The organism is Arthrobacter sp. B2a2-09 (assembly GCF_027587375.1).
Lineage (GTDB): Bacteria > Actinomycetota > Actinomycetes > Actinomycetales > Micrococcaceae > Arthrobacter.
Genome location: NZ_JAMXIC010000023.1, coordinates 1 through 85678 on the forward strand (window position 1 = coordinate 1; position 85678 = coordinate 85678).

At 63.7% G+C, this 85678-nt stretch carries 81 protein-coding genes, 3 tRNA genes and 1 pseudogene; 26 read left to right on the top strand and 59 right to left on the bottom strand.

Annotated features, from left to right (window positions below):
* Window positions 1-939, bottom strand: a pseudogene (locus NFJ07_RS19800) (HNH endonuclease); the annotation flags it as partial.
* A gap of 386 nt (window positions 940-1325) precedes the next feature.
* Between NFJ07_RS19800 and NFJ07_RS19805 the strand changes: the two are divergent.
* From NFJ07_RS19805 to NFJ07_RS19820, 4 genes are all read left to right on the top strand, one after another.
* On the top strand, window positions 1326-2375 hold the full coding sequence (locus NFJ07_RS19805; protein WP_269997160.1) for an ABC transporter substrate-binding protein: 1050 nt from the start codon (window positions 1326-1328) through the stop codon (window positions 2373-2375).
* Between the two features lie 2 nt (window positions 2376-2377).
* Window positions 2378-3310 (top strand): ABC transporter ATP-binding protein, encoded by a 933-nt coding sequence (locus tag NFJ07_RS19810; protein WP_269997162.1) that lies wholly within the window; start codon window positions 2378-2380, stop codon window positions 3308-3310.
* Window positions 3310-4218, top strand: coding sequence for an ABC transporter permease (locus NFJ07_RS19815; RefSeq protein ID WP_269997163.1), 909 nt, complete (start codon window positions 3310-3312; stop codon window positions 4216-4218). Before NFJ07_RS19810 ends, NFJ07_RS19815 begins: the two co-directional genes overlap by 1 nt.
* A 64-nt stretch (window positions 4219-4282) precedes the next feature.
* Complete coding sequence (locus tag NFJ07_RS19820; RefSeq protein WP_269997165.1) at window positions 4283-5260, top strand: TauD/TfdA dioxygenase family protein; 978 nt, start codon at window positions 4283-4285, stop codon at window positions 5258-5260.
* A gap of 109 nt (window positions 5261-5369) precedes the next feature.
* Here NFJ07_RS19820 and NFJ07_RS19825 read toward each other — a convergent pair whose 3' ends face one another.
* A complete protein-coding gene (locus NFJ07_RS19825; protein WP_269997166.1) occupies window positions 5370-6335 on the bottom strand; it encodes an aldo/keto reductase in 966 nt (321 codons plus the stop codon).
* A 109-nt stretch (window positions 6336-6444) separates the two neighbouring features.
* Window positions 6445-8139, bottom strand: a complete 1695-nt coding sequence (locus NFJ07_RS19830) for a glycoside hydrolase family 13 protein (RefSeq protein WP_269997167.1) — start codon at window positions 8137-8139, stop codon at window positions 6445-6447.
* 108 nt (window positions 8140-8247) lie between these two features.
* Between NFJ07_RS19830 and NFJ07_RS19835 the strand changes: the two genes are divergently transcribed.
* Entirely contained in the window at window positions 8248-9453 is a 1206-nt protein-coding gene (locus NFJ07_RS19835) for an ROK family transcriptional regulator (protein WP_269997168.1), read from the top strand.
* Between the two features lie 35 nt (window positions 9454-9488).
* Here NFJ07_RS19835 and NFJ07_RS19840 read toward each other — a convergent pair whose 3' ends face one another.
* Window positions 9489-11060: a Na+/H+ antiporter gene (locus NFJ07_RS19840; RefSeq protein WP_269997169.1), complete on the bottom strand. Its 1572-nt coding sequence runs from the start codon at window positions 11058-11060 to the stop codon at window positions 9489-9491.
* Window positions 11061-11197: 137 nt separating this feature from the next.
* On the bottom strand, window positions 11198-11854 hold the full coding sequence (locus NFJ07_RS19845) for an NAD(P)H-binding protein (RefSeq protein WP_269997171.1): 657 nt from the start codon (window positions 11852-11854) through the stop codon (window positions 11198-11200).
* A 506-nt stretch (window positions 11855-12360) separates the two neighbouring features.
* Here NFJ07_RS19845 and NFJ07_RS19850 point away from each other — a divergent pair.
* Window positions 12361-13311 carry a LysM peptidoglycan-binding domain-containing protein gene (locus NFJ07_RS19850; protein WP_269997172.1) on the top strand — a complete coding sequence of 317 codons (951 nt, stop codon included), beginning with the start codon at window positions 12361-12363 and terminating at the stop codon, window positions 13309-13311.
* Window positions 13312-14392: 1081 nt separating this feature from the next.
* Here the strand turns inward: NFJ07_RS19850 and NFJ07_RS19855 are convergent.
* From NFJ07_RS19855 to NFJ07_RS19865, 3 genes are all read right to left on the bottom strand, one after another.
* The gene (locus tag NFJ07_RS19855) at window positions 14393-14866 is read right to left on the bottom strand and encodes a DUF805 domain-containing protein (protein ID WP_269997173.1); all 474 of its coding nucleotides are present in this window, start codon (window positions 14864-14866) and stop codon (window positions 14393-14395) included.
* Window positions 14867-15596: 730 nt separating this feature from the next.
* A tRNA-Met gene (locus NFJ07_RS19860) sits at window positions 15597-15673 on the bottom strand.
* Window positions 15674-15735: 62 nt separating this feature from the next.
* Window positions 15736-15807, bottom strand: a tRNA-Thr gene (locus tag NFJ07_RS19865).
* Window positions 15808-15972: 165 nt separating this feature from the next.
* On the opposite strand from NFJ07_RS19865, the gene NFJ07_RS19870 reads away from it, so the two are divergent.
* Window positions 15973-16257, top strand: a complete 285-nt coding sequence (locus tag NFJ07_RS19870) for a hypothetical protein (protein WP_269997174.1) — start codon at window positions 15973-15975, stop codon at window positions 16255-16257.
* A 54-nt stretch (window positions 16258-16311) separates the two neighbouring features.
* Here NFJ07_RS19870 and NFJ07_RS19875 read toward each other — a convergent pair whose 3' ends face one another.
* The 5 genes from NFJ07_RS19875 to NFJ07_RS19895 form a co-directional block, all read right to left on the bottom strand.
* Complete coding sequence (locus tag NFJ07_RS19875) at window positions 16312-16683, bottom strand: LysM peptidoglycan-binding domain-containing protein (protein ID WP_269997175.1); 372 nt, start codon at window positions 16681-16683, stop codon at window positions 16312-16314.
* A gap of 116 nt (window positions 16684-16799) precedes the next feature.
* Window positions 16800-19022, bottom strand: a complete 2223-nt coding sequence (locus NFJ07_RS19880) for a DEAD/DEAH box helicase (RefSeq protein ID WP_269997177.1) — start codon at window positions 19020-19022, stop codon at window positions 16800-16802.
* 430 nt (window positions 19023-19452) lie between these two features.
* Window positions 19453-20115, bottom strand: a complete 663-nt coding sequence (locus tag NFJ07_RS19885) for an MOSC domain-containing protein (protein ID WP_269997179.1) — start codon at window positions 20113-20115, stop codon at window positions 19453-19455.
* Between the two features lie 21 nt (window positions 20116-20136).
* Complete coding sequence (locus NFJ07_RS19890) at window positions 20137-20811, bottom strand: response regulator (protein ID WP_269997180.1); 675 nt, start codon at window positions 20809-20811, stop codon at window positions 20137-20139.
* Window positions 20808-22292 carry a sensor histidine kinase gene (locus NFJ07_RS19895; protein WP_269997181.1) on the bottom strand — a complete coding sequence of 495 codons (1485 nt, stop codon included), beginning with the start codon at window positions 22290-22292 and terminating at the stop codon, window positions 20808-20810. The genes NFJ07_RS19890 and NFJ07_RS19895 overlap by 4 nt, the downstream gene beginning before the upstream one ends.
* A 91-nt stretch (window positions 22293-22383) precedes the next feature.
* On the opposite strand from NFJ07_RS19895, the gene NFJ07_RS19900 reads away from it, so the two are divergent.
* Window positions 22384-23568: an acyl-CoA dehydrogenase family protein gene (locus NFJ07_RS19900; protein WP_269997182.1), complete on the top strand. Its 1185-nt coding sequence runs from the start codon at window positions 22384-22386 to the stop codon at window positions 23566-23568.
* Between the two features lie 15 nt (window positions 23569-23583).
* Here the strand turns inward: NFJ07_RS19900 and NFJ07_RS19905 are convergent, their stop codons facing one another.
* The 4 genes from NFJ07_RS19905 to NFJ07_RS19920 all read right to left on the bottom strand — a co-directional run bounded on the left by NFJ07_RS19905 (window position 23584) and on the right by NFJ07_RS19920 (window position 28189).
* Window positions 23584-24942 carry an MFS transporter gene (locus tag NFJ07_RS19905; RefSeq protein WP_269997183.1) on the bottom strand — a complete coding sequence of 453 codons (1359 nt, stop codon included), beginning with the start codon at window positions 24940-24942 and terminating at the stop codon, window positions 23584-23586.
* Complete coding sequence (locus NFJ07_RS19910) at window positions 24939-25466, bottom strand: winged helix-turn-helix transcriptional regulator (RefSeq protein ID WP_269997185.1); 528 nt, start codon at window positions 25464-25466, stop codon at window positions 24939-24941. The genes NFJ07_RS19905 and NFJ07_RS19910 overlap by 4 nt, the downstream gene beginning before the upstream one ends.
* A gap of 159 nt (window positions 25467-25625) precedes the next feature.
* Entirely contained in the window at window positions 25626-26789 is a 1164-nt protein-coding gene (locus tag NFJ07_RS19915; RefSeq protein WP_269997186.1) for a cystathionine gamma-synthase, read from the bottom strand.
* Window positions 26790-26803: 14 nt separating this feature from the next.
* A complete protein-coding gene (locus NFJ07_RS19920) occupies window positions 26804-28189 on the bottom strand; it encodes a cystathionine beta-synthase (protein ID WP_269997187.1) in 1386 nt (461 codons plus the stop codon).
* Window positions 28190-28342: 153 nt separating this feature from the next.
* Here NFJ07_RS19920 and NFJ07_RS19925 point away from each other — a divergent pair, with 153 nt between their 5' ends.
* Window positions 28343-28771, top strand: a complete 429-nt coding sequence (locus NFJ07_RS19925) for a VOC family protein (protein ID WP_269997189.1) — start codon at window positions 28343-28345, stop codon at window positions 28769-28771.
* Window positions 28772-28822: 51 nt separating this feature from the next.
* Here NFJ07_RS19925 and NFJ07_RS19930 read toward each other — a convergent pair whose 3' ends face one another.
* Window positions 28823-29230 carry a VOC family protein gene (locus tag NFJ07_RS19930; RefSeq protein ID WP_269997190.1) on the bottom strand — a complete coding sequence of 136 codons (408 nt, stop codon included), beginning with the start codon at window positions 29228-29230 and terminating at the stop codon, window positions 28823-28825.
* A 138-nt stretch (window positions 29231-29368) separates the two neighbouring features.
* On the opposite strand from NFJ07_RS19930, the gene NFJ07_RS19935 reads away from it, so the two are divergent.
* Window positions 29369-30361, top strand: a complete 993-nt coding sequence (locus NFJ07_RS19935) for a DNA-3-methyladenine glycosylase family protein (RefSeq protein WP_269997191.1) — start codon at window positions 29369-29371, stop codon at window positions 30359-30361.
* An 82-nt stretch (window positions 30362-30443) separates the two neighbouring features.
* Here the strand turns inward: NFJ07_RS19935 and NFJ07_RS19940 are convergent, their stop codons facing one another.
* Entirely contained in the window at window positions 30444-31364 is a 921-nt protein-coding gene (locus NFJ07_RS19940; protein WP_269997192.1) for a hypothetical protein, read from the bottom strand.
* Window positions 31365-31508: 144 nt separating this feature from the next.
* A complete protein-coding gene (locus NFJ07_RS19945) occupies window positions 31509-33182 on the bottom strand; it encodes an AMP-binding protein (RefSeq protein WP_269997193.1) in 1674 nt (557 codons plus the stop codon).
* Window positions 33183-33284: 102 nt separating this feature from the next.
* Here NFJ07_RS19945 and NFJ07_RS19950 point away from each other — a divergent pair, with 102 nt between their 5' ends.
* Entirely contained in the window at window positions 33285-33563 is a 279-nt protein-coding gene (locus tag NFJ07_RS19950; RefSeq protein ID WP_269997194.1) for a putative quinol monooxygenase, read from the top strand.
* On the opposite strand, the gene NFJ07_RS19955 is transcribed toward NFJ07_RS19950, so the two are convergent.
* Window positions 33560-33931, bottom strand: a complete 372-nt coding sequence (locus tag NFJ07_RS19955; protein WP_059387274.1) for a thioredoxin family protein — start codon at window positions 33929-33931, stop codon at window positions 33560-33562. The two genes, NFJ07_RS19950 and NFJ07_RS19955, sit on opposite strands and share 4 nt — an antisense overlap.
* A gap of 111 nt (window positions 33932-34042) precedes the next feature.
* The gene (locus NFJ07_RS19960) at window positions 34043-34588 is read right to left on the bottom strand and encodes an acyl-CoA thioesterase (protein WP_269997195.1); all 546 of its coding nucleotides are present in this window, start codon (window positions 34586-34588) and stop codon (window positions 34043-34045) included.
* 139 nt (window positions 34589-34727) lie between these two features.
* Here NFJ07_RS19960 and NFJ07_RS19965 point away from each other — a divergent pair, with 139 nt between their 5' ends.
* Entirely contained in the window at window positions 34728-34952 is a 225-nt protein-coding gene (locus NFJ07_RS19965) for a hypothetical protein (protein WP_269997197.1), read from the top strand.
* 766 nt (window positions 34953-35718) lie between these two features.
* Here the strand turns inward: NFJ07_RS19965 and NFJ07_RS19970 are convergent.
* A complete protein-coding gene (locus NFJ07_RS19970; protein ID WP_269997198.1) occupies window positions 35719-35886 on the bottom strand; it encodes a helix-turn-helix domain-containing protein in 168 nt (55 codons plus the stop codon).
* Between the two features lie 217 nt (window positions 35887-36103).
* On the opposite strand from NFJ07_RS19970, the gene NFJ07_RS19975 reads away from it, so the two are divergent.
* Window positions 36104-36643 (top strand): hypothetical protein, encoded by a 540-nt coding sequence (locus NFJ07_RS19975; protein WP_269997199.1) that lies wholly within the window; start codon window positions 36104-36106, stop codon window positions 36641-36643.
* A gap of 14 nt (window positions 36644-36657) precedes the next feature.
* Here NFJ07_RS19975 and NFJ07_RS19980 read toward each other — a convergent pair whose 3' ends face one another.
* The 17 genes from NFJ07_RS19980 to NFJ07_RS20060 form a co-directional block, all read right to left on the bottom strand.
* Window positions 36658-37095, bottom strand: a complete 438-nt coding sequence (locus NFJ07_RS19980) for a type II toxin-antitoxin system PemK/MazF family toxin (RefSeq protein ID WP_269997200.1) — start codon at window positions 37093-37095, stop codon at window positions 36658-36660.
* Entirely contained in the window at window positions 37031-37336 is a 306-nt protein-coding gene (locus NFJ07_RS19985) for a hypothetical protein (protein ID WP_269997255.1), read from the bottom strand. The genes NFJ07_RS19980 and NFJ07_RS19985 overlap by 65 nt, the downstream gene beginning before the upstream one ends.
* Window positions 37333-37671, bottom strand: coding sequence for a hypothetical protein (locus NFJ07_RS19990; protein ID WP_269997202.1), 339 nt, complete (start codon window positions 37669-37671; stop codon window positions 37333-37335). Before NFJ07_RS19990 ends, NFJ07_RS19985 begins: the two co-directional genes overlap by 4 nt.
* Window positions 37672-37814: 143 nt before the next feature.
* Complete coding sequence (locus tag NFJ07_RS19995; RefSeq protein WP_269997203.1) at window positions 37815-39680, bottom strand: SGNH/GDSL hydrolase family protein; 1866 nt, start codon at window positions 39678-39680, stop codon at window positions 37815-37817.
* A gap of 2 nt (window positions 39681-39682) precedes the next feature.
* Window positions 39683-40534 carry a hypothetical protein gene (locus NFJ07_RS20000; RefSeq protein ID WP_269997205.1) on the bottom strand — a complete coding sequence of 284 codons (852 nt, stop codon included), beginning with the start codon at window positions 40532-40534 and terminating at the stop codon, window positions 39683-39685.
* A 119-nt stretch (window positions 40535-40653) separates the two neighbouring features.
* Window positions 40654-43512 carry a hypothetical protein gene (locus NFJ07_RS20005; protein ID WP_269997207.1) on the bottom strand — a complete coding sequence of 953 codons (2859 nt, stop codon included), beginning with the start codon at window positions 43510-43512 and terminating at the stop codon, window positions 40654-40656.
* 32 nt (window positions 43513-43544) lie between these two features.
* Complete coding sequence (locus tag NFJ07_RS20010) at window positions 43545-43766, bottom strand: hypothetical protein (protein WP_269997209.1); 222 nt, start codon at window positions 43764-43766, stop codon at window positions 43545-43547.
* Window positions 43763-44545: a hypothetical protein gene (locus tag NFJ07_RS20015; protein WP_269997210.1), complete on the bottom strand. Its 783-nt coding sequence runs from the start codon at window positions 44543-44545 to the stop codon at window positions 43763-43765. The genes NFJ07_RS20010 and NFJ07_RS20015 overlap by 4 nt, the downstream gene beginning before the upstream one ends.
* Entirely contained in the window at window positions 44542-44958 is a 417-nt protein-coding gene (locus tag NFJ07_RS20020) for a hypothetical protein (RefSeq protein WP_269997212.1), read from the bottom strand. The genes NFJ07_RS20015 and NFJ07_RS20020 overlap by 4 nt, the downstream gene beginning before the upstream one ends.
* A 150-nt stretch (window positions 44959-45108) precedes the next feature.
* Window positions 45109-45879: a helix-turn-helix domain-containing protein gene (locus tag NFJ07_RS20025; RefSeq protein WP_269997214.1), complete on the bottom strand. Its 771-nt coding sequence runs from the start codon at window positions 45877-45879 to the stop codon at window positions 45109-45111.
* Complete coding sequence (locus NFJ07_RS20030; protein WP_269997215.1) at window positions 45876-46019, bottom strand: hypothetical protein; 144 nt, start codon at window positions 46017-46019, stop codon at window positions 45876-45878. Before NFJ07_RS20030 ends, NFJ07_RS20025 begins: the two co-directional genes overlap by 4 nt.
* Window positions 46016-46330 (bottom strand): hypothetical protein, encoded by a 315-nt coding sequence (locus tag NFJ07_RS20035; protein ID WP_269997217.1) that lies wholly within the window; start codon window positions 46328-46330, stop codon window positions 46016-46018. The genes NFJ07_RS20030 and NFJ07_RS20035 overlap by 4 nt, the downstream gene beginning before the upstream one ends.
* On the bottom strand, window positions 46327-47364 hold the full coding sequence (locus NFJ07_RS20040; RefSeq protein ID WP_269997219.1) for a hypothetical protein: 1038 nt from the start codon (window positions 47362-47364) through the stop codon (window positions 46327-46329). Before NFJ07_RS20040 ends, NFJ07_RS20035 begins: the two co-directional genes overlap by 4 nt.
* Before the next feature lie 116 nt (window positions 47365-47480).
* The gene (locus NFJ07_RS20045; RefSeq protein ID WP_269997221.1) at window positions 47481-47678 is read right to left on the bottom strand and encodes a hypothetical protein; all 198 of its coding nucleotides are present in this window, start codon (window positions 47676-47678) and stop codon (window positions 47481-47483) included.
* The gene (locus NFJ07_RS20050) at window positions 47675-48421 is read right to left on the bottom strand and encodes a phage antirepressor (protein WP_269997222.1); all 747 of its coding nucleotides are present in this window, start codon (window positions 48419-48421) and stop codon (window positions 47675-47677) included. Before NFJ07_RS20050 ends, NFJ07_RS20045 begins: the two co-directional genes overlap by 4 nt.
* On the bottom strand, window positions 48418-48726 hold the full coding sequence (locus NFJ07_RS20055; protein WP_269997223.1) for a hypothetical protein: 309 nt from the start codon (window positions 48724-48726) through the stop codon (window positions 48418-48420). Before NFJ07_RS20055 ends, NFJ07_RS20050 begins: the two co-directional genes overlap by 4 nt.
* Window positions 48727-48829: 103 nt before the next feature.
* The gene (locus tag NFJ07_RS20060) at window positions 48830-49048 is read right to left on the bottom strand and encodes a helix-turn-helix domain-containing protein (protein ID WP_269997224.1); all 219 of its coding nucleotides are present in this window, start codon (window positions 49046-49048) and stop codon (window positions 48830-48832) included.
* A gap of 116 nt (window positions 49049-49164) precedes the next feature.
* On the opposite strand from NFJ07_RS20060, the gene NFJ07_RS20065 reads away from it, so the two are divergent.
* A complete protein-coding gene (locus tag NFJ07_RS20065; protein ID WP_269997225.1) occupies window positions 49165-49665 on the top strand; it encodes a helix-turn-helix transcriptional regulator in 501 nt (166 codons plus the stop codon).
* Complete coding sequence (locus NFJ07_RS20070) at window positions 49649-50917, top strand: site-specific integrase (RefSeq protein ID WP_269997226.1); 1269 nt, start codon at window positions 49649-49651, stop codon at window positions 50915-50917. Before NFJ07_RS20065 ends, NFJ07_RS20070 begins: the two co-directional genes overlap by 17 nt.
* Before the next feature lie 65 nt (window positions 50918-50982).
* On the opposite strand, the gene NFJ07_RS20075 is transcribed toward NFJ07_RS20070, so the two are convergent.
* Window positions 50983-51064: transfer RNA gene (locus NFJ07_RS20075), tRNA-Tyr, on the bottom strand.
* Window positions 51065-51198: 134 nt separating this feature from the next.
* The gene (locus NFJ07_RS20080; protein ID WP_269997227.1) at window positions 51199-51459 is read right to left on the bottom strand and encodes a hypothetical protein; all 261 of its coding nucleotides are present in this window, start codon (window positions 51457-51459) and stop codon (window positions 51199-51201) included.
* A 186-nt stretch (window positions 51460-51645) separates the two neighbouring features.
* On the opposite strand from NFJ07_RS20080, the gene NFJ07_RS20085 reads away from it, so the two are divergent.
* The 4 genes from NFJ07_RS20085 (at window position 51646) to efeB (ending at window position 56233) form a co-directional block, all read left to right on the top strand.
* Complete coding sequence (locus NFJ07_RS20085; protein ID WP_269997228.1) at window positions 51646-52137, top strand: YajQ family cyclic di-GMP-binding protein; 492 nt, start codon at window positions 51646-51648, stop codon at window positions 52135-52137.
* 556 nt (window positions 52138-52693) lie between these two features.
* Complete coding sequence (gene efeU, locus NFJ07_RS20090) at window positions 52694-53566, top strand: iron uptake transporter permease EfeU (RefSeq protein WP_269997229.1); 873 nt, start codon at window positions 52694-52696, stop codon at window positions 53564-53566.
* Between the two features lie 34 nt (window positions 53567-53600).
* The gene (gene efeO, locus NFJ07_RS20095; protein WP_442865377.1) at window positions 53601-54827 is read left to right on the top strand and encodes an iron uptake system protein EfeO; all 1227 of its coding nucleotides are present in this window, start codon (window positions 53601-53603) and stop codon (window positions 54825-54827) included.
* Window positions 54824-56233: an iron uptake transporter deferrochelatase/peroxidase subunit gene (gene efeB / locus NFJ07_RS20100; RefSeq protein ID WP_269997230.1), complete on the top strand. Its 1410-nt coding sequence runs from the start codon at window positions 54824-54826 to the stop codon at window positions 56231-56233. The genes efeO and efeB overlap by 4 nt, the downstream gene beginning before the upstream one ends.
* A 52-nt stretch (window positions 56234-56285) precedes the next feature.
* Here the strand turns inward: efeB and htpX are convergent, their stop codons facing one another.
* On the bottom strand, window positions 56286-57155 hold the full coding sequence (gene htpX, locus NFJ07_RS20105; RefSeq protein WP_269997231.1) for a zinc metalloprotease HtpX: 870 nt from the start codon (window positions 57153-57155) through the stop codon (window positions 56286-56288).
* Window positions 57156-57324: 169 nt separating this feature from the next.
* Window positions 57325-58596 (bottom strand): MFS transporter, encoded by a 1272-nt coding sequence (locus tag NFJ07_RS20110; protein ID WP_269997232.1) that lies wholly within the window; start codon window positions 58594-58596, stop codon window positions 57325-57327.
* A 137-nt stretch (window positions 58597-58733) separates the two neighbouring features.
* Here NFJ07_RS20110 and NFJ07_RS20115 point away from each other — a divergent pair, with 137 nt between their 5' ends.
* The 3 genes from NFJ07_RS20115 to NFJ07_RS20125 all read left to right on the top strand — a co-directional run bounded on the left by NFJ07_RS20115 (window position 58734) and on the right by NFJ07_RS20125 (window position 61470).
* Entirely contained in the window at window positions 58734-59225 is a 492-nt protein-coding gene (locus NFJ07_RS20115) for a Fur family transcriptional regulator (RefSeq protein ID WP_184738401.1), read from the top strand.
* A complete protein-coding gene (locus NFJ07_RS20120) occupies window positions 59222-60706 on the top strand; it encodes a catalase (protein WP_269997233.1) in 1485 nt (494 codons plus the stop codon). Before NFJ07_RS20115 ends, NFJ07_RS20120 begins: the two co-directional genes overlap by 4 nt.
* Window positions 60707-60834: 128 nt before the next feature.
* Window positions 60835-61470, top strand: coding sequence for a DUF2461 domain-containing protein (locus NFJ07_RS20125; protein WP_269997234.1), 636 nt, complete (start codon window positions 60835-60837; stop codon window positions 61468-61470).
* A gap of 65 nt (window positions 61471-61535) precedes the next feature.
* Here the strand turns inward: NFJ07_RS20125 and NFJ07_RS20130 are convergent, their stop codons facing one another.
* The 7 genes from NFJ07_RS20130 to NFJ07_RS20160 all read right to left on the bottom strand — a co-directional run bounded on the left by NFJ07_RS20130 (window position 61536) and on the right by NFJ07_RS20160 (window position 70007).
* Window positions 61536-63089, bottom strand: coding sequence for an amino acid permease (locus NFJ07_RS20130; protein WP_269997235.1), 1554 nt, complete (start codon window positions 63087-63089; stop codon window positions 61536-61538).
* Window positions 63090-63201: 112 nt separating this feature from the next.
* A complete protein-coding gene (locus NFJ07_RS20135) occupies window positions 63202-63618 on the bottom strand; it encodes a DUF779 domain-containing protein (protein ID WP_269997236.1) in 417 nt (138 codons plus the stop codon).
* The gene (gene adhP / locus NFJ07_RS20140; protein WP_269997237.1) at window positions 63618-64640 is read right to left on the bottom strand and encodes an alcohol dehydrogenase AdhP; all 1023 of its coding nucleotides are present in this window, start codon (window positions 64638-64640) and stop codon (window positions 63618-63620) included. The genes NFJ07_RS20135 and adhP overlap by 1 nt, the downstream gene beginning before the upstream one ends.
* Before the next feature lie 124 nt (window positions 64641-64764).
* Window positions 64765-66288: an acetaldehyde dehydrogenase ExaC gene (gene exaC, locus NFJ07_RS20145; protein WP_269997238.1), complete on the bottom strand. Its 1524-nt coding sequence runs from the start codon at window positions 66286-66288 to the stop codon at window positions 64765-64767.
* A gap of 148 nt (window positions 66289-66436) precedes the next feature.
* Window positions 66437-67042, bottom strand: coding sequence for a hypothetical protein (locus NFJ07_RS20150; RefSeq protein ID WP_269997239.1), 606 nt, complete (start codon window positions 67040-67042; stop codon window positions 66437-66439).
* Window positions 67043-67125: 83 nt separating this feature from the next.
* Window positions 67126-68490, bottom strand: coding sequence for a GAF domain-containing protein (locus NFJ07_RS20155; protein ID WP_269997240.1), 1365 nt, complete (start codon window positions 68488-68490; stop codon window positions 67126-67128).
* A gap of 83 nt (window positions 68491-68573) precedes the next feature.
* On the bottom strand, window positions 68574-70007 hold the full coding sequence (locus tag NFJ07_RS20160; protein WP_269997241.1) for an FAD-dependent oxidoreductase: 1434 nt from the start codon (window positions 70005-70007) through the stop codon (window positions 68574-68576).
* 186 nt (window positions 70008-70193) lie between these two features.
* On the opposite strand from NFJ07_RS20160, the gene rarD reads away from it, so the two are divergent.
* Complete coding sequence (gene rarD / locus NFJ07_RS20165; protein WP_269997242.1) at window positions 70194-71204, top strand: EamA family transporter RarD; 1011 nt, start codon at window positions 70194-70196, stop codon at window positions 71202-71204.
* 122 nt (window positions 71205-71326) lie between these two features.
* Here rarD and gabT read toward each other — a convergent pair whose 3' ends face one another.
* A complete protein-coding gene (gabT, locus tag NFJ07_RS20170; RefSeq protein ID WP_269997243.1) occupies window positions 71327-72682 on the bottom strand; it encodes a 4-aminobutyrate--2-oxoglutarate transaminase in 1356 nt (451 codons plus the stop codon).
* Window positions 72683-72729: 47 nt separating this feature from the next.
* Window positions 72730-74160: a gamma-aminobutyraldehyde dehydrogenase gene (locus NFJ07_RS20175; RefSeq protein ID WP_269997244.1), complete on the bottom strand. Its 1431-nt coding sequence runs from the start codon at window positions 74158-74160 to the stop codon at window positions 72730-72732.
* A 144-nt stretch (window positions 74161-74304) separates the two neighbouring features.
* Between NFJ07_RS20175 and NFJ07_RS20180 the strand changes: the two genes are divergently transcribed.
* From NFJ07_RS20180 to NFJ07_RS20190, 3 genes are all read left to right on the top strand, one after another.
* Window positions 74305-75747 carry a PucR family transcriptional regulator gene (locus NFJ07_RS20180; protein WP_269997245.1) on the top strand — a complete coding sequence of 481 codons (1443 nt, stop codon included), beginning with the start codon at window positions 74305-74307 and terminating at the stop codon, window positions 75745-75747.
* 181 nt (window positions 75748-75928) lie between these two features.
* Window positions 75929-77194, top strand: a complete 1266-nt coding sequence (locus NFJ07_RS20185) for an MFS transporter (RefSeq protein ID WP_269997246.1) — start codon at window positions 75929-75931, stop codon at window positions 77192-77194.
* Window positions 77191-77871, top strand: coding sequence for a FadR/GntR family transcriptional regulator (locus tag NFJ07_RS20190; protein WP_269997247.1), 681 nt, complete (start codon window positions 77191-77193; stop codon window positions 77869-77871). Before NFJ07_RS20185 ends, NFJ07_RS20190 begins: the two co-directional genes overlap by 4 nt.
* Window positions 77872-78141: 270 nt before the next feature.
* Here the strand turns inward: NFJ07_RS20190 and NFJ07_RS20195 are convergent, their stop codons facing one another.
* The 6 genes from NFJ07_RS20195 to NFJ07_RS20220 form a co-directional block, all read right to left on the bottom strand.
* Window positions 78142-79518, bottom strand: a complete 1377-nt coding sequence (locus NFJ07_RS20195; RefSeq protein ID WP_269997248.1) for an MBL fold metallo-hydrolase — start codon at window positions 79516-79518, stop codon at window positions 78142-78144.
* A gap of 166 nt (window positions 79519-79684) precedes the next feature.
* On the bottom strand, window positions 79685-81151 hold the full coding sequence (locus tag NFJ07_RS20200; RefSeq protein WP_269997249.1) for an FAD-dependent oxidoreductase: 1467 nt from the start codon (window positions 81149-81151) through the stop codon (window positions 79685-79687).
* 98 nt (window positions 81152-81249) lie between these two features.
* Window positions 81250-82506, bottom strand: a complete 1257-nt coding sequence (gene cobA, locus NFJ07_RS20205) for a uroporphyrinogen-III C-methyltransferase (protein WP_269997250.1) — start codon at window positions 82504-82506, stop codon at window positions 81250-81252.
* Window positions 82507-82585: 79 nt separating this feature from the next.
* Window positions 82586-83626: an LLM class flavin-dependent oxidoreductase gene (locus NFJ07_RS20210; RefSeq protein WP_269997251.1), complete on the bottom strand. Its 1041-nt coding sequence runs from the start codon at window positions 83624-83626 to the stop codon at window positions 82586-82588.
* A gap of 120 nt (window positions 83627-83746) precedes the next feature.
* On the bottom strand, window positions 83747-84598 hold the full coding sequence (locus tag NFJ07_RS20215) for a transglutaminase family protein (protein ID WP_269997252.1): 852 nt from the start codon (window positions 84596-84598) through the stop codon (window positions 83747-83749).
* Window positions 84595-85521, bottom strand: coding sequence for an alpha-E domain-containing protein (locus NFJ07_RS20220; protein ID WP_269997253.1), 927 nt, complete (start codon window positions 85519-85521; stop codon window positions 84595-84597). The genes NFJ07_RS20215 and NFJ07_RS20220 overlap by 4 nt, the downstream gene beginning before the upstream one ends.
* Window positions 85522-85678 lie beyond the last annotated feature (157 nt).

Here is an 85678-nt window from a genome sequence, read left to right on the forward strand (position 1 = left end):
GCGAGCAGTGTCCGGGCCCAGCCGGCGGGGACGATGCCGTAGCCGGGGAGGCGGGCGGGTTCACTGTCGCCCTGGAAGAGGGTGCGGTCGGTCATGACGAGCTGGATCTCGACGCCGCTGATGCCTCCCGGGGTGCCTGTGGTGCGTTCGACCAGGGTGTCGGCCATGATCTGGCCCCGGGTCCGAGTCTCTCCGGCGTTGCGGAGGGTGTCGGCGTGCCGGGTCAGGGCCGTGTGCACGGCGACGCCTTGGGCGACGGGAAGGAGCGCGGTCAGGTAGGTCATGGTGTCAGGGGCCGGGCGCAGGCTGACGTGCCGTTCGGTGGCGGCGTGGCTGGCACGTTGCGTGACGGAGCGGGGGTCCCGCCGGTAGGCCGCGGCCCGGGCGGCGGAGATGATGGCCTTGTCTCCGGCGCCGTCGAAGGTCCCGGTGTCGGCGGCGAGTTCCTCGTCCACTGCGCAGCGGTCTTCGGCGCTCAGGCAGGCTGTTTCCTTCACGAGCAGGGTCGCTCGCCATTCGTTGAGCTGTCCGGTGTCCAAGGCGGCGAGGGTGTGGGGCATCTCCGTCACCAGGGCATTCGCAAGGCCCGGGAACCGGGATCCTCGAGCAGGGGACTCCCGCCGCGCCAGCGCCACCTGCGCCGCGCCCCTGCTCGTCGGCGGGGACGCCCAGATCAGCCTGGGCACTGCGCTGTGCCGCATCGAACGCCACAGTGATCCTCGCCTGCGCAGCCGCGGCCGCCGACTTCAAATCCTCCAAATCCCGCAACTGATCAATCAGATCGGCGCTGCCAATACCGGGCCGAAGAGAGCCCACCGCATCGACCAGGTCCCGTAGACAGGCATCCGGCAACTGGGAGCACGGAACGGCAGCATCAGGAGCCGCGCCGCTAACTAGCGCGCCCGCTCCGACCACCTGTATTCCCTGAATGCCTTCCATAAGAAAAGCCTCTCAGAGGGCTCTGACAATTTAGGCCCGGGGAGCCCCTCCCTGCCTAAAAATCCGGAAAATCACCCGGACATTTTGGGACGGCAATCCAAAGCCCAACAGATCCTCGCCTTCACAGCTGACCGCGGCCTCCGGACACGAACGGACGCATCGCTTCACCGAGCTCAACCCAGCGACACGAAGCGAATTGTGTCCTTGCATTGCCCGGAGTTGCGCGGGCATTTCGCCGGATTTCGCCCGGTTTCCCGGCGTTTCCGGGCGTTACTGCCGGGCTTCCCCTGACCAGTGGACATGCGCTTACATCGTTCCCACCGGCAGTTCGATCTACCCCAGAGAGTCCGGTCCCAACGAAATCCATTCCCCAGAAAGTAGCCCCCATGAAACTGCACCAGCCCCTGCTAGGCGTCGCGGCCGCCGTCGTACTTGCCCTGACGGTGACCGGCTGCGGCGGCAATGCCCAAGCGGGAGACCAACAGGCAGCAGGCCAAACGGAGGTCAAGGAGCTCCGCTACCAAGGCTCGGCCAACAACGTCGGCCTCCCCGAACTGGCAGCGGACCTCGGATACCTCGGAGACATCAAACTCAACTGGGTAGGCAACACCACCAGCGGCCCGCAGGACATCCAGTCGGCGGCCACCAACCAGACCGACTTCGGCGGAGCGTTCGCCGGGGCAGTGGTGAAGCTGATCGAGGCAGGGGCTCCGGTGACCGCCGTCGTGAACTACTACGGCGAAGACGCCAAAACCTTCAACGGTTTCTACGTCAAGGCAGACAGTTCCATCAAAACCGCGAGAGACCTCATCGGCAAGAAGATCGCGGTCAATACCTTGGGCGCGCATTCCGAAGCCGTCATCAACACCTACCTCAGCAAAAACGGCCTCAGCCAGGATGAAATCAAGCAAGTACAACTGGTAGTGCTCGCCCCCAACGACACGGAAGAAGCCGTGCGCCGCGGGCAGGTGGATGTCGGAAGCCTGGGCGGGGTCCTGCAGGACCATGCCGTTGCCGCCGGTGGACTGCGCTCACTCTTCAACGACTATGAACTCTTCGGCACCTTCGCCGGTGGACAGTACGTGCTCCGCAACGACTTCATCGAAAAGAACCCCAACACCGCCCGGACCTTCGCTACGGGCGTGGCCAAGGCCATCAAGTGGGAGACCGAGACGCCGCGCGACCAAGTGATCGCGCGCTTCAAGAAGATCATCGACGCCCGCGGACGCAATGAGAGCACCGCCAACCTGCAGTACTGGAAGAGCCCCGGCGTGCCGGACAACGGCGTGATCAAGAACGAGGACTTCACCCGCTGGTCCTCATGGCTGAAGAGCACGGGGATCGTCAAGAACGATCTCACGCCGTCGAAGTACTACACCAACAAGTTCAACGATCTCGCGTCAAGTACCCCAACCCCAAGCTCGACGAAGGGATAGTGATGACCGCCAAAATCAGCCTCCGCGATGTCACCAAGCAATTCACCGTCCGCCCCGGCAAGGGCTCCAAAGCCTCCACGGCTGGCACGGCTGGCACGTCCGGCGCGAAAGAGCCCACCACGCTGACTGCCCTTGACTCCTTGAGCCTCGACGTGCACGACGGCGAGTTCCTCACCTTGGTGGGGCCCAGCGGTTCCGGCAAGACCACCTTGTTGGACCTCCTGGCTGGCCTGTCCACGCCCACCTCCGGCGAGGTATTGGTGGACGGCCAGCCTGTGACGGGACCCGGGAAGGACCGTGCCGTGGTTTTCCAGCAGTACGCTTTGTTTCCCTGGCGAACGGCATCGGCCAACGTGTCGATCGGGCTCGAAGGCAGGGGAACCGACGGGCGCAAGCTCAACCGCCGCGAACGTGCCGCCAAGGCAAGCGAATACCTCAAACTGGTTGGCTTGGCCGGCTTCGAGGACCGTTTCCCGCATGAGCTCTCGGGTGGCATGAAACAGCGAGTGGCCATTGCCCGGAGCCTCGCCTACGAGCCCGATGTGCTCCTCATGGATGAACCCTTCGCCGCTTTGGACGCCCAGACCCGTGAACAACTCCAGGACGAGCTCCTGCGGATCTGGCGGGCCACGGGCAAGACGATCGTGTTCATCACCCACGGCATCGACGAGGCCGTGTACCTGGGGCAGCGCGTCGCCGTCCTCAGCGCGCGGCCCGGGCGGCTCAAGGAAATCGTGGACGTTGACATCCCGGACCGCGACGGCGAGGACGACATCCGCTCGCATCCCGCCTTCGTCGAACAACGGCACAAGGTGTGGACCTTGTTGCACGACGAAGTCCGCCTGGCCCAGGACGCCGGCCACCGCAAGATCCTGCCGGACGGCACGGCCCCGGATGAAGTCCCGGGGACAACTCTTGAAAGGAGCGCAGCCTAATGACCACAACACTTGCGCAACAGCCCGCGGCGAGCGCCGCGCTCAAGCAAGCTCCCGCCGTCGGGCACTCTGGTCCAGCGGAGGCGGGGCGCCGGAGCACGACGGCGATACTCGCCTTTTTGCGGACAGCCGCCGCCAGCGCCGGTTCCGGCCTGTGGAAGGCCGCCGGGATCATCGCTTTCCTGGCACTCTGGGAACTCGGGCCGACGTATCTGGCCAGCCCGTCAACCCGGGTCTTCCTGCCGCCCTTGCACGAGGTCCTGGCAGCGTGGGGCAAGCTGTTCGAATCCGGATCCATCCAGACGCACTTGGCCGCGAGCCTCACCCGTTCGGTCTCGGGATTCGGCGCGGCCCTCGTGGCTGGCGTATCCCTCGGTTTGCTGATCGCCTGGTATGGGCGGCTCAATGCCGTCCTCAATCCGCTGCTGGAACTGTTCCGCAACACTGCCGCGCTTGCCCTGCTGCCCGTCTTCACGCTGCTGCTGGGGATCGGCGAGGAGTCCAAGATCAGCATCGTGGCGTATGCGGCGTTCTTTCCCGTGTTGCTGAACACGATCGCGGGTGTGAAGACCGTGGATCCGTTGCTAATCCGGGCCGCGAAATCGCTCGGCCTCTCGAGCCTTGCACTGTTCCGGAAGGTGATCCTGCCCTCCGCGGTGCCCACCATTTTCACGGGTATCCGCATGGCCGGCACGGCCTCCATTTTGGTGTTGATCGCCGCGGAAATGGTGGGGGCGAAGGCCGGGCTCGGCTACCTCATCGTGAACGCCCAGAGCAGCTTCCTTATCCCGGACATGTACGCCGGCATTCTCACGGTGTCCCTTTTGGGCTTGGCCGTGAACTTCCTCCTTGTAGCCCTGGAGCGGCATTTCTCCCGCTGGCGGACCGCCGTCGGGTCCGGGTCCTGACCGTCAATCCATCCATCTAGCCACAACTAAGCCACAACTAAGTCACAACAGAAAAGGAACAAAAATGTCCGTCATTACCGAAACAAAGTTGGAATTCGCCAAGCTCGGATCCCGCATCGGCGCCGAAATCCGCGGCTTCGACCTCAGCGGCGATCTCTCCCCGGAAACTGTGGGGCAGATCCGGGCGGCGCTCAACGAACACAAGGCCCTCGTTTTCCGGGAGGCCAATATTCTCAGCGACGAGGCCCAGGTGAAATTCGCCAGCCACTTCGGCCCGCTCACCACTGCGCATCCGACCGTGGCCTCCGTGGAGGGCGAAGAGAACGTCCTTCCCGTGGACAGCGAGAACGGTTCCGCCAACAATTGGCACACCGACGTCACGTTCGTGGTCAACCCGCCGCAGGCTTCAACCCTGCGCAGCATCGATCTCCCGACTTATGGAGGCGAAACCCTGATCGCTTCTTCGGCGGGAGCGTACGCGGACCTGCCGGACGAGCTCCGGAACTTCGCGGACACGCTATGGGCGATCCACACCAACGACTACGACTACTCGGTGCCGAAGAACCTGGAACATGAGAACGCCGATGAACGCCGCAAGGAATTCACCCGCATCAAGTTCGAAACCGCCCACCCCGTGGTGCGTGTCCATCCCCTGACCGGCGAGCGCGGATTGTTCATTGGGGGCTTCGCGCAGCGCCTACGGATCGTGGGGCTGTCCAACACCGAGTCGAAGGACATCATCCGCTTGCTGCAGGCCTACGTCACCCGTCCGGAGAACGTGGTGCGCGTGAACTGGGAACCGAACCAGCTGGTGCTCTTCGACAACCGCATCACCCAGCACTACGCCCCTGACAACTACGACGGCCAGCCGCGCAAGCTCAACCGCGTGACTATCGCCGGCGACATCCCGGTGGGCGTGGACGGCAAGCCGAGCCAGTCGATCCAGGGTGACTCGAGCACCTATTCCCCGACGGTTCCCTCGCCTCGCAAGCTCGGCCAGGGAACCCTACCGTCGGGGGCCCACGTTGTCGCGCCGCTGTAGTAGCACGCATGTGTTGCTGTAGCTGCCTCAGCCCAACTGACTCGCAGTTAATGTCGTTTTCAGGGCTCTAAACGACAACAACTGCGAGTCAGTTGGGCTTTAACGCGCTTTAGGGGAGCTTGCTGCCCCGCGCAGCCACCCACAGGCCATACCACTCGGCCCGCGTCATGGCTGCGGCAACGGCGGCCGCATCCGCGCAGGCAGCGATCCGCGCCGGGTTGGAACTTCCGAGCACCGGGGAAATACGGGCCGGATGCTTCATGAGCCACCCCAACAACACGGCCTCAGGAGTGACACCCTTCTCTTCCGCGAGCTGGGCGACCAACGCGGCAGTCGCAGTGTCGGCGGCGGTGGAGGAATCCGGCGTCGAGCCCGTGTACCGGCCCTGGGCGAGGGAACCGTAGGCCTGCAGCTCAATCCCCTGGCCGACGCAGTGTTCCAAAGTGCCGTGCGGGAAACTGTAGCCGAGGGCGTCGTCGTGGTTGACCAGGACAGTGCTCTCAAGCCAGGCCCGCCGGTGCAGGCTCATTTCCAGCTGGTTGGCCACGATCGGCACCTCCAGCTGGTCCTGCAGGAAAGCGATCTGCGCGCCGGACATGTTGGACACGCCCAATTGCCGCACTTTGCCTTCCGCCATGAGCTGCCCGACGGCGGTCGCCACCTCTGCGGGTTCCATCAGGGGGTCGGGGCGGTGGAGCAGCAGCACGTCGACGTAGTCGGTCCTGAGCCGTTCCAGGCTTCCATTGACCCGTTCCAGGATGGCGTCCTTGCTGAGGTCGTAGTGCCCTTCAACTCCGGGCTGGCCGAGCCGGATTCCGCACTTGGTCTGGAGCTGGATTTTTTCCCGCAGCCCTGGCGTCCCGGCAAGGACTTCGCCGAATACGGCCTCGGACTTGCCGCTGCGGTAGATGTCGGCGTGGTCGAACAGGGCGATCCCGATGCCCATGGCGGCTTCGATCGCGGCCGCGGCCTGCTCAACTTCGGCAGCCCCGTATTCGCTGCCCTCCCAAGGACCTCCCAGGCCCATGCAGCCATAGATGAGCCGACCAGGGGCTGTTTCACTCTTTGCAGTCATTTTCCAACTCTTTCATCCCAACTAACTCGCAGTTGTTGTCGTTTACAGCCTTCAAAACGACATTAACTGCGAGTCAGTTGGGTCAGGGGTTACGGCCCTTAACTGGGGACTAGACGATCCAGGCCGTCGTGTTTGCCGGGAGCTTGCCGGCGTCGAGCGGTGCGCTGCTCACGACGACGGTGCCTTCCGGAAGTGCCACCGGCCCGGCGCCGAAGTTCGTCACCGACTGCCAGCCGTTGGGCCGTGCGAAGTGCAGCACGGACTCGTCGCTGGAGGGGATCCATTCAAGGTCCTCGGCCGCCCGCAGTTCCGAACGCAGGTCCAGGGCCTTGCGGTACAGCTCCAGCGTGGAGCCGGAAACGTTCTCCTGCGCCTCCACGGCGTAGCCCGCGAACCATTCAGGCTGCGGCAGGTGGGCATGTCCGTCACCGAAGCCGAAGGAGCTTCCATCCGAAGTCCACGGCAGCGGGACACGGCAACCGTCGCGGCCCACGTCCACGCCCGGGTTGCGGAAGAACGCCGGGTCCTGGCGCTCGCTGTCCACGATGTCGCCGACTTCCTGCAGGCCAAGTTCTTCGCCCTGGTAAAGGTACGCAGAGCCGGGCAGGGCGAACATCAACAGCGACGCTGCGCGGGCACGGCGCAAGCCGAGCTCGGCGTCGACGTCGGCGGCCAAACCGCCGTCGAGCAGCCATGCCTTGCCGTCCTGGCCCTCGCCGTCGACGCCCACGCATTGGGGCAAGCCGTAGCGGGTGGCATGCCGGACAACATCGTGGTTGGAGAACACCCAGGTGGAGGAGGCGCCGGACGCTGCCGCCTCGGCAAGGTTCTTGGTGATGATGGCGCGGAACTGGCCGGCGTCGAAATCGGCCTTGAGGAGGTCGAAGTTAAAGGCCTGGCCCAAGCCTTCCGGGCTGGCATAGCGGGCGCGGCGGTCCGCATGCACCCAGGCCTCGGCGACGGCGGTGCGCGGCGGGTTGTACTCATTGAAGACCTTGCGCCACTCGGCATAAACCTCATGTACCTCGTCCCGGTCCCAGAAGGGGTGGGCGCCCAGGGCGTTGTCGCCTTCCTTGGGCAGTTCGGCCTTTGACGGCAACACCTCTGGCAGGTCCTTCGTCAGGGCATGCGCGACGTCGATGCGGAAGCCGTCCACGCCGCGGTCGGACCAGAAGCGCAGGGTCTTCAGGAAGTCCTCGCGAACCTCCGGGTTGTCCCAGTTGAAGTCCGGCTGCTCCCTGGTGAAGATGTGCATGTACCACTGCCCCGGGGTACCGTCCGGTTCGGTGATACGTTCCCAGGCCGGGCCGCCGAAGACCGAGTCCCAGTCCGCCGGGGGCAGTTCGCCGTTCTCGCCCAGGCCGTCGCGGAAGATGTAGCGTTCACGGGCTGCCGATCCCTTCGGGGAGGCCAGCGCCTCCTTGAACCATTCGTGCCGGTCCGAGGAGTGGTTCGGGACGATGTCCGCGATCAACTTGATGCCCGCAGCGTGCAGGGCGGCCGCCATCTCATCGAAGTCGGCCAGGGTGCCCAGCTTGGGGTCAACGTTGCGGTAGTCATCGACGTCGTAGCCACCGTCAGCAAGAGCCGAGGGGTAGAACGGGCTCAACCAGACTGCGTCAATGCCGAGGGACTTCAAGTACGGAACCTTGGCGGTAATGCCCTTGATGTCGCCCAGGCCGTCGCCGTTCGCATCGGAGAAACTGCGCGGGTAGATCTGGTAGACAGCCGCTTGGCGCCACCAGTTGGGATCGGCCATGCGCTCGGAGTCGGTGTGAGTTGCCATGGTGGCGGTGGAGGACAAGGGGAATCCTGTTCTGTGTCGGCGCTGCGATGGATGGGACGTTTATTTAGAATCTAAATTTAGTACCTCAAGTATTATGTGACGCATACCTACAGGAGGTCAACAGCCATGCCTGATATCGCGACTGCCACTCCGCAGATGCTCCGGCGGGTCAACGCGGCCACCGTGCTCGGAGCCATCCGTTCCTCCAACGCCGTGACCGTTTCGGAGCTGATGGACGCCACCGGCCTGACCCGTGCCACCACCATTTCCGTGTGCGAAGACCTCATGGCCCGGGGCTGGATCCGCGAGCTGGAAAACCAGCGCGATTTCGGCACGTACCAGAAGGGCCGCCCCGCCCGGCGCTTCGAGCTCGACGAAAGTGCCGGCTGCGTCGTGGGGATCGACGTCGGCGTCCTCAAGACCACCGTGGTGGTGGCCGATCTGCGCGGCACAACCATTGGACGGGCCAGCGAGCCATTCCGCGGCAGGGAGATCGAAGCGGAGGAACGGATCCGCGTTATCAGCCAGACCGCGCTGCTCGCCCTCGAGGCTGCCGGAGCGGCACCGGACAAAGTACTTGCAGTGACGGTTGGGCTTGCGGCCCCAGTGGGCCGCGACGGAAATATCCTCGTCAGCCAGCCGTTTTGGAGCCTGTTCGACGTCGGGCTGAAGAAGGCCCTGCACGATCTGCACGGCTGGTCGGTACTGCTGGAGAACGACGCCAACCTGGCAGCGTTAGGCGAATGTTGGCGCGGCGCCGGAAGCGGCGTCCAGGACCTGGCCGTGCTCCTGGCCGGCGAGCGTTTTGGTGCGGGCCTTGTGGAGTCGGGCCGGTTGCTCCACGGCAGCCGTGGTGGCGCGGGCGAAATGGCCTATCTGGACATGGTGGAAGGAGTCGGCTCCCCCGACGGCCTCGCCGCGTTGGCCAGATTGTGGGCAGCGGAAGCCCTGGCGGGAAATTCGAAAACGACTCTGAGGACCGCGGCCGCGCCGGGTCGCGAGGTCACTGCACAACACGTCTTCGCTGCCGCTGCCCAGGGTGACAGGGTAGCGCTGGAAATCCTGGACCGGCTTTCGGACCGGCTGGCCCGGGTGGTCTCCACCATGGCCATCATGCTCAACCCCGAGCTCGTGGTGATCGGCGGCGCGGTGGCAGATTCGGCGTCGGCCCTTCTTGAACCGACTGCACTGAAGCTGGCTAGCTACACAGCTACTCCCCCGCGGTTGGCAGCGTCCCCCTTGGGCGATGCGATTGTGGGCATCGGCGCGGTGCGCCACGCCTTGGACCGGGTGGAGAAGAACTCCTTGGATCTGGTGTTGCGGCGCGCCTAGGCCCTTCGGCCACTCGCTCGTCTCGGCGCCGGCAGCTAGTCCGGCATCGCCATGGTGCGGAGGTCCAGCTGGCGCAGGACCCGGTCGGCAACCTCGGGATCCATCCCGGGCTCGCTCCGCGCCGCGACCACTTCCTGGCGCGCGGCGTCGAGGGCGATGGTCTGGACCGCGATCGCCAGTTCCCTGCCGCGCTGCCGCTTTTCGGCGTCCGACTCATTCTTCAATGTCCCGTCAAGCAACTCGGCATGCAGGCGGGTCATCTTTTCCTTGACGAGGGCCACCTTGTCCGCCGGCAACTCCTTCATCAGGTCGTGTTCCTTGAGCGCGGAGATGGCGGCGGTCTGGGCGCGCTTGGCCAAGAGCCGCGCGGCATCCTTTTCGTGCGAACCGTCTTCGGATGCCTTGAGCACGCGCATGAGCCACGGAAGGCTCAGCCCCGGCAGCACCAGGGTGGCCAGCAGTACCGCGCAGGCGATGACCAGGATCTCGTGCCGGGCGGGGAAGTCGCTGCCGTCGGCAATAGTGAGCGGAAGGGCCAAGGCGAGTGCGAGGGTCGCGAGGCCGCGCATGCCGCACCAGGTCAGGATCAAGACCTCCTTGGGGGAGGTCGGCTGCAGCAGGTTCTTCCGCTTGCGGGCCGAGATTGCCAAAAGCCCGAGCCAGGCGAAACGGACAACGAACACGAGCACGCACACCATCACGGCCGGGCCGATCATGCCGTAAATGGCCGCGCCTTCGTCCCGGATCACATGGCGGATCTCCAGCCCCACAAGGCCGAACGCCAGGCCCGTAGCGAGGAGTTCCACCACATCCCAGAAGGCGGTGCGCGTGACGCGCTCGGCCGCGTCCTGGGACCGCGCGTGCCGCTGCGTCTCAAGGGCGGTGACGACGACGGCGATCACCCCCGAAGCGTGGAGTTCTTCCGCCAGGATGTATGCAGCGAAGGGAATCACCAGGGTGACGGCACTTCGGGCCACCATGGAGGTGACGAGCTTGGTGATCAGCCTCGTCAACCAGCCCATTGCAATGCCGACAATGACGGCCAGGGCCGCACCGATGACGAACTGGAGCACGACGCCGGCCCCCAGCTTGGTGCCCGAGACCGTGGCCGCCACCGCGGCCTGGAAGATTACGATCGCTGCGGCGTCGTTGAACAAGCCTTCGCTCTGCAGCACGGTGATGAGCCTGCGCGGCATGTGGACGCGGCCCGCGACGGATTCAACCGCCACGGGGTCCGGGGGCGCCACCATGGCACCTAGTGCGAGCGCCGCAGGAATGCCGATCCCTGGAATCATGAGCCACGCGGCTCCGGCAACGACCGCCGTCGAGACCACGACAAGCGCCACAGCCATGAGCAAAAGCGTCCTCCAGCGGACCCGGAACACCGCCCAGGAACTCTTCTGAGCGGTCGCGAAGAGCAGCGGCGGGAGGAAGATCGGCAGGATCAGTTCCGGTGAAAGCTCAAAGTCCGGGAAGCCCGGAATGAAGGTCATCGCAGCAGCCAGCAGCAGCATCAGCACGGGGTACGGGAGCCGCAAGCGGTCCCCCAAACCCACGGCCAAGACCGTTGCAAGCAGCAATCCAACAATGAGTGCCAACTGGTCCATGTTCCCGATTTCCCCGTACTCCGATATCTAGTAGCAGCAGCGTCCCGGGCACGTGCGGGGGACTAGCCTTACCAACATATCCCGGCGCGGCGGGGCGCGGTCCCGGCCCGGCAGGGCGTAGTCCCGGCCCGCCGCGGCTAGGACGCCGTGAGGGCCTCCACCACAGGCACCGAGCCGTCCCTGAACTCGATGGTGCGGCCGACGGTTTCGCGCAGTTCCAAGACGGCGGCAGCCACCAAGGCAACATTGGCCCGTGAGGTTTCCGTCCCGGCACCCGGATCCACGGGGCTTACCTCAATGAGCGCAGACCCCGGATCGCTCGTCAGTGCGCCCGGGCCCAGGATCGTCCAATCGAGATCAGTCGCACGCAGGTACTCGTCCGCCGCGGCTTTGGCCTCCGCGTAGGCGTAGAAGCTATTGCCCTCGGGAATGCCATGGCTGGGTCCGGCCCCGAAGTAGGACACCATCACATAGCGGGCCACGCCTGTTTGCGTCGCGGCATCCATCGAGCGGATGGCGGCGTCCCTGTCGACGGCGTACGTACGTTGCGGATTGCCTCCGCCTGCGCCGGCTGACCACACCACAGCGTCGTGGCCGTCAAGCGCAGAGGCGATCTCCGCCGTCGTCGAATTCTCGACGTCGAGTATTACTGGGGCCGCACCCGTCACGGTGACTTCGGGCGCGTGTTCCGGATTGCGGATGAACGAAGTGACCGCGTGGCCTTCGTTGCTCAGGATGCGGGACAGTTGCAAGGCCACCTTGCCGTGGCCGCCGATGATTGCGATTCGACTCATGGACCTATTCTGTCGCAGTGGTCAAGCCCCTCCCCCAGACGGTGGATAAATTCTCGAAAAATAGCCCGCTCCGCATTTGCGGAACGCATTGAAGAATTCGTCAACTCCTCGAATGAATACGACTACTAATTACTAAGCAGACTTAGTTTAATCACAGTCACACCTCCCCGACCGCGGGCTGGAAGTCCTGGTTCTACAGGCACACTCCCGCTGCCGAAGAAGGCTTGCGAGTGTTTGGCAGGAAGCCGCAAATAAAAGCAAGTGGCACCTACTCGTGTGGAGTGAAATTCCCATTTCTACACTCAAATTACCTGCAGCAGGAAAAGGAATACCTCATTCATAAATCTCATTGATGGATTTATCCAAATGGGCTGAATTGAGGGCTTCCTCAGTGCTGCGCATTTAAGCAAAAGGGTCTCAACAAGCGCCATCCCCTGCGCCTGCGTATCACTTCCAGGGCCAGCCAACCGACCGGCCCCAGAAACGATGAACTACGGGGATCCGACATGTATCAGCAGGAGTACAGGCACAGCGGGATCAGTGGAGGCAACGTCTTCGCCCTGATATCCGCGGGGGTAAGAACACTCACCAGGTACAAGGCATCAATAGCCACCTGGGCAATTGTGGCAGTGGTCGCCATTGCGGCCGTGACGATGCAGAACTACGCACAGGTACTGGCGCCGGCAGGCACGAGCGCCGCAACCGGCCCGCGCATCAGCTCGGGAGCCGGGATTGCCGCGCCTTCGCCGGCCGCTGCCAGTCCGACGCCGGCCGAAAGTCCCACACCGGCAGCCACGCAGGCGCGAGTACAAGCACAGGCACCAGCCCCCGTCGCGCCGTCAGCGCCGGCAGCGGCGCCCGCGGCAGTCGCAGTTCCACCCGCTCCGGCTCCTGCGGCTGACACGAACGCCTACACCGTGGTCAGCGGCGACACCGTTGGTTCGATAGCCGCCAGGTTCGGAGTCGACGTCAACGCGATGCTGGCAGCGAATGGGCTCAGCGAGTATTCCGTCATCGTGCCCGGCCAGGTGCTAAGGCTGACAGGACCGCCGGTTGCCGCAGCCCCCGCACCCGCGGCCCCTGCTGCCCCTGCGCCGGCAGCCGCTCCGGCTCCTGCTCCGGCTCCGGCGGTGCGGACCATCTATGTTGCGGGTTCAGGCGGCCAGGCCGCTGTGGACAGTTGCATTGGCCCGATCCACTTCACCCCCACGGACGCATACTCGCTGTTCATTACCGAACATGATTTCTGCGGTGGGTGGGCGCGATTCTCGGGCATCGGCGTCGGCGAGACGGTGAGCATCCCCGGCTACGGCACGTACACCGTGACAGCACGTGGCCAAGTGCCCCTAGGCGGGACCACCAACAACGTCGCCGCCCTATTCGGCGGCTTCCCGCGGGCGATACTGCAGACGTGCATCCCGGGCACCAACCAGATGCTGGTGATCGCGCTGAACTAGGGCCGGCCCATGCGGCTATGTTGTGAGCGCGTCCATCCTGACCCTCTTTGAATCCGAGAAGGCCTAGCCAACCGCGTGTCGCCGGCGTGTTGCGCAGCGCCGCTTTTCAAAGAAGGTCAGGACGGGAGGCTTTCGCCTGTTTCTGCAGTTTGAGGGAGGTTCGATCTCCCCACCAGTACTCGCTCAATAACCTCCATTTTGGGAGACTGAAGTATGACCTGAGATTGGGGCGAGCTTGGACGGACAACAGTGGATCTGGGTTGCGGCGGTGCTGATCAGCGCTGCGGTGGTAGCCATTGTTATGGCCTTTGGACGCCGGTGACAGTCGCCGGTTGATCGCAAACGAGTTGCGGGACGCCCCAGCGCGCATTGACAAGCTTTCGCGTCACCGGCTCGCCCTCAGGACAAGGCCTCCTGAGGCTCAGGCTCGATCAGGGACCGATATCATCCGCCCTGAGCCCGCCTGGGCATCGCGGCCTGGTCGTGATCGCTTCTCTGGGCGGGACAGCTTCGTGTACCTCCGCTTCGTGTGCCACAGCGCGAGCAGATGGAATGAGCACATCAGCACAACTGTGATGCCAACGAAGACCACGAGGTCAATGAGATAGCGGCCAAAATCCACGAGCAGGAATGCCTTTCGGTCCGGACAACCTCCTGATCGTAGCTGGAGATGGCCCGCAGACGAAACGGTCCCAGTACAGGGTGAACCTCAAGGAAACACTAAGAAAAGATCAAGATTCAGCTAAGACTGCAAGAGGCGCCGCCACCTGAGGATTGGGGGACACCCAAGTGGCGGCGCCTCTAAAAAATATCGGCAGCTCGCGCTCGCTCTCAGCTTTTCGGCAGGATCTTTACGAAATCTTTACGGCAAATGCCCAGCAGACTTGCGGCCTCCGATCAGGACCAGGGGCAAACTTAGCTTGCCGGCGGAAAGGCAACTTCTTCCATCTGCATGTGGCTTGCGACGGTCCTGGTCGTCGCAGCGGTGATAGCCATTGTCACGGCCTTTGGACGCCGGTGACACGCTGAAGGGCCACCCGCATGACGATGGTGGCCCTTCAGCGCGTCCACTTATGTGGACTTAGGCGGCGACGTCGAACCGCTGGCCTTCAGGCTTGGGCGGAAGGAACATGAAGATGAGCAGGGCCAGTCCACCGAGGAAGGGGACGAGCCCGATGAGGATCATCCAGCCACTGAAGTTTGCATCGTGCAGGCGACGGACGACGAGGGCCAGGGACGGGACGATGACTGCCAGGCCCCAGATGACCAGGAGGATGACGCCGACGATCGCGCCGGGGCCCGGGACCATGGTTCCGGTGTCACTGACGGTCGCACCCGCGGAGCCGGCCACCGAGGTGATGATTTCCAGCACGACGGTCACGACAACGGAGATGAGGGTCCACCACCAGTACTCGCTGCGGCTGGCCCGGCCGGTGAAGGTGGCGTACTTCTTGAAGAACCGGCGCGCTGCCTCGCCGATGGGCGCACCGTAGTACGGGGCCCAAAGCGGGATGGCACTGCCAAACTGGGTGGTTTGTTGCTGCTGGTACGACAATGGATCTCCTAAATAGACGAGTGATGACGCTTTATCGTAGGGGTCCAAGCCATCTGCCAAGTTGTACCGCAGATGAAAATTGGGTACGGCGCGTCGGAACTCGCGATCACCCTCGAACGTTGAGGTTCCTGGCTTAAGACTTGGACATCTTCGAAGGGCGCCGCCGCCTGAGAATTGGGGGAACCCCAGGCGGCGGGCCATCTTTCGAGATGCGCGCCACCTGAGAATTGGGGGAACCCCAGGCGGCGGGCCATCTTTCGAGATGCGCGCCACCTGAGAATTGGGGGAAACCTCAGATGACGGCGCAACCGAAACTATCGGCAAGTAGCGCCCTTTCGTCACGATCTTTACGAAATCTTTACGGCAAGCACCCAGCGGCCTTGTGGCTACCGCTCAGAGTTCGCCTCAAATTCACTTGGACCAACACCAGACCCAACCGGCCTAAGATACGGGGGGCGGCCTCGATAGGCGCGGAGGCCATTGTCTGGTCAGGCTACAGATCCGTCACCAGTTCGGCCAGGCCCGGCGCAATCACGGCTGGCACCGACGGCTCGGCAACGGCCGCACTCCCCCGGGCAAACACAGGGGCAGCCCCCGGACGCGAGACGTCTTGCGTCCTTGCCTGTCATTCGGTGGCTACGTGTGGCGCGTAGCCACAGGAGTAGCTACACCTTGGTATCCATCAGTTAGCGCCGGAAACGAAAAAATCCCCGCCGTAGCGGGGATTTCTTGGTAGCGGTGGGGAGGCTCGATCTCCCGACCTCACGATTATGAGTCGTGCGCTCTAACCAACTGAGCTACACCGCCACGAATGAGAAAAACCTGCGTCAAGCCGGTCAAAAACCGCCTTGACGCAGGCCCTCATTCAGAGCCCCCCACCGGAATCGATCCGGTGACCTCGTTCTTACCAAGAACGCGCTCTACCACTGAGCTAGGGGGGCAACGAGTAAATACTCTACCGGACGATTTCTCAGGCCACAAATCGGCTGCGGGACAGGGAAAAACGGCGCCGTCACAATTTGCAAAGGCCCTCGCCTGACGTTCCCTTCCCAGCCAACACGGTCACGCGTACATTGGAACGGGGGTGGCCTCAGGAAGGTTCTACCATGTATGCAAGGGTAAGCAACTACTCCTTCGACGGCGATGGGGAAGCACTTCGCAAGGGGTTCGATGACGCCATCGAAGGGGTCAAGCAACTCGCAGGTCTGACAGGGGCGTATTTCTTGTTGGACGCGGATTCCGGGACAGGCATAAGCATCACGCTTTGGGACACCAAGGAAGCGATAGAAAGCAGCGTCGAGGCAGCCAACCGGCTCCGTGCCGACGCCACACAGCCTTCGAACGCCACAATCGTATCCGTGAAGCATTACGAGGTGACTAACACCATCTAAGCGGCGGAACCTAGTCGTCCCCCGAATGGTCCCTGCACGGCCTCCGCAGATCCGTCAGGGCAAGCGGAGTACTTGGCCCGGGTAGATGTGGTCCGGGTTGGGTACGGTATCCGCGTTCACGGCGATCAGGGCATCCAAATCAACGCCGAACTGCATGGCGATCCCGCTAAGGGTGTCGTCTGTCTCCACCACCACTTCGGTGACCTGCCGCGTACTGGCGGCGGCGGCAGCAGCGGCGTCGAAAACTGCGGTGCCCTGACCCGCGAGGGCTCCTGCTTCCGCTGACGGGGCCAGCCCGGCGCTTTGGACCGTCTCCCCCATTGAAGCTTCAACGGCCTCCTGCGGCGTCTCCGAGGGCCGTCCAGACGCTTTCTGCCCGGCCTTGTCGAAGCCGAGGTTCTTCTTCAATCCATCGAGGAATCCCATGAATCTAGCTTTCCACACCCGCACCGGCGTCGCGCTCGGGACCTGGGCCACCGTTAAACAGCCAGAGGCCGGCTCGAAAGCCGGCCTCTGACGAGAAACCCAGGAACTAGTCCTGTTTACCACTTACCCTTGCGGTTGAAATCGCGGTTGCCTGCGTCGCCGCCAGTGCGCGGCTTGCGTGCGCCGTTGCCGCCGTAGCTGCCCTGCCCGCGGTCGCCGTAGCTGCCCGTCCCGGTACCGGCGCTGCTGCGCTCGCTGTAGGAACGGCCGCCGCGGTCAGCGGAAGAACGCTCGCCACCGGAGTAGCCACCACGGTCGCCTTCAGTCTTGCGGAACTCCTTCTTGAAGCCACCGTTGCCCTTGAAGTTTCCGCCACGGTCTCCACCGGAGTAGCCACCACGGTCGCCGCCGCGGCTGCCACCGGAGTAACCGCCACGCTCGCCGCCACCAGAGGCCGGCTTGCGACCGTTGTCCAACTCAAGATGAATCAGCTCGCCGCCGATCCGGGTGCGGGACAAGGCACGCAGTTGCTCGGGGCTCAGGTCCGCCGGAAGCTCCACCAGGGAGTGGTCCGAGCGGATGTCAATGCCGCCGATCTGTGCCGAGGAGATGCCGCCTTCGTTGGCAATGGCGCCAACGATCGAACCCGGCATGACGCGCTGGCGGCGTCCGACGGCGATCCGGTAGGTGGCGTTGCCCTCGGTCAGGGCGCGGGTGGGGCCACGGGAACCGAAGCCGTCCTTGGCGCGCTCGCGCTTCTGGAATTCCGGTGCTGCCGGCAGTTCCTTGACCAGGAGCGGCTGGCCACCCTGTGCCATGACGGCCAGTGCAGCGGCGATCTCCGAAGCAGGAACGTTGTGCTCCTCCTCGTAGGAGGAGATCAAGTCACGGAACGCAGCAACGTCCTCGGACTCAAGGGTCTCCGTGATCTTGTCTGCGAATTTGCCCAAGCGCAACGTATTGACCGTCTCGGCGGTGGGCAGGTGCATCTGCTCAACCGGCTGGCGGGTGGCCTTCTCGATCGAACGCAGCAAGTACTTCTCCCGCGGCGTCATGAACAGGATGGCGTCGCCACTACGGCCTGCACGGCCGGTGCGGCCGATGCGGTGAACGTAGGACTCGGTGTCGTGCGGGATGTCGTAGTTGACCACGTGGCTGATGCGCTCAACGTCAAGGCCACGGGCGGCGACGTCGGTGGCCACCAGGATGTCGATGCGGCCTTCCTTCAGCGCGTCGACAGTCCGTTCGCGCTGCTGCTGCGGAATGTCACCGTTGATGGCGGCAGCCTGGAAGCCGCGGGACTTCAGCTTGTCAGCCAGGTCCTCGGTGGCCATCTTGGTGCGCACGAAGGCGATAACGCCGTCGAACTCTTCCACCTCGAGGATGCGGGTCAGAGCATCGAGCTTGTGCGGGCCCATGACCTGCAGGTACCGCTGGCGGGTGTTGGCGCCTGTTGTGGTCTTGGACTTGACCGAGATCTCGGCCGGGTCGTTCAGGTACTGCTTGGACATGCGGCGGATCTGGCCGGGCATGGTGGCAGAGAACAGCGCAACCTGGCGGTCTTCCGGGGTCTGCTGGAAGATCTGCTCAACGTCCTCGGCGAAGCCCATGCGGAGCATCTCGTCGGCTTCGTCCAGTACGAGGTACTGCAGCTCGGACAGGTCCAGGGAACCCTTGGAGATGTGGTCGATGACGCGGCCCGGGGTACCGACAACAACCTGTGCACCGCGGCGCAGGCCAGCAAGCTGCGGGCCATAGGCGGAGCCACCGTAGACGGGGAGAACCGTGAAGTCATCAATGTGCTTGGCGTACGAGGTGAAGGCCTCGGCAACCTGGAGCGCAAGCTCGCGGGTCGGAGCGAGAACCAGGGCCTGGGTCTTGCGGGACGGGCCGTTGAGGTCGTGGAGTTCGGCCAGGCGGGACAGTGCCGGTACTGCGAATGCTGCAGTCTTACCGGTGCCGGTCTGGGCAAGGCCCACGACGTCGCGGCCTTCGAGCAACAGCGGAATGGTTGCTGCCTGGATCGGAGACGGCTTCTCGTAGCCGACGTCCTGCAGGGCAGCAAGGACGCGCGGGTCGATTCCGAGGTCGACGAAGCGGATGCCCTCTTCCTCTTCTTCGGCAGGTGATTCGGCAGGTGATTCGGCCGGGGCCGAAGCCTTAGCGGGCACTTCAGCTTCGGCGGGTGCCTCAGCGAGTACCTCAGCGGGCGCTTCAGCCTCGGCGGGCGCAGCAGGCTCGATGAACTCAGCGGCGGGTGCAGTTTCGACGGTCTCGACGGCGGTCTCTGCTGCTTCGGCAGACTCGGCGACGAAAGGGTCGTTCAGGTTTTCAGGCATAGGGGAAAGTTTCCTCATCCATAGGGGGCCAGTCGGCGCGGCCCGGTTGGGCTTGGCCGCAGTACACGTTGCGCGCAGAAGAACCAGGAGGCTCTGGTGCTCGCAAGAAGTCCGGCGCTGTCGCAATCCCATGGCAGGACTTCCCGCTGCATCTCTTGGCTGCTATCTCAGCAGTCTGTACAGCGTTTTCTTCGCCCGGCTCTCCCTATGAAACTGCCCACACACACATTTTGCGGGCCCCAACACTGACCAGTCCTGCCTCAAGAATTGGGCAGGAAAAAGGGATTTCCGGAGTGGGGGATATTTCAATTGTAGGGCACAGATTAGTCCCCCGATGACATAACTGTCGACGGCGGCGGTGAGCTTGCGCACAAACGTGCCCCGAGCGCCCTCAAGACCGCCCCTCAGGACGGACGTCCGAGGGCGGCTTTCAGGCGTCCACCCCGTTTCGGCGCATGAGCTTTTCGAAGGTGTCGTGGTAGTCGGTCTGCAGCAGCACTTCACCGTCCGCCTCGGCGTCGAGCAGCAATTGCATGTCATCGAGGTTGGGGTTGCTGAACCACTGCCCCACCGTGATGCCATGTTTCGGCACAAACAGTTTGTGGATGTAGTCGCCGGCCGAAATGGTGCCGGTCTTCACCACGCGCAGGTAGGTGCCGACCCGTCCTGCCTCCGTGAAGCGCTTGACCCACTGTGGTTCATTCATGCGGCGCTGGAAGGTTGCGCACGGCACACGCGGGGATGTGACTTCAACTTCGACGTCCAGGCCGATCTTCCACCGTTCGCCGATCACCGCACCGGTGGTCTCGATTCCGGCAACGCGGAGGTTCTCCCCGAAGATCCCGGCGGGCATGTCCCGCTGAAGTTCATTGGCCCAGTAATCGGCATCCGCCTGCGAGTACGCATAGAGCGCTTGGTCCTCGCCGCCGTGGTGGATCCGGCTAGCTTGGATGTCTCCGTGGATTCCCAGCTTGTGGACCTTCACCGGCCCGTCAACCGGGCGCTTGTCAATGGCCGTCACTCCCACCGACCCTTCGGGATCGGGCAGGAGCTCGTATACCCGGCAAACAGCAAGCAACGATGCGGTATCCATGACTACAGTCTACGTACGCAGCTACGGATCGAAGCGATATCCCATGCCGGCCTCGGTGTGGAGGTGTCGGGGCTGTGCAGGGTCGCGTTCGAGCTTGCGCCGGAGCTGGGCAATATAGACACGCAGGTACTGGGTTTCCTTGGCGTAGGCCTGCCCCCAGACCTGGGTGAGGATCTGCTGCTGGCTGACCAGTCGCCCGGCGTTGCGCACCAACAATTCCAGAATGTTCCATTCCGTGGGCGTCAACCGCACTTCCGCGCCGTCTTTGGTGATCTTCTTTCCGGCCAGGTCAACCAGGAAGTCGGCGGTCTGGAGCGTCGGCACTTCATGCCGGGGCGCTGCCCGCCGCGAGGCGGCACGGAGCCTGGCGAGGAGTTCGTCCAGGCCGAAAGGCTTGGTCACGTAGTCGTCGGCTCCGGCGTCGAGGGCCTCTACTTTGTCTTCCGAACCGTGCCGGGCGGACAACACGATAATGGGCATGGTGCTCCAGCCGCGGATTCCTTTGATCACATCCACGCCATCCATGTCCGGCAGCCCAAGATCGAGCACCACGATGTCCACGGGCTGCTGGGCCGCCGCCTTGAGTGCATCTGCGCCGTTGCCGACGCTGATGGCACGGTAGCCGTGGGCATGGAGATTGATTTGCATTGCCCGGGCGATCTGGGCCTCATCTTCCACGATAAGCACGAGGTTCATGGCCGCCCTCCTGTCCACAGAGGGAGTGTGACCACCATGGTCAACCCGCCCCCGGGCGTCGCCTCAGCCATGAGCGTACCGCCCATTGCCTCGGTGAATCCTTTGGCGACAGCGAGTCCCAAGCCGATTCCGCTGCGACCGTCCCGGCTCGATGGAGAATCATCGAGTCGTTGGAAAGGCTGGAAAAGCTCCAGCACGGCCGCGGGTGCGATCCCCCAACCATGATCCATCACGCGCAGTTCGCTGGCCGGCCGCCCATCCACCGTGATGCCCGCGCCGGTCCGCGCCACCAGCACAACATCGGAATCGGGCGCGTATTTCACTGCGTTCTCCACGAGGTTCGCCACGACGCGTTCCAACATCCCGGCGTCGGCCTCTATATACGGAAGGTTGGCCGGCAGCTCGTTGCGGATGCGCTCCCCCGGCACGCCCCGCAATGCCTCCGGCAGGATCTGGTGCCAGCCCAGTCCGCGCAGCAGCGGGTTCACGGCATCTGCGGTGATGCGGGACATGTCCAGCAAATTGTCCACCAAGTGATCCAAGCGGTCCGCGTAGTCCTCGATGGTGGCCAATAGTTCGCGCTCGTCTTCGGGGGCAAATGTCACCTCTTCCTGGCGCAGGCTGCTGACAGCGAGCTTGATGCCCGCGAGAGGAGTGCGGAGATCATGGGAGACGGCGCGCAGGATGGAGGTCCGCATTTTGTTGCCTTCCGCCAGGCGCAGGTTGTCCTGCCTGCTCTTGACCAGCTGCTGGCGCTCCCGCACCGCCACCACGAAGGCGCCGAACGCGGCGAGCATGCGGCGGTGCTGTTCGGAAAGCGGCCCGCCCCGGAGCAGGAGGGTGTAATTGGGATCGACGACGGCGGCATGGTCGGCGGCCGCATGGGTCACCGGCGGTTGGAGCCCGGAGCTTGCAAGGACCTGCCAGTTGGGGCCGGGGGCGTCCGGCGAGTCAAACGTGGAGAGCAGCGTCACCGCGTCCATGCCGAGGTTGACGCGGATCTTGTCCAGGAAAGACTCAAGGCTGCCGTCCGAGCTCAGGATACGAAGGGCCAATTCGCTGAGCGCTCTTGCCTCGGCGCCGGAATGCGCGGCTTCCTGGGCCCGTCGGGTCGCCAAACCGACGGCGAGCGCCACGCCGCACGCCACAGCAAGGAAGATGACCAGAGTGAACAGCGTCGAGGGATCCGCGATGGACAGGGAGCCCACCGGATCGGCCGAAAAGTAGTTCAAGAGCATGCTGCCCAGAACGGCGGACACCACGGCCGGCCACAATCCCCCGATTGCGGCAACCGCGGCGGAGACGGCCAGCTGGAAGAGCATGATCATGGCGAAGTTCCGGTATTGCAGCACGGATACCAGGACCTCGATGGCGACGGGTAGCAGCAGGGCCAGGACCAGGCCCGCCAGAATGCGGGGTCGCCCGATGCCCTTGGCTGCCCGAAGCGGCAGCCCTATTGCGTTCACGTCAGCCGCGGCCATGGCTCAATTCTGGCACGGCGCAGGTGCCGCGCCGGCGTCGGCGGTCCCTGCAGGCCGCTGCAGGGGACATGTCCGGCCTTAGGATGCTGGCATGAGTCATTCAACGACGAATACCTCCGATGTCCTTGCCCTCGATTCCCTCTTCAGTTCCGAGGAACTGGAGCTTCGCGAGAAGGTACGCGATTTCACGGACCAGCGGATCCGGCCGAACATCGCCCGCTGGTACGAGGACGCAGTGTTCCCTCGGGAACTGCCGGCGGAACTAGGCGAACTCGGCGTCCTTGGCATGCATCTGGAGGGCTATGGCTGCCCGGGCCGCACCGCAGTCGAATACGGCCTCGCCGCCCTGGAACTCGAGGCTGGCGATTCCGGCATCCGCACTTTCGTATCCGTCCAAGGCTCCCTGGCCATGACGGCGATCCACCGGTGGGGCAGCGAAGACCAGAAGGAACAATGGCTCCCGCGCATGGCTGCCGGCGAACTGATCGGCTGCTTTGCCTTGACGGAGCCGACGGCGGGTTCGGACCCGTCGTCCATGGCAAGCTTTGCGCGCCGCGACGGGACGGGCGACGACGCCGGCTGGGTGCTGAATGGTTCGAAGCGCTGGATCGGGATGGCATCGATCGCGGACGTCATGGTGGTGTGGGCAAACACCGACGACGGGATCCGGGGATTCCTGGTTCCGGCCGGAACTCCGGGAGTCACCGTGACTCCCATCGACGCGAAGCTCTCCATGCGTGCCTCGATCCAGTGCGATGTAGTGTTCGACGCCGTCAGGCTGGCACCGGAGGCCCTCCTCCCGGGTGCCCAGGGCCTCCGCGGCCCGTTCTCTTGCCTCAACGAGGCCCGCTACGGCATTGCCTGGGGTGCAATGGGCGCGGCCCGGGACTCCTACGAGGCCGCGCTCGAATATGCCGGAAGCCGCATGCAATTCGGCAAACCCTTGGCCAGCTACCAGCTGACCCAGGAGAAGCTCGTGAACATGCTCCTGGAGATCCAAAAGGGCACCATGCTCGCGCTGCATCTTGGACGGCTCAAGGATGCAGGCAAACTGCGCCCGGAGCAGATCTCGGTGGGCAAGCTCAACAATGTGCGCGAGGCAATCAAGATCGCCCGCGAAGCCCGCACCATCCTCGGCGGCAACGGGATCACACTGGACTACCCGCCATTGCGCCACGCAAACAACCTGGAATCGGTGCGCACCTACGAAGGGACGGACGAAGTACACACGCTGATTCTGGGCCAGCACATCACGGGGATACCGGCGTTCCGCTAGCCTCCCGCGCGAGGATCAGGCTCCGACCGGGACGGGCTCCTTCTTCCCCGCGTCCTTGCGGATGGTGGCGCTGATGACGGCCGCCACCGTGCACATCGCGGCGGCGCCGATCCATGCATAGGTGTAGTGGCCCGTGGCGTCGCGGATGTAACCCGCGAGGAACGCGGCGGCCGCGGCCCCGAGCTGGTGCGCAGCGAAGACCCAGCCGAACACCACCGAACCGTCGGACCCGAACACCTTGCGGCAGATGGCAGCCGTCGGGGGAACAGTGGCTACCCAGTCCAGGCCGTACACCACCACGAAAAGAATCATGCTGGGTTGCACAGTGGAGCCCAAAAGCACGGGCAGCACCAGTAGCCCGACCCCGCGGAACTGGTAATACACAGCCAGGAGCACCTTGGGATTGAAGCGGTCCGTCAACCAACCGGAAGCAATGGTGCCCACGATGTCGAAGATCCCGACGACGGCCAGCAAGCCCGCCGCGGTGGTTTCCGGCATTCCGTGGTCGTGCGCCGAGGGAATGAAGTGGGTGCCGATCAGGCCGTTGGTGGTGGCACCACAGATGGCAAAACCGGCAACAAGGGCCCAGAAGGTGCGCACTTTGCTGGCGCGTTTGAGGACCTGCAATGCCCGCACGGCTGCGTTGGGCGTCTTGGCGCCTTCAGTACCTTCGGCTCCGGCGACTTCCGCGACCGGGGCGGCTTCCGCCGTCGTCGGCTGCTCTTCTTCGGCACCGTAAGGTTGGACCCCGACGTCGGCGGGTGAGTTCTTGAGCCAGCGCAGAACGAGCGGCACAACGGCAAGCGCTCCGGCTGCGATCAGCAGCGAGGCACCCCGCCAGCCCGGGCTCTGCGCAAGCACCGCGATGAAGGGCAGGAACACGAGTTGCCCCGCGGCGCTGCCCGCCGTCAGGATTCCGATCACCAGTCCGCGGTTCTTCGAGAACCAGGTGTTGGCGATAGTGGCCGCGAAAACCAGGGCCATGGAACCGGTACCCAGCCCGATCAGCACGCCCCAGGTCAGCAGGATTTGCCAGGACTGGTTCACGAACACCGTCAAGGCGGAGCCGAGGCCGATCAGGCAGAGGGCAATCGAGGTGACGGTGCGGATGCCGAAGCGTTCCATGAGCGCGGCAGCGAAGGGCGCCGTGAGGCCGAACAGCACCAGGTTGATGCTGACGGCAAGCGACAGGACGGTGGTTGACCAGCCGAATTCCTGTTGAAGAGGCACCATGAGCACGCCGGGCGCTGCGCGGAATCCGGCTGCGCCCACAAGTGCCAGGAACGCGACGGCGGCCACCATCCAGGCGGGGTGGAGGCGCCGCTTCCGCGGGGTCTTGGCGGCGGAAAGTTTGGTGGGATTGGGTGCGGTCATGCGGAGGGCTCCGATTCGTTCGGGAGGTCACGTCTGGCGGGAGCAGTGGCCAAGGCCAACGGGTGTTCCGATCGCGTGAGGCTATGCCAGCTGGTGTTGGCGGCGGTCAGCCGGGACCCGCAGTGGGAGCAAGTATCAGCCGACGCCGTCGGCAATCCGCAACCGTTGTGGATCACGCGCATGTGGGCGTTGTCCGCTGGCGCATCGAGATGTTTCTCGGACCAGAGGATGATGGCGTTCAAGACGGGCAAAGCATCTTCGCCCTTGGGGGTAAGGACGTACTCTTGGCGCGAGCGCGCACCATCCAGGTAGGGCCGTTGGGCAAGAAGGCCCGCCTCAACCAGCCAACCCAGTCTTTTGCTGAGGACGTTGTCTGCGATCTGGAGGCGGGTCTTGATGGCATCGAAGCGTCCGTTGCCGAAGAAGACTTCCCGGAGCACCAGGCTTCCCCAGGGGTCTCCAAGGATATCGAGGCCGCGTGCCAGGCTGCACGTCCGCTCGGACCAATCGGATCGTAAAGGCATGGAATGAGATTAGCTGGCTTTTCTAAAGAAAGCTAGGCGTCTCCGGCTAAGGGGCTCCAAACCTGACCATGTTTGAAAGCGGATCGGCCGGGACACACCGCTGTGATGGCGTGTCCCGGCCGATCTATCAATCAAAGCAGGTCAGGAAGGGAGGAGCATTCAGTCCGTGATGTTGCCGATTGCCTGCTCAAGGTCCGCGATCAGGTCCTCAACGTCCTCGATGCCGCAGGAAAGCCGGATCAGGTTGACCGGCACGGCCAGCTCGGTGCCCTTGACCGAAGCGTGCGTCATCTCCGAGGGGTAGTTCATCAGGGACTCGATCCCGCCCAGGGACTCGGCCAGCGTGAAGACCTCGGTGGACTCTGCCACCTTGCGGGCCGCAGCTTCGCCGCCCTTGAACTGCACGGAAATCATGCCGCCGAACTTCTTCATCTGCTTCGCCGCGAGCTCGTGGCCCGGGTGGGAAGGCAGGCCCGGATACAGCACGGCTTCAACCTCCGGACGCTCAAGCAACCACTCGGCCACGGCCTGGGCGTTCTCGCTGTGGCGGTCCATGCGCACGCCGAGCGTCTTGAGGCCACGCGTGGTCAAGAAGGCATCCATGGGTCCGGATACGGCGCCGACTGCGAACTGCACAAAGCCGATCTTCTCGGCCAGTTCGGCGTCCTTGACCACGATCGCGCCGCCCACCACGTCCGAGTGGCCGCCGATGTACTTGGTGGTCGAGTGGACCACGACGTCGGCACTTAGGGCGAGCGGGGTCTGCAGGTAAGGCGAAGCGAAAGTGTTGTCGACGACCAGGAGGGCACCGGCGTCGTGCGCTACTTTGGCGAGCGCTTCAATATCGGTGATCTTCATCATCGGGTTGGAAGGAGTTTCCACCCAGACGATGCGGGTTTTGTTCGCCGCGACGGCCGCGGCAACAGCGTCCAGGTTGGACATGTCCACTGGTGTGTTACCGATGCCCCACTCGCCGAGCACGCGGTTGATGAGCCGATAGGTTCCGCCATAAGCGTCGTTGCCGAGGACGATGTGGTCGCCCGGGCGGGCAACGGCACGGATCAGGGAGTCCTCCGCGGCAAGGCCCGAGCTGAAGCTGTATGCGTGGGTTCCGCCTTCGAGTGCGGCGAGCTGCTCCTGCAGCGCATCGCGAGTGGGGTTGGTGCCGCGGCCGTATTCGTAGCCGTCGCGCAAACCGCCTATGCCGTCCTGGGCATACGTCGAGCTGAAGTGCAGCGGCGGAACCACTGCGCCCGTGCGCGGTTCGAAGGCCTGGCCGGCGTGGACGGCACGCGTGTTGAATCCTGCTTCGTTTGCAGACATATGAACTCCTAGTGTCAGTTGCTCAGGTAGGCGAGAAGGTCGTGGCGGGTCAGGATGCCCACTGGGGCTCCGACGAACGTCACCATAACGGTGTCGACGTCGGACAGTAGCTCGCGTGCGGCGGAGATGGTTTCCAGTGAGCCGATCACCGGCAAGCGCTCCCCCATGTGCTCCGAGATCTTGTCGGTCAATTTCGCCTCGCCGCGGAACAGCTTGGTGGTCAGTGTGCGCTCATCGACGGCGCCGAGGACCTCGCCCATGACCACAGGCGGTTCCTGCGAGAGGACCGGGATGTGCGAGACCCCGAATTCGTTCATGATGTTGATGACATCGCGGACGGTCTCGTTGGGGTGGATGTGGACGAGGTCCGGCATCTCGCCGGTCTTGGACTTCAGCACCTCGCCAACCGAGGCCTCCTCGCCACCGGAGAGGAAACCGTAGGAGCGCATCCACTTATCGTTGAAGATCTTCGCCAAGTAGCCGCGGCCGGAGTCCGGCAGGATCACGACGACGACAGCTTCCTCGCCAAGGTCTTTGGCCACCTGCAACGCGGCAACCACTGCCATGCCGGATGAGCCACCGACCAGAAGGCCTTCCTCGCGGGCCAGGCGGCGGGTCATCTCGAAGGAGTCGGCGTCGCTGACGGCAATGACATCGTCCGGCACGGTCTTGTCGTAGTTGACCGGCCACATGTCCTCGCCGACGCCCTCAACGAAGTAGGGCCGCCCGGTGCCGCCCGAGTAGACCGAGCCTGCCGGGTCTGCGCCGATGACCTTGACCCGGCCGCCGTCGGACTCCGGCCGCTTGGCCGACACGTCCTTGAGGTACCGGCCCGTGCCGGTGATGGTGCCGCCCGTGCCCGCGCCGATCACAACATGGGTGATCTTTCCGTCGGTGTCACGCCAGATCTCGGGCCCGGTGGTTTCGTAGTGGCTGCCGGGGGCTGCGGGGTTGGAGAACTGGTCCGGCTTGTAGGCTCCGGGGATCTCGGACACGAGCCGGTCGGAGACGCTGTAGTAGCTTTGCGGGCTGTCCGGGGCCACGGAGGTGGGAGTGACCACAACTTCTGCGCCGTACGCCTGGAGCACGGCACGCTTGTCCTCGCCCACTTTGTCCGGGACAACGAAGATGCACTTGTAGCCCTTTTGCTGGGCCACCAGGGCAAGTCCGACGCCAGTGTTGCCCGAGGTGGGTTCCACGATGGTTCCGCCCGGCTTGAGCTTCCCGTCCCGCTCTGCTTCCTCGATCATCTTCACCGCGATGCGGTCCTTGATGGAGCCTCCGGGGTTCACATATTCGAGCTTCACCAGAATGGTGGCTTTGATATCCCCGGTCACGTGGTTGAGCTTGATGAGCGGTGTATTGCCAATGAGGTCCAGGACGGACTGGGCGTACTTCATAGGTACCAAGTTACCGCTTGGTCGGGACTGCTCCTGCGCAGACTGGTGGCGGGTCGGGCCGGTGGCGGGTCCGTGTCTGGCCTCGCGTCTAGCGAAAGGATGGCCTCGCGGGGCAAGCTAGCGTGGACACCCTCCAAGGAAAGGACATGCACCATGGATTGGACCCTCGAAGTGGTTGTGCTCCCTGTGAGTGACATTGACCGTGCCATCGAGTTCTACCGCGACAAGGTGGGCTTCAACCTCGACCACAACACCACCAACGAGCACATGCACGTGGCACAGCTGACTCCGCCGGGCTCCGGATGTTCAATCGTCGTCGGCGACCTGCCGGCGCAGAATGAGATGGCGCCGGGTTCCGTGCGAGGCCTTCAGCTTGTGGTCGCGGATGCGCGCGCCGCACGCGAGGAATTGCTCAGCCGGGGCGTCGAGGCCAGCGAAATCACCGTGTTCGACGAGCGCGACGGCGGCACGTTTTTCGGCTTCAGCGATCCGGACGGCAACACGTGGGCGGTGCAGGAACTCAAGGTCCGCGCCGAGAAGCCGTTGATTCCGACGGAGGCCCGCGGGCGCTTCGGGGAATAGTTTCGGGGAATAGGGCCGGCCCGGCGTATAGGGCCGGCCCGAGGAACCCACTCATTCAGCCGGCGGAGGGCCTCCCGCCGAAGAGTCGGTCTGCCAGAGGCCCAGGATGTTGCCTTCGGTGTCCTTGAAATACGCGTAGTAGCCCATGCCCGGAACAGCATCCTTGCCTTTGACCACCGAACCGCCCGCACTCTCGATTTGGCCAAGCGATGCCTCGATGTCTTCGACGTCAACCGTGATGATGGGCGTCTTCAGCTCTTCCGAACGCGGGAACAGTGCGCCATTGATGGCCCCGGGCGCGCTCGGCATACCCGTCTGCGGGTCTGAAGGCGTGGTGATTGCGATCGTGTAGTCCATCTCCTGCATGGGGTTGAGCATCCAGCCGAAGGCACCTTGGTAGAAAGTGTTGGCCCGCTCCTTGTCGTCCGCGGGGATTTCAAAATGCACTACACCGGCCATTGCGTTCTCCTGAGATTGTCATGGAAGGCGCAGACGCCCCGCGCCACACGTGGAGTCTAGTCGTCCGGGTTTCGCGGCGTAAGGGGCTTGAACGCCGCTCTTTCGAGTGTTGTCGGATGAGCGTGCGACCATGAATGAATGACCATCGTCGATGTCCCACCGGCCGCAGCAGCTGCGGCCGACGCGTCCGTGCGATGGCACCCCGGCGGCCCCTTCGAGCTTCTCCAGACCGTGGGAATCCTCATGCGCGGCAACGGCGATCCGTCCTTCGCGGCGCGGCAGGACGGCGTGTGGATGGCGTTCACGACGCCGGACGGGCCGGTCACGCTGCGCCTCACCGTCGCGGGAACCGGCCAAGACACCCATGTAGATGCCCAGGCTTGGGGCTCCGGCGCCGGCTCAGCCATCGCCTCTGTGCCTGCACTGTTGGGGAGCACGGATGACTGGTCCGGCTTTGACGAATCCGCCTTCCACGCCACTCTCCCGCGGATGGTCAGGGAAGCCCGACGCCGGAACCTCGCCGTCCGTTTGCCTACCACCGGCCGCGTGGTGGATTCCCTCGTGCCCACGATCCTTGAGCAAAAGGTCACCACTATCGAAGCCCGCCGGGGTTACCGCTACCTGATGTACCGTTACGGGACTGCAGCGCCAAGCGCCGGCCGCCTGTCGACGTCGGGCACGCCGTCGGGCCTGCTCGTCCCGCCGACCGCAGCCCAATGGCTGGCCATTCCTTCGTGGGAATGGCACAAGGCCGGTGTGGGTCCCCAGCGTTCGGCGACCGTCATGCGGGCGCTGCGATCCGCCGTCGCGCTTGAACGGCTCTCCTCCCTCAGCGCGGCGGAAGCCGGGGCCAAGATGCAGACCATTCCGGGCATTGGCATCTGGACGGCTGCCGAGGTTGTCCAGCGGACCCATGGCTGCCCGGACTCGATCGCGGTGGGCGACTACCATCTGGCCTCGTACGTTGGTTACGCGCTCACGGGCAGGAAGACAGACGACGCCGGCATGATCGCCCTCCTGGAACCTTGGCGTGGGCACCGGCAGCGGGTAGTCCGGATGCTAGGGCTCAGCGGCTTCCGCAAGCCGACGTTCGGGCCGCGGATGACCATCCAGGACCACCGAGGGCACTAACGCCTCCACCCTCACAGCAACGCGGGGTCACTTACGGCCCATGTTGCTGCCCGACATGGGCCGTAAGTGACCCCGCCCTGGCTTAGACGGAGCGGAGTTTTGCCCGCTTGATCCGGACAATGAGGTCAGCGAAACCTTCGGCCAGGTCATGGGCGTTGGCCTTGAAGTAGGACCAGCCGGCGCTGGTGAAAGCCTCGTCCCTCCGGTTGTCCTTTGTCTGCCGTTCCCGCGTGAGATGCGGGGCGCCGTCATATTGCACGGCAATCCGGAACCGCCGATACCCCAGGTCCGCCGACGGGGACCACGGATCGTCCGGATCGAGGCGGAGCTGCAATTCCGGTTCAGGCAACCGCGCATCCAACATGGCCAGCCGCAGGAATGTCTCCGGAAACGAGTCTGCTCCAACTCGCATGTCCTCAAGGGCAAGCCGGGCCTTCTCCACGCCTTTCATGTTCGGATGCTTCCGGACAAGAAGGCGCAGCCCTTCCTTGTTCGCGTAGGGCTCCGTCCTTCCCTCAAGGCCCGGCCGCGGCAAGCGGATCAACTGGTCGCCCATGGCAACCACGTACCGCAGCGGCAACTGATGCGCCAGGTCGAGCCAGGTCCGGGACGGGGAGGACACCGGGATTCCGTCTATCTCCGTGACTTCGCCAGGGAGGACGCGCACCCGGTGCCCCGTCACTCCGCCCCGCCGGACACGGGGAAGCTCATGGGGCTTGCTGAGGTGGACCGTCTCACCGCCGCCCAGCCACGGAGGAAGGCCGAGCCGGGTCAGTACCCCGGCGCTCTCATGGGACACCCAGGCGCCCGGTGTTGCCGCGGCAAGGACCCGCGCCCGTTCGGCAAACGCAAACTCACGGCCCGCAGGCAAGTGAATCAGCCGGCCGCCGTCGGATACGTCCCTGGCGCGGAGCCGCTTCGGAGCGACGCCAAGTACACGGGATTCATAGACCGTGAAAGGACGGTTACCGAGTTCCTTCGGCAGCGGAATGATGCGGACCATGGGATCAAGTTTGTCCGCAAATGGACCCCCGCGGGGAGTTATCCACAGGCAGACTTCCAAACACGCCAACGCGGGGTCACTTACGGCCCATGTTGCTGCCCGACATGGGCCGTAAGTGACCCCGCGTTGGATCAGAGGGTTGGATCAGAGTCCTAGGCGGGCGATCGCTTCTTCCCGCATGTCGATCTTGCGCACTTTGCCGGACACTGTCATGGGGAAGCTCTCCCGGATGTCCACGTAGCGCGGGATCTTGTAGTGGGCCAGTTTGCCGCGGCAGAACTCCTGCACTCCGTCCAGGTCCAAAGCTGCTCCCGGTTTGAGGATGATGCAGGCCATCAGCTCTTCGCCGTACTTGTCATCAGGCACCCCGATGACCTGGACATCCTGGATGGCGGGATGCCGGTACAGGAACTCCTCGATTTCGCGGGGATAGACGTTCTCTCCTCCGCGGATGACCATGTCCTTCATGCGGCCTTCGATCACGATAAAGCCGTCCGGATCCATCCGGGCAAGGTCGCCGGTGTGCATCCAACCATCTTCGTCGATTGCCTCGGCTGTCTTCTCCGGCTGGCCCCAATACCCGTCCATCACGGCGTATCCACGCGTGCACAGCTCGCCGATCTCCCCGCGTTCCAGGGTTTCGCCAGTGCCTGGATCCACGATCTTGGACTCGAGCCGGGGCATCGTGCGCCCCACCGTGGTGGTCCGCTGCTCCAGCGTGTCGGCCGCAAGGGTCATGGTGGACACGGGCGAAGTTTCGGTCATTCCGTAGCAAATGGCCACGTCCCGCATGTTCATCTCCGCGATAACGCGCTCCATCACCTCGATAGGGCAGAGGGAGCCGGCCATGACGCCTGTACGCAGCGTGGAGAGGTCGTACGAGGCGAAATCGGGCAAAGCCAACTCGGCGATGAACATGGTGGGCACCCCGTACAGCGAGGTCCCGCCAAAGTCCTGCACGGCTTCCAGGGCTGCGGCCGGGGTGAACCCGCGGCCCGGAATGATCGTGGCCGCACCGAAGCTCAAGGCGTTCAGGTTCCCGATGACCATGCCGAAACAGTGGTAGAACGGCACCGGAAGGACCACCCGGTCGCGTTCCGTGTATCCGAGAAGCCTGCCGATCTGGTTGCCGTTGTTGAGGATGTTGTGGTGGGTCAGCGTGGCACCCTTGGGGAAGCCTGTGGTCCCGGAGGTGTATTGCAGATTGATGGGATCGTGCGGGTCCAGTTCCGTCATGCGAACCTTGAGCGCTGAGGGCGCGACGTCGTCTGCCCGCTTGAGTAGCTCGGCGAACGTCAGCTCGGCGTCAGTTTGCGGTTCGCCTGCGTTGAGCATGTCCAGTCCCAGATCGGGAAGGAACACCAACTCCCTAAGCTCGGGGCAGCTGGCCAAGACCTCCCTGGCCATGCCCACATAGTCGCTTTTCTTGCCCGATGGCGCGGCCACCAGCATCCGCATGCCATTCTGGCGGACCACGAATTCGAGTTCGTGGCTGCGGTACGCCGGATTGACGTTGACCAGGATCGCGCCAGCCTTCGCCGTAGCGTACTGCAGGATGGTCCATTCGGCGCAGTTCGGGCTCCAGATGCCCACCCTGTCACCCTTGGCGACACCCATGGCGAGCAGCGCACGCGCGAGCCGGTCGACGTCGTCGTTCAGTTTTTCGTAGCTCCAGCGGCGAGCCTCATCGCCAGCTACCGCGGCGGCTTCGATGAGCGCATCGCGCAACGGGAACTGCGCCGCGACGCGTTCAAAGTTGGCGCCAATGGTCTCTTCAAGCAGCGGGACGTCAGTGTCCCCGGCTGTGTAGGAAAGCATGAACGCACGCTACCAACTCCGCCGGTCCAAGAGAAGACTTTTGCTTGGAAGTCCTACAAAATATTTCAGGGGCTTACCGAGCCAGCCGGTAATGTGAATCCCATGAGTGCACCCATTGACCTGCAGGCCACGTTCATTCCCAACGACGGCGAATTCTTCCGCGTTAAGCTCGCCTTGGAAATCGCGATCGACGAAGTGGTGAACGAACCCGGCTGCATCCGCTATGAGCTCACCGAAGCCAACGAGGACAAGCTGGTCCTGACCGAGCAGTGGGCCTCCGAGGAACACCACGACATCCACTCCAAGGGCATCGCCGTCCAGGACCTCAACGAATCCCTCAGCGCGCTGCTGGCGGAGCCGGTGAAGCTCGAGCGCATCTAGGAGTTTTCGGCGCGCTGCTTTGCGATATGCGCGTGGACCTCATCCATGTCGAGCCCCTTGACGGCCTCGATGACTTGCTCCAGCTGGGGTCCGTTCAGTGCGCCCGGCTGGGAGAACACGAGGACCTTTTCGCGGAAGGCCATGAGCGTGGGGATGGAGGAGATGCCGGCTTCGGCGGCGAGCTGCTGCTCGGCCTCGGTGTCCACCTTGGCGAAGAAGACATCGTCATGCTTCTCGGAAGCGGCTTGGTATGTGGGGGCAAACTGCCTGCAAGGGCCGCACCACGCAGCCCAGAAATCCACCAGGACAATGTCATTGCCCTCGATGGTCGATGCGAACTGCTCGCCGGTGATGTCAACTGTAGCCATGCTTCCACGGTACGCGACGACGCGTTCGAAGTCGCCCTTGTTCGCTACCCGGCAAACCGGGAATAAAGCACGACGTCGGGCGGCTGGCTCGGCGCCGCCCGGTACCTTCGGCTAGTGCCAGAGGTGCGGGGCGGCCTTCCGGGCGCCGGGGAGCGCGTTGTTCTCACGCCACTCGTGGATCCACTCCGGAAGCTCGAGTTCTGCGGGCGGCTCGCCGAACTCGGCGAGTATTTCCTCCTGGCTCACGGGCCGGCCCTTGGCGACGAGCCGGGTGGCAATGTGCGCACGGGCGTAGATCTCGCCGTCCACCACCATGCGTTGTTCAAAGTAGATCGCTTTGGAATCGAGTCCGATGATCTTGGACTCGATGGTGTACTGCTGCCAAAGCTGCAACGACTTCCTGAACGCGATGGTCTCCCCCGCGGCCACGGGGCTCCAGCCGCGGCGGCGCATCTTTTGCCAGATCCCTGCGCGCACCATGAGGTCGAAGCGTCCAAGATCCATCAGCGAGAAATACATACCGTTGTTGACGTGCATTGCAATGTCGATGTCCGTGGGCAGCACACGCATGGGCAACGAGGACGTCTCCCAGACGCTGAGCCGGCTCCGCCTGGACGAGGTGAACAAGAGCAAGAGGGTTCGGAGAAGCAAATGCATAACCGCAATGTTACTCCGCAGTAACATTCCGGGATAGCTTCGTTTTGTGTGTCGCTACATGGCATGTCGTTTACCGCCGGTTCACGTGCCACGGGAAGAATGTCTGAAAACAAATTGCAGAAGGCACCAAGGAGATCCCGTGAGCACCACCCAAACCATGAGGGCACACGCAGATGTGTGGCCGGAACTTCCGCTCCACCAGGAGCTGGTGTTGCAGGACACCCGCGGCAACAGGATCGTAGGCACCTTGGACGGCATGACCGAGGATCGCAGCACGCTCTGGATCCAGTTGTCCGGCGGACTGGGCCGACAACTCGTGCACCACCAGGACGGATACTGGCTGGAGCCGGGCAGCGCGAGCTAAAACCGGTGGCGGCGTGCCGCCGTCGGTGAGCACGCGCCGTCGTGCGCCTCCCGGAGGCCGCCCGCACCACCGGCACGGAAATCCGCCGTCGACGCCGTAAATCCCTGTCGACACCGGAATTCGGGCGTCGAGAGTCCATCCGCGCCTCGCGGGAAATTCTCCGCGTCGAACGGTCTGCCCAAACAACACGGAGGCACAAAAAAATCCCCGGAACCAGTGGTTCCGGGGATTTAATTTTGTGGCAGATGAGGGATTCGAACCCCCGTAGGCGTTGCCAGCTGATTTACAGTGATTTGACACCTGAAACTGTCATAAACCTAACGAAACCATTTCCACCCTTTTCGTGGATTTATTAACCGGCGTGGATGCGGTTATCACTGACCACAACTGGCCCAAACCGGAGTGATGTGCTCACGGAGTGCTCACGCGGTCCGGTGCCATCGCCCGCGAATCGCCCGTACCCGTGCACGCTATTCCGACCTTCCGGCACCTACGTTTGAAGTATGAAGACACTCCGGTCTTCCGTGGACTGAAAGGACAGAAATGGAACAGTTCATTTGCAAACGGTGCGGCAGTGAAGCATCTATGGAGAGCATCCCGCGGCAGACGCACCGACCCGGGCGGCGGGTTGCGCCGCCGCCTGTGATGGCGCCTGTGCGTTGCAGTAACTTAGCGTGCCCACACTCTGCCGGTTTTCCAATAGGCGGCGTTGACCGGGTCGAGCTTCAGCAGGAGTAAATAGTCCGAGACGCCCCCCCGCGCCGTCTCACATGGACGCTGGCGGTGCCTTCTTCCTGAAGTCCTCCACATCGGACCACGGGATCCTCGTATGGGACGTGCGCCCGCCCTTGCCGGTCTTGTACGCGTTGGGGAACGCTCCTTGCCTGGCGAGGATGCGCACGGTTTCCGGGTGAAGGTTCAGAAACTCGGCCACTTGTTTTATCTTTGCGTCTGGGCGCCCCGTGAGAATTGCCATGCCCCCGAAGCTACAACGGAGTGCAGCCAACTTCAGTTATTGGTGCAAGTTTCCGCGAGTTATTGGTGCGAGTTTCCGCAAGTTCCCATTTCGAGTTACCTCAAGTTGGTCTTGACGAAAATGAATTGCACACTCCCGCTATTAAATAGGCGTTTCTGCCCATATGATCGTGCTCATGAAATCAATATTGGGGGTAGCCGGCGCACTGCTGCTGGCAGTTTCCGTAGCATCGTGCGGCTCCACGGCGGCGGGCACGTCTTCGAACTCGCCCACCTCGCCTACTGTGACGGCTAAGCCGACAACCTATTACGGGGAGACAGCGTCCGCGATCGCCGCGCTCATCCCGGATTGCACGGACGTCAAGGCCGGCAACGTGGCCAAGGGCGGCCCGGGCCTCACCTCTATTGGCTCGTGCGTCCTAGGAGGCCGCACAGTGGACGTTTACAGTTGGGCTGACCGTGACGCGGAGATAGGCATGGGCGACGTCCTCCAGGCCAACAAGGAAGCCGTCACCTATGCCAGCGGCACCGGGTGGTCTGCGTTCGTGCGGCGCGACATGACTTTTCAGTGGCAGCTCACCAACCAAGCAGACAAACTGTTAGCAGCCGCCTGGAATCATGCCAGTGCTGCGGCTCCGGACCGTCCCGGAGAGCTTGAGGTATCGAAGAAGATCGCGGATGCCCTAGGTGGACAGGTGAACCAGTACCAGCCGTAAGACCGGCGGGTACGTCAGGACAAACCGAACGAGGTCCGAATAATTGAATCCACGCGCAACTGTTGCTCTGCAGTGATCCGGCCGGCCAGATCCTCCAGCCGCATTTTGTCGATGGTCATTATCTGGAAGCCCAACACAGCGCCTTCCTTCTCCATGGGCTCGCCCGCAGGAAGGTAGAGGCTGACCGGGCTCTTGCCGGCCCTAACGTTATCTCTTACGGAAGTAGTCAAGGCAGCGACGACGACCGTTGGCATCGACCGATTACGGACATCCGGGCTGATTATCAGCGCAGGGCGATGTCCATTTTGTTCTGAACCCCGACTGGGGCTCCAATCGACCCAGTAAATTTCTCCGCGCTGAACAACTGCTGGTACAGGCGGAACAGGATCAGGCGTCACGCGTATCGGTGGCGCCGTGGTGCCACATCTCGTTGGCCATAGCCAGAGACTCATCAGCCCACTCAGCAAAGGCCTCTTCTAGGGACATCTGCACTGGATGTGTTGAGGCAGAGTCAATGGCGCCATGACTTGAAATGCGCAGACCGGTCACCTGCACACCGCCTGGATAGGTCAGGGACGTCGGCGTCCCAAAGTTGTGAATACGCACGGGAGCGTCCTCTCGATGGACGGCCGCGGAGGGTGAGCACATCATGACCGCAGCGACGGCGGGAACCAAAACGACTGTGGCGATCATTGCTCTACACCTCCGTTTCTTAGGGCCTCGCTCAGTGAATCACGGAGTGCAATTACAGATTGCATGGGCAGGTAGAAACTACCTACGATCACGACAGGCAGCGGATCGATATTGCTGGCCTGTTCGGCGCTCATCTCGCCGATGAATACCGGCGGATTTACATGTCCGAGGCTGATGTACATTCCATTTGACCGGCCGGTCTGAGCGTCGGCCATAGCGTGCTGGATGAGTACCTGATTCACAACCGTCGGAAGCTGCCGTGGGTCATATTCCCACTTGGCCCCAATCTCGACTTGGTCTGCGGCAGGCGCCTGAATCTGTGGTGTCTCCGACATGTCTTGAGTATTGCATACGAGGTCAAATTGAGGCATAGGTACTTCAAGCGAGTGTTCCCGCAAGACTTGCGCTGAACACGGACCCCCTGCCGCTCCTGAGAGTGACAGGGGGCTGCCTGTTACGTTGGGGGTCTTATCTAGACCTATAGGGACAGCCAGTATGTTCCATCGTTGATGATGGTGGCTGACGCCCCCGCCGCAACAGTGATGCTCGTCTGTGTGGTGGTGTCGTAGAGGTTGTCCGAGCCTGCCCGCTGCACGGTCAGCGAGACGCTGCCTCTGTTCTTGACCCGGTACGTCAGTCCGGTGTTATTCGCCAGCGCGGGAAGCGTCCACGTCGGGGTGCCACTCGTTGCCGAGCACACATAGACCGAAGCGTCACGGGCCATGGTCAAGGTCGCCGCTGCTGACACATTGACTGACTGAGCGAGGCTTGGCTGCCAGCCATGCACTTCCCAAGCCGCACCACCCGAGGGCACGAGCAGCACAGACTGCCCCGGTTGGATGGTGATCGATGTCAGGGATCCACCGCCGGCGTTGAAGGTGTCCGCGTTGGAGCGACCAAGAGTCAGCGGCGCAGCGGTGCCGCGAACGCTGATCCAGTACCATCCAGAGTCGCCCGAGCGTGGCGTAGGGGATGCGGGGGCGATGGTCCATGACGCTGCACTGGTTCCTGCGTAAACCCAGCGTCCGGACTTGGAGACGTACGCGTCGGTGTCGGTGGTTACCCAGACGGGCAGGTCGTTTTTGTGTAGCAGTGCCTTACCGCCATCGGCTGATGCTCTACCGGCCTGTTGTATGAGTGGTTTGATGACATCCCGAATCAGGGCATTGCCCGCGTCGTTCGGGTGAATACCGTCCGCGGTCAAGGTCGCACCCATCTGGATTTGCCCACCACTGGTTGTGCCGTTTATCGGCGTTGCAGCATCCGCGACAAATAGGCCCTTACCGGCCATCGCCATCAGCTCAGCGTTGTACGCAACGCGGAGCGAGTCTGTGGCACCGTAGTTCTTGACAGCCGTATTCGAAGGCAACCAAGTCCACGCAATGACTGGCACGCCAACCTTCCGAGCCTCCGCTATGACACGATTCCGGAAGTACTTGAAGGCATCAATGTTTGCCTGCGCGATGGTTGTCGCGACGTCGTTTGGGGAAGCCCCAGGCAACACGAGCACATCAGGCTTGATGCTTGATTGCAGGATATCGATGGCCCGCTCAGCGAAAGTCTGCATTGCCTGCCCTGACCAGCCGCAGTTCATGTACTCGTAGGCCGTCCCTGACATGCTGGACAGCGCATCAATGGCGGGGAGGATGAACCCCTCATTGAGGTAGGTCCCGCGGCCATCGGTGATGGAGTCACCGCAGCCTGCGACGGTGATGACCTTGCCCTTGGTGAGGTACTGAAATCCCACGATCGGGTTATTGTTTGTATTTGTCGTGGACGTGAAGCCGGAAGTGACCTGCACACCGGGCTGCTGTCGGGAGCACCAGATGCGTCCGTCAGTGCGTGTCGCCCAGTTGGTGAAGTTGTCAACACCAGCACCATAGACCGGCAACGTGGCAGTCGCATTCATGTAGGCGCGAGCTACCAAGAGGGGGTTGGTTCCGCCATCCGTGCGAGGGATGCTGCTGATTGCAATCCAGTCCGTGGCCGTGTACGCGATACGCCCTGTCCCAGGTGCGAGTTCTGCGTAGATGCGTGACATGCCGTTCCTGTTGGCAGTCACCCATGTCCCAGCGGCGTTGTTCAGGTCGGTCTTGTCCGCCATGACCGAGACTCCAACAAGCCGAAAGGCGTGAGAAATCAGCAGGTCCGTGTTAGCGAAGAGGACGCGCACGGCGTCAAAATGCTGCGCGAGCTCCGTAGTGATCTGGAACGTGTTGGGGGACGAGTTGTCGATAGTGCTCATGCGCCCGCCGAAGATGCGGGTAGCGATCGTGGACGCCTTCTGCGTCGTATATTTGCGGGTAGCGTCAGCCTTGGCCGCACCGATACTTACAACATCCATGATTAGACCACCGTCGAGCTAGTAGGATTGCCGCTTCCGTCGTAGACCCACGTGCGGACCTTGCCGAGTCGGATCTCGGTGTTCACGGTCCCGTCAGCGTTGTAGGTGTACGTGGTCGTGATGCCGTTCTCCGTTGCGCTTGTTACCTGCCCGGAACCGTTGTAAGCGATGCTCGTGGAGGGCGCGAAGCCAGGGACAAAGGTGGTATTTCCTGCCGCTCGGAGAGCCGACGCCGGGTTGTTGAGGAGGGCGGCGGCGGCTGCGTCAAGGTCTGCGGCGTTCTGCTTGGCGCTGAGCGCCGTGACCGTCGCTGCGGCATCGGCTTTGGCGTCCAGCGCGGCTTGCTGTGCGGTACTGACGGGCTTGGACACGTCCGGGGTGTTGTCCACCGACCCGAGGCCCAACGAGGCTTTGGTTAGGCTCACAGCACCGGTGACACCGTTCACGGACGTGACCGGGGCGAAGGGTGCGCTGACAGGGGTGGAAACGTTCCCGTCCGGGATCAGATCCAGCACCACACTGGACTGGCCAGTGGCGAGCTGGAAGGACTTGTGGGAGGCGATGTACTGGCCGTTCACGCTCCAGGCGATATCAGCCAAGTAGGCCCAGTTCTTCACCGCGTTCCCGGAAGAGTCCACGAACCCCGCTTGGTCAACGACCGGGAGTGTGATGGCGCCGGGGACGCCGTTCACGGCAACGGTCTCCGTGAATTTGCCCAAGGGTTGCCCGGTGGCGGCCCAAAAGATCGTTTGGGTCGGACGAATGGTAAGGGTGGCACTTCCTGCGCCACCGGCGAAGCTAACGGGGGTATTGAAAACCACGTCGCAGGTGGTGACACCGGCCGGCAAGGTCATCTCGAATTCCTAACTTGTAGTGGGGGTAAGGCCGGTGAGCTGATTCCGTATCAACTCACAGGCCCGGATTCCTTGCTGTTGCTGGGAAGTTTTGGCCGGTGATCACAGCGTGAGCACAATCATCGGGACGGGCGCCGGGATGCATCTCGGTTCGCTTCGCCAATTGCGCCGGCCGCAACTGTGTACATGCGCGAGTCCAGCTGTTCGTTCCCGACGTAGACGTGCACTACTGGCGCCTGAGCCTGCTGCTGCTGCTGTGGCGGGAGCTGACCCGTCTGGTTCATGTAGTTCAGTGCCGGGAGCCCGATGGAATCCGCCGACGCCCGCTTCATCACGAACTCTTTAGGTGTCAGCCACGCCGGGACCGTATCCGAGCCTCTTGGGCCGCCAGGGTGACCACCTGAGGCAAGGTACGCGACGTCACCGCCGTGCGCGTACCCAAGAAACGTGCCCTTGGTGGCCGTACCAGTTCCCGACCCGGGCGTTTCAGATCCACCGGGCGTCGAAACGTAGGTCTCCTGTTCGCCGGTCACCGGGTTGGTGCGGGTGCCCATCGTGTCCGCTGTTTTCTGTGTGGACTCCCGGGTGATCAGGTCAACGGTTTTCCCGTGGACTGCGTCCACATGGGCTTGGAACGCGGCAATGTCCGCCTCGGCTTTGGCCTTGTCGATCTCAAGCTTCGTAGGTGGCACTGACGCCGGGATCGTCAGGAGCTTGTCCACATAAGCGGTGACCGCGTCCTTGTCCACACCGTGGGCGACAGCGTTGTCGATGATCTGCTTACGCATTTTCTCCATCTCAGCCTTGGCTTGGCCAGTGGAGTCGTTCAGCCCACCATTGGCTTCCACTACTGCCTGGAGGCCTTGCACCTGGCTGTTGAGCTGGCCGCGCAACGCGACCGAGGCCGCGGACATGTCGCCGATGTTCGCCGTCGTGAACTGGATCTTCTTACCAGTCGTATCCACGTGGGTGCCCATGTTGGCCAGCTGGGAATCGAACGCGTTCTGCGCCTGCGCCGCCGAGATAGCTTTGCCGTTCAGCCCGTCCAATGCCATTTTCAGCAGCCCTGCGGCGTCGTTCTGCTGGATCATGTTCGCCGTGGTCTGGGCTGCCTGGTCGGCGAGGTCCTGTTGTGACTTAACCGCTGCCTGATACACGGGCACTGACGAGCCGTAGAGGGCGGCTTGGCCCTGCATGGCGATCTGCTGGGCTGTCAGCGCCCCTGTCGTGGTGTTCATGGCGGCGGCTTGGTCGAGGTTGTCCTGTTTGGACTTCGATATGGCCCCGGACTGGCTGTTCAAAGCCCCGGTGACGACGTCGATGGCTTTGGCAGTGTTCCTCTGCGCTTCGGACTGCACCAGGGCGTGGCTGGTCGAGGAGATCACATTCTGGGTGTTGTCCTCCTGGAAGGCCTTGCCCCGCTTGACCGCCTCATTGACGATGTCCTGCGCCCCCGCAACCCCCATCAGGGAGTCGGTCAGGACCGTCTGGGATATGCCGAGGGTGCGGGCTGCGTCGTACGCTCCCGCGTCGGAGAGGGCTTTGGCTGCCTGGAGCCGGACGTGCTTGCCTAGTTCCTCGTCGTCGTCCTTGAGGGCCTGCGTGTAGTCCTGCACGGCGGCCGACGCGTTCGCGGTTCCCGCGGCACTGGTCGCCATGGCCATGGCTGCGCCGGCGAGGATCGCGGTGAGGATGCCGACCACCGGGACGGCAAGGTTCACGGACACACCGAGCGCGTCCACTTTCAGCGCCGAGAGGATAGCCGTGTCACCGAAGGTGTTCACGGCAGTCTTGGCGATATTGAAGGCAGGGGCGATCGTGGTTGCCGTGGTGACGATACCAGCGAGGACGGGCAGCGGCAGGCCGTTCAGCAAGCCGGTAAACCGGTTGAGGAAGTCGAGCACAGCGGGGCCGAGCGGGGCATAGGCGGCGAGGATTCGCCCAGCCAGGGTGACAAGGTTCTCAATGAGGGTCATGGTCCCGGGAAGGTTATCCCTCGCGTACTGGATGAACTGGGTGAACCCGTTCGTGCCATTGAAGGAGAACAGCCAGGTCACGAACTTGGACAGCTGGACGCTCCCGTCCTGGATCAGCGGGTTCATCTGCTGTAACCCATCCAGCACACCGCGCAACGCGGTGCCACCCATGTTCCCCAGCGCCGCGGATCCGTCGTGCAGCGCCTGGTTCAGGAATGGCATCTTGACGTTGGTGTCGCCCACTGCGTTGTTGAACGCGGACAGCATGGCGGTGGCTGACGTTGATCCGAGCTCGGAGAAGTCACTCTTCAGGGCGCCGAGCCCTGCTGCGTACTGGTTCCCGACAGCGGTACCGTCTGCCATTTCCTTCTTGATGCCCAAGATCGCGGCAACACCGGCGCCGCCCATCACACCGAAGGCGACGCCAAGGCCCACCGCTGACGCAGCAATCGCGGTCGCGGGGCCCAGGAGTGCCGGGGCGAGGGCGATCAGGACCTGCAGACCCGAGACTCGCTGGTTGTTCGCCTGGAAGGACTTCTCAGCGGACTTGGATTCAACCTCGTTCGCGGCAGCCTCTTCGAAGGACTTCCGGACCGCTTCGGCTTTGGCTTTGTTCAGGGCCTCGGTCGCGGCGAGGAGCTTCATCTCGGAGGCTTCGGCGTTCCGGTCCGCCCGCGCCGAGGCTTCCGTGGCGGCGGCGACTTGCAGGTCGGTGCGGCCGCGCTTTTCCATGATGGCGGTGAGCCGCTCGTGGGCGATGTACGCGGTGGAGGCCGTGTTGGCGGCCTGCCGGGTCGCGGTCTCGACACGCTGCTCAGCGACCCGGACGGAGTCCAGCTTCGCTACGGCCTCGGCAACATTCGCGTCGACCTTGATCGTCGGGTCGAGGGAGCCGAGTTCCTTCGACGTGTCCTTGATCTCCCCGACCTTGAGATCCCATTTCTTCATGTCGAGGTCGAGCTCGGCAGTGATGGAACCTACAAGAGTGGGCGCCTCACCCATGGAGATCACCCGGTCCGGAGAGCGTCTGGTGCTCAGCCACGTGCACCCGGTTCGTTCGCGCCGTCAATCCGGGCGGCTTCGGCGTCACTGATGGCTTCGGCCTGCCTGGCACGTTCCTGCTGCTTCCGGGCAGCAACCGCCTCCGGGGTGCCGCCCCGCAGGAGATCGCCCAATGCGCCCGCGTTGTAGGCTTCCACGATCTGTTCAGGGGTCATGGACTGGAGCTCTGCCTGGGTCTTCTGCGGGGCGCTCATTCGGCGTCCGCCTCGGCCTTGGTGATCACGGTCAGGCTGTTGCGCTGGATTTCCTCGTCAGTGAACGGCTCATCCTTGCGGAAAACCCCGCCGCCCGGGCTGCGGTAGAAATGCGTTGCCCCATCGTCGGGGGTTCCCGCGTCAATCCGTGCCAGATCCCCGAAAAGGTCCTCGCCGGCATTGACGAAATCCATGTGCTTGAACTTCCCTTCGAGGGCCAGCAAGTCAAGCATTCTGTTGACAAACGTGTTCACGTCGATGGCGTCAACGTGTCGCCGGCCGATAATGACGCCTGCGAAGTGGCCGGGACCTCCGTTCGCTGCGATCCGCACGCCGCCGTGCGTTGCCGGAAACGGGCCGTTGTGCTTGTGCTCGGGGATGCCCAGCTTCTCTGCGCGTTTCCGGAACTCCCGCACCTTGGTGTTGCGGGTATCGACCGCGTCGTAGAGCACCCGGAGCGCGTCCGCAGCGGTCTGCAACTGCTTGCTGAACTGCTTCCCGTCGCTGGACACGATCGCTGCGATATCTGCGTTCAGGGCTTCGCATGCGGCAAGCCTGGCGGCTTCCGTGGCGGCGGCTGCCTTCCGCTTGGCGGCCTCCTTGCGGAGCCGTACGAAGCTCAGCAGGCCCCGGGCCTTCTCAACTTCCTCGAAGGTTACCGAATCGTCGCCTGAGCGGACCTTCTCCTCAAGAGTGTGGACGAGGTTCTCTGCCTCTTTCGCTTCCTGCTCCGCGTCGGCGATGATCCGCTCGGGGTCGGTGTCTGGGGTGCTGGTCATGCTGCCTGATTCCTTAGGACGTTTTCCAATGAGTCGATGTCAACCAACCAGCTCCGGTGACCTATGCGTTTCGCGATGACCCGGCCGGACGATGCGAGGCGACGTACCTGCCGTTCGCTTCGTCCGGTCCGGGTCGCCGCATCCATGACACCAACCCAATTGGTTGACTCCACCTTGGCAAGACGGGGGCCGATAACGGACGCGACGGCGGTGCGGTCGAGATCCGCCCCTGATGCCTCCTGTAGAGCCTTGTAGACGGGCAGCGCCCACACGGCGACGCCGGCGCCGTTCTCCCTCATCTGCCGTTCCTGGTCCCGCATGAGGGACCTGAGGACACCGAGTGCGATCGGACCTCGGAGAAGCTCATCCAGGGATGCCGCTTTGCTGTTCGCAGGCTGGCATGCAGTGCTCACCCTGTGCTCACGGTCCGAAAGTTCCCTGTATTCAGAAGGGTTACGGGCGGGCGAACTGTTCCCCAATCAGCTCACCTCACCTTTCCGAACGGTTCGGATGTGGGGATTTCGTGGCCCAACGCGCACGCGCACGCCTTGGCATTTGACCGGTCAGAGCTCGTCCTCATCGTCGTCCTCCGGATCATTCAGCCGCAGGAGCTGCCGCCCGTAGGCGAGGATGTCTGCCTTGCGGCGGCTCCTCGGCCTGGACGGGCGTGGCTCGTAGCCCCTGATAACGGGGGCCTCGGGCACCATCTCCGCCTTGAGCCTCTCGGTTTGCTCCGCCAGACGCTCCGCGAGACTGCGGAAGTTGCCTGCGACGATCTCGCCGCGGGCTTCCTTCATGCGGATGCTCTGCTGCATCTGCCGAACGACGCGCTGTGATGACTGGATCGCCGCCCGACGATGCTTGTTCTCCTTGGCCTGCTTCTTGCGGGCCTTACCCTCTCGCAGTGAGGTGCCGGCCAGGGTCGCCAGTCGCCGCTGGGTAGCCTCCCTCTGGGCTTCGGGTACCAAGATCCGCGATACGGCAATGATCGCCGCCACGGTCGGCCTGCGCTGGCCTCGTTCAAGCCTGCCGATATGGTCGCCGCGGAGCCCCGCAAGGTCACCTAACCTGGCTTGCGAAAAGCTCGTTGCCGACCTCAGCTTTGCCAGCTCCGCACCGAATCCGGAGGCGAGCGCCTGCCGTTCATGATCCGGCACGCTCCCCCGATGCGTTTCGCTCTGCGGCCCGACGCACGCACGCGCACGCGCAAGGTCGGCACCGTTCCGTTTCGCGTCCGGACCGTCCGGTGCACACGGTGTGCATTCGTCTTGCGGCCCAACGTGCGCATGCACACGCGCAAGGTTCGTACCGTACGCATTCGATTCGTTGCTCATGGGTGCTGGCCTTTCCGGAGGTTGTTGGGGCATTCGGGTTCGTGGGCTGTTTCGATGCTCCAGCTGAGCCCGGAGTCGCTGGTGAGTGTTTCGACGGTGACGCATTGGTCGCATTCGCTGGGGCGTATGTAGGTGCTCATGCTTGGCTGCCTTCCAGGTAGAGGGGCGCCCATGTGGAGAGGAGGTCGGCGCCCCAGTCTTCGGGCCAGCCGAGGCGAAGCCAGCGTGCCGCCGTGGCTGCCAGCGAGATCATGCCGTCCAGCTCTTGGCGGGCGGTGAGGGCTGTGACGGCGTAGTCATGGTCAACGAGCACCGTGCCACGCTGGTCGGAGCCTTGTTGGGTGATCAGGAGCATGCCCATGCCGAGGAATTCGGCCGGCAGTCCGGCCTCTTCCGGGTTGTCGATGAAGCTGATGCGGTGGATGTCGTAGTCCGGGTTCTCGGTGGTCATGCTGTTCTGTCCTCTTCTTGAGGTTCGAGGGAAAGTTGTGATTGCTGGTTGAGGGCTTTTTGTTCGAAGGCGTCTGCCTTCGGCCCGGGGCTCCAGCCTTCGAGCACTTCAAGGTTCGCGATCATTCGCTTCTCGCTGCTGTTTCTTCCGAGATGTTGGTTGGCAAAGGCGTATTGCGGCAGGACGTGAGGGTTGGTGTGGAAGCCCGGATCCCATGGGCCCTGTGGCGTGGCACCGGCGTGCGTGGGCTCGTCGGTCCAGCGTTCCTGATTCAGCCATGGCGCCGGCCCGGCAGTGAACTGCGGATCCTGCCCTTTCCGTTTTGCGGCGAAGCGTTGTGCCCCAGAGATAAGTTCCTCGACTGTTGCCCCGTTTTTTCGGGCCTTGGCGTATGCGGTCCTGGCAGGCTTCTTGCCTTCGTGCTTGGGGTAGATCGCGTACCAAGCCTCGAAGTCCTCGGTCATCTGCTTTTCAAGAGCAGACTTGGATAGCGGAGCTTTGACTTCAGGAAGATCAATCAATATCTCCTCCTGCGGTTCGTTCGCCGCAGGTGACTCGAACGCTTCGGCGATGTTGGATCCTCGTTGTATTCCTATAAGTGGTTCCTCTAGTGGCTCCTCTACTCCTAGGGGGCAACGATCTGTTGGGCCAGTAGCAACAGATCGTTGGGGCATAGGGGCAACGTTTTGTTGGGCCATAGGGGCAATAAATTGTTGGGTCTGTTGGGGCAACGATTCGTTGGGTACTGGGGCAACGTTTTGTTGGGGCTGCCTTTGCGGGGTCAGGTGCAGGGAGTACTCAGCCCGGTTACGGAATCTGGCGTCACCGCTGGAAACAATGGCACCCTCTTTGACGAGCTTGGCCACGGCCTTGCGCACGATCTCATAGACACTCGCCCGCACCTTCCTGGCCGCCTCAGCCTCGGGCGAGAGGTCGCTGTCCTCAGGCTTTGGAGGAAGTGACTTACCGAGTGCGGCTGCCAGGTCGTCACGTCCGGCGAAGTACTTGGGCGGATTGCCGTTGTCGAGGGACACCAGCGCCATTCGGCACAGCACCCTGAATGACCGGTCATCCAGCGACGTCCAGTACGTAAAGGCCTGAGCCACGTTTCCAGCACCCAAAGCGAGGCACCTCCGATCTTTGTATGCGGTCAGTCGGCAGCGGGTGGAGCGACGACGTCTGCGGCTTGTGTTTTGAGGGCCACCTTGCAAGATTTCGCCGGGCTGACACCGGATGCCCTGTATGGGTTCTTGGCAGCTACGACGGCATCGTTCAGCGGCCCCTTGTGGCTTGTTCCGTGCCAGTAGCCGGACTCCCAGGCTGCGGCGAGGTCGGATTCAGTGATCATGCGAGGGGGCCTCCGCTCCGGGACAGGCTGCCTGCGGCCGCTGTAGCCTCTTCTGCGGCACTGGCGAGCTTCCGGCGGAGGAAGTCCAGCCCCGCCGGCCGGACCATGGTGGTAGTCGTGGGGACGGTCTCACCGGCCCGGTTCCTGTAGCTGCCGAGCTTCACGTCGAAGTGGTGTATGTACCGCTGATACGGCAAGTTGTTGCCCTGCAAGATGCCCAGACGCCGCAAGTCCCGGAACAGGATGTTGGGCCCATAGCCGAGAGCCTTGGCAGCGGCCTGCATGGAGTACAGGCCATCGGCGTCCATCAGCGCGTCATATGCCTCAGCCTTCGGCGCAACGGCCTCCAGCTGTTCGCAGGTGTCTGCGAGCTGGCGGAGAGCCTCGGAGAAGCTCCGTGGCAAGGCTGGGGCTTCGTCGGCGTGGAACGATCCCGTCTTGCGGATCGTGGGGAGCACACTTCCGGTCACCCACCGCCGGAACGGTTTCGCACCTTCGGAGTTGCTCCGAAAGATCGAGTCATACAGGCCTGCCTCGGAGATGATGACGACGTCCTGCTCTCCCCCAGGGGTACGCACTTTTGCGTAGCCCTTGTCGTCGGCGTCGAGGCGTCGGGTCATGTCGGAGGCCATTCGGTAGTCGAGGATCCCGGCGACATCGGATGCGATGAACCACGGCTCCCCTTCCACCTCGATCGTTCTAACCTGCTGGCCGGAGTAGGTGAATTGCTGGAGGGCGTTCACTTATCGGCCGCCTCAAGCCACTTGTCAGCCGCGTCGAGCATGGCGAGCTCCAGAGCAACGGTATTCTTGGTGCGGGGATCCTGAGCGGCCCTGATGGCAGCGGCAGAAAGCTCCGGGAACGGGAGTGCCCGCCTGTACCGGAATACCGCTTCCGCGATGTCGCCAATCGCCCACTCCGGACGGAGCGATGAGACGAGGGTGAACAGGGACTGCCACACGTGCCGGGGAATGCCGGCGAACGGGTCCTCAGAAGCGGGCAGCGTCTCACTGATCTTGCCGGTACGGCTGAGTGCTATCGTGGTCATGATCTTTACTTCCTGACGGTGGTTGGATTTTTTGGGAGCCAGGTGGTGCTGGCTCCCTTTTTCTTTGCCCTGAATCGGGTGGTGCCGGCCTGTACCGGTGCAGCTACGCCGCATCTTGAGGGGTGCGGTTGTCACCGGGGGTGACGTTCTCACCGTTCAGCCATGCGATGAATTTCTTCCGGGGAATCCGGATGCTGTTTCCGATCCGGAGGGACGGAACCACGCCCTCACGAACGGCCGCATAGAACTGGTTGATGCCCATGGGAACCATTGGTGCTGCTTCCCGGGGACTTAGCGTGAGCGGCTGCTGTTTCTCTGCCATGTCGATTCTTCGTTTGTCGCCTGTGGATTACATAACAAACTGTAGGCCACTATCTTCACCTATGCAACCCTGACTTTGTGATGTAATCTCTAGACGACTACCAGGAGAGGAAACCTATGCAGTGGACAATGCCCCAGGTCATCGGGCACAACGTCAAGACCCGACGCGAGGCGTTAGGAATCACAGCCAAGGCACTAGGGGCCGATGTGGGGGCAGTGTTTGGAAAGGCTTGGCCACCACAAACCATCTACATGCTGGAGGCCGGCGACCGGGCGATGATCGCACAGGAGGTCGTAGCCGTCGCACATGTACTCGAGACAACTCCCGCAAACCTTTTCACCCCACCGCTCGACGTGAAGGTGGTAACGGCTGGAAACCTGATCGTTGGAAGGGGCCTGCTCCTCGGGTTGTCCCAGAACCTGGCGGGGGCCTCTGATAAGACCCTTGATCTACTCCGTGACCTGATGGACGAGGTACGCGAAGCCTGGGCAGCCGCCGGACGTGCACAGGCGATCTTGAGTGCCGACGTATCTGACCGGCTCAAGTCCATCGACGAAAGGATCTCCGCCCACGTATCGAAGCAGCCCAAGGAGGAAGGCAATGGCGAAGGTAACTAGGCGGTGTGGTTGCCGCGACGAGAATGGCAAGCAGTACGGGGCGAAGTGTCCCAAGCTCAAGAACTACCGGCACGGCACATGGGGTTTCCGCCTCTCGGCCGGCTTCGACCCCGTCAGCGGAAAACGACGCTACCTGACGGACTACAGCTACACGTCGTCGGGAGATGCCGAGGAGGCCATGCGGGAGGCTGAGAAGCAGCTCCGCGGGCAGGTCTACGACTTCAAGAAGACGACAGCCGCCGCATACGTCACCGAATGGCTCGAGGCCCAGGAACAGCACAAGCAGCTCAAGCCCTCAACGCTGCGCATGTACAAGAGCTACGTGGCCAAGGACATCGTCCCGGCCTTCGGGCCCAAGCTGCTCCTGCGGGATCTGCGGCGGGCTCACGTGGCCGGAATGATCAAGTCCCTACAGGACAACGGCCGCGGGCCCGTGACGATCAAGAGGATCCACGCCACGCTCTCCAGCGCCCTGACCGACGCCGTGCAGGACGGGCTCCTAGCCGAGAACGTAGCCGCCGGCGCACGCCTGCCCAAGGTCGAGAAGAAGAAGATCAAGGTGTGGGAGCCCGGAGACGCCGGAACCTTCCTGGACTTCATTGCCAGCTATGAGAACGTGGACAGCCACGGCCGTCCCAACGGCAAAATCGGGCACCGCCTCGCGGCGCTGTTCGAGGTGGCCATCCTCTCCGGCATGCGCCGCGGCGAGCTCTGCGGACTCCGCTGGCAGGACGTGGACCTCCCCGGCCGGAAGCTGATCGTCCGCATGCAGCTCGTCCAAGTGGGCAAGGCAGTCATTGAAGGCACCATCAAGACCGACGCCGGCCAAGACCGCGTCGTGGCACTCTCCGACCGTGCCGTGGCGGCACTGATCGCGTGGCAGTTCCAGCAACATCAGGAGCGCCAGACCTGGGACGACGCATACACGGCCTCAGGGCGGGTGTTCACGTACGAGGACGGGCGCCAGCTCCGCCCGGGCTACGTGTCCAAGCTGTTCGAAACGATGGTGACCAAGGCCGGGCTACCGATGATGAGGCTCCACGATCTGCGGCACCTGCACGCCTCTCTGATGCTCGCCAGCGGCCAGGATCTGGCCATCGTGTCCAAGTCCATGGGCCACTCGAACAGCCAGATCACCCGGGACCTCTACGCGCACATGGTGGGTGACGCGGCCCGCAACGCGGTAGAAGGTGCGGCCTCTCTGCTACCGGCACGCAAGAGTGTGCTCACAACTGTGATCACCGGGCAATAAAAAAGACCCGCCGGAACCTCCGAAGAGATCCCAGCGGGTCTAAGTTTCCCGGAAATCCGGGGATGTGGCAGATGAGGGATTCGAACCCCCGTAGGCGTTGCCAGCTGATTTACAGTCAGCCCCCTTTGGCCGCTCGGGTAATCTGCCGAACTTCAAAAGAAGTCACTCCCGATCATCGTTTCGTTTCCGATCCGGTAAGCGCGAGCAAGACAACCTTACAGAACTTCTGCCGAAGAATCGAATCGAGCCCTCGAGGCCACAAAATCGGCGGAAATCTCAGGCTAACCAAGAATCCGGCCAACCAGCTTGGCCTCGAAACTGGCTGCCTGCTCCAGCGTGATCTGGTTGAGCTGCACGGCCCGCAGCAAGTCCGCGTGGATGCCATCCATCCGCGATGCCGCGTCCGGGACCGGGCTCAAGACCACGGAGGCCGCGAGCGCTGCGGCTGCAACCGCAGTTGCGGCGGTGGCGGCAGCGACTCCGATTGAACCGGCGGCGGCAGCAGCTGACTTGGTGACGTAACGGACGGCCTGGTTGCTCATGGTGCTCCCTTTCAGGATGGGCTCTTCAAACTGATACAACTCTGTCCGGGCAGTCTCAGTTCCGGCCATGCGTGTGCTGTGAGCGAACTGTGAACGTTCAGCACACGCGGGGCGCTTCCGTATTAGGCTGGTTGGCAGACAAAGCCGCCCGTTTCCGGGTCGCAACGCACCAATCAAAGGAGAGTCATGGCAGGCGAATCCACATTCGACGTCGTCAGCAAGGTAGACAAGCAGGAAGTCGCCAACGCGCTCCACCAGTCCCAGAAGGAAATCGCACAGCGATACGACTTCAAGGGCGTCGGCGCGGAGATCGACTTCAGCGGCGAGAAGATCCTCATGAAGGCCAACTCCGAGGATCGCATCCTCGCTGTCCTGGACGTATTCCAGTCCAAGCTCATCAAGCGCGGCATTTCCCTGAAGTCCCTCGACCAGGGCGAGCCCTACCCCTCCGGCAAGGAATTCCGACTGGAATGCTCCATCAAGGAGGGCATTGCCCAGGACATGGCGAAAAAGATCAACAAGATCATCCGCGACGAAGCCCCGAAGTCCGTCAAGTCCCAGATCCAGGGCGACGAACTCCGCGTCACCTCGAAGTCCCGCGATGACCTGCAGGAAACCATGAACATCCTGAAGAAGTTCGACGAGGCCGATCTCCAGTTTGTGAACTTCCGCAGCTAAGACCGGTTCTGCCGCGTGATTACTGGGATACCGTTTCCGTAGTCCGCACGTAGTCCGCAGAACCCCAGGGACCGCAGCGATCAGCCTTGATCCTGCGGTCCTCGTCTTGTCTTCGGCAATCGGCAAGAGGTGCGAGTAGGTGCTCAGGGTGATCGACGGCGTCGCGTGGCCGAGCGCGCGGCACGTGTCGGCTCCAACTTCCAGAGGCGCCGCCACTTGAGGATTGGGGGAAACCCAAGTGACGGCGCGTCTCCAAAGCTATCGGCAAGCAGGACCCGTTCTCAGCCTTTCGGCGGGATCTTTACGAAATCTTTGCGGCAAAGTAACCGGCAGGCTTGTGGCTACCCGGCGCGTCACGCCGCGCAACTTTTTGGGGTTGAGGCCTGGCGAGACCCCGGGATTCCGCGACTGCACCTATCCGCCGCGGCCAAAAGACCGCCGCGCGTGACAACCACTCAAAATAATTACGACACTCTTCTTTTGCGTAATCGCGCCTAACGGGTACTGTACTTCCTTAGGCGAGCCTAAGTGTGGCTCCCCTAACGAAAGATTCCACATGACCGCGAACTTCCTGATCGGCCTGCGCGAAGGCCTTGAAGCCACCCTCGTTGTGGTCCTTCTCATGGCCTACCTGGTCAAGACCGGACGCCGCTCGATGCTCCCCCGGCTTTGGGCCGGCGTTGGCATCGCGGTGGCCGTTTCCATCGCCTTCGGGGCCCTGCTCACTTTTGGTCCACAGGGACTGACTTTCGCCGCACAAGAGGCGATCGGGGGCGGATTGTCCATTGTCGCCGTCGCGCTCGTCACCTGGATGGTCTTCTGGATGGCGCGTACTGCCCGCAGCCTTGGCGGCGAGTTGAAGTTCCAAGTGGACAAAATGGCCGACGGCGCCGCGTGGGGCCTCGTGGTCGTGGCGGCACTCGCGGTGGGCCGCGAAGGACTCGAGACGGCGCTGTTCCTTTGGGCTGCTGCCCAGGCCGCCGGCGAGTCGTCGCAGCCGCTGCTCGGCGCACTGCTCGGCTTGGCCGTTGCCGCGGGGCTCGGATACCTGTTGCACCGCGGAGTCCTCAAGGTCAATCTTTCGCGGTTCTTCACCTGGACCGGCGTCGGACTCATCGTGATCGCGGGTGGCGTGCTGGCCTATGGCATCCATGACCTCCAGGAGGCAGGAATCCTGCCCGGGCTCCACAACCTCGCGTTCGACGTCTCAGCGGCCATCCCGCCGTCGTCCTGGTACGGAACCTTGCTGAAGGGCACCCTCAACTTGTCCCCGGCCACCACCTGGCTCGAAGCCGGAGCCTGGTTGCTGTACGTGATCCCTGTGCTCTTCTTCTATATCCGCGCCAACGGCTCCACTCCGGCAGATTCCTCGGGGAGAGACGCAGTCGCAGAAAACGCCGCTCCTTCCCAGGCCGCCAACGCCGCCTAAACGCTTCTCGCACTCCACAACAGAAGGAAACCCCATGCCTGGCACTCCCCTGCCCAAAATAGCGCTGCCCAAAATGACCCTGCCCAAAATGACGTCCCGCTGTCGGAAGTCCCTTGCCCTGGTCGCCGCGGCCGCCACCGTTCCGCTGGTACTCACCGGCTGCACCGACAACGCAAAGACTCCAGGCTCCAGCGCCTCCGCCGGACCGATCCAGGTGTCCAGCACCAAAACCGAGTGCAAGGTTTCCACCGGAAGCGTCCCCAGCGGCAACCTGAGCTTCGCCGTCAAGAACGAAGGCACGGAAATCACCGAGTTCTACCTCCTCGCCGAGGACGGCTTGCGGATCGTCGGCGAAGTGGAGAACATCGGTCCCGGACTGACCCGCAACCTGGTGGTCACAGCTTCCGCGGGCAAGTACACCACCGCGTGCAAGCCCGGCATGCAGGGCGACGGGATCCGTGCCGCTTTTGAGGTCACGGATTCCGGAAACAAGACCGGCGTCGACGCCGATTTCCAGAAGCTCGTGGACACCGGCGTCCAGCAATACACGGCGTACGTCAAAGACCAGACCGAGCAGCTCGTGACCGGCACCAAGGCCTTCGCTGATGCCTACGCCGCGGGGGACGCGACAAAGGCCCGCGAGCTCTACGCCGCAACCCGCATGCACTGGGAGCGGATCGAACCCGTCGCGGAATCCTTCGGCGACCTCGACCCCAAGCTCGACGCCCGCGAAGCCGACCTTGAGCCCGGCCAGGATTGGACCGGCTGGCATCGCGCGGAGAAGGACCTCTTCCCGCCGACAGGTTACACGGCCCTGACGGCCACCGAACGGACCAAGATCGCCACGCAGCTCGTCTCCGATACCGAGGAGCTCGGCAAGCGCACCCGCACGGTGGTGCTCTCCGCGGACAAGCTCGGCAACGGCGCCAAGGAACTCCTGGACGAAGTTGCGCGAGGCAAGGTCACCGGCGAGGAAGAAATCTGGTCCCACACTGACCTCTGGGACTTCCAAGCCAACGTCGACGGCGCCCGGATCGCGTTCGAAAACCTCAAGCCCGCGCTCGCGCAGAAAGATCCCGCCCTGGCCACGAGCCTCGACGAGAAGTTCGCTGCGCTGCAGGCCGAGCTCAAGAAACACGCCAAGGGTGACGGCTTCGCGTACTACAACCAACTCAGCCGCGCCGAGGTCCAGCAGCTCGCCGCACTGGTCGACGCCCTGGGAGAGCCGTTGTCCAAGCTCACCTCAGCCGTGGTCCTGTGAGCGGCTGCCCTTTCAACCACGAGCCCGCTGAAGCGCCCGACGGCGGGACCCCGGCTGCCGCCGTCGGGCCGGCAACCGATCCTGGCACCCCAGCTGGCGCCGTCGGACCCGCCCAGCGCGGGATGGGCGCCAAGCGCGGCATGTCGCGTCGAGGACTGTTCTCCCTCGCAGGCGTGGGCGGCGCCGGCGCCGTGGCAGGCCTTGCCGCCGGATACCTCAGCCATGATGCTGTTGCCGCAGTGGCCGCGCCGACCAGCACCGCAAGCGAGGTGGTTCCCTTCTACGGCGAACGCCAAGCCGGCATCATCACTCCGGCCCAGGACCGCCTCCACATGGCTGCCTTCGACGTCACCATTGAGGACCGGGCCGCAGTAATCCAGCTCCTGAAGGACTGGACTGCCGCGGCCGAAGCAATGACCGCCGGCAGCACAACGGGCGCGACTGGCGCCGTCGACGGCCCCTACGACGCGCCGCCGGAAGACACCGGCGAAGCCCTCGATCTGGCAGCGGGCAAGCTGACGTTGACGTTCGGCTTTGGCCCGGGCCTCTTCGAAAAGGACGGCAAGCCCCGCTTCGGCTTAGAGGGCCGCCGACCCGACGCCCTGATTGACCTGCCGCATTTCCCCGGCGATGCCCTCGAGGCTGCGCGTACCGGCGGCGACATTGTGGTCCAGGCGTGCGCCGACGATCCCCAGGTCGCCGTGCATGCGATCCGGAACCTCGCACGCATCGGCTTTGGCAAGGTGCGCGTCCGCTGGTCCCAGCTGGGCTTCGGCCGCACTTCCTCCACATCCCGGGCCCAGACAACCGCCCGCAACCTTTTCGGCTTCAAGGACGGCACGGCCAACCTGAAGGCAGAGGACGCGGCACTCCTCAACGAGCACGTCTGGGCCACCACCGGAACCCGCCAGGGTGAAGCGTGGATGGCTGGCGGCAGCTATCTGATCTCCCGGCGGATTCGAATGCATATCGAGATCTGGGACAGGACCTCGCTCCGCGAACAGGAAGGGCTGATCGGTCGCACGAAGGGTGCTGGAGCGCCGCTGTCCGGAGGGGAAGAATTCACGACCCCGGACTTTGGGATCAAGGGCCGCGACGGCGAGCCGTTGATTCCGATCGATTCCCACGTCCGCCTGGCGCACGCGGATCAGAACAACGGCGTGAAGATGCTTCGCCGCGGATACAAGTACACCGACGGCTCGGACGGACTCGGCCACCTCGACGCGGGGCTGTTCTTCATCGCCTTCGTCAAGGACCCGCGGACGCACTACGTGCCCATGCAGATGGCCATGGCAAAGAGCGACAAGCTGGCCCTGGAGTACCTCAAGCACACGGGTTCCGGCCTCTTCGCGGTGCCCCCGGGCATCAAGGCGGGCGGCTTCATTGGTGAGGGCTTGTTCGCATGAAGCCGCCCGTCGTCGAACGCGGCATCGGTAGGCTGACTTACGGGACCGCTGGCTAGGAAAGCGGCCGTCCGGCCATCCGCTCGAGCCGCTCGATGCGCTCACGCATGGGCGGGTGGGTGGCGAACAGCTTGGTCATGGCACCGCCGCGGAACGGGTTGGCAATCATGAGGTGCGAAGTGTTCACGAGGCGCTGATCCTGTGGCAGCGGCACCTGCTTCACGCCCGCTTCGATCCTGCGGAGGGCTGAGGCGAGCGCCAGCGGATCGCCGGTGAGCTCCGCGCCGTCGTGGTCGGCGTCGTACTCCCTGGTGCGGGAAATAGCGAGCTGGATCAGCGAGGCGGCAAACGGCGCCAGGAGCGCCATGGCGATCATCGCAATCGGATTGGCGTTCCGCCGGTCCCCGCCACCGAAGAAAAGCAGCATCTGGCCCACCGAAGTAATCACGCCGGCGACGGCGGCCGCGATGGACGAGGTGAGGATGTCGCGGTTGTAGACGTGCATGAGTTCATGCCCGAGGACGCCGCGGAGTTCGCGGGCGTCGAGCAAGTTCAGGATGCCTGCGGTGCAGCAGACGGCGGCGTTCTTCGGGTTGCGTCCCGTGGCGAAGGCATTGGGGGTCATGGTGGGAGAAATGTAGATCCGCGGCATGGGCTGGTTCGCCCGCACGGAGAGTTCCCGGACGATCTGGTACAGCTGCGGAGCCTCCGCCTCCGAAACCGGGAACGCGGCCATGGAGCGGATGGCGATCTTGTCGCTGTTCCAATATCCATAAGCCGTTGTCGCGATGCCGATGACTGCCATGATCCAGATGGGCGACGCACTGCGGGTGCCCACACCGATCACGGCACCAAGTCCCAGCAGCACCGCCCAGAGCACACCGAATAGCGCTGCGGTCTTCAGGCCATTGTGATGATTATGCACTTCACTACTTTCTTGCGGTCTGGCTTTTGTCTTGCATTGCATGGGTTCTGTTCCGATTAACGCCGACGGCGGCCCGGACGTTCCGCCCAACTAGCTCGCATTTAATGTCGTTCTGAGCCGCTATAACGACAACAACTGTCAGCTACTTGGGCGCGGAGTTGAGCCCGGGCTAGGGCACCGGGTGGAGGGAATCGTACCGGAGGAATCCGCGCTGCCCGCGCGCCACGAGCCACGCCAGCACTGCGCAAAGAACGCCGCCGAGGAGCAGCACCCAGCCTTCGCTGAGAACCTTGGTGACACCACCGGCGAGCATGTCCCCCACTCGCGGACCGCCCGAAACCACCACGATGAACACGCCTTGCAACCGTCCCCGCATGTGGTCCGGAGTGGCCGATTGCAGGAAGGTGGTGCGGAAGACCGCGCTGACGGAGTCCGAGATCCCGGCAAGGGCACAACACATAGCCGCCGGGATGATCCAGAGTGTCACACCGTCGCGCCCGGTGTCCCCGGCCAGGACCACTACCAGGCCGAAAGATGCGATCGAGAAGCCCCATCCAGCCACGGACCATACCACCGCACTGCCCTGGCGTCGCACCCTCCCCAACGGCCCGGAGAATAGTCCAGCCAGGAAGGCGCCCACAGCCACGGAGGCGAGCAGCACACCCACGGTGGTATCGCCGCCCCCGATCATGGTGGCTCCGATCGCAGGCATGAGGGCGCGCGGCTGGGCACAGATCATCGCTATGAGGTCGATGATGAAGGTCATGCGGAGGTTGGGCCGGGTGCCCAGGAAACGGAAGCCTTCGACGACGGAGCGCAGGCCGGGTGCCGACGCGTTCGCGGCCGCGGGAAGGGCCGGGAGCTTGAAAAGGCTCCACAGCGCGAAGGCGAAGCTCAGGGCATCGATCGTGTAGGTCCAGCCAAAACCGCTCGAAGCAACCAGCACACCGGCCAGCAGGGGTCCAGCCGTCATGGAAATGCCCATGTTGAGCATGCTCAAGGCGTTGGCGGCGGGCAGCAGTTCCTTGCGGACCAGCAAGGGAATGATGGCACTGCGTGCCGGCGCGTTGATACCTTGCGCGCCGCTCTGGATCGCGACGAGGACGAACAGGATCCAGACATTGTTCAGCTCGAACCACGCTTGGAGGGCCAGTGCCACGCTGCAGGCCCACAAAACGAGGGACGCAACAATGGCAACTTTCCGCCGGTCGTAGGCATCCGAAAGGGCGCCGCCAAACAAACCCGCAATCACCAGCGGAACCAGGGCAAAGATACTGAGCAGGCCCACGTAGAGGCTCTGCTGGGTGATGCTGTAGACCTCGAGGCTCACGGCAACCAGGGTCAGCTGGGATCCGACCATCGAGACCGAAGACCCCAGCCAGAGGCGGCGGAATGCGGGGCTTTCGCGAAGCGGGGTCATGTCAGCCAGGAGTTTTGCCACCGTCCAACCCTACCCACCAACCCGTCCGCCCTCCCGGAGCGCCGCGTACGGCGCCGTCCGGGCCGCCGTCGGCGGGTTCATCCGAAGTTAGCCTCACCTTATTGTGAAGTACTCATAATAAGTGCTTCAATGGGCGTATGGCAGATCACACGGCAGACCAGGAAGCGTGGGCTTCCGCCCTGCATTCCCACGGACGCCGCGTGACCAAGCAGCGTCTTGCAGTTCTTGCCGCCGTTCAGCACAATCCACATTCCCCCGCCGAAGGCATCCTGGCTGCCGCACGCAAGGATCTTCCCGAACTGACAGCGCAGTCTGTTTATGTGGTGCTGAGCGACCTCACGGACCTACAGATGTTGCGACGGTTCGAACCGCCCCACTCTCCCGCGCTGTACGAGACACGTGTGGGCGACAACCACCACCACGCCGTCTGCATCAGTTGCGGCCGGGTGGAGGATGTCGACTGCGCCGTAGGCCATGCCCCCTGCCTCACCCCGCACTGGGATGAGCACTCCAAACCCATGACCATCCAGATCGCAGATGTCCTGTACCAAGGCATCTGCCAGGACTGCCAGGCCAAACAACAGCTTCCTACTCAAACGCAAGTAACCCACGAAATAGGAGAACGATGACCGCGAACATCTCGACCACCCAGTCGGGCGCACCCGTCACCTCGGACGCGCATTCCAAGTCCGTTGGCGCCGACGGTGCCATCATCCTGACCGACCACTACCTGGTGGAAAAGCTCGCTCAGTTCAACCGCGAGCGCGTCCCGGAGCGTGTTGTCCACGCCAAAGGTGGCGGCGCTTTCGGTACCTTCAAGACTTCCTCGGACGTTTCCAAGTACACGAAGGCAGCTTTCCTGCAGCCGGGCGTCGAGACGGACATGCTCATCCGTTTCTCCTCCGTTGCAGGTGAGAACGGCTCCCCGGACACGTGGCGCGACCCCCGCGGCTTCGCCGTCAAGTTCTACACTTCAGAGGGCAACTACGACCTCGTGGGCAACAACACCCCGGTGTTCTTCATCCGCGACGGCATCAAGTTCCCGGACTTCATCCACTCCCAGAAGCGGCTCCCGGGCACCCACCTGCGCGACGCCGACATGCAGTGGGACTTCTGGACCCTCTCCCCCGAGTCCGCACACCAGGTCACTTGGCTCATGGGCGATCGTGGCCTGCCGGCTTCCTGGCGTGAGATGCAGGGCTACGGCTCGCACACCTACCAGTGGATCAACGCCGAGGGCGAGCGTTTCTGGGTCAAGTACCACTTCAAGTCCAACCAGGGCGTCAAGAGCATGTCCGGCGACCAGGCTGAAGAGCTGGCCGGCTCGGATGCGGACTTCTACATCCGCGACCTCCAGGAGAACATTGCCGCCGGCAACTTCCCGTCCTGGGAACTGCACGTTCAGGTCATGCCTTACGAGGACGCCAAGACCTACCGCTTCAACCCGTTCGACCTCACCAAGGTGTGGCCGCACGCGGACTACCCGCTGATCCACGTGGGCACCATGGAGCTCAACAAGAACCCGGAGAACTACTTCGCGCAGATCGAGCAGGCCACCTTCGCGCCGTCGAACTTCGTTCCGGGTATCGCTGCCTCACCGGACAAGATGCTGCAGGCCCGCATCTTCTCCTACGCTGACGCACACCGCTACCGTGTGGGCACCAACCACGCCCAGATCCCGGTGAACCAGCCGAAGAACCAGGTCAACAACTACAGCCAGGACGGCGCGGGACGCTACCTGTTCAACGCTCCTTCGGTTCCGGTCTACGCACCGAACTCCGTGGGTGGCCCGGCTGCTGTTGAGCCGCAGAACCCCGCCGGTGGCTGGGAGAACGACGGCGAGCTGACGCACTCCGCGCACTCCCTCCACGCCGAGGACGGCGACTTCGTTCAGGCCGGCGCGCTGTACCGCGAGGTCTACGACGACGGCGCCAAGGCCCGCCTGCTGGAGACCATCACTGGCGCCGTGGGTGGCGTCAAGAGCGCCGACATCAAGGAACGCGCCATCCAGTACTGGATCAACGTCGATGCTGAACTCGGTGCCAAGCTGCGCGCCAACCTCGGCGCAGGCGAAGGCGAGTCGGCTGCAGAGGCAGCCAACAAGCTGTAACAACGTCCACAAACGAAGCGACCCCGCCGCGGAATCTCCGCAGCGGGGTCCCTTCGTTTAACCGGGATTATCCACATAGCGCATTTCGGCTCTGGTCAGGCTTGTGCGGCCGTCCATAGGATCCTTTCATGAGCACATTTACCGGGATCCCCGCCGCAGCCATTGAGTTCTATGCCGAGCTTGAAGAGAACAACAACCGCGAATGGTGGTTGGCGCACAAGGACATCTACGACGCATCCATCAAGGAGCCCCTATCGCTTCTGCTTGCCGAGTTGGAGGACGAATTCGGTCCGTCCAAGATTTTCCGCCCTAACCGGGACGTCCGGTTCTCGCCCGACAAATCGCCCTATAAGACGGCGCAAGGTGCCTTCGCCGCCACCAAGGAAGGCACCGGCTTCTATGTCCAACTGAGCGCCGAAGGACTGCTCATCGGCGGCGGTTGCCACGCGTATTCGCCCGCCCAGATCAACCGCTTCCGCGCGGCTGTTGATGCGCCCGCCAGCGGCGAAGCCCTACAGCAGATCGTTGACGCAGTAGCAGCCGCGGGGTTTGCGATCGAGGGCGAAAAACTGAAGACTGTGCCGCGTGGATTCGACAAGGACCATCCCCGGGCTGAACTGCTCAAACACAAGTCCTTGTCCGCGGGTGTCGAGTTAGGCGAGCCCGCGTGGTTGTCCACGCCCGAAGCCAGGAAGGAAATCGCTGCCCGCTGGGAGAAATTGCGGCCGCTGGTCGAGTGGATGAGCGAGCACGCCGCGCCCTGATCGCCGCCAATCAACAGGAAACCCCCTCGGGCTGGAGCCCAAGGGGGTTCACCGGATCCCGCGCGCTAGACCTTCGTGAGATGCTCGCTGTCCTCGCCGCTCTTGTCGGAGACAGCGGCTTTCCCGGATACCGCGGCCTTCGCCGAAGCGAACTTCTCGTTCAGGCGGGAGTGGCGCTGACCGTAGGCAAAGTAGATGGCAAGTCCGATTGCCAGCCAGATGGCGAAGAAGATCCAGGTCTCCACGGCCAGGTTTGTCATCAAGTAGACGCACAGGACGGCCGAGACCACCGGAAGCACCTTGCCGAACGGAACCCGGAAAGCCGGCTTCAGATCCGGCCGCTTCTTACGCAGGACCAGGATGCCCAGGCTCACCATGACGAAGGCGGAGAGGGTACCGATGTTGATCATTTCTTCCAGAAGATCCACGTTGGTCAGACCGGCGACGATTGCCACGGCAGCGCCACAGATGATCTGGAGGCGGACCGGCGTCGAACGCTTCTCGCTCGTCTTGGACAGCGCGCGCGGAAGCAGGCCGTCGCGGCTCATGGCAAGGACCACGCGGGCCAGGCCCATGAGCAGCACCATGATGACGGTGGTCAAACCGATCAGGGAGCCAAAGGCAATGACCTTGGCCGCGTCGGTGTTTCCAACCGCCTCGAAGGCCGTGGTCAGGGTGGGGTTCTTGGCTTCGGCGAGTTGTGTGTAGGACACCATGCCGGTCAGGGCAAGGGAGACCAGGATGTACAGCAGCGTCACGAGCGCCAGTCCGCCGAAGATGCCCCGGGGCAAGGTCTTCTGCGGGTTCTTGACCTCTTCCGCAGAGGTGGCAACCACGTCGAAGCCGATGAAGGCAAAGAACACCAAGGCTGCGCCGGCAAAGATACCCAGCGTTCCGTACTGCGCCGGGACCGCCCCGGTGAGGAAGCCGAAGAAGGACTGCTTCATCACATCCGCACCGTCGGTGCCCCCGGTAGGCTGCGATGCCGGGACAAAGGGCGTGTAGTTGGAGAACTTCACGTAGGTGAAGCCGACAACAATCACGAACAGCACCACGGCGATCTTGATCAGCGTGAAGACGTTGCCTACGCGGGCGGAGAGCTTGGTACCGAGCACGAGGAGCGCCGTGAAGATGGCGACAATCAGGAAAGCGCCCCAATAGAGATCCACACCGGCGATGTTCAAGGCCGGAGGCATATCCACGCCCATGAGCCCGAACACTTTGCTCAGGTAGATGCCCCAGTACTTGGCGATGACGGCAGCAGCCGTAAACAGTTCAAGGATGAGGTTCCAGCCAATGATCCAAGCAAGGACTTCACCCATGGTGGCGTAGGTGAAGACGTAGGCGGACCCGGCGACCGGGATCGCGGTAGCGAATTCGGCGTAGCACATGATGGCCAAGGCACACGTGACGGCCGCGACGGCGAAGGAGATCGTCACGGCGGGGCCGGCAAAATTCGCGGCGGCCTTGGCGCCGACGGAGAAGATCCCAGCACCGACGGCAACGGCGACGCCCATGATCATCAGATCCCAGGTGCTGAGGGAACGCTTGAGCTTGCGTCCGGGCTCATCGGCGTCCGCAATGGACTGCTCGATCGATTTGGTCCGGAAGAGGTTCATAGAAGAGTCCACAATCTTGATGAGGTGGTAGAAACAGACTCATCAAGAGTAGTGTCCAGCCAATGGACTCCCACATTTGTCCCACATCGCGAGACGCAAGAACCGCCTATCTTCAGAGCGTGGGGACGTTCCAATCCATCAAGGTGGAACGGATAAGGAAGCGTTTCCCCTCAGGCGATTCCACGGAGAAGCCACTCCCGCGACCGTCCACTACGTCCACCGTCAGATGGGTGTGGGACCAGTAATTGAACTGCTCCCGGGACATCCAGAACTCCAAAGGCTGCGGCCGTTCGGCCCCGCCAATGTCGAAAAGTCCGAGTAGAACGTCCGAATCACCGGTAATGAATTCGCCGGCCGGGTAACACATGGGTGAGGAACCATCGCAGCAGCCGCCTGACTGGTGGAACATGAGCGGACCGTGTTGCTCCCACAACTTCCGAAGGAGTTCGATGGAAACGGCGGTGAGCGCCACCCGGGAAAAGTCTTCCCCGGGCAGCGTCACTGCGGCGTCAAGCCTATTGTGGGGCATTAGAACCTCAGCACCACGCGGCCGTCGATCTTGGCATGCTTCATTTCGTCAAAAACCGCGTTCACCTCGGAGAGCTCGCGTGTGGACACGGTCGGGTGGATCTTGCCCTGCGCATAGAAGTCGAGCGCTTCCTCCAGGTCCTGGCGCGTTCCCACGATCGAGCCACGGACGGTCAGGCCCTTGAGCACAATCTCGAAGATCGGGGCAGGGAAGTCGCCCGGCGGGAGTCCGTTGAAGACGATGGTCCCGCCACGTCGAGCCATGCCGATCGCCTGCCCGAATGCCGACGGGTGCACTGCCGTGACCAAGACGCCGTGGCAGCCTCCGGTTTCCCGCTGGATGACTTCCGCGGGATCTTCGTGCAGGGCGTTGACCGTGAGCTCTGCGCCGTGTTTTTTGGCGAGGGCGAGTTTGTCGTCGGCGATGTCCACTGCGGCAACCCTCAGGCCCATGGCCACTGCGTATTGGACGGCGATGTGTCCCAGGCCGCCGATGCCGGAGATGGTGACCCATTGGCCCGGCTTGGCCTCGGTCATCTTCAATCCCTTGTAGACGGTGACTCCGGCGCACAGCACCGGGGCAACCTCCACGGGATCCGAACCTGCCGGAATCCTCGCTGCGAACCGGCTGTCCACCAGCATGTACTCCCCGAAGGAGCCGTCCACGCTGTAGCCGGCGTTCTTCTGTGCCTCGCACAGCGTTTCCCAACCGGTCCGGCAGAACTGGCAGTCGCCACAGGCGGACCAGAGCCACGCGTTGCCCACAAGGTCCCCGACGGCCAGGTCAGTGACGCCCTCACCGAGGGCCACCACTTCGCCCACTCCTTCGTGGCCAGGCACGAACGGCGGTGAAGGCTTGACCGGCCAGTCCCCCTCCGCGGCGTGCAGGTCCGTGTGGCAGACGCCGCTGGTGATGACCTTGACCAACGCTTCTCCTCGGCCAGGCGTGGGAAGGGGAAGGGACTGGATCTGAAGGTCTTTTCCGAATTCTGTTACTACGGCTGCTTGCATTGTCGTCGTCATTGGCGAAATCCTTGCGTCGTTAAAGCTAGGTGTGCGGTGTGGGTGCTGCTTTCCTGAGGGATGGCCAGGGTGGTTCGGCGGGGAGTGATCTGAGCTGAACACTCCCCGCCAGGTCAAGTGCGGCTTAGAAGAAGCCGAGCTTGTTTTCGTTGTAGCTGACCAGGAGGTTTTTGGTCTGCTGGTAGTGGTCCAGCATCATGGCGTGGTTCTCGCGTCCGATGCCGGAGGACTTGTAGCCGCCGAACGCGGCACCGGCCGGGTAGGCGTGGTAGTTGTTGACCCAGACCCGGCCGGCCTGGATTTCCCGGCCTGCCCGGTAGGCGACGTTGCCGTTGCGGGACCAGACGCCGGCGCCGAGTCCGTAGAGGGTGTCGTTGGCAATGCCGATGGCGTCGTTGTAGTCGCTGAACTTCGTCACGGACACCACAGGGCCGAAGATCTCTTCCTGGAAGATCCGCATCCGGTTGTGGCCTTCGAAGATAGTCGGCTGGACGTAGTAGCCGCCGGCGAGGTCGCCGTCGAGCTGGGCACGGGCGCCACCGGTGAGGACCTTGGCGCCTTCCTGCTTTCCGATGTCGATGTAGGAAAGGATCTTTTCGAGCTGGTCGTTGGAGGCCTGGGCACCGAGCTGGGTCTCGGTGTCCAGCGGGTTGCCCTGGATGATCTTGTTGGTCCGGGCCACGGCGTCGGCCATGAAGGAGTCGTAGATGCCTTCCTGCACCAGGGCGCGGGAGGGGCAGGTGCAGACTTCGCCCTGGTTGAAGGCGAAGAGCGTGAAGCCTTCCTGGGCCTTGTCGTAGAACGCGTCGTTCTGCGCGGCGACGTCGTCGAAGAAGATGTTCGGGCTCTTGCCGCCCAATTCAAGGGTTACCGGAATCAGGTTCTGGGACGCGTACTGGCTGATGAGCCGGCCTGTGGTGGTCTCGCCGGTGAAGGCGATCTTGCGGATCCGCGGGCTGGAGGCCAGCGGCTTGCCGGCCTCGACGCCGAAGCCGTTGACCACGTTCACGACGCCGGCGGGGAGCAAGTCGCTGATCAGTTCCATCAGCACGAGGATGGAGGACGGGGTCTGCTCGGCAGGCTTGAGGACGACGGCGTTGCCCGCGGCCAGCGCCGGGGCGAGCTTCCACACGGCCATCAGGATGGGGAAGTTCCACGGAATGATCTGGCCCACCACGCCCAGCGGTTCGCGGAAGTGGTAGGCCGTGGTGTCCTCGTCCAGCTGGGACAGGTGGCCTTCCTGGGCCCGGACCGCTGAGGCGAAGTAGCGGAAGTGGTCCGCCGCGAGCGGGATGTCCGCGTTCAGGGTTTCCCGGACCGGCTTGCCGTTGTCCCAGGTCTCGGCCACGGCCAGCAGCTCGGTATTCTCATCGATCCGGTCGGCGATCTTGTTCAGGATCGCGGCGCGCTCCGTTGCCGAGGTCTTGCCCCAGGATGGAGCCACCTTGTGCGCGGCGTCCAGGGCCAGCTCGATGTCCTCGGCCGTGCCCCGCGCAACCTCGCAGAAGGCCTTCCCGGTCACCGGGGTGATGTTCTCGAAGTACTGCCCCTTGACCGGGGCAACCCACTCGCCGCCGATCCAGTTCTCGTAACGGTCCTTGAACGTGACCTTCGAACCCTCGGCACCCGGCTGTGCATAAACAGTCATCTGTAGCTCCTTTGCTGCGCATGATGGTGGCTTTGCTGTGCCATCAGCGTAGGAGCGGGAAGGTTGCAAGCAGGTTGCAACCGTGTGGTTCAGATCACCTCGGGGCGGTTCGGGTCTGGGCGGCTACTCCGCTGCCGGTGCCGGGAAGCTAGAGACCCGCGGGGAAAGCGTAGGAGCCCGGAACCGCCGAAGGCGCCGAACCGTAGGAGAGCACTACTTCGTCGTGGGCCTTGAGAACCACGTCGGTCACGGGCACGCTTTGCTTTGCGCCGTTCACGTAGGCAGTCCAGCCGCCGGTTCCACCATGCGGGGCACCGGTGGAGTCGCTGCCGTCCAGGACCCCCCATTCCTTGAGGACCTGACCCAGCGTGTACTTCAGGCCAGCCGTGGGCGCTTCGATATGGATGACGCCGGACGTGTCGTGCGTGTGAAGCGCCGAGATTCCGTTCGGTTGCCCGTCGGCCCCGAAACTGAAGCCGATCTCGGCCGGGACAGTGACGGGTTTGCCGTTGACCAGAACATCGACGTGGGCGTGATAGTGCTCGGCGGTGCCTTCAGCGGTCAGGACATCCAGGCCCGCGGCCTTGATCCTGTCGCCTCCCGCCGCGGGATCAAGTTCCCATCCGGCGGCGGCAGCTGTGGTGGCCGAAGGTGTTGCCGATGCGGGCGCTGTCTGGGCGGGTGCCCCACAGGCTGTGGCTCCGACAAGGAGTCCGGACACGGTCAGGGCAACGGCGAGGCGTTTGTTCAACACGGAGGAAGCTTCTTTCGTTTGGCTCGGTTCTACGATACGGGCCGAAACTCCGTATTGCCCGAGTGCCACACGAGGGGCCAGCGTCAGGCCGACAGTTCGTTTTCCAGGCGTTCAAGCTCGGCGACGACGGCGGCCCGCTTTGGCGAGCGCGGCGGCAGGAGCCTGAGGGCGGCAAGCCGGACGTCGACGTCGTTCTTCGCCTCGGGCAGCCCGGCATACTTGAGCAGCGCCTCGGCACTGCCATCGTTGAGGACCGCCTCGCGCAAGAGCGCCGAGACCTTCTCGCGGAGTTCCACGATGCCGGGCGCTTCCGAATGCGGAAGGACGGCTCCTTTGTAGATCTCCAACGCGATGCGGTGGGCGCCCCGCTGCAGGCAGGACAGAACCTGGGCGGCATCCTGGCCGAGGTCGATCGGGAGCCGGTATGGGCGGGATTCCGGGACGGCAGCGGGGTCGAGCTCGTGGAGTACCTTGCGCAGTCGTACCATTTCGGCCCGCAATGTCACGCTGGAGCCATCTCCCGGATACAGGGCCAGGGCGAGCTCCTCGGCGCTGAGCCCCTCGGGACGGGTTCCCAGCAATGCCAGGATCTCGCTGTGCCTCGCGGAAAGCGGAATGCTGCGCCCTCCCATGCTCAACAGGGCCTGGTCCCGGCCCAGCAGCTGGAGGCTGTTCCGGTACAGCCCGGTGCCCTGGCGGGAGCCGACGGCGGAAGGCGAGTTCCGGCGTCGGGCAGGCGCAGAGTGCTTGGTGGCCGCGAGCTGGAGCCTTTCCACGCGCAATTGCGCTTGCGCTGCCGCCACGGTTGCTTCAACGAGGGAAAGCGTGTGGGGTGCGACGGCCGCTTCCGTGCCGGTGATGTCGACGACGCCGAGAAGGGCGCCGGAGTCAGGGTCGTGGAAGGGCACCGCGGTGCAGCTCCACGGGTGGACCGCGCGTTTGTAGTGCTCTGCGCCGGAAATCTGGATGCCTCGGCCCAAGGCGAGCGCCGTGCCGGGCGCACTCGTGCCCACCGCGGCTTCGGACCAGTCTGCGCCGGCGACGAACATCATGCCTTCGGCACGGCGCCGCATCGCGGGATTTCCGTCCACCCACAGCAGGCGGCCCAGCTCATCCCCCACGGCGACCAGCAGCCCGCTTTCATAGCTGGGCTGGATGAGGAGCTTCTGGATGACCGGCATGATGGTGGCCAGGGGGTGTTGGCGGCGGTATTCCTCCAGCTCGTCGAGGACCATGGCCACGGGTGCCTCGGGCTGGTCCGGGTTCGCCTTGAGCTGCGCGGACCGCTGCCAGGATTCCTTGATCAGGCTGCGTAAACCGGGAAGCTCCGTGACCTCGGGAAGCCCGTAACGCCACGATTCCAGTTGCTCGTGCCCGGCGCGGGCATGATGCTGCAGCAGCTCGGCGGCGTCGTTGACCGAAGCTGCCGGATGGATCGGATTCTTCATCGAACTCCCAAAACCGGACGCAGCACAGTACGGGCCAGTCTAGTTGCGTCGCGCGGCTTTGCCTACGGGTCAAGCGAGCGCCGCTAGGCGCGCGAGATCTCGATCATGTCCTCGCGCGGAACCACCTTGATGCGTTCGCGTACGACGCCGGCATCCGGGTTTTCGGCGCTCCATCCGGCGCCGAGGGCTACTTCGTGCGCATCGAGCTTGTTCCAGCCTTCCCACGTGGTGTACTCGATGCCCCGTTCTTCCAGGAGGTTGATGATGGCCTGCGGATCCGGGTTTTCGGCAGGGGGCAGGGTGAGGCGGTCCTCCAGGAGGCAGCCGATGGTCTCCAGCGCATCGCCCTTGGTGTGCCCGATCAGGCCGACGGGTCCGCGCTTGATCCAGCCCGTGGCGTAGATACCGGGTACCGGCTTGCCGTCGGCATCAAGCACCCGTCCGCCGTCGTTGGGAATGACCCCGCGGCGGGCGTCGTATTCAAGCTCGTCCAGCGGCGAACCGTGGTAGCCGATGGCGCGGTAGACGGCCTGGATCGGATAGTCCACGAACTCGCCGGTGCCCTTGGCGTTGCCTGTGCCGTCCAGTTGCATGCGCTCGAACTTGATGCTGGAGACTTTCCCGGAGCCATCTTCGGAAACGATCTCTACCGGGCTGTGCAGGAAATGCAGGTGCAGCCTGCGGGACGAGGGCTGCTCGGCTTCGGCATGTTCCTCGACGAGCCAGTTGGTCAGCGTGTTGACCATGGTCTTGATCTGGTTGTTGCTGCGGATGGCCTCGTCCGAGGCTTCGTCGAATTCGAAATCTTCCGGGTACAGCACAATGTCCACGTCGTTGGAGTGCGAGAGCTCGCGCAGTTCCAGCGGGGTGAACTTGATCTGGGCGGGGCCGCGGCGGCCGAAGACGTGAACATCCGTGACAGGGGAGGCTTTGAGGCCGGCGTAGACGTTGTCCGGGATTTCGGTCACCAGGAGGTCATCGGCGTGCTTGGAGAGCATCCGGGCCACGTCCAGCGCGACGTTGCCGTTGCCGATGACTGCTACTTCCTTGGCATCGAGCGGCCATTCGCGGGGCACGTCCGGGTGTCCGTCGTACCAGGAGACGAAGTCGGCGCCGCCGAAGGAGCCTTCCAGCTCGATTCCCGGGATGTTCAGGTCCGCGTCCTTGATGGCCCCCGTGGAGAAGATCACCGCGTCGTAGAAGGCGCGGAAGTCGTGCAGCGTGAGGTCGCGGCCGTACGTCACGTTACCGAGGAAGCGGATGTCTCCGCGGTCCAGGACCTTGTGAAGCGCGTTGACGATGCCCTTGATACGGGGGTGGTCCGGGGCCACGCCGTAGCGAATCAGGCCGTACGGCGCGGGGTATGCCTCGAAAAGATCGATGCTGACCTCGACGTCGCCATCCTTGACCTCGTTCGATTTGGTCAGGATGTCCGCGGCGTACACGCCGGCCGGTCCTGCGCCGACAATGGCGACGCGCAATGGACGTTTTGGGGTGGTTTCGGCCGAGTTGGACACCGTGAACCCTTCTGAGACGGGAATCCGCCCCGCGTGGTGGGGCGCGCAGTTTCCAATTCTAGTTCTCAGTTGTGGCCGGAGTGTCAGTACGTGGCGGGAGGTGACACAACCGGGCGAGGAAACTCACACTGACTTTCCGGCCGTACGGTCAGGAATAGCTTCGCAATATGTGATGTTGTTGACTTTGTGTCTACGCCCGAGCAAACCGTGCCCGCCCAGTCCGCTACCTCCAGTGCTCCTGCAGCTGCCACTGCCGCCACGGCCGCTGCTACAGCAAAGAAGGAGACGACGGCGGGCGTGGTGTTCGGGATCGGGGCGTACGGTCTGTGGGGGCTGCTTCCGCTCTACTTCCTGGTGCTGCAACCCGCCGGAGCGGTGGAAATCGTCGCCAACCGAGTGGTGTGGTCGCTCATTTTCTGCGCCCTGCTCATCACCATCACCCGGACATGGCGCCTCCTGGGCAATGCCTTCAGGGACAGGGCCGTCCTGGGACCACTCGCCCTTGCTGCCGGCCTGATCGCCATCAACTGGCTCACCTACACCTTCGGTGTCACCACCGGACACGCAGTCGAAGCCTCCCTCGGCTACTTCATCAACCCGCTCGTGTCGGTGCTCCTTGGCGTCTTCGTCCTGAAGGAAACGCTCCGCCCGCTCCAGTGGGCCGCCGTCGGGATCGGCTTCATCGCCGTCGGCGTCCTGACGGTTTCCTATGGCAAGCTGCCGTGGATCGCTTTGGTCCTGGCGTTCAGTTTCGGACTCTACGGTTTCGTCAAGAAGCGCGTAGGGCCGAAGGTCAACGCCATCACGAGCCTCACCGTGGAGACCGTGGTCCTCGCTCCGATTGCCGGCGCCACCATGCTCATCCTCAGCCTCACGGGAGCCGGAACTTTGGGCAGCAACGGCCCGGGCCACTTCTGGCTTCTGGCGGCTTCAGGCATCATCACCGCCGTGCCGCTCCTGTTCTTCGGTGCCTCCGCACGCCGCCTGCCCATGACCACGATCGGCCTGCTGCAATACTTCGCGCCGATCCTCCAGTTCATCGTGGCCCTGGCAGTCTTCCACGAGGCCATGACCCCAGACCGCTGGGTGGGCTTCGGCATCGTGTGGCTTGCGCTGCTGCTCCTGACCCTCGACATGCTGCGCACGGCACGCAAGAACTCGGTCATCAGGAAACGCGCACGGCTCAGCGCGGCCTAAACAGCCCGCCTACCCCCGCACCACCAGGGGACATGCCCCTCGTTAAACGCGAAGGATGGACATAGTCACACTATGTCCATCCTTTGCGTGTAGAGGTGGGCATGTCCACCTGAAGGTTGTGGCTAAGCGTTGGCCTTGATGGCCGCTGCCAGGACCTCGAGGCCGTCCTGCAGCAGTTCGTCACTGATGACCAGCGGCGGCAGGAGGCGAATCACGTTGCCGTAGGTGCCACAGGTCAGGATGATGACGCCTTCCTGGAGGCACGCGCCGGCAACAGCCTTGGTCAGTTCTGCGTTCGGTTCCTTGGAGCCGGCCTGGACCAATTCGATTGCCAGCATGGCACCGCGGCCGCGGACGTCACCGATAACCGAAACTTCAGCAGCGAGCTCACGCAAACGGCCGAGTGCGATTTCCTCAATGTGGCGGGCGCGGGCGTTGAGGTCGTGCTGCTCCATGGTGCCGATGGCAGCAAGGGCCGCCGCACAAGCAACCGGGTTGCCACCGTAGGTGCCGCCGAGGCCGCCCGGGTGGACGGCGTCGAGCAGGTCTGCGCGGCCGGTGATGGCGGACAGCGGGAGGCCGCCGGCAATGCCCTTGGCCATGGTGATGATGTCCGGGACAACACCCTCGTGGTTGACGGCGAACCATTCACCCGTGCGGCAGAAACCGGACTGGACCTCGTCGGCAATGAAGACGATGCCCTTTTCCTTGGCCCATGCGGACAGTGCCGGCAGGAAGCCTTCGGCCGGGACAATGAAGCCGCCCTCGCCCTGGATCGGTTCGATGATGATCGCGGCAACCTGGTCGCCGCCGATCTGCTTTTCGATCATGGTGATGGCGCGCTTGGCCGCCTCGGCACCGGTGATCTCCGGGTTTTCCTCGCGGAACGGGTAGCTCATCGGCATGCGGTAGACCTCGGGCGCGAACGGGCCGAAGTTGGTCTTGTACGGCATGGCCTTGGCGGTGAGTGCCATGGTCAGGTTGGTACGGCCGTGGTAGGCGTGGTCGAAAGCGACGACCGCGTCACGGCCGGTTGCCAGGCGGGCCACCTTGACGGCGTTCTCCACTGCTTCGGCGCCGGAGTTGAAAAGCACGGTGCGCTTCTCGTGGTCGCCCGGGGTGAGGCGGTTCAACTGCTCGGCGACGGCGACGTAGCCTTCGTACGGGGTGACCATGAAGCAGGTGTGGGTGAAGTGCGCTGCAGCGTCCTGGACGGCGGCGACGACGGCGGGGTCCGAAGCGCCCACGCTGGTGACGGCGATGCCGGAGCCGAGGTCAATGAAGGAGTTGCCGTCGACATCGCGGATGATGCCGCCGTCGGCGTCCTCAACGTAAACCGGCACGCCCGAGGACACGCCGGCAGCGACGACGGCCGCGCGGCGCTCGTTCAGGGCCTGGGACTTGGGGCCGGGGAAGGCGCCGTTGATGCTGCGCTTCTGGTCCAGGCGGTAGGTGATTTCATGTGCTGTTGCGGTCATGATGGTTCTTTCTTTCTTACTGGTGCGTGCCGTGTTTGGGCCAGGACTTAGGCGTCAAGGGCGGACATGACGTGCTTGATGCGCGTGTAGTCCTCGACGCCGTACATGGACAGGTCCTTGCCGTAACCGGACTGCTTGAAACCGCCGTGCGGCATCTCAGCGGTCAGCAGGATGTGGGTGTTGATCCAGACAGCACCGAAGTCCAGGTCGCGGCTCATCCGCATGGCGGTGCCGTGGTCCGTGGTCCAGACGCTGGATGCCAGGGCGTATTCGACGTCGTTGGCCAGCTCGAGTGCCTCGGCCTCGGTGGTGAACTTCTGGACGGTGATGACGGGTCCGAACGTTTCCTTCTGGACGACGTCGTCGCTCTGCTTGGCGCCGGTGATGATGGTGGGCTCGAAGAAGAAGCCCTTTTCACCCGCACGGTGGCCACCGGTTTCGATCTTGCAGTTGGCCGGCAGGTGCTCCACCACCGAGTTCACGGCGTTGAAGTGGTTCACGTTGTTGAGCGGGCCGAAGTAGTTTTCGTCGTCGTTCTGCGAACCGGTGTGCAGCGTCTTGGTGTGTTCCACCATGGCGGCAACCATGTCGTCGTGAATGGAATCTTCAATCAGCACGCGGGTGATGGCCGTGCAGTCCTGGCCGGCGTTGAAGAAGGCGAATTCGGCGATTGCCGCTGCGCTCTTCTTGATGTCGGCGTCCTTGAAGACAATGGCCGGGGCCTTGCCGCCGAGCTCCAGGTGGGCACGCTTGAGGCCCTTGGCCGCTCCGCTGGCCACGGCAATGCCGGCACGAACCGAACCGGTGATCGAGACGAGGCCCGGGACCTTGTGCTCGACCATCATGGAGCCGGTGGCCCCGTTGCCGAGGACCACGTTGAGGACGCCGGCAGGGAAGATCTCCCCCGCCAGACGGGCCAGGACCAAGGTGGATTCCGGAGTGGTGTCCGAGGGCTTGAGAACAACGGTGTTGCCTGCGGCGAGGGCGGGTCCGATCTTCCAGATGCCCATGAGGAACGGGTAGTTCCACGGTGCAACCTGGGCCACGACGCCGATCGGTTCGCGGCGCACGTACGAGGTGTGGCCCTCGAAGTACTCGCCAGCGGACTTGCCTTCCATGATGCGCGCGGCGCCGGCGAAGAAGCGGAGCTGGTCTGCACCAGCGGCAACTTCTTCGGACGCGATGAGGGCGCGGACCTGGCCGGTGTTGCGGTGCTGTGCCTCAACGAGCTCGTCGTTGTTGGCCTCGATGGCATCAGCGAGCTTGAGCAGCATGAGCTGGCGCTGGCCAGGCGTGACATGCTTCCAGGACTTGAAGGCTTCTTTCGCCGCATTCATGGCAGCATCGACGTCGGCCTCCGTGGAGATAGGCGCATGAGCGACAATCTCGCCGTTGGTGGGGTTCACAATGGGCAGCAGTTCGGTGCCTGCCGGCGTGACGAACTCGCCGTTGATGAAGTTCTGCAAGGTTTGGACCACGGTGTACAACCTCTTTCGGTGTCTAGGCATTGGTTGCAGCTGCTCCGAGCCTATGCCAGCACCCCGCGGCGCGGAATAGTCAGGTGCACACCCCGACCACCACGACTTAGTGCGAATGACCAGTGCCGGGATATCCTTTTTGGCATGGCAATGTCACTCGCCGCGCTCGTCGCCGTCCCTTCTCTTCGGCTCCGTAAAGCCGGCCTCGCAGAAACCACCTGGAACGAAGATATCCGCTGGGTGGCCGTGACCGAGCAAGAGGATCCCCAACGCTTCCTCAACGGCGGCGAGTTGATCCTGACCACAGGACTCAGGCTCAGTGGGGCCGCGGAACAGCGCCGCTTCGTGCGCCAGGTCCAGCGCGCGGGAGCCGTCGGCATCGGCTTCGGCACCGGGCTGACCCACGAGGCCGTGCCCCCTGCCCTCATTGCGGAGGCGAACCGATGGGGGCTGCCCCTCGTGGAAGTCCCGTACGAGACCCCCTTCATCGCCATCGGCAAACTCGTCGCCGATTCCCAATCCGCCGACCACTACTCCAAGCTGGAGCGCCTCATTGCCGGTCACCAGATCCTGGCCCGGGCCCTGCTGACCGGCGGCGGGCTCGGCGAATTGCTCAAGCAGTTGGGCAGCATGCTCCGGACAGACATAGCGCTCACGCAGTTCAGCGCCCAGCTCTACAACAGCGTGGCCGGCAACCCCGCGCCGACGGCTGACGACTGGGCGTCCTTCCCCATCCCGACTGGCCGCCGCGACGCCTGCACCCTATGGATCAAGCAACCCTTCGGCGACACCGGGATTGTCAGTTATGCGCAGAACCTGATCAGCGTGGAACTCAACAACATGGTCAAGCAGCGCCAGAGCCAGCGGGCTTTGGCGGGCCAGGTGCTGGACGATGTCATCCACGGAACGCTGGACACGGTGGAGGGCGCCCGCCGCCTGGCCGGCGTCGGAATCAACAGCACACGCAAGAACGTGGTCCTGTTGGTGGTCTCCGCCGCCCACCACAAACAACTCAGCAGCACATCGCTGCCGCAGTCGCTCGACGGCGGGGTGACCGCCGTCGTCGGGAAGGACCTGGTGACGGTAGTGCCCGACGACGGCAGTTCCGCGAGCGCGCTCGCCAAGGATCTCAGTGACCACCTTCTGGAAGCGGGGATCCACGCGGTGATCGGGATCGGCGGCGCCTACACCAAACCGAACGGCGTTCGCTGGAGTTATTTCGAAGCGCGCGACGCCGTGGCGCACGGTCTGCCGGTCAACGAACCTGAGCGGCTCAGCCTGACCTCGCTGTTGCTGGCAAGCGAGGATGTGCCGTTGGCCGATATGGCCAGTGAGGCGCTCACTCCCCTGCGCAAGTTCGACGCCGCTCATGGCTCGGAGCTCGTTTCGACCCTCGAAAGCTACCTCAACCACAATGGTTCGGTGGCCGCCGTCGCCGAAGCCCTGACCCTGCACCGCAATACGGTGCGCTACCGCTTGGCGCAAATCACGGACCTTACCGGTTACGACCCGGTCCAGACGCCTGACCGGGTGCAGCTGTGGCTTGCCCTGGCGGTGCAACGGCTGGGAGCGCGCAACCCGCGCTGAGGTCCCCTCCCGCCGCCGGCCGTCCCCTGCCGCCGTCGGCCGTCCCCAACTGACTCGCAGTAGTTGTCGTTTTGAGCGCTGAAAACGACATTAACTGCGAGTTAGTTGGGCTCCCACGGCGGCCCAGAGAGATTCACCACAAAACTTCCCACCCCAAACGTCAAACGTCTAACCTTTAAGCATGGCCTCAACTCACCCGACTCCCCACGCAAGAGAAGCAACAACTGTGCCGGCCACCGGCGGTACCGTGGCGCCGAAATCCCGGGTGGTCGCCGCCGTCGGGATCATCGCCGTCATCCTGATCGGCCTGAACCTGCGCGCCGGCATCACGAGCGCCGCCGCGCTGTTCCACGATTTGCAGGCATTCCTCGGCTATGGGGCGCTCGTGGCGTCGATTCTTCCTTCCATCCCCTTGCTGTGCTTCGCCGTGGCAGGATTGGGCACCTCCTGGCTGTCGCGCCGGATCGGCGTCGAGAAGTCGATCTTCGTGGCGCTGACAATGCTGGCTGCCGGGCTCCTGGTCCGCAGCGTCCCCGCGACCGGCGCCCTCCTCGCCGGAACAGTGTTGGCCATGTCCGGCCTGGCGGTTTGCAACGTGGCCATGCCGTCGTACATCCGCGAGCACTATGCAAGCAAGACCTCCATGATGACCGGCCTCTACACGTTCACCATGTCCGGCGGTGCCACCTTCGCCGCGGCAGTTAGCGTGCCCTTGGCCCAGCAACTGGGCTCGCCGTCGATGGGCCTTGCGGCGTGGGGCCTCCTTGGCGTCGCCGCACTTCTTGGCTTCCTCCCGATGGTCCTCCACACCCATCGCTCGTCACGCAAGGCCAACCAGGAGCACGTATCGATGTGGCCCCTCCTGCGCACGCGGCTGGGATTCCTCATCACTTCAATCTTCACGTTGCAGGCCCTCCTGGCGTATGCCGTGATGAGTTGGTTTGCCTACATCCTGACAACCCAAGGACTCAGCGCCTCCGAGAGCGGCCTCCAGTTCGGACTCATGCAGCTGGTTTCGGTGGCCGCCGGCATGATCCTGCTGGCCATCGGCTCGCGCCCTGGCATGATGCGGCCCGCCCTGTACCTGGGTAGCGGGACCACCCTTCTGGCAATCCCCGCAATGCTGCTGCTGCCGACGTCGTTCGCGGCAGTTCCAGCCGTGATGTTCGGTTTCGGCCTGGGCATCTTCCCGCTGGTCCTGGTGATCATCAGCCGCAGCGGGCGTACGACGGCGGAGACCACCGCCATGTCCACCGTCGCCCAGTCCGTGGGGTACTTGATTGCGGCTTTGGGACCGTTCGGCATGGGCCTGCTCCACAGTGCTACGGGCGCTTGGACCCTCCCCCTGGCACTTCTTGCCGCGGTGGCTCTGGCCCTCATGGTGACCTCCCACTTGCTGACCAGCAAACGCACGCCGATCAAGGCCGGACCAAGGCCTGTGGCATGAGCCTGATACCGTCGCACCGGCCCGCCCTGGCCGAGGAAGTCACCAGGCAACTGCGCGGCATGATCCAGTCCGGAGAGTGGCCGCTGCAGGAGAAGATTCCGGCCGAGCCGGAACTCATGGCCTCGCTCGGAGTCTCCCGCGGCACACTCCGCGAAGCCATCAAAGCCTTGGCACACAGCGGCATGTTGGAGGTTCGCCGCGGTGACGGCACCTATGTCCGGGCCACCAGCGAGATCTCCGGCGCAGCCCAACGTATGTACAAGGAACATACGCAGGAGCACGTAGTCGAGGTCCGGGTGGGGCTCGACACCCAAGCCGCCCGACTGGCCACGAAGCATGCCACGGCCGAGGACATCGCCGCCATGCGGGCCCTCCTCCAAGCACGCCACGACGCATGGCTCGCGGCCGACTACCCCGCCTGGGCCCGAGCAGATTGGGATTTCCACGAGCGGGTGGCCCTGGCTTCGGGCAACCCGTTGCTGCACCAGTTATATGTGTCCTTCGGCGGGGTCTTCCATGACGATCTCCTGCGCCAACAACGCAAGGCCGGATTCAACGGGGTGCCCCACGAAGGCCACGACGAACTCGCCGACGCCATCGAGGCACGCGACGAGGCCGCCGCCGTCGCGAGCGTTTACCGCAACCTGGACTTCGCCGCGGAGTGGCTCACCCACTGACGCTCGCTCACATCTGACGGGTTTTTCCCTGACGCTCGCTCACCTCTGACGGGCTTTTGACCAACGCTCGCTCACATCTGTCGGGGTTTTGACTGACGCTCGCTCACATCAGACGGGTTTTTGACTGACGCTCGCTCACATCTGTCGGGGTTTTCCCCAACGCTCGCTCACCTCAAGTGAGCGAGCGTTTGAGGAAAAGCCGTCATAAGTGAGCGAGCGTCCGCAGGAAACACCTCATAAGTGAGCGAGCGTCCGCAGGGGCCCGGGTATCTAGGCCGGAGCGGCACTCGTCAGCTCAACACCGGCATCAGCTGCCTCGCGGAAGGGTGCGTCGATGAGCACCACGTCGAGGCCGGCTCGCTGCAGCAGGCTCGCGGCGACGCTGGCCCGGTAGCCGGACGTGCAATGCACCCAGATCCTCGCAGTCGGCAATTCGTCCAACCGGAGCAAAAGCTCATGCAGCGGAACATTCACTGCCCTGGACACATGGGCGGCGGCAAATTCCTCGGTACGGCGCACGTCCAGCACTGTTTCATCCGGGGCTCGGTCCCGCACCAGCCCAATCCAATCACTCACCGGATAGCGCACCAACGGAATGCCTGACGCCAACGCCCCGGGGTTCTCACCGACTGCCGCATCAGGGGCTTCGATGCCGATCCTTGCGAGGTCGCGGATGGCCTTTTCGACGTCGTCGTGGGCGCCCAGCAAGGTCAGCGGCTGGTTCCATGGCAGGACCCAACCGAGGTAGCTCGTGAAGCTCGATCCCGTCCCGTATTCAAAGGCCACGCTGCCGCGCAGGTGGCTCGCAGCGAATGCGACCCGATTGCGCAGGTCCACCACCCATTCTCCGGCCTCTAGCCGGCGCTCCAGCTCCGCGGATTCCACCGATTCCGGCACGTCCAGCACGGCCGGACCGGGACCGGCAGAATTCAGTGGATTCATGTGCGCGTAATAGCTCGGGTAAGCCGTGACATTGGCGAGCAGTCCGGCCACGAAATGGTCCTCATCAGGGTCGGTGAGCGCATGGTTGGAAGCCAACTGTTCCGCGATCGTCGAGGCCTTCGCTTTCGAGGCCGGGCCGACTGAACAGAAGGAGCCGAAGCCGTGCGTCGGGTACAGGGCGGCCTCGGCCCCGGCTTCCTCGACGAGCCTGCGCACCGAAGTGTATTGATCATGGGCCAGGCCGCGGGTGTCTTGCGGGGCAATCAGATCCGTCCGGCCGACGGAACCGTACAGCAAACTACCGCCTGAAAACACTGCTACCTTGCCGCCGTCGTGCGCTTCATCCCGTACCACGTACGAAAGGTGCGTGTGCGTATGGCCCGGAGTCGCCACTGCCTTGACGGAGAGGCTGCCCACTGTGAACGTCTGTCCGGGAAGAACAGGCTCACGCTCAAACGCCACCCTATCCGCGGCATTCACCAAGTAACGGGCGTTGTGGTCCCGGGCAAGGATGAGGCCACCCGTGAGGTAGTCGTTATGGAGGTGGGTCTCAGCGACATGCGTGATGGTGACACCGGCGTTTCGCGCTGCTGTTTCGACGCGGTCGGTGTCACGCTGGGGGTCGATCACGAGTGCCACCGTGCCGTCATGTACGAGGTAGCTGCGGTCCCCCAGTTGGGACGTTTCGACGACGACAACTTCCATGACGAGAGTCTAACCCCGCCCACTTAAAAGCAACGCGGGGTCACTTACGGCCCATTCCGATGTTCCGGATGGGCGCTAAGTGACCCTCCCCACCCGCCCCCTAGCCTCGCAAGCTCGGCCAGGGAACCCTGCGGGTGTGGGCCCCCGTTGCTTGGGGTAGGGAGTCCTAGACCTGTGCGGCCACGCCGTCGCGGGAAATGTCCACCATGTCCTCACGCGGCACAACCTTGATGCGTTCGCGCTGGACCTCGACGCCGTGCGACGTACCGGCGTCGGAAGCGGCGGCGCCCAAAGCAAGCTCGTGGGCATCCAGGGCCAGCCAGCCTTCCCAGCTGGTGAACTTCACGCCGCGGGCGTCCAGGAGCTCGACGACGGCGTCCGCCTCGGGAACGGCGGCGAGCGGCAGGTTTTCGCGGTCTTCCAGGAGGTAGGTGACCGTCTCCAACGCGTCACCCTTGGTGTGGCCGATGAGGCCGATGGGGCCACGCTTGATCCAACCCGTTGCGTACAAGCCCGGAACGTGCTCGCCGGAAGCGTCCAGCACGCGGCCGCCGTCGTTGGTTACGACGCCCTTCTTGTGGTCGAACTCGACGTCGGGCAGCGCCGAACCGAAGTAGCCGATCGCACGGTACACGGCCTGGACCGGGTAGTCGACGAGCTCGCCGGTACCGCGCGCGTTGCCGGTGCCGTCCAGTTCGGTGCGCTCGAAGCGGATCCCGGCGACGCGGCCGGGCTCGTCTGCGGAGTCCACGATCTCCACCGGGCTGTGCAGGAAGTGCAGGTGCAGGCGACGGGAGGCCTTGAGTTCGGAGAGGTCCTCAGGCTGCTCGGCGATCCAGTTGGTGAGCGTGCCCACCATGGTCTTGGTCTGGTTGTTCGTCTGGATCTGGCGGTCCGACTCGTCGTCGAACTCGAAGTCCTCGGCGTAGAGGATGATGTCAACGTCCTTGGAGTGGGACAGCTCGCGCAGCTCCAGCGGCGTGAACTTCACCTGTGCCGGACCGCGACGGCCGAAGACGTGAACGTCCGTGACCGGGGAATCCTTGAGGCCGGCATAGACGTTGTCCGGAATTTCGGTGACCAGGAGGTCGTCGGCGTGCTTGGAGAGGACACGGGCCACGTCAAGTGCCACGTTGCCGTTGCCGAGCACGGCCACGGAGGTGGCTTCGAGCGGCCATTCGCGGGAAACGTCGGGGTGGCCGTCGTACCAGGAGACGAAGTCAGCGCCGCCGAAGGAGCCTTCCAGCTCGATGCCCGGGATGTTCAGGTCCGCGTCCTTGATGGCGCCGGTGGCGAAGATGACGGCGTCGTAGTGCGTACGCAGGTCTTCGATGGAGATGTCCGGGCCGTAGTCGACGTTGCCGAAGAAACGGATGTCGCCGCGGTCCAGGACCTTGTGCAGGGCATTCACGATGCCCTTGATGCGGGGGTGGTCCGGGGCAACGCCGTAGCGGATCAGGCCGTAGGGGGCCGGGTAGCGGTCGAAGAGGTCGATGCTGACCGTCAGCTCGCCGCTCTTGACGGCCTCGCTCTTGGTCAGGATGTCAGCTGCGTAGACGCCTGCCGGGCCGGAGCCGACGACGGCGACGCGCAGCGGACGTGCGGCGGTTCCTACGGTGGTGCTAGATGACACGGCTGTGTTCCTTTTCAGTGTGCTTCCCAACTAGCTCGCAATTGTTGTCGTTTTGAGGGCTCATAACGACACCTACTGCGAGCTAGTTGGGTGAGGGGCTAGGGGGTAACGACGCGGGGCTTGTTGGGGGTCAGGGTGCTGTAATCAGCGGTCTTGAAATGTTCGGGGGCGAACGGGCTGACACGTACGACATCGCCGATCACAATCACTGCGGGATTTGCGACGCCGGTGGCCTCGGCTTGCTCGGCAATGGTTGCCAAAGTGCCGATCGTGACGCGCTGTTCGGGCATGTAGCCGTTCTCTACGATACCCACTGGCGTGTCCAGGGGCATTCCGGATTCGGCGAGGGCAGCGGCGGATTCGCGGAGTTTGGCAACACCCATGAGCAGGATCACGGTGTGGTCCGGTCGGGCCGGAACTTCGGACAGTTCCTCGTGGCCGGTCACCACGCTGAAGCCCTTCGCAAGTCCACGGTGCGTCACGGGAATGCCTGCCGCTGCCGGCACGGAGATCGCCGACGTGACACCGGGAACCACTTCAACCTCGACGCCGTTCTGCCGGCAGAATTCCGCTTCCTCGCCGCCGCGGCCCAGGACGTAGGGGTCGCCGCCCTTGAGCCGGACCACGCGGTGGCCAGCCAGGGCTTCTTCCACCAGGATCTGGTTGATCTCGAGTTGCGGCACGGGATGATGGCCGGGAGTCTTGCCGACCTCGATCACGCGGACGTCGGGAGCAAGTTCCTGCAGCAAGTCGCGCGGTCCGAGGCGGTCTGCCACGACGACGTCGGCCTGGCCCAGGAGGCGCCGGCCGCGGACGGTGATGAGCCCGGAATCGCCGGGACCGCCACCCACGAGGGCGACGCTTCCGGTTGAGGCACGACGACGGCGGAGCGGGAGGTCTCCCGTTTCAAGTGCGGTGGCAACGGCGTCGCGCAGCGCCATTGCACGGCGAGGGTCTCCGCCGGCGTTGATGGCGATCTTCACGTCGTCGACAACAGCGACGGCGGGGGTCCAGGCTGCCGAGGATTCGTGGTCCGAGGCGTTGACGCACCAGATGCGCTGCGCCTCGGCGTCGGCCGCTACCTGGGCGTCCACGGCGGCAACGCCGGTGGCCGTCTGGACGAACCACACGCCGTCGACGTCGGAGGAACGGTAAGTGCGTGGCTCCCAGGTGAGCAGGCCGGAGGCGGCGAGTTCGCGGAGCGCGTCAGAGGCAACGGGGGCCACCACGGTCACCCGGGCGCCGGCGTCGAGCAGTCCCTTGGCGCGTCGCGCAGCTACGGGTCCGCCGCCCACCACCAGCACCGGGCGGCCGAGCAGCCGCAGGGCTGTGGGGTAGATGTCCTGTATTGCCATGAAAAAACTGTAGGGCCGGGCCGTAACATGCTTCAAAGGTCCGGAAACACCAGTTCACGCTAGGTAACCCTGCGTCACATTACGCTTGCGCGGCGGGCGCCTCCCAGCCGATCGCCGGGGCCACGTATTTGGCGATGTTGCCCAGCAGCTTCATGTTGTATTCCACCCCGAGTTGGTTGGGCACGGTAATGAGCACCGTGTCCGCTGCCTGGACCGCGGCGTCCTGCGCGAGTTCCTCGGCCAAGGCATCGGGCTCGCCGACGTAGCTCTTGCCGAACCTCGACAGTGCGCCGTCGAGCATGCCCACTTGGTCGCGGTTATCCACCTGCGCGCGGAGTCCGAAATAGCGTTCGTCCTCGCCGTCCACCACGGGAATGATGCTGCGGCTGACCGAAACGCGCGGCTCAAAACCGTGCCCGGCGGCTGCCCACGATTCCCGGAACATGCTGATTTGTTCGGCCTGGAGCTGGTCGAAGGGAACCCCGGTGTCCTCGGTGAGGAGTGTGGAACTCATGAGGTTCATGCCTTGTTCCGCGGCCCAGACGGCGGTCTTGCGGGTGCCTGCGCCCCACCAGATGCGCTGCGGCAGCCCGGGCGACGTCGGCTGGATCGGCAGGAGTCCACGGCCGCCGCCCATGAAGGAGGGATCGGCTTCGGCCACTCCATGGCCGGCGATTGCGTGCCGGAAGACCGCGGTGTGGCGGCGGGCCATCGCGGCGTCGTCCTCACCCTCGGCAGGGGCGTAGCCGAAGTACCGGGCGCCGTGCAGGGCTGGCTCGGGTGAACCACGGCTAACGCCCAACTGGAGCCTGCCTTGGCTGATGAGGTCGGTCGCGGCTGCCTCTTCTGCCATGTAGAGCGGGTTTTCGTAGCGCATGTCGATCACGCCCGTGCCCATCTCGATCCGGCTGGTCCGGGCCGCGATGGCCGCCAACAGGGGGAACGGCGAGGACTGCTGGCGCGCAAAGTGGTGCACGCGGAAGAAAGCTCCGTTGATGCCGAGTTCCTCCGCCGCAACCGCGAGGTCGATCCCCTGCAGCAGGGCGTCGCCAGCCGAAGGAGTCAAGGAGCCTTGGACGGGTCCCCAATGGCCGAAGGAAAGAAAACCGATTCGTTTCATGCCCGCGTCAACCACGCGGCGGGCCGGGGAATTCCTTAGGTGCGTGCGCGGCGAGGCGCGCCTTCCGAAAGAAGAAGCGCCCGACGGCGGGTGCCCCGGTCCGCCGTCGGGCGCACCCGTTCAGGTGAGCCTGGTGATCTGGACCTCTACGCTCAAGACCGATCCCCCGCCGCCGGAAAGGATCCCACGCACGGGCGCAACGTCGCGGTAATCCCGGCCGCGCGCCACCGTCACATGGAGGTTGCCTGCCGGTTTGTGGTTGGTCGGATCCCAGCTGCACCACTGTCCCGTCCACCACTCAAGCCACGCGTGGGACTGTCCGGCAACGGCCTCCCCTATGGCCGCATCCGGGACCGGGTGGATGTAGCCCGATACGTATCGCGCCGGAATGCCCAAGCTGCGCAAAGCGGCGATACCGAGGTGGGCCAAATCCTGGCAAACACCCTTGCGCTGTTGCCAGACTTGCTCGGCATTGGTGCTGACGCCGGTAACCCCCTTGACATACTCCATGTTGGCCCGCATCCATTCCATGACGGCGGGGGCGGCCTCCGCGGGTTCCAAGCCCTCCGCCACGCGGGCCACGGCCTTGCGGATCTCCTTGCCGATGGCCGTAAGTTGTGAAGGCGCAATCCACTCGCTGAAGGCGTCAGTAGTAGTGCTGGAACGGATCTCGTCCCAACCAATTTCGGACGACGACGACGGCGGGCCGGCGCTGCGGTCCACCTCGACGGTGGACACGGCAGTCACTTTCATCTCGCCGTGCCGGTGCTGCATGTCGAAGGTGCTCACCCGGGAGCCCCAGTAGTCCCGGTAGCTTCCGACGGCGGCCTGCGACGGCGACACTTTCAGCTTGGATTCCAGCACCACCTGCTGGGCATCACTCATCGGCGTCAACCTCGCCTCGTTGTAGGACCGGGTCACGTTCTTCTTGTACTTGTATGCCGTGGTGTGCACGATGCTGAGCCGGGTCATGAGACTTCCCCTATCCATTCGAGTTCAGAGGCCTGGTTGAAGTATTTGCGGGAGACGGCCTCGGAGGCTTGACTGACCGCCCTCTGGACACGTTCCATGTGCTCCGGCAGTTCCTCAATGAGGTTGTCCGTGCGGTGGAACTCCAGGAAGGTGCGGGCCTGCCCCACCACCCGCCGGGCGTCGTCGATGAAGCCTACCCGTTGCGCAGAGGGATCCAGCTTGGAAAGGCACTCTTCGGCGTCCCGCAGCGCGTACACGATGGAGCGGGGAAAGAGCCTGTCCAGGAGGAGGAATTCGGCAGCATCCTGGTCTCCGGAGGATCCACCCCTGTTCCGCAGGAATGATTCGTAAGCACCGGCGCAATGGAGCATGTTCACCCATGAGAGGCTTCCGGAGAGCAAGTCCCGTGTAGAGAGCATGCGCGCCGTCATGTCGGCGCGTTCCAGCGAACGCCCCAACACCATGAAGAGCCAGCTGTCGTCGTGGCTGACCGTTGAGTCGGCGGAGCCGGAGACCATAGCGGTGCGTTCAAGCACCCAATGGCAGAAGCGGTATGTTCCCACCAGGTCCTTGCGTTGCTTCTTGAGTCCGTTGTGGGTGGTGTTCAGTCCTTCCCAGAGACTTGACGACACCGTTTCCCGGGCGCGTCTGGCGTTCTCCCGGGCCGCGGAGAGCGATCCTGCGATGGACGTGGGGCTCGCCTTGTCATAGGCCAGGCATTTGAGGAGCCGATCCAGCGTCACGGCCTCCGTCCCGGGGTCAGAGCCCATCAGGGCCATGAGGTTCCTGGAGACGCGGTTCTGCTCGTCTTCGCCTAGGCCATTGAGGCGTTCGAGGTGGACGTCCAGGATTCTGGCCGTTCCGTCGGCCCGCTCCACATAGCGGCCGATCCAGAACAGCGATTCAGCGATACGGCTGAGCATGTTTCTACCTCCTGTGGCTACGGATAGGGGTGTTGCCTTCGGCGTTCACTGCTCGGCACCGCGTTTCACTGGTCAGCACCGTCCCGCCAGTTGCTTTCGACGGGCCAGACCGAGACCTGTTCACGGACCGTGATGGAGGAACGGGGCAGCTCCGCTG

What these genes read in the sequence shown, in the direction of transcription:
- NFJ07_RS19895 (WP_269997181.1), bottom strand. Translation starts at nt 22,292, where the DNA reads ATGGCCGCGGCTGACGTGAACGCAATAGGGCTGCCGCTTCGGGCAGCC.
- NFJ07_RS20155 (WP_269997240.1), bottom strand. Translation starts at nt 68,490, where the DNA reads ATGAAGAATCCGATCCATCCGGCAGCTTCGGTCAACGACGCCGCCGAG.
- NFJ07_RS19880 (WP_269997177.1), bottom strand. Translation starts at nt 19,022, where the DNA reads ATGCCTGAAAACCTGAACGACCCTTTCGTCGCCGAGTCTGCCGAAGCA.
- NFJ07_RS19945 (WP_269997193.1), bottom strand. Translation starts at nt 33,182, where the DNA reads ATGCTTTCCTACACAGCCGGGGACACTGACGTCCCGCTGCTTGAAGAG.
- NFJ07_RS19910 (WP_269997185.1), bottom strand. Translation starts at nt 25,466, where the DNA reads ATGCCTTTACGATCCGATTGGTCCGAGCGGACGTGCAGCCTGGCACGC.
- NFJ07_RS19980 (WP_269997200.1), bottom strand. Translation starts at nt 37,095, where the DNA reads ATGAGTCTCTGGCTATGGCCAACGAGATGTGGCACCACGGCGCCACCG.
- NFJ07_RS20135 (WP_269997236.1), bottom strand. Translation starts at nt 63,618, where the DNA reads ATGCCCCACAATAGGCTTGACGCCGCAGTGACGCTGCCCGGGGAAGAC.
- NFJ07_RS20120 (WP_269997233.1), top strand. Translation starts at nt 59,222, where the DNA reads ATGACCGCGAACATCTCGACCACCCAGTCGGGCGCACCCGTCACCTCG.
- NFJ07_RS19840 (WP_269997169.1), bottom strand. Translation starts at nt 11,060, where the DNA reads ATGGACCAGTTGGCACTCATTGTTGGATTGCTGCTTGCAACGGTCTTG.
- NFJ07_RS19870 (WP_269997174.1), top strand. Translation starts at nt 15,973, where the DNA reads ATGTATGCAAGGGTAAGCAACTACTCCTTCGACGGCGATGGGGAAGCA.
- NFJ07_RS20055 (WP_269997223.1), bottom strand. Translation starts at nt 48,726, where the DNA reads ATGACCACGATAGCACTCAGCCGTACCGGCAAGATCAGTGAGACGCTG.
- adhP (WP_269997237.1), bottom strand. Translation starts at nt 64,640, where the DNA reads ATGACGACGACAATGCAAGCAGCCGTAGTAACAGAATTCGGAAAAGAC.
- exaC (WP_269997238.1), bottom strand. Translation starts at nt 66,288, where the DNA reads ATGACTGTTTATGCACAGCCGGGTGCCGAGGGTTCGAAGGTCACGTTC.
- NFJ07_RS19960 (WP_269997195.1), bottom strand. Translation starts at nt 34,588, where the DNA reads ATGCATTTGCTTCTCCGAACCCTCTTGCTCTTGTTCACCTCGTCCAGG.
- NFJ07_RS19925 (WP_269997189.1), top strand. Translation starts at nt 28,343, where the DNA reads ATGGATTGGACCCTCGAAGTGGTTGTGCTCCCTGTGAGTGACATTGAC.
- NFJ07_RS20005 (WP_269997207.1), bottom strand. Translation starts at nt 43,512, where the DNA reads ATGGGTGAGGCGCCCACTCTTGTAGGTTCCATCACTGCCGAGCTCGAC.
- NFJ07_RS19935 (WP_269997191.1), top strand. Translation starts at nt 29,369, where the DNA reads ATGACCATCGTCGATGTCCCACCGGCCGCAGCAGCTGCGGCCGACGCG.
- NFJ07_RS19985 (WP_269997255.1), bottom strand. Translation starts at nt 37,336, where the DNA reads ATGATCGCCACAGTCGTTTTGGTTCCCGCCGTCGCTGCGGTCATGATG.
- NFJ07_RS19885 (WP_269997179.1), bottom strand. Translation starts at nt 20,115, where the DNA reads ATGGATACCGCATCGTTGCTTGCTGTTTGCCGGGTATACGAGCTCCTG.
- NFJ07_RS19990 (WP_269997202.1), bottom strand. Translation starts at nt 37,671, where the DNA reads ATGTCGGAGACACCACAGATTCAGGCGCCTGCCGCAGACCAAGTCGAG.
- NFJ07_RS20085 (WP_269997228.1), top strand. Translation starts at nt 51,646, where the DNA reads ATGGCAGGCGAATCCACATTCGACGTCGTCAGCAAGGTAGACAAGCAG.
- NFJ07_RS20210 (WP_269997251.1), bottom strand. Translation starts at nt 83,626, where the DNA reads ATGAAACGAATCGGTTTTCTTTCCTTCGGCCATTGGGGACCCGTCCAA.
- NFJ07_RS19940 (WP_269997192.1), bottom strand. Translation starts at nt 31,364, where the DNA reads ATGGTCCGCATCATTCCGCTGCCGAAGGAACTCGGTAACCGTCCTTTC.
- NFJ07_RS19845 (WP_269997171.1), bottom strand. Translation starts at nt 11,854, where the DNA reads ATGAGTCGAATCGCAATCATCGGCGGCCACGGCAAGGTGGCCTTGCAA.
- NFJ07_RS19905 (WP_269997183.1), bottom strand. Translation starts at nt 24,942, where the DNA reads ATGACCGCACCCAATCCCACCAAACTTTCCGCCGCCAAGACCCCGCGG.
- NFJ07_RS19825 (WP_269997166.1), bottom strand. Translation starts at nt 6,335, where the DNA reads ATGACTGCAAAGAGTGAAACAGCCCCTGGTCGGCTCATCTATGGCTGC.
- NFJ07_RS20065 (WP_269997225.1), top strand. Translation starts at nt 49,165, where the DNA reads ATGCAGTGGACAATGCCCCAGGTCATCGGGCACAACGTCAAGACCCGA.
- NFJ07_RS20035 (WP_269997217.1), bottom strand. Translation starts at nt 46,330, where the DNA reads ATGACCACCGAGAACCCGGACTACGACATCCACCGCATCAGCTTCATC.
- NFJ07_RS20060 (WP_269997224.1), bottom strand. Translation starts at nt 49,048, where the DNA reads ATGGCAGAGAAACAGCAGCCGCTCACGCTAAGTCCCCGGGAAGCAGCA.
- NFJ07_RS20045 (WP_269997221.1), bottom strand. Translation starts at nt 47,678, where the DNA reads ATGATCACTGAATCCGACCTCGCCGCAGCCTGGGAGTCCGGCTACTGG.
- NFJ07_RS19850 (WP_269997172.1), top strand. Translation starts at nt 12,361, where the DNA reads ATGTATCAGCAGGAGTACAGGCACAGCGGGATCAGTGGAGGCAACGTC.
- NFJ07_RS20190 (WP_269997247.1), top strand. Translation starts at nt 77,191, where the DNA reads ATGAGCCTGATACCGTCGCACCGGCCCGCCCTGGCCGAGGAAGTCACC.
- NFJ07_RS20010 (WP_269997209.1), bottom strand. Translation starts at nt 43,766, where the DNA reads ATGAGCGCCCCGCAGAAGACCCAGGCAGAGCTCCAGTCCATGACCCCT.
- NFJ07_RS19890 (WP_269997180.1), bottom strand. Translation starts at nt 20,811, where the DNA reads ATGAACCTCGTGCTTATCGTGGAAGATGAGGCCCAGATCGCCCGGGCA.
- NFJ07_RS20180 (WP_269997245.1), top strand. Translation starts at nt 74,305, where the DNA reads ATGGCAATGTCACTCGCCGCGCTCGTCGCCGTCCCTTCTCTTCGGCTC.
- NFJ07_RS19950 (WP_269997194.1), top strand. Translation starts at nt 33,285, where the DNA reads ATGAGTGCACCCATTGACCTGCAGGCCACGTTCATTCCCAACGACGGC.
- efeO (WP_442865377.1), top strand. Translation starts at nt 53,601, where the DNA reads ATGCCTGGCACTCCCCTGCCCAAAATAGCGCTGCCCAAAATGACCCTG.
- NFJ07_RS20125 (WP_269997234.1), top strand. Translation starts at nt 60,835, where the DNA reads ATGAGCACATTTACCGGGATCCCCGCCGCAGCCATTGAGTTCTATGCC.
- NFJ07_RS19875 (WP_269997175.1), bottom strand. Translation starts at nt 16,683, where the DNA reads ATGGGATTCCTCGATGGATTGAAGAAGAACCTCGGCTTCGACAAGGCC.
- NFJ07_RS19975 (WP_269997199.1), top strand. Translation starts at nt 36,104, where the DNA reads ATGAAATCAATATTGGGGGTAGCCGGCGCACTGCTGCTGGCAGTTTCC.
- NFJ07_RS20000 (WP_269997205.1), bottom strand. Translation starts at nt 40,534, where the DNA reads ATGACCTTGCCGGCCGGTGTCACCACCTGCGACGTGGTTTTCAATACC.
- NFJ07_RS20215 (WP_269997252.1), bottom strand. Translation starts at nt 84,598, where the DNA reads ATGACCCGGCTCAGCATCGTGCACACCACGGCATACAAGTACAAGAAG.
- NFJ07_RS19810 (WP_269997162.1), top strand. Translation starts at nt 2,378, where the DNA reads ATGACCGCCAAAATCAGCCTCCGCGATGTCACCAAGCAATTCACCGTC.
- NFJ07_RS19995 (WP_269997203.1), bottom strand. Translation starts at nt 39,680, where the DNA reads ATGGATGTTGTAAGTATCGGTGCGGCCAAGGCTGACGCTACCCGCAAA.
- NFJ07_RS19930 (WP_269997190.1), bottom strand. Translation starts at nt 29,230, where the DNA reads ATGGCCGGTGTAGTGCATTTTGAAATCCCCGCGGACGACAAGGAGCGG.
- cobA (WP_269997250.1), bottom strand. Translation starts at nt 82,506, where the DNA reads ATGGCAATACAGGACATCTACCCCACAGCCCTGCGGCTGCTCGGCCGC.
- efeU (WP_269997229.1), top strand. Translation starts at nt 52,694, where the DNA reads ATGACCGCGAACTTCCTGATCGGCCTGCGCGAAGGCCTTGAAGCCACC.
- NFJ07_RS20025 (WP_269997214.1), bottom strand. Translation starts at nt 45,879, where the DNA reads ATGAGCAACGAATCGAATGCGTACGGTACGAACCTTGCGCGTGTGCAT.
- NFJ07_RS19815 (WP_269997163.1), top strand. Translation starts at nt 3,310, where the DNA reads ATGACCACAACACTTGCGCAACAGCCCGCGGCGAGCGCCGCGCTCAAG.
- NFJ07_RS20030 (WP_269997215.1), bottom strand. Translation starts at nt 46,019, where the DNA reads ATGAGCACCTACATACGCCCCAGCGAATGCGACCAATGCGTCACCGTC.
- NFJ07_RS20070 (WP_269997226.1), top strand. Translation starts at nt 49,649, where the DNA reads ATGGCGAAGGTAACTAGGCGGTGTGGTTGCCGCGACGAGAATGGCAAG.
- gabT (WP_269997243.1), bottom strand. Translation starts at nt 72,682, where the DNA reads ATGACCGCAACAGCACATGAAATCACCTACCGCCTGGACCAGAAGCGC.
- NFJ07_RS20195 (WP_269997248.1), bottom strand. Translation starts at nt 79,518, where the DNA reads ATGGAAGTTGTCGTCGTCGAAACGTCCCAACTGGGGGACCGCAGCTAC.
- NFJ07_RS20220 (WP_269997253.1), bottom strand. Translation starts at nt 85,521, where the DNA reads ATGCTCAGCCGTATCGCTGAATCGCTGTTCTGGATCGGCCGCTATGTG.
- NFJ07_RS19900 (WP_269997182.1), top strand. Translation starts at nt 22,384, where the DNA reads ATGAGTCATTCAACGACGAATACCTCCGATGTCCTTGCCCTCGATTCC.
- NFJ07_RS20130 (WP_269997235.1), bottom strand. Translation starts at nt 63,089, where the DNA reads ATGAACCTCTTCCGGACCAAATCGATCGAGCAGTCCATTGCGGACGCC.
- NFJ07_RS20015 (WP_269997210.1), bottom strand. Translation starts at nt 44,545, where the DNA reads ATGACCAGCACCCCAGACACCGACCCCGAGCGGATCATCGCCGACGCG.
- NFJ07_RS19915 (WP_269997186.1), bottom strand. Translation starts at nt 26,789, where the DNA reads ATGTCTGCAAACGAAGCAGGATTCAACACGCGTGCCGTCCACGCCGGC.
- NFJ07_RS19835 (WP_269997168.1), top strand. Translation starts at nt 8,248, where the DNA reads ATGCCTGATATCGCGACTGCCACTCCGCAGATGCTCCGGCGGGTCAAC.
- NFJ07_RS19805 (WP_269997160.1), top strand. Translation starts at nt 1,326, where the DNA reads ATGAAACTGCACCAGCCCCTGCTAGGCGTCGCGGCCGCCGTCGTACTT.
- NFJ07_RS19955 (WP_059387274.1), bottom strand. Translation starts at nt 33,931, where the DNA reads ATGGCTACAGTTGACATCACCGGCGAGCAGTTCGCATCGACCATCGAG.
- NFJ07_RS20185 (WP_269997246.1), top strand. Translation starts at nt 75,929, where the DNA reads ATGGCCTCAACTCACCCGACTCCCCACGCAAGAGAAGCAACAACTGTG.
- NFJ07_RS19820 (WP_269997165.1), top strand. Translation starts at nt 4,283, where the DNA reads ATGTCCGTCATTACCGAAACAAAGTTGGAATTCGCCAAGCTCGGATCC.
- NFJ07_RS20115 (WP_184738401.1), top strand. Translation starts at nt 58,734, where the DNA reads ATGGCAGATCACACGGCAGACCAGGAAGCGTGGGCTTCCGCCCTGCAT.
- NFJ07_RS19920 (WP_269997187.1), bottom strand. Translation starts at nt 28,189, where the DNA reads ATGAAGTACGCCCAGTCCGTCCTGGACCTCATTGGCAATACACCGCTC.
- NFJ07_RS20080 (WP_269997227.1), bottom strand. Translation starts at nt 51,459, where the DNA reads ATGAGCAACCAGGCCGTCCGTTACGTCACCAAGTCAGCTGCTGCCGCC.